The following is a 115343-nucleotide window of genomic DNA, read 5'->3' on the forward strand; positions in this document are numbered from 1 at the left end:
CCAAATGTTTCATAAGATGTGCCAGTGCTTTGGAAAGGCTGGTTTCGATAGCAGCCGTTCATCAGGGACTGGTCTGTAAGCCCGAAGTGGGGGAAGTCAGGCTGGGAGATGGCGACGCCTATCCCGGCCCGGACGGAACGGGCAGCATCGGGTTGGCAAAAGGTGCCGTATGCGGTTGGCAGTCACGCGATTCAGCCTCAGCTCCGTGCACGCGCGCGCCTTCAACAATCGGACTTGCGGAAACGTCGTGCGAATTCCAGGGCGTGCGCGACCATCACGGTATTCACCCGGTCAGCTCGCCATCCTCGAACTTGATCAGTCCACCAGCACCCAGGTGATCAATACGGCGATCGGCGTCCTGTTGTTCGCCGGATTGATCCACTTTCCCAGGAGCTCCCGCTATGTCCGACGGCGCAAACTGTTTCGCTGGAGCGCGGGGCCTTGCTCCTCAGTCACCCGATTCCTCGGTGTCTTGAGGGAGCGTTTTTCTCATATCGCCGGCCAGGAACAAGGCTGCTCTCGCAAAGCTCTCCAGCCGATCAATTCGATCGAGCATGGCTTGTTGCTTGGCCTTTTCTTGGCCCTTCAGCAGACCTTCTGCGACGAATCTTGATATCCGCAGTTCCACGGTGGCTTCCAAGCTGCCCTTAAAGGCTTGCTCTAGCCACGGTTTGACCACGTCGACTGACCGTTCGGCGGCAACGCTGAGTGCGTGACGGATCAGCTCCCTGGCTACGTGATCGATGCCGATCGCGAACTCGAAGAGCTTCTTTTCGTCCTCCGTAGCACCTTCAAGCTCTTCGCTGCTAGGCGAGCGCGTGAAAAATCGGAGTTTGTCTTCCTCATTCACGCCCAAGGAATTGAGCGTGCGCATCAGCGGGTCTAGCTCCCTCAGCGGTTGCATGTACGGAGGCAATGTGTACCGGTGTGCCCAGAGTTTCAGGATGACATCCACGCACTCCGCTACCGCTGCATCTCGCACGGTTTCGGACGCATCCTCAGCAGCGGAGATTTTCTCGGCGACCAGGTGCGCCATCCATTGGGCAGTGACATCGTCGCCGAGCTTCAAGCCGGTAACGATCAGCTTGCCGAGCTCGATGACGGCCTTAGAGCGATCTAGTGATTCCATCGTGTCCGATCAGATAGTAGCGGTTGTAGGGATAGTTGTAGAAGGAGTAGTCATCGTTGCCGGTCTCGTCTTTCGGTGGCTTGCGGCGGACCTTGACGCAGACGATCAGAGATGTGTTCGGGCGCCCATCCAACAGTGCGCGAATGAACTTGTCGTCGGCGCTGAGCCGAGAGCCGGTCAAGACGCTGCGCTCCTCCTCGTAGCCAGTGCTGCGCGACCACGATTCGCTTCTCAGCCTGCCGCCGGCTGGTAGCGTCCACGATCTCGCGTCTGGATCCGTCATCGGATTCAGGACATCGAGGATTTCCTGACAAGGGTGCGGGCCCGAGCTACTTACCTTGCCAGCCCATGGGTCATATTCGTCCAGGTTCAACGAGTCGCTTCCCGTCTTTACCCAGCTGAACAGCCTCAACTCTGGGTCATCAGCCTTCTCCTGATAGTCGATGTGATCCGCGTCTGGAAGGTAAATCTCTCCTGGGCTAGGGCTGGTCTGCATAGCGGTTAGCAAGGCCGCTGCGTGACGAGAAGGAACGAGCACAGACCCGACTGACACCGTTTCACCGTCGACCGCATCGGTGGTCATCCAATCGCCCCAGAGAGCCGTCATGCCGTCGTCCGTTGTCAGTTGGTCATCCAGGTACTGTCTATCGACCTGCCAACACCACGAGGCATCAGATCGAGCGTCGCTCGCCGGGCCGACCTTCAGGATCTCGGGATCGCGTCGATCCGCAAGCCACCGGTCATCACCGCGAGTGAGCAACTGTCCTTTCAACCAGTCGTTGAACGGATCCTCTTCCTCATCAGCGCGACGGCGTACCGGTTTGGTCTCCAAGAGCAACGCGGCGACGAACATCATGGCGTGATATGACTGATAGACGACGCTGTCCTCCACTTCGGGCATGCTGCCGTGCGAGTGAGTTGTCTCTCGCCCTCGAAAGAGTCCGCGCTTATAGCGCTGATCATCGGCGCGATGACGAGGCCCTAGCGACATGCGGCCACGCAAGACTGCTCGTGCTCGCCGTTCGATCGACTGCTCCCTCAGTCCAAAGACACGGCCCAACGGAGCGAACCAATACGGACCGATGTCGATGCCGAAGAAGTACCTCTCGTCATCGTCCGCGGCCTCGTCATCCGAGACATCGTCATCAACGATCTCGTGCTGGCCACGGCCGTAGACTTCCGTGGCCAGCGAAGGGCGGTTTGCGCCGTTCGCGATGTCGAGCAAGGCCGTTGGCAACGCACTGACTTGGTTCAGGCGCCTCAATGCATCAGAGGCGAAGTGCCGGATGACGACATGCTGCTCCCTCGCGGAGGAGTCAAGAAATGCTAGAAAAGGTGCAACGGCACGAGGCGCATCCATCGCGCCCCTTGCCAATGCAAGACAGAGCCACTGGCGGGCATGCCACTCATAGAAAACCAGACCGCGGTCAACGAATGGCTGCGGGTCGGCGCCCGATGCGCGAGTGGCCAGCGCGGACAACAGGGATTGCCAGTCGAGCTCAAGACAGTTGCGGACGCAGTGGGCGTGTTTCCAGCGTTCCGCAGTGGACGGGCGCGCCAGACCCGCCCACAAGTAGCCGGCCAAGGCTTCCTCGCAAGAGGATGACGGTGCGAGCGAGTCGTTCCACGGGCCATCGCCGTCTTCACCCTCAAGAGTTTCTTCGAGTAAGTCGAAACCGAAGTTCAACACTTCATCGGCCTCGTCGCTGGTCAAGTGCCGCGCAAGCGGATCCGCCAGATGGAATAACCCTTCCGCATCAAGCGTTTCGAGCTGCGATAGGTACCCCTTGATCCGGGCTGACGCGACGTCCTTCTCTAAGACGATGCCCTCTGCATAGAGTCCATCAAAGGGGCCCTCATGGCCCCAACCGCGGCGCCCCACACGGTCGGGTTCACTCGCAGCCAACGAAAGGGCTGCCTTCTTAAGTTCCTTGCGGACGGACAGGAGCCTCTTGCTCGCCTCGGGGAGATGCCTGATGACGTCCATGAAGCTGAACACACTGAACCCGTCGTCCGACAGGATCGCGCGGAGATATCCGTCGATCTCCGATAGCGTCGCGCGCCGACAGCCTTCCTCATAGAACTCGCGAACGTACGAACGATAGTCAATCTTCTTTAGAGATCGCCGTGCCGCGAGAACCGCAGCCGCGTCGCGGAGATCGACCCCGCGGAAAATGGCATTCCAGTCGGGCTCTTGGACCTCTTTGTGAGGCCCCGCCCAGGGCGCGGGGGCGGCTGTCACCGACTCACTGGCTTTGGCTTCTGATGCCTGAAGCAGCCTTTCCAAATCTGGAAGCGACATCGCCAGTGAGTTGGCCAGAGCCTTGAGTTCGCGCCAGGTGGGTGCTTCGTAGGACTGGATGCGGAGGAATCGGTAGGCGATCCGCAGGATCGATCGTTTCCGATTGTTGTCGGACTCTGCGTCGATGGCCGCTTTGATGTCATTGACGCGTTTCCATCCACTTACCGTGCCACCCAGCGCGACCGCAGCCTTTTTTGGAAGGAGTCCGTGGTCGATCAGGCTGTAGATTGCGACGGGGAATAGCTCGCCAGCAAAGCCGAACTCTCGATCCCGCCAGCGGCTCAGAATTGCGAGACTGGATGAAGGGCAAAGGCCGACCAGCCCCTCGACCAACCGGTCCCAGTCCATGTATTTGTCTCGGGCCATGTGCTCGTAGCTGAGCTCGGCAATCCGTGCAAGCCGATAGGCGGTTCGAGGTCTCGCCTCGCCCGGGCGATGTGCGGCATCCGTGAGATCAAGGAACGTTGTCCATCGAGAGAGGTGTTCCTCTCCGATCTTGCTGGCGATGTCAATCGCCTTGTCGAAATAGGCAGCCGCTTCCGACTTGCTCACGCAAAAGATGGCACGCGCCAGCTCCTGAAGATCGTCAACCCGCGTCTCCGCATCGCTGCGCGACGCGGCGAGCTGATCGAACGCTCTGGAGCTGAGTTGTAGTGAGAGGTCGCCCAATCCTCCCGTTCGTGCGGTTACGCGGCACATCCTCGTGAGAGTGCTCGAATAGATGCGGTCGTTTTTGTCGACCCACTTCAACAGTGCGTCGATCTGAGCTGGCTGAATGGAACCCGCATCGCGCAGGATTTGCACCCACTCGATGGCAGCCGCCTTCTCCAAATTGAAGTTCCGTTGATAGTCGCGCGACGAAGCAGATTTCGTCTGTGCCAGCGCAAGCTCGATTTCGTGAACGAGGTTGGCAGGCTGGCGGCCACAGGCGATCTCAGCGGCCAAGATGAACCAAGGGAGGACGCCCCCTGTCACATGCTGCAGCTGGGACGCGTGTTGGCCCTTAACGGGAGATCCCTCCGACTCAAACTCAGGGCGAACATCCTTTGGCACCAGATCAATCAACTCAATCCGTTTTCCGCGCAGCGCGGCTTCCAAAGCGTAGGCTCGGATGAACTTCGCGCGCTCGGCGTCGAAATCATGAGACTGGCGAGGCGGATCTAACGGTAAGTACCGGCGTAACGTCTCCGCCCAAGTCGCATCGTCGCGCGGAAGGCACCGGAGCGCCAGCGTGATTGCAGACCGGACTCCGTCCAGCACGCTGCTCCCAGACTTCCATGAGAGATCTTCTTCGGGCAACTTGACCTTAGGGTCGACTAAGATGCCAATCAGATGGCGCAGCGGCTCCGCTGGCAACAGATGTGCGACCCGGGCTGCTTCAGTAGCCAGACCCAGCAACATCCAGGCATCCCCCTCGGCGTGTTCGGCGAGTTCATCAAGTCGCTTGAAGTCGCCAACGTCCGCAAGTCGGGCAGCCACGAGCCTTGTGGTTTTCAGCACGGTGGATTTGGGACTCCAACCTTTCAGGAACCGCGCGGCCTCAGCAGGACCTCGCAATCTCAGGACGCCGATAGCAAGCTCGGCGACATCGGCGTCTTTAATCGCGGCCTCCTTCCGACGGTTGCGTGGTTGCTTGCTCCAAGCGATCAACGATTCCCAAGCCATGCGCCACCTGCTGGCGGCCTCTGGAATGAGATCGTTGTTGCCTGCAAGCAGCACCGCCTCGTACGCGTGATGCGAGCCATGGAATCCGCCGCCAAACGTGCGCCTGGAGACCATTTCTTCGATGCGATCCGCCGCAAGCAGAGCGCTGGCAATGTCAGTGTTCTGCTGGATGAGCGTGTTCTGGCGAGCCTCGCCAGCCACCTCGCCGCCGACCTTCAGCGCGAGCTTGGCGGCAGCAACATGCCGCCCCTGCTGCAAGCATGCTCTAAGTGCGAACATCAGGCGTTGCAGCTCGACGTCTCGTCGCTCCAGAGGGTTGAGCTCGGGCAAGCTCTCATTCGAGAGCGCCAGCGCGATCAATTCGTCCATCCGGCCGGCTGACAGTAGCAACTGCGGCAGCGCCGCCGCCACGTAGGAGCTGGTCGCCGCGAGCGGCTTCAGCTTCGCAAGAAACGCATCGAGCGAGGCCGCATCGGGCTTGAACGTCTCGTTGAACCAGGTCTCTGCCGGTTCATCCATGAAGTGCAGACCTGAGTCCTTAACGAAGAGCGGCCGCCCGAACTCTGTGGCAAACGTACGGACGGCGCTCTCGGGAACTCCGGCGATCTGGGCCAAGATGGAAATGGGCACCAGGGGCCGGAGCACCGCGAGGCCCTTGCAGATCAGGTCTATCTGATTCGCCTCGGTCGGACCCCACTCGGCTTTCAGCCTGTTGATGGCATTGCTCAGCAGGCCTCCGATCGCGCGCTGGACCGTTGTCGGTGTTGGACCCAGGGCCCTAAGCATGTCGCCGATGGGCGGGGTGCCCTCCATCGCCAGCGCTTGAACGCGGGGGTTATCGCTGCTGAGAAAAGCGAATTCTGCAACCTCCGCGTCAGTCGCCTCGGGATAGGTTAGCCGTAGATGCGTAGTGGTCTCAGCCTTGGAGAACGACTCCAACTTAACCACGATGCTGTCGAGCGGAGCGCCCAGATGTCCCTGCCGGTGAGACCGGCATGTGAATGCCAACCGCACCCCGTCGGGCATGTCCGTGTTGATCAAGTCATGAACAAAGGCCCGCTCACCAATCTCTTGTGCCGCGATGTGTGCGTTGTCGGCCGCGTCGATGATGATGCAAAGGCTCGCCTGAGGCGTGCGGGCTCTAAGGAGATCAATGGCTTGCTTGAGCCGAGACACGAAGGCCCGCATGAACTGCTTGGGATCCGTGCCGCTGGACGGAATCAAGGGCAGGCAGAGCTGCTGCCCTGCGAGCTCGTTTGCGATTTGGACGAGGGCATCGCGGTACCGATGGCGATACTTCATAGTTTGGCGATAAGTCCCGTCACCGAAGCAGTCGTACAGGACCGTTACCGACCCAGCAGGCATGGCACGAGCCAGGTGAGCAGAAAGAGTCGACTTGCCCACACCACCGTCTGCGTGGATGACTACCGGGCGTTGTGCTGTGAGAAGCGTGGCCAGGATGTCTGCCTGTTGCGCTCGAGGAAGCACCTGTTTCGGCTCCGAGATCAACGAGGGCGCCGGCAGGAGATCAATTTCGGTCACCCGCAGTGCGCGGAGTACGTTATAGAGCCGGACGGAGCGGTCCTTCGCTCCCTCGTCGGTTGCCCGGCGGGTGACCAGCTCCTTCAGTTGGAGCGCAGCCTCGGTATCCGGTTCGGACAGGTATGCGCTCAGGTTTTGACTTAGGAGGTTGCGCTGTTCCCATAGATCCGGCTCACCAGCTTCAACCGAGAAGGCGGCGAAGAAGCTCTGTACGTTGCTGCCAGCTGACGCCGCGTACCGTTTCAGCAACTCGTCAATTTCGCGGTGCCGCGGCGCGGTCGACTCCGCAGCGATATCGGCTAACGCTTCAAAAACAGCTCCATCCATGGGCCTGTTTGTCAGAAAAACGAACCGAACCGTCTTCGCCAGGGCGTCCAGGCCAAGCGACGCCTCCAGCTCCTTGAAACGCCCTGCGAAGCCCTCGATGGTTCCTTTGAGGCCGCTTGCCGTCCAGGGGGCGTGCGCTTGCTTGGACGAGTGTTTGAGCTGCACATAGCGGATGGACTTTGCCGCTGTGACGTCCTCGCTCCCGTAGTACAGGCCGACGTCAATGACCTCGTCGCCAACGCTCGTAGATGCGGCGCCCTCGTCCAGTGACGCTCCTTCGATCGCCACCGCCACCAGGCCATCCTCCCCGGAAAGCAGCCCGAGGCATTGCCGGGCAGCCCATTGATAGTGGAACTGGTCACCGCTCCTGGAGGGACCTACAGAACCTTGCTTCGCCATATTTTCGACACTCCCTGCATCCGCCTTTTGACGTAGTTTACAAGCCCGGGATGTCCTCGGCGGCCCTGCCTGCGACCAGTTCCTTACTTCGAACGTTGTGGGGCCGCTTTCGGGCGTCGAGTTTGGCAAAGTGAAGGACCGCACCCGCTGCAAAGCAGTCGTGGCATTTATCTGTGGAACTTCCGCTCTGGGTCGTAAGCCGACCTTACGCCCAACCAAGCTCATCAATATGGGAAACCACATCCTGCATAACATGGGCTCTTCATCATAAAAGGGGGACGATCAGCATTCATTAAACTTGTTTTTGCGAAGAACGAGCTTAATGGAGCGAATGCCGATGTCCCCAGTAGATTCTATCTTAGGGTTAAAAGATTTAGTAGTTCAGCGCGTGGAGCGGCGCCGCGATATTCATGTTTGGGCCAGACCGGCCAAGCGTGCGGCCTGCGTGCATTGCCGGCAAGCGCCGGTGCGCATTAAAGCGACGCACCAGCGTACGCTCAAGCACACGCGTCAGGGCAACCAGGTCATGGTGCTGCACTTGAGCGTGCCCAAGTACCACTGCACCGATTGCAATCGCTATTTCCGACACCGATTTGCCGGCATTCGCCCTCGGCTTCGAGCTACCGAGGCGTATCGGCTGGAGGTATTTGAAGCCCATGAGGGTGGGGTTAGCCAGCGCAGGCTGACCGTGACACATAAGATTGGCAGTGCCACGGTTGAACGCTGATATCAATCGTTTGTGAAGCAACGGGTCTCAGAGTTATCTGGCCGTAGTTGCCCTCAAGTACTGGGCATTGATGAACACTTCTTTAGCCGCAAGAAGGGCTATGCCACGACGCTCGTCGATTTGAAGCATCACAAGGTATTCGATGTGGTGCTGGGGCGCTCCGAGCCCAGCTTGCGCCGCTATCTAAGCCGTCTGCAAGGGCGCGAGCAGGTCAAGGTGGTGGTCATGGATATGTCCGATACCTATCGCCAGATCGTGCGCAAGTACTTTCCGAACGCCAAGATTGTGGCCGATCGCTTTCATGTGGTTCGCCTGGTGAACCATCATTTTTTGAAGCTGTGGCAGCAGCAAGATCCTGAAGGCAGGAAGCACCGGGGGTTACTAAGTCTGATGCGTCGGCACCGATGGAACCTGACACAAGATCAACAGATTCGCTTGATGCAGTATCTGGAACGGTACCCGGTCCTGAGGGCGCTGTACCAGGCCAAGCAACGCTTGATGCACTTTCTGTTGCTCAAGACCTTGAATGCCAAACGGGCCAGGAAAATGCTGCCGCGCTTTCTGGCGTTAATTGAGCAATTTGCCAACAGTCCGGCCAAGGCGCTGGCCAACACGTTAACATCGTGGCTGGAGCCCATTGTCGGGATGTGGCGCTTCTCCAAATCGAACGGAATCACTGAAGGGTTCCACACGAAGATGGAGATGATTTCACGCAGGGCGTTTGGATTCAGGAATTTGAGAATTACCGCATGCGGGTCTTGGCCCTGTGCGGTTGGAACGGTGTGATTAACCGAGTGTGATGAGTGCCCGTCCCCCGTTTATGGGGAAGAGCCCGGTGTGATCAACCGGGTCTAGTGAATGCCATCCCCCGATTGTGGGGTAGAGCCATAATCCCCCGATGGGGAAGAGCCGCAATTTGGCCACTTTATGCTTAACTGCACAATGGCGGCATCGGCCAGCTGAGGGAAATTTGGTGGGCGGTACAAGGTTCGAACTTGTGACTTCCACCGTGTGAAGGTGGCACTCTACCACTGAGTTAACCGCCCGAGGTAGGGCGCAATTGTACACCAAGTTACGCCGCGACAACGCGCCAGACGCAGGGGCGGCCAGCCGCCTTGTCCAGCCCCGCCAAGTAGTCTTCATGCAGCTGGACGTCTTCGGGGCTCGCCAACAGCACTTTCAAGACCGACGCGTCGAAGCGTTCGATGCGCACACCGTTGGAGTCCATTCCGCCCTCGTCTTCGAAATCCATCAGCAAGGCGTCCTGGCCGCGCGTCATGGCGATCCAGACGTCGGCCAGCAGCTCGGAATCGAGCAAGGCCCCGTGCAGCGTGCGGTGAGCATTGGAAATGCCATAGCGCTCGCACAAGGCATCCAGCGAGTTGCGCTTTCCGGGATGAAGTTCGCGCGCATGCAGCAAGGAGTCGGTCACCTTGGCGCACAACGTGTCGAAGGTGGGCAGGCCAATGCGAGTGAGCTCAGCATTAAGAAACTTGGTGTCGAATGCCGCATTGTGGATGATGACTTCAGCATCCTTGACGTAATCCACCAGTTGCTGCGCGACGTCCTCGAATCGTGGGTGTCCGGACAGGAAATCAGTCGTCAAGCCGTGAATGGCCAGCGCTTCGGGGTCACTGTCGCGGTCGGGATTCAAATACAGATGCAAGTGACGGCCCGTCAAGGTGCGATTCACCATTTCCACACAGGCAAGTTCAACCACCCGATGCCCCCTGGCCGGGTCAAGGCCAGTGGTTTCCGTATCCAGCATAATTTGACGCATATAAATCCTGTTCTCTACAGCTAATACTCTTTACAGCCAATAACACGTTCTGCGCGCGGCAACTGCGCCGTCACTCAGCAACGACCAGTGGCAAATCACCGCTTTGTTGCGCGCCGAGCGGCTTCGTTTTCCGTGCAATCAAGGTGTAGGCCACTGGCACGACGAAAAGTGTCAACAAAGTGCCCAGGCTGAGGCCCCCGACCAGTACCCACCCGATTTGCTGGCGTGATTCGGCGCCTGCGCCGGTCGCATAAGCCAGTGGCAGAACGCCCAGCACCATGGCGCCCGTGGTCATAAGTATAGGACGCAAGCGCAACACGCTCGCTTCGGTGACTGCCTCGAAGATATCGACACCCTCTTCCCGTAGCTGGGTGGCAAATTCGACAATAAGAATTCCATGCTTGGTAATGAGGCCCACCAGGGTAATAAGCCCGATCTGGCTATAGATCGACAAGGTCCCGCCCGAGAGCCACAAGGCCAGCAAGGCGCCTGTCATGGACAACGGTACAGAGAACATGATGACCAGGGGATTGCGCCAGCTTTCGAACTGCGCGGCCAGGACTAGGTAAATAAAGGCCAACGCCATCACGAAAACCAGGTAGATACTTCCTGACGAGTCACGAAACTCGCGGGACTGCCCGTCGAGGTCGGTCTGTACAGTACGCGGCAACGTATCGCTTGCCACCTGGTTCATGTGCTCGAGCACCTCGCCCAGCGCATAGCCCGGAGCGATCGATGCCTGGACCTTCACCGCACGCAACCGGTTGAAGTGGTTCAGCGACTGTGGAGAAACGCTCTCGACCACATCGACAAAATTCGACATCTGCACCATGCTGCCGGCATTGGTACGCAGGTAGATATCGGAAATGTCGGCCGGATCGGCACGATCAGCCTTCTTGACTTGGACGATGACATCGTACTGTTCACCGCTGTCCTGGAAACGCGTGACTTGGCGCCCGCCCAGCATCGACTCCAGCGTACGCCCTACGTCGCCCACGTCGATGCCCACATCGGCCAATTTGTCGCGGTTGACAACCACCCTGAGCTCCGGCGTATTCAGCCGCAAATCCGTGTCGATATTCTGCAGCCCCGGGTAGTCGCGCAGCTTGTCGACGAAGCCGCCTACAAGCTTGGCCATCTCGGGATAGCTGGCCTGGCTCATTATCACGAAATCGACGGGCTTGGACGTGGCACGCTCGCCCAGCGACGGCGGGTTGGTCGGAAAGGCGCGTACACCCGGTAGCGCGGCAAAACTGGGCTGCAACGCCGCGGCAATGCTTTGTTGCGAACGCGACCGCTCATCCCAGGGCTTGAGGCGCAGGATGGCTATGCCGTCGATAACGGTGGGATAGCCGATGATGGTCTGATTGCCACTCGCCTCTGGTATGTCGGCATAGAAGCTTTCAATCTTCATCACGCTTTGCTTGGTGTAGTCCATGGTGGACCCTTCCGGTGCGCTGACCATCCCGTATATGACGCCGCGATCTTCGATGGGGGCAAGCTCGCTTTTAACCGTTTTGAATAAGACAACGCTGCCCGCGGCCACCGCCAGCCCAACCAGCAGCACTATGATGCGGTGCCGCAGTGCGCGCGCCAGGCCATTGCGATAACGCTGGGTCAGGCCCACCAGCAGGTTCTCGATAAAGGTATAGACACGCCCATGGCCGACTTCGTGGCGCAGCATCGTTGCGCACATCATGGGTGTAAGGGTCAGCGCTATGAATCCGGACACCAGCACCGCGCTGGCCAATGTCAGTGCGAATTCAATGAACAGGCGGCCCGTACGGCCGGTGGCAAAGGCCAATGGCGCATACACGGCCACCAATGTAAGCGTCATGGCGACGACGGCAAAGCCGATCTCTTTGGAGCCCAGGAAGGCCGCCTCCAGCCGGGTCTTGCCCTCTTCGATGTGCCGGAAAATATTCTCGAGCACGACAATCGCATCGTCGACAACAAGGCCAATGGCCAGCACCATGGCCAGCAGCGTCAATGTATTGATGGAGAAACCAAACAGGTACATGATCCCGCATGCCCCGATGAGCGACACGGGAATGGTGACAATGGGAATAAGGCTGGCACGCAGGTTGCGCAGGAAAAAGAAAATAACCAGCACCACCAGTATGATTGCCTCGACCACCGTCATATACACCGACTTGATGGACTCTTGTATGAACACGGAGCTGTCGTAGGCAATGGTCAGCTTCATGCCGGCCGGCAGGTTCTCATTGATCAGCGCCACTTCGTCGCGGGCTTCCCTGGACAGATCAAGCGGATTCGCGGTGGATTGCTTGGTAATGCCTATGGTCAGGCTTTGCTCGCCATTGAATCGCGCCAGCACACGGTCGTCGGCAGGTCCGATTTCGACGTCGGCCACATCGCTGAGCCGTACCGGGTAGCCGCGAACATTGGCAACGATCACCCCTTTGAACTGGTCTGGCGTCTGAAGGTCGGTGGAAGACACAACCGAAAATTCCCGGTCCTGGGACTCGATACGCCCGGCCGGTATCAGCACATTCTGCTGGAGCAGCGCCGCTTCGATATCTTGCACAATCAGGCCGTAAGCACCCAGCTTGGCCCGATCGACATACACCCGCATGGAGGGAAGGCGCTCGCCGAACACTCGCACCTCGGCGGCTCCCGGCAACACGGACAGCCGCGTCTTCACGAAACGATTGATGTAGTCCGACGCCTGCAAAGGCGAGTAGTCTCCGGCAGTCACCCCGATATAGATGATGGGGCTGGAGTCGGCCTCGACCTTGCTGATGATGGGCTCGTCGATTTCATCCGGAAGGAATCGCCGGGCCCGCGATACCTTGTCGCGTACTTCTGCCGCAGCGGCATCGGGATCGCGCGACAGATTGAACTTGATATTGATGAGGCTGCGCTCGGACCGGCTGCGTGAGGTCATTACGTTGACCCCTTCAATACCAGCCAATTGATCTTCCAGCGGCTTGGTTACCTGTGATTCCACAACTTCCGGCGACGCGCCTTTGTAGGCAGTGACCACCGACACGACGGGTTCGTCGATAGCGGGATACTCGCGCACGGTCAGTCGCTGGTACGAGATCAAGCCAACCAGCACAATGATCAGCGACAACACTGTCGCGAATACCGGGCGCTTGATGCAGACTTCGGAAAGAATCATGGGAACACCAAAATCAGGAGGCCGCTGGCTTTTCGGCGGGCGGGAGCGCTTCAACAGCGGCTCCGTCTGACACTTTCTGCAAGCCTGAAACCACTATCTGGTCACCCTCGTGCAGGCCGTTGATGACCTCGACCTGGCCGGCGCGTCGCTGGCCTATATTCACCTCGACACGATTGACATGCCCATCGACCAGGCGGAAAACATACTGCGACTGGCCCGACGGGGCAAGTGCCGCCTCGGGCACGACCAAGGCCTGATCGTTCGCAAACTGTAGCTGGACCCGGGCAAACATGCCAGGACGCAAGGCGCCATCGGCGTTCGGCACATCAGCACGCAGCAGGATGGAGCGCCCGCCTACATCGACCAGGGGACTGATCGCGCCCACGACGCCTTCCCGGGTCTGCCCGGGAAGCGCGTCAAACCGCAAAGCCAACTTGATGCCTTCGCGCACCTGCCCCAGGAATTGCTCGGGCACTCGAAAGTCGACGTTGAGCGGATCAATGGATTCAATCGGAACGAGATCGATGCCGGGACTGACATAGTCGCCCACCGACACATTGCGCAGCCCGATTAGACCGTCGAAGGGAGCTCGTATTGCGGTTTTATCCAGATGGGCCTTGGCCAACGCGGCGGCGGCCTGCTGGACCTTTAGCTGGCTGGCCGATTCGTCGCGCGCCTGTTGACTGATGAAACCTTGCTTGGTGAGTTCTACCGCACGTCGGTATTGGCTGGAAGCCAGGCTTAGATTAGCCTGCGCTTGTTGCAATTGCGCCTTGACTACGCTGTCGTCCAGGCGCACCAACACTTGGCCTTTGAGGACCTTGCCGCCTTCATCGAAGTTGATTTCGGCGATACGTCCGGTGACTTCGGGGCGCAACATGACCGAATCCCGGGACCGCAAGCTGCCCACGGCCGAAACCCCCCGTTCCCAGGGAACCTGCTTAACCGGCTCAACCTGCACCGCGATTTTCTTCGGGGCGGCAACTACCACGGAGGCTCCATCGGTCTTCGTCGCCGCCCGCAACGAGTTCGCGTCGCGATCGGCCAGCCACCGGGCACCGCCGACACCCAGCGCTATCCCGGTCGCCAGTATCAGCACAAAGCTTATCGTGGGGTTTTTCATTGAATATAAAAGATCTGGACACAATTTGTGACTGTAGCATTGGAAGGCCGGGTAACTGATACTTTTCTAGCGAAGCGCTGCACGCGCGTGATCCACGCCCAGGTTAGCCAGTTGATCAGCGCGCTCGTTGCCGGGGTCTCCCGCGTGACCGCGCACCCAACGCCAGGTCAATTCATGCTGTGCGACAAGCAGGTCGAGCTCTTGCCACAGATCGGAATTCTTGACCGGCTTCTTGTCGGCGGTACGCCATCCACGCCGTTTCCAGTTCGCCAGCCATTCGCTCATCCCTTTTTGCACGTATTGCGAATCAGTGTGTACGATCACGTCGCAGGGACGCTTCAAGGCCTTTAGTGCCTGGATTACCGCCATAAGTTCCATACGATTGTTCGTGGTATTGGGTTCGCCGCCATATAGCGTTTTTTCGTGTTGCCCCTGGCGCAGCAAAGCGCCCCAACCGCCCAGACCGGGATTTCCTTTGCAGGCACCATCGGTCCATATTTCTACTTGACTGCTGTTCATTAAAGTGTGCTGCCCAGACTATCGCTAAAGGAATGAATCAGAATTTCGGCTCGTTACCACCGCTTGGCGCCGAACGCGTTTTTTTGGTGTTTTCCATACCGGTCCCACCAGCCGCATGCCGGCAACCCGTTTCACCGCCGACACCACGTACACCGCCCCGCAAACCGGCCACCATCGGTCACCCGCCGCCTCCATGAATGCCCAGCGGTCCAGCCACGTTTTACTGGCGCATGGAGGCGCATAACAACCAAAGCGGCCCCGATCAAGCTCGAAGGACAATAGCTTGAACCAGTCCTTCAGGCGCGCGAGCGATACCTGCATATGGGCGGGAATGGGCATCAAGGGATCCAGTCCCGGGATACGCTCGTGTCCGCCCCACAGGCTCCAGGGGTTGAATCCAGATATGACCACCCGCCCTTCGGGCATGAGTACGCGTTCGGCTTCACGCAAGATCTGGTGGGGGTCATTAGAACACTCCAGCACGTGAGGCAGGACCAGCAAGTCAATGCTTTGCGTATCAAAAGGGAGATGCTCGGGGTCGGTTACCAACACGGCACCCTGCTCGCCGGCCTGGTCGAATAAAATCCGGGTACGCCCCTTGAAGGGAATACGGTTTGTCCGTAATAAGTCCCACTGCGGCAGGCCGATTTGTATGGCATGATAACCAAATACATTTGCAACGATGCCGTCGATCTGTTTTTGTTCCCACGCCTGCACATACTGGCCTGGCGCAGTGCCCAGCCACTCAGCCAGCTCTACAATCAGAGGTTGGTCCGCCAACACATGTACTCCCGTAGCTTATGGTAAATACTGAACTTATCCCGATACCCGCATTTTCCGATAACTATATATGGATGGTACGCAAGAACGGACACGCCATTGTTGTCGACCCAGGACAATCCGATCCGGTCATTGCCGTGCTGGATCAGCACGAATTGGTACTGGACGCCATTTTACTGACTCACCACCACGCAGACCATGTGGGAGGCGTCCTGGCATTACAACAGCGAACAGGGGCGGTCGTCTATGGCCCTGCAACAGAAACTTTGCCGGCTTGCGACTACCCGCTGGCCGACGGTGATGCCGTCGAGCTTCCCGAAGTGGGCCTTTCGCTGCATGTGCTGGACATCCCCGGACACACGGCCGGGCATATTGCCTATCACGGGCATTATGCCGGGGGAAAACCCCTGGTTTTCTGTGGCGACACGTTATTTGCAGCAGGATGCGGCCGGATATTTGAAGGGACGCCAACCCAGATGTTCGATTCTCTGGGTGAACTACGGGGTTTACCGCTAGATACACTCGTTTGTTGCGGTCACGAGTACACTCTTGCGAACCTACGTTGGGCGCTCGAAGTAGAGCCCGACAACGCCGCTCTGCATCGGTTGTGGGAATCGGCCGCGCAACTCCGTAAGGAAGGCGCGCCTACATTGCCGTCCACCATCGCCGCCGAGCACCAGACCAACCCTTTTTTTCGAACCTCGCAAGCCACCGTCTCGAACTCCGCCTCGCGCTATGCGGGCAAGCAACTGGATTCAGCCGTAGCGGTTTTTGCAAGTTTGCGTGAATGGAAGAACAATTTCAAATGAATCGCCGATGACCAGCCTACGACTATTCATTCTGCTCATCATAGCAGTCTTGTCTGGATGCGCCACCAACAGTCCCGAAAATCCTTACGCGCCCCCGAAAAAGAACTACACGGCCGCCGAAACGTCGCGCACGATCGATTTGACTCACCCTCCGCGCGACATGTGGGACCGGGTCAGGCGCGGGTTCGCGATACCAAACCTGAACAACGAACTTACCGAACACTGGACCAACTACTACGCATCGCATCCGCAGTCGGTCTTGCTAATGAGCAAGCGCGCAAGCAAATACCTCTACCATATCGTCGACGAGCTCAACCGTCGCGGCTTGCCCACCGAACTGGCCCTTCTGCCTTTTGTCGAAAGTGCCTACAACCCAACCGCCTTGTCGCGTGCCAAGGCGTCGGGTCTCTGGCAGTTCATACCCAGTACGGGCTTGCACTACAACCTGGAGCAGAACGCGTGGCGCGACCAGCGTCGTGATCCCGTAGCCTCGACCAATGCAGCGCTCGATTACCTGGCCTATCTGTACGATTTCCAGGGCGACTGGTATCTGGCACTGGCCTCTTACAACTGGGGCGAAGGGTCGGTCAAGCGTGCCATGGAAAAAAATGCCAAGGCCGGCATTCCAGCCGACTATGCCACCATCAACATGCCATCGGAAACGCGCAACTATGTACCAAAGTTGCAGGCCATCAAGAACATCATTGCCAACCCCAAGAAGTACGGAATAACACTGCCCGACGTCACCAACGAGCCGTACTTCACCAAGGTGCAGGCGGCGCCCACTACCGATATTGAAATCGCCGTCGCCGCCCAGCTTGCCGAAATGCCGCTCGACGAATTCAAATCGCTGAATGCCTCGTTCAACCGGCCTGTCATTCTGGCCGAGCACCAAACCACACTGCTGCTGCCCACAAACCGGGTCGATATCTTCAATGCGAACCTGGCCGCCTACAAGGGCAAGCTCAGTGAATGGCAAACCTATAAAAGCAAATCGGGCGAATCGTACCTGACCATTGCCAAGCAACACGGAATCAGCGTAGCGCAACTGCGCACAATGAATGGCCTGAGCAAAAAAGCGAAAGTCGCCGACGCGCAAACGCTGCTCGTGCCAACGGCCGGGGCCCGCGGCCGCATCCACCTTGCATCGCTTGACGTATCGGCCGACGAACCGGCAGCCCGTTCAAGACCGTCACGCAGCAACAAGGACGTCGTCGTGTTGCGCCGCAAGGCCAACGTCCGCACACATACCGTCAGGGGTGGCGAAACCCTGTTTTCGCTGGCAAAGAAATACAACACTTCCATTACTGAACTGCGCAAGCTGAACAACATCAAGGGCAGCAAATTGGCCAAGGGTGTTCGACTGCGCGTGCCCGGAACAAGCATCCGCGGCTAAACTAGCAAATCAAGAAAAAAGGATTTATCAAATGGGTTTCCTCAACGGCAAGCGCATACTCGTAACCGGTGTCCTATCAAACCGGTCAATCGCCTATGGCATCGCGCATGCGTGCAAGCAGCAAGGCGCCGAGCTCGCCTTCACCTATGTCGGCGATCGCTTCAAAGAGCGCGTTACCGAATTTGCCGCCCAACTCGGTAGCAATATCGTCATTCCCTGTGACGTTGCCGAAGACGACCAGATCGAGAACACATTCAAGGAACTACAGGAACAATGGGACGGCCTCGATGGGCTGGTCCATTCCATTGGCTTTGCCCCGCGCGAATCACTCAACGGCGATCTGCTGGAAGGCCTCTCACGCGAGGCATTTCGCATCGCACACGACATCTCGGCCTACAGCTTCCCAGCACTTGCCAAAGCGGCACTGCCCATGCTCAAAGGACGCAAGAGTTCAGTACTGACGCTTACCTACCTGGGCGCTGAGAAAGTCGTTCCACACTACAACACGATGGGGCTGGCCAAGGCCTCGCTCGAAGCCAGCGTGCGCTACCTTGCCTCGGCGCTCGGCCCCCTGGGAATACGGGCCAACGGCATTTCCGCAGGTCCGATCAAAACACTCGCAGCCAGCGGCATCAAAGACTTCTCCGCCATTTTCAAGTATGTGGAAGCCCACGCACCTATGCGGCGCAATGTGACCATTGAAGACGTCGGTAACGTGGCCGCCTTCATGCTGTCGGACCTGGCTGCCGGCATTACCGGCGAGATCACCCACGTCGACAGTGGGTTTTCAACCGTCGTGCCAGGAATGGAATAAGACGACAGGCTCAGCCGGGGAAAAGCACCGGCGCCTGGCCCGCTACCCATGGCGGGTACTTGCCCATGATTCGTTCGAACAGCGGTGACTGCGCCCATCGCTGCAACCAGGCCTGAAGCCGCGGCCACGGCTGACTCTCGAACCAGTCGCGATCGGTGTGGGCGAACTGGCGCACGAACGGGGCAATCGCCGCATCGGCCACCGTCAGGCGGTCGCCGAACAAGAAAGGAGTCGTTGCCAGCTGCGACTCAAGCTGAAACAGCCATGATGCGGCATCATCCCGATGAGCCCTGCCGTCGACATCGTCATAGCGTTGCGGATATTTATAGCGATCGAGATGGTGCTTGAACTGGCCATCGCACTGGGCGATCAAGTCCATCGCTGCGGATACGCCGTCCGGATCCAACGCCAGCCATGCATGCGGATCGTTTTGCCTTAAGGCCCACAGCATGATGTCCAGGCTCTGTTCAATGACGGCGCCGCCGGGCTCTATCAGCACCGGAACCGTGGCCTTGGGTGATGCGTCGAGCAAGGCCTGTGGCTTGTCGCGCAATACCACTTCCCGTAGTTCGCATACCAGGCCGCTGGCCACGAGCGCGGATCGCGCACGCATCGCGTATGGACAACGCCGAAATGAATAAAGGACAGGAATCGACAAGGCCGCCCCTTCTTCTATTAATTGAACAAAATGCGCGGTTGGCGTTTTTCGACTGAGCATGCCGCCTTATTGGCGTGCGTCAGCGTGATCACGCACCGGCCTTCGTCGCCGTAGCCGCGGCTTCGGCCTTCTGTCTCATGGCCTCTTCTTTGGCGGCTTTCTTCAGTTCGACGCGTACACCAATATGCCTGTCGGCACGCTTCCTGGCCAGTTCCACTTGTTTCTGCCTTTCCGCAAACCGCTGCTTCTGTTCGTCGGTATGCTTGTCGTGGCAATGCGGACAACTGACCCCTTCCACGAAATGGCTGGATGATTTGTCGGCGGCACTAAGCGGCAAACGGCAAGCGCGGCAAAATTCGTAATGGCCTTGCTCCAGACCATGCAGCACCGACACCCGTTCGTCGAAGACGAAGCACTCGCCATCCCACCGGCTTTCTTCGGACGGAACCGTTTCCAGGTACTTGAGAATACCGCCTTCCAGGTGATACACCTCGTCGAACCCGAGCGTGCGCATGTAGGCGGTGGATTTTTCGCAGCGTATACCGCCTGTACAGAACATGGCCAGACGCGGCTTGTTATGAAGCACGCCACCTTCGGCGGACTGCTCTTTCACCCATTGTGGAAATTCCGTAAAGCTGGTGGTGTGCGGATTGACCGCCCGCTTGAATGTACCGATAGACACTTCATAATCGTTGCGCGTATCAACGACGACGACGTCGGGGTCATCGATGAGCGCGTTCCATTCCTGAGGACTGACATACGTCCCGGCCATGGTCTCGGCCTGCACATTGGGTATGCCCATGGTCACGATCTCGCGCTTGAGTTTTACCTTCATGCGATAAAACGGCATTTTGTCGGACCAGGATTCCTTGTGCACCAATGTCTTCAGGCGCGGGTCGTTACGCAAGAATTGCAGTACAGCCTGGATTCCGGCCGATGGGCCGGCGATGGTGCCGTTGATGCCTTCTTCCGCCAGCAGCAACGTACCCTTTACGTCATGCGTTTCGCAGCATGCCAGCAAGGGCGCCTGCAATGCCTCGAAGTCGGGAAGATGGACGAACTTATACAGCGCTGCAACTAAAAAAGAAGCCATGGTCGTTAAAAAAGTAAGAGCGGGAACTCTTGATTTTAACGCTTTGCCGGTACGGAGTTATCAGGCCGGCGACTTCACATGTTTTTTTCCGTAGCGCTCGTTGCCGACGCCGCTCATGCTGATGATGCTCTTGGCCGAGGCCTGCTTGGCACGTTCTTCGTTGATGAGGAGCAACGTGTCCGTCTGCAGCGGACGAAATGGTGTTGGGGTTCGTGGCTTGACTAGCATAGTGGTCTCACAATCAAAAAATCCAATCCAGCCTTAAACATACCCTTTTTTTATGAAAATTTTGCGAAAAGTAGCCAAAGCGCTCGTAAACCCCAATGTTTGAGCCCCTAGCCAGCGGCCATTTTTCAGCCAGTAACGTGACACCCCTCTTGGCCTCATCACTATGCCCGGCCGTAAATGCTAAATTGGCATGCGATCAATTTATGGTGCTGGTATGGATTCATTGACACAAGCCGTCCTGGGCGCGGGGATCTCGGGCGCCATGCTCGGACGCTTCCATGGGCGCAAGGCACTGTTGGCCGGCGCCCTGCTGGCATCCCTGCCGGACATGGACGTGCTCATCGACTACGGTGATCCCATATCGGGAATGATCAACCATCGCGGATTTTCTCACTCCCTTTTTGTTCTCACCGGCGTGGCAGTGCTGCTGACGGCCGCATTACGGCGGTGGCGGCCCTCGCAAGAGTACGGCGCGGGCCGCCTGCTGGCGACGCTATGCCTGATACTGCTGACCCACCCCTTGCTGGACGCCTTCACCAGCTATGGCACGCAACTGTGGTGGCCATTGAGGCCCACGCCAACAAGCGGGTCCAGCATTTTTATTATCGACCCCTTCTACACCTTGCCGCTGCTGGCCGGGGTACTGGTGGCAGCCATCGCTGGACCAGGCAGGCGCACCCGGCGCGCCCTGGTATGTGTATTGGGTGCCAGCACGATCTATCTTGCCTTGTCGCTTGCAGCAAAAGCAACGGTAGAGCAACGGGCAAGCAGAATTCTCGAACAGGACGGTATACAAACGGTCGCGATGTTCTCCACGCCGGAGCCTTTCAACATACTGCTTTGGCGCGTGGTTGCCCGCACTGCCGATGATCACTATGTGGAGCTTATCAGCAGCTTGCTCGACAGCGCGCCGCCCGAACGTATTGTGCTTCCCTTGAACAACGCCCTCGCCACTGAACTGCCGCCCTTGCCTCAACTGGACGGACTGCGCTGGTTCACCGACAACTGGCTGCGCTACGACGAAATTGACGGACAACTTGTAGTCACCGATCTGCGCATGGGCTTGGGCACGGGCCACTACTCGTTCCGGTTCCGGATTGCGACCCGCACAGAACCTGGCGGCACATGGGAAACCGTCACTCCCGCTTACTGGCCCGGCAAACGCGACATGGCAGCCCTGAAGGCTACCGTTCGCCGGATCTGGCAGCAGTCGCCGCCGCTACCCCTTACGCAATGGGAACGGCAAATGACCTTGCCGCCCGCAAGCGCACCCGATTCGTAGCGACACGGGCATAAGATCAGGCGCCCAGCCGCGCGCGCAGTTGCTGAAGGAAGGCGGGAAGCTCAGCAGGGAGGCGATGGGCAAGCTTATCGAAAAGCTCTGCATGCGAGTCGAGCTCCTTGCGCCATGCCTCGCGATCGATGTCCGTGATGCGGTCAAATTTCGCTTCGTCGAAATCCAGTCCTTCCCAGCTGATTTCGCCATGCAGCGGGGTAATGCCGAACAGTTTGTCCTCGCCTTGTGCCGTGCCTTCGATACGCTGGAGCATCCACTTGAGCACACGCATGTTCTCGCCAAAACCGGGCCAGATAAAGCGGCCGTGCTCGTCGGTTTGAAACCAGTTCACGCAAAAAATCCGTGGCAATGTCGCGCCGGACGCCTGCAGCTGCAAGCCCAGCTCAAGCCAGTGCGCGAAGTAAGAACTCATGTTGTAGCCGCAGAAAGGCAGCATGGCAAAAGGATCGCGGCGTACCACACCCTGGGCGCCCGCAGCCGCCGCGGTGGTTTCCGACCCCAGTGTGGCCGCCATATAGACGCCTTCGATCCAGCTGCGCGCCTCGGTCACCAGTGGAACCGTATCTGATCGGCGCCCGCCGAAAATGAAGGCATCAATGGCGACGCCGTCGGGATTGTCCCATTCCGGATCGATGGCCGGGTTCTGGACCGCCGCAACCGTAAACCGGGCATTGGGATGCGCCGCCTTGCGCCCGGAATCCGGCGTCCAATCCTTGCCTTGCCAATCCAGGCAGTGCGCGGGCGCGGGACCCATGCCCTCCCACCAGACATCGCCATCGTCAGTCAGGGCCACGTTGGTGAAGATGACGTTCTCCCGCAGGGAAGCCATGCAGTTGAAATTGGTTTTCTCGTTGGTGCCGGGCGCAACGCCGAAATAACCCGCCTCGGGATTGATCGCATACAGGCGTCCATCCGGTCCCGGCTTGATCCACGCAATGTCATCGCCAATGGTCGTGATTTTCCAGCCGGGCAGAGACTGCGGCGGAATCATCATGGAGAAATTGGTTTTCCCGCACGCCGACGGAAAGGCGGCTGCCAAGTGCATCTTCTTGCCTTGCGGCGATGTGACACCCAGCACCAGCATGTGCTCGGCCATCCAGCCTTGCTCACGACCCATAGCCGACGCAATGCGCAGCGCAAAACACTTCTTGCCCAGCAACGCATTTCCACCATACCCTGATCCGAATGACCAGATCTCGCGATCTTGCGGATAATGGACAATGTACTTCGTATCGTTGCAAGGCCAAGCTACGTCCGCTTCTCCGGCAGCCAAGGGCTTGCCGACGGAATGGACGCAAGGCACGAAATCGCCATCCGTTCCCAATACGTCGTAGACCTGGCTGCCCATGCGCGTCATCATTCGCATATTGGCCACCACATAGGGAGAATCTGAGAGCTCTACGCCAATATGGGCGATGGGCGATCCCAGTGGTCCCATGGAAAACGGGATGACATACATGGTGCGCCCACGCATGCAACCGGCGAAAAGACCCGCAAGCGTTTGACGCATGGCTTCAGGAGCAGCCCAGTTATTGGTAGGTCCGGCGTCTTCTTCGTTCTCGGAGCAGATGAACGTGCGATCTTCCACACGTGCCACATCGCTGGGATCAGACCACGCGAGGTAGGAATTAGGTCTTTTCAACGGATCCAGGCGACGCAGAGTCCCGGCGCGTACCATCAAATCGCACAGCCGGTCGTATTCCTGTTCAGAACCGTCACACCATTCGATACGATCAGGCTGAGTTAGCGCAGCGATTTCCGCGACCCAGGCAATTAGACGGGTATGGCGCAAGCCCGGAGGCGCGTTCAATTCAACAGGTAACTGTGGACTGGCTATGATATTCATAGAAACTTTCTCCATCATGGATTGCATCGTCTAGAGGCATTTGAGCCGCAGAGCCATTCTACGACCTATCACCGAGGCCGTCTCCTAATCCGTTCAGTCTAGGTAACTACTGCTAGGATACGGTCTGTCATCAGACAAGCAGACAGCCTATAATGCCCACTTACTCATTCTCGTTCACGGTCCTCGGCATGTCTGAACTTTCGCGTCCCACGCTTTCGCTGCAAAGGCCAGAAAATCTGTCCGTTCAGCTCGCCAAGAATCTCAGCGAGCGCATTGCCAACGGCGAGCTTAAAGCCGGGGACAAGTTGCCCAGCGAACACGAAATGGTAGCCGCGTACGGCGTCAGCCGCACGGTCGTGCGCGAAGCGGTGTCCCACTTGAAAAGCTCCGGCCTGGTCGTTTCCCGTCAAGGAGTGGGCGTGTTCGTCCTCGAGCCGTCTGCCGCAACGCCATTTCGCATTGACGTGGAAGAGCTTGGCACGGTGAAAGAAGTGATCAAGCTGCTGGAGCTCCGTATCAGCCTGGAATCTGAAGCGGCGGCGCTTGCAGCGGTCCGTCGCACCGACGAACACCTGGCGAACCTGCGTAGCGCGCTCGACCTGATGGCCCGCGGCATCGATGCACATGAAGACGCGGCCGATATGGATTTTTTGTTTCATCAAGGAATTGCCCAGGCGACCGATAACCACTATTTCATGGAGTTATTCGGCTATCTGGGCATGATGGCAATTCCGCGCTCCCGGATCGGGATGTTCAAGTCGGACACAGGCGCACGCGAAACCTATCTGCAGAAAGTCCATCATGAACATGAAGCGATATTCCGTGCCATCGTCACGAAGGACGCGGACGCAGCCAGCACCGCCATGCGTCGGCATTTGAGTAACAGCCGCAACCGCTTGAAAGCGGCGGCCGAATCACTGGGAACACCCGTGCCCTAAGCATGACAAGAGCCGAAAGACGGTTCAAAATTTTGCTTGTATGACAACTGACAAGCATATATGATTCAAAAACCGCTGCAGTGCCAGCCCCCACTATTTACGAGGAAACCCATGTCGATCGATGCACAGGAATTGAAGCAAGTCATAGGTGCAGGCTTGCTGTCTTTTCCATTGACGGATTTTGACGAGCAACATGACTTCAACAAGTCGTCCTACCGCAAACGGCTTGAGTGGCTGAAATCCTATGACGCCAGTGCACTTTTTGCCGCAGGCGGAACCGGTGAGTTCTTTTCACTCGCCAAAGATGAATACGCCGATATCATTGGCACGGCCGTGGATGAATGCAGAGGCCAGATGCCCATTATTGCGGGAACCGGCTACGGCACACGCGTCGCCATCGAGTACGCGGTCGAGGCCGAACGCCAGGGTGCCGATGGCATACTCATCCTCCCGCACTATTTGACTGAAGCCGACCAGGAAGGCCTTCGCCGCCATGTCGTCGCGATATGCAAATCGGTCTCGATCGGCGTCATCGTGTATAACCGCGGCTTATGCCGCCTGAATGCCGAGACCGTCGAGAAGATTGCCGATGAGTGCCCGAACCTGGTGGGGTTCAAGGACGGGTTCGGCGATATTGAATTGATGATGTCCATCCGTTCCCGCTTGGGCGACCGCCTGGCTTATATAGGCGGGCTGCCCACTGCCGAAGTATTCGCGTCTGCCTGCAAAGCCATGGGCGTATCGACCTATTCCTCTGCCGTATTCAATTTCATACCGCGAACCGCCGTCGAGTTTTATAACGCCTCGGTCAATAACGACAGTGCCACGATGGATCATTTGCTCAAGACCTTCTTTTTCCCATATCTGGAGCTACGCAATAGCGGACAAGGCTACGCCGTCAGCATCGTCAAGGCGGGCGCAACGGTTGTCGGCAAGACAGCGGGTCCGGTACGCACACCGCTCTGCGACCTTAGTCCCGCGCAACATGAACAGTTGCGCACCCTGATAGATCGTCTCGGCCCCCAATAATTCGAAGACCGACTTTCCAACCCCACCCACGCGGCGACTCGTGTCCCGCAGAGGAGACAAACATGAAACTGATCAAAACCGCTATCGCTGCTTGCTGCATTGCCGCGTTTTCTACTACGGCGTTCGCGCAATCCGAAGCCGCAAACTTTCCCGATAGACCCATCAAGCTGGTCATTCCCTTCCCCGCAGGCGGGACTTCAGATGTGCTCGGCAGGCTGGTGGGCGACAAACTTGGTCAGGCGCTTGGGCAAACAGTCGTGGTCGAGAACCGCGCCGGTGCAGGAGGCAACATTGGCGCGGACTATGTCGTCCGGTCCAAGCCAGACGGATACACCTTGGTATTGCTGGATCTCGGCAACCTCACCATAAGCCCCAGCGTTTATCCGAAGCTGCCCTTCCATCCCGTCAAGGACCTGGCACCCGTATCCATGCTGGCCTATTCACCGCACTTGCTGGTGACCACGAACGCGCTTCCCGTAAAAACACAGGAAGAACTCGTCGAATATGCCAAGAAGAACAAGGGCAAGGTCAATTTCGCCGCAGCGGCCGGCATCGGTAGCGCACCGCACATGGCCGGCGTGCTGTTCGCTCAGAAAAGCGGCGTCGACTGGAGCTACATCCCGTATAAGGGCGGAGCCCAGGCACTGACTGATCTTGTCGGCGGGCAAGTCGATGCCACCATGAACGGCATGGTCGCCACCTATCCCCACGTCAAGAGCGGCAGCATCAAGCTGCTGGCCGTCAGCAGCAGCAAACGGCTACCGCAGTTGCCGGACGTTCCGACTGTCAGCGAAATGATTCCGGGCTTCCTGACGGGAAGCTGGCAAGGGGTGTTGGCCCCGGTCGGTACGCCGAAACCGATCATCGAGAAACTGCATGCTGAAATGAGCAAGATCGTGAAAATGCCGGACGTGCAGGAAAAGCTGGCGACCTTGGGTGCGGAACCCATCGAGATGACGCCTGATGAGTTCGGTAGCTGGATGGGTACGCAGGTCACGAACTGGGCGGAGGTCGTCAAAACGGCAGGGATCAAGATCGAATAATGTCGGTTAGCCGATGGTAGACGGGCGGCTCACAACCCGCCCGTCGTCCTCCATCAGTCTTCTTGATCTCCCAACTCACTGACCAACTGATCGAGTTCATCCTGTGAAAACTCGATGCCGGTGAAGTCGGAAGGCGTATAGGCGGCTGTCGACGCAGCATCACAAATACCGAGAAACCTTCCCAGCCGAACGTCGATGGCACGCATCAATGCGTCGATGGAATCAGCGCTATGCGGTCCGTACCGGCAAGCGAGCAGGAGTTCGCCATCCTGTTGCCACGCATCGAAGGACAGCAAATGGCTTCGATGCGCATCCGCCCCCCGCTCCTGGCCTGCGCCTACCCTGACAATCGGAAGACCGGCGTGTCCGAACTGCCCCAGATCGCCCACATAATTGAATGAAACCGGCGACTCAACGGTTATAGAAGCATGTTCGCCATAACGAAGCAAGCCGTACGACATACCGTGGTCGGGCACACCGCGTAGCGTTTCTTTGATCTCCAGCAACCAAGCGTGGTCGTCGGCCGCCTCGGCCGGCACGACTACAGGGTAGCGCGTAGTAAACCAACCCACCGTGCGAGATAAATCGATACCGGCATCGAAAGGATGGCGTCCATGTCCCTCCAGCTCTATGGCCACCGACGCTCCGGCCCACTCGATAATGGCATTGGCGACGGCGGCAAACAGGGCCTCGTGTGCGCGCATGCCATACACCGCGACCATGCGCTCAAAGTATGGCTGGGCTCGGTCTGGCGAGATTCGTAACTGTATTTCCCTCGCATCGCCCTCGCAATTGGATGCGCCCTGTGTGTCCATGGGAAATGGAACAAGCGTACGCGCCGTTGCGGCGACCTCACTCCAGTACGACAGGCTGTCCATCATGTTATTGGCATGGATGGATAGTGCCTGCGCCCACCACGCCCATGAGGTAGTCGATGGCCGAAGTTCGGCTGAATTACCCCTTAGGCCCGCGTCAAGGTCCTCCGCCAGGATGGACCACGAGACCATATCGAACACCGCGTGATGCACGACCACCACGAGCTGGAAGGCAGCACCCTCGTTGTCGGCAATGACGCCAGCTGCGATATTTCTGCCCTGCCGTAAGTCGAGCGTCGACATCAGCTCGTTGGCTAGGCGATCTTGCGCGGCCTCAAGCTCGACATCGCACAAATCGTTGCCGTCGGCCATCAAGAGCGCAGGGCCGGCCGCGTCGCCTACTTGCTGAGTCGGGGCGTCGACACCAACACAAAATCGCATGCGCAGCGCGTCGTGCTTGTTAATCGCGGCATGTAGCGCCGCGTCAAGCTGCTGGACAGATGTGCCCACGGCAATCTTGAACACTGCGCTCAGGCACCAATGGTTCCGGTCGGATATCGGAATATTACGGAACCAATGCTGTATAGGCGTCAGGGGAACGGCGGCGGCGATCGGTTGTGCGCCGCTGATTCCGTCGGCGACGGGTAGCGCCAGTCGGGCGAGCCGTCGCGGGGTAGGCGCTTGAAAGACCTGGGTCGGCGTAAGCGCCATGCCCGCCGCACGGGCACGGCCCACCACCTGGATGGCCATGATTGAATCCCCGCCCAGGCTGAAAAAGTCGTCATCCGGCCCTATGGACCCCCGCTGCAAGATCGATTCCCATATGCGGCACAGGACGGCCACGCCATCGCCTGACGTCGATCGGGCGTCAGCCTGGTGCCCGACTTCGTCGTCGGCCGCTTCCAACGCCCGAATCGCAGGCGACCCGTCTTGCTCTCGATCCGTCGGCGTCAATGCTGACGATAGCAGCGTCTGTCGGTCTATTTTGCCGTTGCTGCTTAGAGGCAAGCTGGCGTATGTTTCGATACGAGCGGGCAGCATCGCAGCGGGCACGCGCATGCCCAACCACGACTTGATCTCGTCTTTGCTCAGCGTAGTGGCAACTGCAGCCAGCAGCGAGGGCTCTCTATTTTCCTGCCGTAATACCAGTATGACGGCGTCGCGTACGCCGGGACAAGACCGAAGCAGCTCCGACAGACCAGCCGGCTCGATGCGGTGGCCGCGTATCTTCACCATGTCATCGACTCGACCCACAAACGTAAGCACACCTTCTGCGTCTGCGCGACCGAGGTCCCCCGTTCGGTAGAAAGGTATACCCTCGTGGGTACAACCAAAGCGCTCCTTGCCCAACGGCTCCTGTTGGGTGTAGCCGGATGCGACCGTGAGCCCGCTGATGACAATTTCACCCTCTTCACCGGTCGGAACGGGTCGACCTTGCGGATCCTGGATCGTCACTTGGCATCCGCGCAAGGGTCGGCCCACGGGTACGGAGGTGGCTTCCTTGGATCGAAGGCTAGGTGTGGCCTCGATCATGCAGGCGCCGACAGTAGTTTCGGTTGGGCCATAGTGATTGAAGATGCGGCAGATGGCACCGATATTCCGGATGCGATCAACGACACGCCACGTGAGGGTGTCACCTCCCAGGATCAATGCCTTCCGCGGCAAAAGCGTAGCCGAATTTGGGGCGTCGAGCAGCGCCGACAGATGGGCGGGCACAATCTTGAGAACATCGACAGGCATCTGCGAGAACCACGCCTGCAGTGCAACCGGATCCTGTGCCGACGCATCATCGACCACATGCAACAGGCCTCCCGACCATAGTGCGCCAAGGACCGAGGTATACCCAAGGTCGGCGGCGAATGACGACACTATCGCGAAAGAAGTCGGCTCGCAAGCCTCTAACCGTTCCAGCATGGCCGAAACATAGGACTGTACGGCTCCAATTGACACCTGTACGCCTTTGGGGCGACCGGTTGAACCAGATGTATACAGCACATAGGCGCTATCGGCATGCGCGGCGCCCAGCGGCGCCAGGATGCCGCCCGGTTCATCATGGCGCGACCATTGCAAGGTCGTCACGGGTGCTTGAACTGCTGGGGCGCCGACATCGATGATCAAAGCCTTGGCCCGGCTGTCGGCCAACACGTGAAGGTGGTGGTGATCGGGATGCAGTGTGTCCAGCGGCACAAAGGCGGCGCCCACCCTGGCGGCGGCCAACATGGCCACCACCGGTCCCAATCCACGGTTCAAGCGAAAGGCGACGCGGTCACCCTGTCCGATCCCGGCTACGCGAAGTCGTAGGGCCAGTGCGGCGGCGTGCGCGTCCAAGGCCGCATACGTCACCGTGCCTGCACGATCGCGAACAGCTGGCGCGGCGGGCTGTTCGGCCGCCGTGCGTGCTACCCGTTCGGCTAGTGTTATGCACGAACGATTGCCATGGGCGATCCGGTCTGAAGGCGCAAGCCCACAAAGCGCCCCGAGTATGTCCATGTAGTGATCAATCCAGCTTTCGACGCGCCGACGATCGAAAAGGTCGCGATTGTAGTGAACATCCAGACGTACGCCGTCGTCATCCAGTTGCATGTTCCAGTTCAGATCCCATCGGACCGCGCTGTGAATATTGGCGTCCAGCTGCATCTGCAACCCCGAGAACTCGGGTATAGCGTCTATCCGATCCAGGTTGAATGACACACTGGCCAGCGGCGGGCGGGAAGGATCCCGGCGCAACTGCAGATCCTTCAATAGCCGTGAGTAAGGATAATCTCGGTGCGCCACTGCCTGAGCCACGGTGCGCCGCACTTGTGCCAGCAGGTCCGTGTCACTGACCTCCGGGCCCGCGCTAATGGGTAGTGCCAGCACACTGACGCAGTACCCGACCAGGTTCGATTCCGACAGTTCAGGCTGACCAGCCGAGAATATCGCAACTGTCGCCGCGTCTTGCTGCGAGATGCGTGCCAACAAACGCGCGTAGGCCGCCAAACACAATGAAAAAACAGAGGTGCCGTGTCGCCGGGCGCTCGCTTCGACCTCAGCTCGCAGCTGCGGTTGTGGCCGACGCGACGCGCGGGCGCCCACATAGCCCTGCAGCGGCGGACGCGGCCTATCGGTGGGAAGTTGCAGCACGGGCGGCACGGTGGCATACAGTGCTCGCCAATACGCGGCCTGCTCCGGGAGATGGGCCCTGGCTTGCGCATGGGCAATATAGTTACGATACGGTACGGGATCCGGCAAAATGGCGCTACGCTGTTCGGCATCGGCGCTATAGAGCTCGGCCAGTTCCGCGGCGATCACCTGCATGGACCATCCATCCGTGACCAGATGCGGCAGGACAAGCACGAGACGGTGACTTTGTTGCGAAAAACGCAGCAACAACGCCCTCGACATAGGGCCCCGTTCCAGATCAAAGGGCGCCAGGACGGCATCGTCCAACCAATCTCGATAAACCTCACCCTCGCTGGGAATGGACTCGACGATGCGGATTGTCGGTTTCAATTGCGCATGCACAAGCTGGACCGAACCATCATCGGGAAAGGTGCTGCGCAAGGCTTCGTGCCGACCGACAACGTGTTCGACGGCGGTGACCAGCGCATCGACATTCAGCACGCCCTTGAAGTCCAGGACGAGCGACTGGTTGTAGGCCCCCGATGTTTCGGGACTGAAGGCGGCAAGCAAGCGTAAAGCAGCCTGTCCCGGTGTCGTGGCCAGGTGTTCCGGCTGCGGCGATGTGTCGGGCGCGACTCTGCGCGGCACCAGCAGATGACGCGCACACATCCCCCTGACCGAAGCGCGCACGGCCTGTTCCACTTTGAGGAGGTCATCATCAGTGTGGGCGGTCGAGACAAAGCAGCTACGACCCTCCCAGACATACACGCCGTTCTGTATGAGATGGTTGTAGAACACATCGTTGGCCCCGACGAAGCGGAACATGGATGCGAAATGATGCACGGCTATGTCCGCAGCTTCTTCAGCCAGGATGCCGTTAAGCCGCGCCACGAATGCGTCGGTCCGTGCATTGAGCGATTCTTGCAGCCCGGGCCCACTCGCTTCCAGGTGCGTCATCACCGAGTGCATGGAGGCCATGACCAATGGGTTCTTGTTGAACGTACCGGCAAAGAAGCAACGGTGATCCCGCGGCGCGCCGGAGTCATCGAAAGACCATGCCCCGCCGTCCAGTGCATCGAGGTACTGTGCCTTGCCGGCGACCACGCCGATCGGCAGCCCGCCGCCGATGATCTTGCCGTATGTGACAAGATCGGCGCGAACGCCTGCCCAAGCCTGCGCACCGGCCAAGGCGACGCGGAATCCCAGCAGCACTTCATCAAAAATCAAGGCCGTGCCTGTCGATGCAGTCAGCGTTCTGAGGCGCTGCAAAAACTCACGCGGCTGACGGTCGGGGCGGCGACCTTGCACGGGCTCGACAATGACGGCCGCCAGGGTATGTGCTTCGCGCTCGAGTAGCGCGAGCGAACCGGCCTCGTCGCCATAATCGAGCAGCAGTATGTCGTTGACCATTCCCGGCGGCGTGCCTTCCGTCATAGGCACCGCCTTCCCGCCTAGGCCCGCCTGGGCCAGCGTGCCGTCGAAATGGCCATGATAGGAGCCCTGAAACATGGCAATGCGTTGCCGACCCGTTGCGTGACGCGCGAGGCGCAAGGCAGTCATCACCGCTTCAGTGCCGCTATTACAGAAAGCGGCCCGCTCATTGCCGGTCAGTTTGCACAGGCGCTGTGCCGCTTCGCCCGCCAAATGAGCCTGGGGCCCCACGAACATGCCTCGCCGGCCCAAGTGATCGTTCAGGGTGTCGATGAGGAAGGAGGGACTATGTCCGAACAGCTGAACACCAAACCCCATGGTGATGTCGACATACTCGTTCCCGTCGATGTCGGTAATACGCGAGCCTGAGCCTGATGCGCCCACGATCGGATAGAGCATTTCCTTGGTTTCAGGCCGAAAACCCGCTACGGCACGGCTGTCGGCCAGATACCTGCCATAGGTTTCACGCTCCCGGCGCGACCCGGCACTACGATGCACATAGGCCTGGGTGAATTCGGCAAGGCCTCGCTGCGTTTCGGGAGCAATCACGAGCTTGGGGGCCGCTGAGGCCGAGGCCAGAGCCGTCGTCATTGGAGTCGCGATTGCCGTAGCGGGGCGCGGGTCGCTGGCTGACACGGCAACCCCGCCCTCGCGGTCGATGGTTTTGGCGGCCATGTACCGCGTATGCGCGTCCACCACATGGGCGACTAAGCGTGCCGGCGTACCCAATTCTTCGAATAAGGCGCGTCGAGGAATCGCGATGGACCAGCGGCGCTCCAGGCCTGCCACGGCTTCCGTGAGAGCGAGAGAGTCGACACCCAGTTCGAGGAAACCTACTTCCGCGCCTGCATCACGCAACGATAATTGCAGGGCACGAGCCAGCGTATTGATCACCTCTGTAAGCGTATCCTTGGACGTGGCGCCGTCCTGATCATGACGGCCGGCGGCCTGATCGACAAGGGCAGCTGAATTCTGTGCCGTTACGGACAGCGCCTGCAGCGTGGTCGTGTCGTCATCCGGTTGAGACAGCCAAAAAGTCTTCCCGGCAAACGCGTACCCGGGCACGGATGTGCGTCCCGTCCCTTCGTATACCTTGTCCCAGCGCACAGGCACCCCGGCAACAAACAACTGGGCAAGCAAATTCGCCAAGGTCCGCATTGCCGGTTGTTTGCGTCGCAAGGTAGGCACCAGAACCGGGGTCTGGTCGCGATATCCGTCGGCCCTGCTTGCTGTTCCGATCAATGCCGCAGACGCGCCAACCTCGATCAGCACGGAAACCCCATGCTCCGCCAAGGTCGACACACCCTTGGTGAACTGAACGGTCTCACGGATATGCCGTACCCAGTAGGCGGCCGTATCCCAGGGCGCGCCTACGGTACCCGTGACATTCGAGACGATCCCGCTTATGGGCCGGGAAAGCGTCACGCCGTCCAGCGCCCTTGAGAAGGGCTCTAGTACGGACTCCATCATAGAAGAGTGAAAGGCATGAGAGGTACGCAGCCGTTGCGAACCGACACCTTGCTCGTCCAGCGCATCGCAAACCCGGGATACGGCAGCTTCAGGTCCCGCTATCACGCATTCGTCCGGCGCATTTTCCGCGGCCAGATCGACACCGACTCGCGTCTCCGGCGGCAAGGCATAAACCGTCGCTGACGGCGCAAACACCGCCGCCATGGCGCCACCTCCAGGTGCCGCCCCCATCAGCCTGCCGCGCTCGACCACGAGACGCAGTGCGTCGTCCAGTGTCATGACGCCCGCACGGCAGGCCGCGATCCATTCGCCCAGGCTATGGCCAATCGACATAGCGGGCACAACGCCCCAGCCTGCCAGCGTCTCGGCCAGCGCGTAACCTAGAACAAATAGCGCTGGCTGGGCGATCCGAGTGTCCACCAAGTTATCTGTCGTGTCTTCTGCAAACAAAACGTCGACCAAAGACATTTCCAGCAGTGGATTGACCACCTCAGCGCATCGATCGACGACGCTCTTGAAAACCGGGTTATGCGCGTACAGATCAGCACCCATGCCCGGCCACTGGCTGCCCTGCCCGGTATAGAGAAAGGCTACCTGAGGCAGATCTGTATTGCCCGCGCTCAAGTCGCGTCCGACCCCAAGCCGTCCAGCCTGCACATCGCGCAGCCCCGCTATGATCGCCTCGCGATCATCCCCCGTCACAGCCGCGCGCGCGCTGAAGCGCGCCCGACCTATGGCAAGGCTCGCAGCCACCTGCTGCATATCTACTTCTGTTCGCTCCAGCCAGTCCGCCAAGTGGCCCGCCATACGCCGCACGCCGTCATCATCCGGGGCCGATAGCGTGAGGACGACGGGCGCCACGCTTTTTGGCTTTGGAAGCGGTAGCGCCTCCTCGAATATGACGTGGGAGTTGGTACCGCTGAAGCCAAAGCTGCTGACTCCTGCTCGGCGCGGGGCTTGGCCGGGCCAGTCTTGCGGGCGATCGACGACTCGCACAGGCAGCGTAGCCCAATCCAGGCGCGGATTGAGGCGGGACTGATGCAAGGTGGCAGCAAGGGTCGCCGTCTCAAGCGACAGTATGGTTTTGATGACGCCCGCAATGCCGGCCGCTGCTTCGAGGTGTCCAATGTTGGTCTTGACGGAGCCGAGCAGCAAAGGCGTTTCGCGATCCGCCGCATACGCGGCGGCCAACGCCTGTACTTCGATCGGGTCGCCCAACGGCGTGCCGGTGCCATGACATTCGACGACCTGCACGTCGGCGGGACGCAAGCCTGCATCGGCCAAGGCACGGCGTATGAGTTCCGTCTGTGCCCCTGCATTCGGAGCGGTCAACGAGCTCGCACGGCCGTCATGATTGACCGCGCCGCCGCGTATGACCGCTCGAATGCGATCCCCATCACGTTGCGCATCAGCCAGCCTTTTAAGAATGACAATCCCGGCGCCCTCGCCCCGGACGTAACCATCGGCGCTCGCGTCGAAGGTTCGGCACGCATGACTGGGGCTGAGCATGCCTGCCGCCGCGAAGCCGCGCGTCAGGGCATCGTTGACCAGCACGTTGACACCACCGGCTATCGCCATGTCGGACTCGCCCAGCCGTAGACTGTTGCATGCGGCAAGAACCGCGACGAGCGAAGACGAACATGCGGTGTCTATGGACAGGGACGGCCCCGTCACGTCGAGCAAATGCGCCAGGCGTCCCGCCGCCGCGCTGGCGGCATTGCCGGTCGTCGCCATGGTTCCGAAACCCTCGGACGAACGATGAAAACGCGCTTCGTAGTCGTGCGTACTGATACCCAGGAAAATACCTGTAGCGCGCGGCCGACGGGCAGGGTCGGCCGTGCCAGCGTCTTCGAGCGCATGCCAGGCCACTTCCAGCACCAGCCGATGCTGGGGATCCATGTACGCCGCCTCGTTGTCGCGCATCCCAAAAAATGCGGGATCGAATCGATCAATACCCTCAATGTAGCCGCCCACCGGAAGACGGGCCGCCTCAGGCCGTCCTGGTGGCGGATCGGCAACCGCGTTGCGCCCCTGCTCCAACAGCCTGCGGAAGGCCTCAACATCGGGGGCTCCAGGAAACCGACAGCCCAGTCCCACCACGGCGATGGCGTGCGTGGAAGGGTCGGATGTGACGGACGCCGCCAACGTATCTATGCGTTGTTGAAGTCCCGTGACCAACTTGACCAGTTGGTCGGCGTCGAGTCGGCTGAGACGCTCGCGCAATAGGGCGGCCTGTTGTGTCATAGGACGCCTCTTTCAAGCGCCGTCAGCAACTCATCAAGGTCAGAGCCGCTGTTTGATGTGCCGTCTTCCGTCGGCGAAACGCGATCGGCTGGCCGAATGGGATCATCCTGGGCAGCCAGGTACGCCACCAAGCGTTCTATTGTGGGGTGGTCGTAAGCGATGGTCTCGGGCACACAGCATCCAAGCTTCTCTGCCAATGCAAAAGCCAGTTCAGTCGATCCAATAGAGTCGAGCCCCAGTTCCGCAAACCCGTGCTGCGCTTCCAGCATGCTCACCGGAAGACCGAGGCGATCAGAGAGCCACTTCGCCAGCCAACGCCTAAGCTCGCCGGCCTGGAACGTGCTGGATGTCGGTGCTGGTGACTGAGCGGGAGTTTGCTCCGAGGCCATCCGTGTCGAGGCCGGCACATGACGACGTTCCCAACGCGCAATGACAGGTATGGTGCCATCCAGGTAGGCGCGACGATTAGCGAGGCGCTGGATCTTGCCGCTGGACGTGCGCAGGACGGTTCCCGGCGCGACCAATACGACGTGCGCCAAAGGCAGTTCGAGCTTTTGCCACACGGCCTCGACGATGCATTGGAAGATCGGACCAGTGGGATCGTTGCGGTGCGAGCGTTCAAGCTCTTGCACCAGCACCACTTGCTCGCGGCCGGCGTCCTCGTCATCGCTCGACACCGAGAAAGCGGCGCCGTTATCCCGGCGCAATGCATCATGGGCATCCTGCGCCACCCGCTCGATATCGTGGGGATAGAAATTAGCGCCGCCAAGGATGATGAGGTCTTTGATGCGCCCCGTGACAAACAATTCCAGGTCTACAACGGCTCCCAAATCGCCCGTGCGAAGAAAGCCGCCCGCGTCGTCGTCGCCCTGGATACGAACGCCGAAGGTACCTGTCGTAGCTTCCGGCCGACGCCAGTAGCCGGAGGCGATCGTAGGGCCGCTCACCCAGATCTCACCCACTCTGCCGGGTGGGCAGCGTTGCGCTGTTTCCGGATCCACGATCGCGATCTCCACGTCAGGCAGCGCACGCCCGCTGCCTGACATCCATCTGCCTTGTGTCGCTTGCATATCTTCCACCAGTTCAATACGTCCGTCGGCCAAAGCCTCAGGGCAGAAACGACGCAACACAGGATCAATGCCGGCCGGATTGGCGGTGACCGCCAATGTGCTTTCAGCCAAACCGTAAGCGGGCGCAAACATATGCGCCTTGAAACCGACGGATTCAAAGCGCTCGACGAACTGACTCAAGACAACCGGGTTGATGGGCTCGGCCGCGTTCATGGTCATGACCATGTGGCTGAGGTCGAGCGTCGCCGCTTCTTCCTGTGAGATGCGACGGACACACAGGTCGTAGGCAAAGCTGGGAGCGGCCGAGTGCGTGCCTCGGTAACGCGAGAGGGCTTGCAGCCATAGGCCCGGCTTCTGCAAAAATGCATTGGGCGCCATCTGGACTGAGGCGCAGCCTGAGTACAAGGGCTGCAGCAGCCCAAAAATAAGACCTAAATCGTGAAAAGCGGGCAACCAGCTTACCAGTGTCGAATCGCCCTGCACCAACCATGCTTGTTGCATCCGGGCAAGGTCTTCCACCAAGTTGCCATGACTCACTTGCACACCCTTAGGCTGGGCCGTCGAGCCAGAAGTGTATTGTAAGAACGCGATGTCGCTTGGTTGTAGCGTCGCCGGCTTCAGACCCGGTTGGTCGACCAGGCTGTCGGATGCTATCCACTGGAGTCCGCTAAGCGCTACGCTGGAATGACGCCACTCATCGATCGACGGGAGCATGTCAGTTGTGGTCAACGCCACGCGCACTTCGGAATCCACGGCAACGGCCACTAAGCGTTCGATGAGTCGGTTGCGCCGCGGTGGATTGATGGGCGTTGCCAGACGCCCGCTCCAAAGGCAGCCCATGAAGGCAGCCAGGAACTCAGGGCCGGCCTGGAACACCAGCAGCACAGGCTCCCCGGGGCGAGTCGTGGCATTCAGCCGAGCCGCAACCGCCCGCGCACGCAGGACCAAATCTTGCGCGGACCACCGGCATTGTTCGGTGCCTTTGCTGTCCAGAAAGGTAAATGACCACCCGTCGCGGCAGTCTTCGGCCCGTCGTTCGAGTATCTGAGGAAGAAAAAGCGTTTGACTATCTGACGTAACCGACATCGCAGGGCATTCCTTATCTTTATGCAGCGCGGCCAAGAAGTTTTTCGAGCTTGGCGTCCAGACGCCGATCCAAGGTCGCGGCGATTTCCTTCTCTAGCGATGATTGCTCGAGAGAGCTCCGTCCCAGGTCAGCGACCTGGCTGAGATCGTGGCGGCTGAGGGAAAGCAGCAGACACGGGAGACGTGTCCGGCAAGTCGTGGGATGGGGAATCCCTTCGAGCAGTGCAAACTCTCCGAAGAAATCACCGACATCGAGTATCTCCATCTCGACACTCGTACCGTCACGGCGAGCAACATTGCTATCCACCGATCCACGGGCAATGATGTAAAAACGCCCCGTGGTGGCCCCCTCTTCAGTAAGTACGGTATCGGCCGGCACCTCTTCTACCCGTAGCAATCCGTGTATGCGATGGAGTTCTTGTTCGGACACACCAGCAAACAGGGGAATCTTGCGCAAGCCCTCAATGCTGATAGCGACCTCCCGGCCAGCATTGCCGATGGCAATCTCGGATTGCTTCTCCCACATCCCGGCGTAGACCCCACCGCGCTCCAACAGCTGATCGTGCGTACCTGTCTCCACCATTTTTCCATCTTTAAACACACAGATCCAATCCATATCGCGACAAGACGAAAGACGGTGCGTGACCGAAAACAGCATACGGTCGGCGCTGATACGCGTGAGCGTTTCGTTGATCGCCGCTTCCGCTTCAGCATCCAGGGCAGAAGTAGCTTCGTCCAGCAACAGTATCTGCGGGTTGCGCAGAAAGGCGCGTGCGATGACGATGCGCTGGCGCTGCCCTCCCGAGAGCAGCTTGCCGCCCTCGCCCACATTGGTGTCATAGTCATTGGGCAATCCGGCGATGAAATCATGGATCTCGGCGGCGCGAGCAGCCTGTTCCACCTCTGCATCCGTCGCGTCGAGCCTTCCTATCCGGATGTTGTAGGCGATAGACTCCTCAAAGAGGGTTGTATCCTGGCTGACCACAGCCATCAGTGATCGAAGCTTTTGGTTGTCGACTTCACGGATATCCGTGTCATTCAGCATAATGCTGCCATTAATGGCATCGTAGTTGCGCGACAAAAGATTGATGATGGTGCTCTTGCCGGATCCTGACGGACCCACCAAGGCGATCCGACGCGGCACAGCAGTCTCGAAGCTGACCTCGTTAAGGTTCAGGCGTTCGCCGGTGTAGCTGAAAGAAACGTCGCGCAAAGCAAGCCTGGATAGCGGCTTATCGAGAGGCGCGCCGTTTACCGTTGCCGGTACATCGGCGGGATGCTCAAGTAGCGACTCGATGCGTTGCCAGCTTCCTATCGCCTGGATGACCACGGGAAGGAATGCGGCGATACCGCCAGCAGCCCCGCCTATCGCCAGAAGCAGGCCGATATAGGCGACCACGACGCCACCCGACACCGTGCCGTTCAATGAGAGCACCGCTCCCAAACCAATGATGCCAAGCTGGGCAGCACTGATCGCGAACACCGTCACGCGTCCAGTGAGTTCGCCTAGAAGATACTGGCGATAACTGGCATCGTAAATCGTCTGGCTGCGGTCATCGAAGGTGGCTCGGCGATGCCGCTCGATATCGAGCGTACGTATCACCGGCAGCAACTGCACCGTCTCCTTGATGAAGCCGACAATCTTGCCGTCTTCGATCTTGCGTGCGTATGAAGCCTTGATCGCGTAGCGGCCCACGATCCGCGGCGCCCAGAATGCAATGACCAGCAACGATATGGTGGCCAGGGCCATGCGCCAGTCCAGCGCCATGGCGGTAATCAGCGAGCCCAGCATCAGGAAACCCTTCGACACGATGCCAGGTATGGCCCGCACGACGGCGTTCTCGACCACGAAAATGTCGTTTGTAAAAATCGAGACGATGTCGCCACTCTGGAAACGGCTGAGAGAACGCGACGAGAGGGCCAGCAGCTTGTCAAAGCCGCGTTGCCGGACGCTGTTGAGCGCTTTGGGCCCAAGCGCGCTGACACTGAAATCGATGGCCAGGCCTGCCATTGCAGTGACCAAGAACCCGCCTATCAGGTAGGCCAGTGTGCGCCAGATCACCTCGGCATTCTGCGGCGTTATGCCCTCGTCAAACAATTGGTTAAGCCAAAGCGGCATGAGCATGGCATACACAGTCTGGATAAAAATGCCGATCGCGAGCAAGGTACAAAATAATCGAAAGGGGCGTAGCTGGGCGGCCGTCCACCGCATGAAGGGCCACACACCTTTGGCAGACTGCTCTCGCGACAACGACTCCGCCCATTGGAGCTCCAGCATGGCGACCGATTTATTCAGCGTAGCGCGACACACCTCGGCGACCGTCCGGCCCGGCTCGAAGCCTTGGGCGAATGCGGTCAAGCCCTTGACGCCGTATGTATCCAGCACAAACCGAACGAAGGAGGCTGCGCGAGCGGGATCGCCACGCTCGGGACGGTCCTTGGCAAGCCGGTCGATCAAGCCCTGAAGATCACTTGCTGCGGCCAGCCCGATGGTCTCGGGTTCGCCGCCGGTTTTGACAATGAGCAAGTGTTCCAATGCCGTGGCGAGTATCGGAAGCGAGGCGGCCGGGACATCAAGATAGTCGACAAGAATACGCCGGATGAGTTCGTTTTCGTTGCTGCTGTTAGGCCGCTGTCGCGACTCCGACAATACTTGCAACACTACTTGCTGGCTGGCCGGATCGGGAGGCATGCCGAGAAGGGCAAACGCGCGCGTTGCAATGCGTATCAACCTACTCCTACGGCCATTTAACATGTACTTCCAACTGCCCTGCTCCTGCTTGTTCATGTACGGCCTTCTTTGTCGCTTGATATAACCAGCGCGGTGGACGTGTCGTCTTCGGACTCGACATCGCCGCTCTGGAGCAATTGGGTAAAGAGAGGAGCCAGCGTGCGCGCCTCTGTGGCCCACGGAAAATGACCGCCACGAACGCGGCTGACCCGTAGAGGGTGCGCGGTGACGGCCTGCCATTCCTGGAGGTCTTGAAGTGATATGGATGGATCGTCGATCATGTGCAGGACTTCAACAGGAATCGGCAGCGGCGCGACAGCGGCATGCCGATAGGTATCGCAAGCTTCAAGATCGGCCCTTAGCGCCTCTTCGAGGCTGAGATGCTCGTCGCTCGGCGACCTCGGCGTTGAACCGAAGCGGCTCCGCAGTTCGGCGTACAACAGATCCGAAGGCAGTCGATACAGCGGCGTATCAGTGGGGAGGGCGGCGGGTGAGCGAAACCCCGATACGATCAGGCGCTCGACCGGCAACGCCAGATCGGTCAATTGTCGTGCGACTTCGTACGCAAGCAGCGCGCCATAACTGTTTCCCACCAGTAGCAGTCGCTGGCATTGGGGATGAGGCGTCGAATCCGCCAGCCATGACTGGATAACAGCCACCAACGGCCCTACGGCTTGCGTGACTCTTTTCGGTAGCGGGCCGTCAGCTTGCACGCGAGGCAAATTCACGGCCATCACACCACTGGTCTGCGGCAGGGCCGCAGCGAAGGCTCCCGCAGAGAGAGGTGATCCACCAGCGTGCGGAAAGAAAAGATACATCGGTTCGCCTATGCATGCCGGACGCAACTGGGCGAGCCACGGCCAGGGAGTAAGCCTGATGTCAATACTGCTTTCCGCCGATTCCATCATTGTGCCCCCCCTTTAACAAACCGTATCAAATTACTTCGTACAGGTTACTATTGCAAGATTGTTTTGGTACTTTTTTTTCCTCAATACCAACCTTGCGTGATTCTGCGGTGAGCCTGCCGCGACCGCACGAGCCCGTCGGGATATCCTCCCGACACTATCGAGAGACTTGAATGGACAAGCAAACCTCGTGGTGCAAACAGTTCGCCGTGGATGGCGCCGTGTGCATAAAAAATGCCTTCGACGCAGAGTGGATAGAACTTGCACGGCGTGGGATCGAGCGGAACATGTCGGATCCCGGTCCGTTCTTTAGAAACCTGGGCGATGGCGCCAACAGCGCGTTCTCCGATATGTGGTCGCGTCGCCACATTCCAGAATTCAATCGTTTCTGTATGGAGTCGCCAGCAGCTGGTATTGCCGCCCTGGCACTGCAATCGCCGCGCGTGCATCTGGCTCAGGACACCTGGTTTCTCAAACAGCCCGGCAGCTCGGAACGAACGCCGTGGCATCATGACACCGTCCTGACCGGTCCCTTCTGCTCGGTTTGGGTGGCGCTTGACCCAACCCCGCGCGCCGCCACATTGGAATTTGTACGTGGTTCTCACCTGTGCGGCCAGTCCCTGATGCCGCAGTCTTTTTTTGATGCGAAGAATGCGTCCGCTTCCGACGCTTTCTATGCCGAGTTTCATGGCGACACGACACGCGCCGACGCGCACAAATTCGGAAAACTACCTGACATCGAGTCCGACCGCGATGCCTATGACATCATCGGCTGGGAGATGGCACCAGGCGATTGTGTCGTATTCGACGCAAGAACCATCCACGGCGCTCCCGGCAATCACCTCGCGCACCCGGTGCGGCGTTTCATTACCCGCTGGGTAACCCGGGAAACGGTCGTCTCGGAACACGGACGCCGCATGGTCGACATGCTGGGCAACTTGGGCATTAAGTTGGAAGTGGGCAAGCCACTCAACGACCCCCTCTTCCCCGAGTTCACGGGTTTGTCGCTATCGGAACGCGACCGCTAAAGCGCCTGCAGCCGCCGCCGATTACACATGGTTGCCAGACAAGCAACCAAACATAAATAAAAATTTCTATTGTTGACAGATTTTAGGCGGAACGCATAGACTGCCCTCAGCGTGCTTGAGCTCTAAACGAGCAACGTTCAGTTGCCTCGCATGCATCAGCAGTATTTCGCCCCTATATCAATCAACCTAAGGATTATTAGTCATGGCCGAAATGTTTTTGACGATTACACGCGCCAACATCAAAGCGGGCAACGAGAAAGACGCCCGCGCACTGCTTGAAAAATCCCTGCTTCCCAACGACGGCTCGAAACCCGGTGACCACATTCCTGGCTTGGTCGGTTTCGGTCTGATGCGTTCCAAGAAAGACTCCTCCATGTTCGGCCTTGCGACAGTCTGGAAAGACGAGGCCTCGTTCGACGCTTTGTCTACCAATCCAAACGCCAAAACGGGCGGACACTGGGTCGAGAAGTTCATGAAGTTCACCGAAGGCGACGTCAAGGGCGAAGGCTTCTACATAGAAAGCCTGTAAGGACTTTGGGGAGATTCCGTCCTTACCGTTCCCCCAGAACGATACGGACACGTTGTCTTCCCATCGCTCCAAAATTCGACTTTCAAGTCGTTCTGGTCACTGCCAGGAATAAGTATGACTGCCACAAACGCGCCAACGGGCTCCGTGCCGGGAGCCGCAAGATCCCAGGCTGCACAGCCCTCCCTCCGTCCCATCGAAGACGCCTACCCCCTCACCAGTATGCAACACGCATTGTTGTTGCGCTGCGTCGCATTTCCCGATCAAGCGCTATACATCGGCCAATGGTGGGCGGTCCTGGACGGAGAACTTGACAAGAACGCATTTGCCGCGGCTTGGCAAGGTGTCGTCGATCGCCATACTGCGCTGCGTAGCGGCTTTCACTGGGATCTCAAGGATCAAGCCTTTCAGGTCGTTCACCGTCAAGCCTCGCTGACGCTCACAGTGATCGACTGGCAAGACGAATCCGACTGGCGTCAAGCCTTGGATGTATTTCTGGCACAAGACCGGAGCCGACCACTGAACATCAAGAAGCCTCCCTTGATGCGCATCGCGCTGATCCAGCTTGCGCCGGCACGACACATTGTCGTGTGGACGCGGCACCACCTCACCGTTGATGGCTGGTCGCTAGGCATTCTTCTGGACGAAGTCTTCACCTTGTACAAAGCGGCGCGCAACCACCTGCCGCAGGATCTGCCCCCAGCGCCCGCGTTCCGGGCCTATGTGGACTGGGAAGCATCGACGAACCGCGGTGCCGCCCTCGAATACTGGCGTGGCGCGCTGGCGAACGGGTATCCCGAAAACCTCCCACATGAACCACGCTATGCCCCGGCCCAGGACACGTCGTCGCCCGACATACGATCCTTGTGCGTCGACGTGCCTGTTTCTGCAGTGCAAGGTCTTGGCCGGTTCGCTCAGTCGGCCCGCGTCACGCTGAATACTCTCATGCAAGCCGCGTGGGCCCTGGTAGAGAGTCGGATTGCGGGACACGATTACGCGCTTTTTGGCGCGGTAGAAACAATAAGACCGCCCGAGCTCGAACAGGGCGGCAACACGAGTCTGGTTGGCGTGCAAATACAGATACAGCCCGTTCTGGCACGTATCGACGACACGCCATTACTGCAGTGGCTACAAGGCTTGCAAGAAATGGCCGCCGCCGCGCGCGATGCGGGGTTGATCGGTATGGACGACTTCCGCGACCTGCTGAAGCGGCCGGGCAATACGCTGCCCTTCGACAGTCTGCTGGGGTTCCAGAATTACCCGTTGGACGAGGCAAAAGCCTTCCACGGCACCGGCCTCATAGTGATCGAAACCGGCGACATCACGCTGCCGGACATGCCGCTCAACCTGATGGTAGAGCGCACCGCAACCGGCTTGAGACTCCAGCTAATGTTCGATGAAACGCGCCACAGCGCAGCATCGGCCGCATTGCGCCTCAACATGTTGAAAGTCGCACTCTACGCCCTACCAGAGGCGTCTTCGCAGGCCGTCAGCAGCATCGACGTCATGCCTGCGCAGCTGATCGATACGCTCCCTATGGATGCACTCGACCAGCAGCTCGCGGCGATGAAGCACCCCTCCGTGCTCGAATTGCTCGTGCGCAACGTGGAAAGCCAACCGAACGCCGCAGCAGTGGTTCACGGACAGCAACGACTCACCTATGCTCAGCTTGCATCTCGCGCCATGGGAATCGCCTATTGGCTGGCCCAGCACGGCGTAGCACAAGGGCACCGCGTAGCCCTGCATCTCGAGCGCGCACCCTTGGCCATTGCCGCCATCCTCGGGATCATGATGCGAGGAGCCGCCTACGTACCGCTTGATCTCGATGCCCCGGACGAGCGCAAGGCTTCCATACTAGAAGAAGCGGGCATCAAAGTTGTTCTAAGCCAAGAGCCGAAGCGTATTGGCGGCTTCGATGCCCTGTGCCTGCCAGACCTTGAACCCCGCTCGGACGTCGAACTGGCCGCCGATTTGAGCAGCTTGGCCTTCCCTGAAGACGACAATGAAGCCTACGTAATTTTCACCTCAGGCTCTACCGGGCGTCCGAAAGGGGTATGCATCACACATGGGAATCTTGGCTATCACGTCGCTGCGCGCGTCAACGCTTACCCCAATCGGCCTAACGAGGTCTTGCTCCTGACCTTCCCGCTGAACTTCGACGGCTCGGTGACCGGTATATTCGGAACATTAGCGACCGGCGGTGCACTTGTACTACCCGAAGCAAGGGTGGCGGCTGATCCCGACAGGCTGGCCGCGCTGATCCACGACGAAGGCGTGACGCAAACCATCATGATTCCATCGCAATGGAGTCTCCTGATTTCCTGTGGCTTGCCAAAGCTTCTGCAGAGCTTGAAGCTAGCCGTGGTGGCTGGTGAAGCCTGCCCGCGAGAACTGGTTGATCGCCACTATGCCGCGTTGCCGAATACGATGTTAAGCAATGAATATGGGCCTACCGAAGCAACGGTATGGGCAACCGTCGAACGCTGTGACCCCGGCCAGACGGGCCCTGTTTCCATCGGCCGCCCCATTCCCGGCACACGAGCGTACGTGGTCGATTCCCGCGGTCGCCGGTGCGCGCCCGGGACGGTGGGTGAGCTGCTTATTGCCGGACCTGGTATCGCGCGCGGCTATATCGGACGACCCGAGCTGACCGCAGAACGCTTCATGGCAAATCCCTTTCACGACGAACCCCATTGCCGTACCGTCTATCGCACGGGAGACCGCGTATCGTTAGGCTTCGACGGCAAACTGAATTTCCACGGACGAAATGACGATCAGGTGAAAGTGAGCGGCTACCGGATCGAGCTCGCCGAAATCGACGCAACCCTTGCCGGCCATGCAGGCGTATTGGAAAGTTTCACCCGGGTATTTCGCGCGACACCGGACGCATCGGCTACGATCGTGGCGCATGTCGCCGGACCCTCGCTCCCCACCCGCGAAACGCTATTCCATCACATTCGCACACGTTTACCGGGCTATATGGTGCCGAACCACATCATTTTCCATGATGCCTTGCCACGGAACGCCACCGGCAAGGTGGACCGCCATGCCTTGCCCGCCCCCAAAGGGCAAGAGGCCGGAACGGTTCTTCCCGAAGGCGAAGCCGAACAAGCCATCGCGACGATATGGCAATCGGTCCTGCGCTGCCCCGCGGTAGGTCGGCACGACGATTTCTTTTCAATCGGTGGACGCTCGCTCGACGCCATGCAAGTGGTGTCACGCATACGACGCGAGCTCAAGCTGGCGGCCGACCTTATCGACCTGTTCGAAGCTCCGCAGCTGGACGCCTTCGTTAGCCGCGTCCAAGGCCGGGGTACTGACACCAGTCCGACGATACACAAGCGACAGCGGAACCGCGTCGACCTGGCGGCAACGTCCGCAACCGCAGGGGAAGCATCTTGAGCAGCGGCTACATCGCCGCCGCCTCATTCGCACAACGCCAACTCCGCTACCTCGACATTCTTCAGCCTGATCGTGCTGAGTATGCAGTACCCCTGATCATCGAAATATCTGGCGACGTCGACACGACGGCCTTGTCCCAAGCCCTCCAGGCGGTTGTCGACCGTCACGACGTGCTGCGTGCCGCGCTACCCCTCGTGGACGATGTGCCCGTCCAGGCTGTTCGTGATCACCTGCCACTCAAAATGCCGATCGCGAATATCGCCGCGACCTCGCGGGAACACTGGTGCCGCCAGGTAGCCGAAAAAGTGAACGAAATGGTGGCGCAGGGTTTTGACATGGCGGAGCCACCGCTCATAGCTGCCGTCCTGCTGGTTCCCAACGACGCGGCCATCGCCAAGTGCTCCCTGAACATGGCTGTCGTTTTCCATCACGCCATCGCCGATGGCGGCTCATTGCCGCTGTTCTTGCAGGACCTCGTTTGTGCCTACAACGCGGCAACGACGGGTTTGGCGCCCGCCTGGGACGATCTTCCCCTGCAGTATTCCGACTATGCCGACTGGGAACAGGACAACTTCGCCAATCCCGACGCGCCGGCCCTCGCCGAGGCCATGGCGTACTGGCAGAATGCGCTACGCGGCGTTGCCCCGCTCATGGACCTGCCACTGGACCATCCCCGCCCCCCGCCTTCGTGCCAAGCAGGAAAAACAGTGCGCATCACCCTGCCCGCCGCGATCGGTGATGCCCTTTCCACCACGGCCAGAGCGGCAGGTACAACACCTTTCATTGCCTTTCTGGCCGTGTTCTATGCCGTGCTTCACCGATGGAGTGCAAACGAAGACCTGGTCATCACCGTGCCGGTTTCCAAACGCACCCGATCGGAACTGGCACCGCTTATCGGCTTGCTCGTCGATACCCTGCCGCTACGCGTCGGCTGTGACCCTGGGAAAAGCTTCGAAGCACTACTGGAATCCGTGCAATCCACCTTCCGTGAGGGCGTTGCGCATCGTGACACCCCCTTTCAACAAATCGTACAGAGCATCAATATCGAGCGCAAGGGCAATACAGTACCTTTGATGCAAGTGCTTTTCGGCAGCCTGGAAGACAGTCAATTGCCCGTCACTGCGCTGGATGGGGCGTGTTTCGAAGTCATCGACGACCATGTCGAGCAGACGGCAAAGGGCGATCTATCGGTGGTCTATCGACACACCGCCCAGCATCTTGAATTATGGTGCCGCTATGACGCCGCCTTGTTCGAGTCCTCTACGATTCAAAACTTATTGGCTTGGTTCGGTAGCGCCGCGGAGGCGGTTGCTCAATCACCGCAGCTGCCAGTGGGGCGGATACCGCTCATCGACGAAGCATCTGGTCGCGCGCTCATCAAACGATTCAACGACACGCGCCGGCCGTATCCCGCGGACCAGTCCATCATTGCCTTGTTCGACCGAATAGCAGCCAACGAGCCACTGAGACCCGCCATCGAGCATCGAGGCCGGCGCACCAGCTATGGTGAATTGGCGTGCTGGTCCGAGAGACTGACGCGAGGATTAGTGAACGCCGGCTGCAAACCGGGAGACACCATCCTGGTCTCGCTCCCACTATCGGCCGATTTCATTGCCGTGGTCCTGGCCATCCTGCGCCTCGGCGGGACCTACATGCCCGTGGACCCCACACATCCCGCCACACACCGTGCGCGCCTGGCGAGCACGGCCCATGCACGGATCGCCGTGGTATCTGAGGGTCAGGAGGAAGATCTTGGCGACATACCCAATCTGCTCTGTCACGAACTGAACGCAAGCGGCGACTCAGATGCCGGTGCGGCACAGGCCCACGCGCCTGTGCGAACACAATCCGGCGATCCTGCGTATGTGATGTTCACGTCGGGCTCGACCGGCGAACCCAAGGGCGTCGCGATTTCACACCGGGCCATCGTGCGACTGGTCCGCGGCAACGACTATGCAACTTTCGGGCCGCATACGCGCTCCGCGGTTTACTCCAACCCATCGTTCGATGCATCCACACTCGAAATATGGGCCCCGCTTCTGAACGGCGGGACGGCCGTTATCATCGAACGCGAAGCCGTTCTGAACGTAACGGAGTTACGGCGCACGCTACAGGACGAATCGATCTCACTGCTCTGGATTACCGCCGGTCTGTTCCATGAAATCGCCGACATCGATCCTTCCGTTTTTGCGGGCGACCGCCTCGTCATCACTGGCGGGGATACGGTCAATCCCGACGCTGCCCGGTCCGTTCTGCGGGCGGCCGCCAATAGCCAGCTGCGCCTGTTGAACGGATATGGACCGACGGAAAACACGACGTTTAGCACTTGCTTCGACATGGCAGCGCTTCCCGACGACAGTCTGTCCGTACCCATCGGCCGGCCGATTGCCAACAGCACCGTCTACGTCCTTGATCCTAACGGCCAACCGTTGCCTGTCGGCGTCACCGGGGAAATCTACGTCGGCGGAGACGGCGTCGCACTGGGCTATGTCGGTGATCCGGAACGCAGCGCAACCAGTTTCTTGCCTGATCCCTTCATCGGCGGATCGGCACGCATGTACCGTAGCGGCGATTACGGACGATGGAGTCCCGATGGCACGCTGCTGTTTGCGGGGCGCAGCGACGACCAAGTCAAGGTGCGCGGGTTTCGTATCGAACTGAACGAAATTGCAACGGCACTGCTACGTCACCCGTCATTGCGCGCCGTACACGTCGCGGCCCCGCGCCTCGCCGCGGGCGAACGTCAGATCATTGCCTATGTTGCGCCCAATGGCGCGCCAGGCCCCGCTTCCAGTGACCTTCGACAGTTCCTCGAGGCCTTGCTGCCTTCGCACATGCTTCCGCAGGCCTACGTGACGGTCGACGCGCTGGCGCTGAACCAGAACGGAAAAATCGACCGCAAAGCGCTGCCATCCGTCGAAGTCCATCATTTCGACCGCAACGAACAAGCGGTTGCTCCGCGCAACGAAAAAGAGCGTTGTTTGCATGCGATCTGGAAGAAGATCCTGGGTCTGGATATCGTGGGCATCCATGACAACTTCTTTCACATTGGCGGCGACTCCATTCTCGCCATCAGGATGGCCGCCCGTGCAGGCGATGCGGGACTGAAACTGACGCCGGCCGACATATTCAAACTGCAAACGATCGCGCAACTTGCTGAGGCCCTTGTCATTATGCGCCCGCCTCAACGCCGTATCGCAGCTGAACAGGTGTTCCCCGCCGAGCTTGTCCCCCTGGCATCCCATACGCACGAAACGCAACCTTTTATCCTTGTCAGTCTCGAGGTAAGCCGTCCCATAGCAGCAGTAGAGCTAGCTATGGCCATCCAGCACCTGGCCGAGCGTCACGAGGCCTTGCGGCTGCGATGGGTGCACGATAAACAGACCAGCCGGTTGGAGATCATGGCGTACGTCGCACAACTGCCCATACGCATCGTCGACGTTCCGGACTTGAATCAAGACCGACTCGACGATTGGGTCAAGATGCATGCCGCGCGTATCGGTCGAGGCCTGGACACACAAAACGGAGTCGTCGTCGCAGCCACGCTCGTCGACCGTGGCGCCAGGAAAATGCCCATCGTCATCCTGGCATTGCACCGTGCCGTAGCGGATGAGCGCAGTGCATTAACTATTGCCGCCGAACTCGGGATCGTGCTCGGCCACGGGCACGCAGTGCTCACCGACCATACAGACACAACGGCATTCGGCGAATGGCTGGAATGGCTGGGCAAGCATGCCGACGCGCAGGCGGCTGGCGAAGGACTGACCGTGCTTGAAGACATCGCACTCGCTCACCCTTCATCACTATCCGGCCCCGCCACCATTGCCGAGCGAGACGAGGCGACGACGCCGCGCGTGCTCGATCAGGCAACGAGCCGCGCCCTCACTTCAACCGTGCCGGCCACGCTAGCCATCACCCTATTAGATGCACTCGCCGCCGCCTTATCTGCGGCTTTGAACATTCAGCCACACGACGGTCCGGTCCTGATCGAGACTGTCGACGCCGAGCGCTGCCTCCCATCGGATGCACCCAGCGTGGCAGGAATGGTGGGCAATCTGGATAGCATCCATCTCGTGACGGCACCCATCGGCGCTATTCCCATGGCCCGGCGGCTGCGCTCCATCAAGATGGAGCGTCAGCGCGTGGCCTCTACGTCCGGAGTGTGGCGCGTTCTCGGTCAGACCTTCGCGTTGCCGGCTGCTACGGTGGGCATAAGTCGGTCTCCCACTCCTGACGACCATAGCGTACGCCTTCATTCCCTTCCGACCTTCAGCACCTCTGTCAAGGACATACTGGCCGTCCGGGAAACCGGGACGGGGCTGAGCCTTTCCTGGGTCGGAAGCAAGCCTTCCGGCGACGTACGCCGCTTGCTCGATGCCGTGGAAGTCAATTTGCGCGCTATCGTAGATCTCGCCTTGGACCACACCGCTCCGCTCTACACGCACGGCGATTTCCCCTTGGCGAAATTGAGCCAGGATAGCCTTTCCACACTAATCGGCAGCCAGCACGACATCACCGATATTTATCCGCTCTCTCCCATGCAGGAGTCGATGCTGGTCCATGGCCTTGCGGCCGCGCGCTCCGAAGTGAACTTCGAGCAAAGCTGCATGCGCATAAAAGGAGTACTGGACCAGGAGGCCTTCCGCCATGCCTGGGCCACCGTATTTCAACGGCATGACGTGCTTCGTACATCCTTCCACTGGCGCGGGCTCCCTCGCCCCCTGCAGGTAGTACATCACCGCGTACCGCTACCGATTACCGCTGATGCCTGGCCCTGTTTCGATGCGCAGCGCTTGGAGGAGTTCCTTGCGGCAGACCGGCGCCGCGGTTTCCAATTGGAACAAGCGCCCCTGGTGCGACTGCACCTTGTTCAGGTGGCCCCGGACGATGTGTATGTTATTTCCAGCTTTCACCATTTACTCGTGGATGGTTGGTGCCTGGGCAGGATAGAACGCGAAGTGCGTGCTGCTTACGAAACCTATCGCAGCGGCCGTCCCCCCTTGTTCGATGCACCCGTTCCGTTCCGATCCTATATTGCATGGCTGGAACAGGTCGACCAAAGAGACAGCCTGCGGTTTTTCACCGGCCTGCTGAAGGACCTCCCTGCACGCCGACGCTTGTGCGGGCCGGCCAAGTCCACCGCAAGCTCATTCAGCACGGCACACCACGCCCTGGACGTGCAGGCAAGTCGTGCGCTGCAAGCCTTTGCGCGCCGACGCGGTCTTACGCTTGCTGCGGTCCTGCATTTCGCATGGGCCGTCTGGTTAGGCGCGCGGCTGGGCACGGACGATGTCATGTTCGGGACAACAGTTTCGGGTCGCCCATCCGGCATCCCCGGCGTAGAGCGCATCGTCGGCCTGTTTATCAACAATCTTCCTGTGCGCCTGCACCTTGCCGATATGGACACCGTTTCTGAACGAATGGCGGCCATGCAGACACTGCTGGTGCAACTTCAAAGTCATGCGCATCTTTCGCCTGCAATGGTCGCTGAAGCTGGTGCAAGCGGGGCCGACTCCCGCCCATTATTCGACACCCTTGTCGTAGTGGAAAACCTGGCTTCGGGCACCAGCGCGTGGACGGGGGCCGAAGGCCTGTCGGTGGAATCCACGCATACGCGCCTCAAGACTGCCTATGACTTGACCTTTGTCGCGCTGCCCGGGGATTGTCTGGTGCTTTCCCTGGTGCAACCCAACGACGGGCGCAAGCTTGAAAACCTGGACACCGTATTGGAAGCGCTGGGAGCGATTCTTCGCACCTTGCCCAATATCGGCGACGGCCCAATACAAGAACTGCCGCGACCGAATGCGGTTGCCGAAACGGCTCTTGAGGACACCCTGCCACTACACACCATACAGTTGAAAACACGGCCACGAAGTACCACCGAAGCGCGTATTGCCGACACCATCGCGAGTCTTGGCGCCGTACAGCGCTGTCTGGAGGAAACCGGCCAAATCGACCTGGACACCGATTTCTGGGAGATGGGGCTCAATTCGCTTGAGCTCGTACAACTGTCCTTGCGGCTTGGCCAGTCGCTTGAACGCTCGATCCCGATTTCTCTGTTGCTGGAACATCGGACGATCGCAAGCCTGGCGCAAGCGATCGAATCGGGTCAGCACTGGTCTCCCATCGTGCCCATGAGCCGGGCCGGGACGCATGCCGGTACGGTCAGCGCAGGCGAACCCTTGGTTTGCATACATCCCGTTGCCGGTGACGTCAGCGTGTTTCTCGATTTGGCGTACGCGATGCCGCCTGAGATTCCATTCTGGGCGGTACAAGCCGCAGGCCTCGAGGTCGGCCAGACACCGTTGAACAGCGTCGAAGCGCTCGCGCGCTACAACCTCGACGCCCTGGCACAACGTGGCCTGGACCATCCACGCCACTTAGGCGGCTACTCTTTCGGCGGCATCGTCGCCTTCGAGATGGCGCGGCAATTGGCACAGAGCGGGCAGCCGCCCGCGCATGTCATCATCATCGACACACCGGCCCCTCTCGAGGCAAGTTCTATTTTGCCGACAGATCCCGATCAAGCGCATGCGCTGTGGCTCGTTCGCATGGGTGATGTACGCGCCCGCTTCCAGGGGCTTGAATCCGTGCTGTCTTTCGACGAAGTCCTCGCAACACCTGCCGCCCAACGGTTTGAGTTCGCCGTTGAACGACTGCATGCCGCCAGGCTGCTGCCCCTCGCCGCCGATGCCGCTTGGCTTGAGCGCGCTCACCGAACCAGCCTCGTGCAATATGATGCCTACTTAAGCTACCGGCCTCCTCTTAGCGCTGGCGCAGATTTCGCTATTTCCTTGATACGCGCAAGATCTCCCCAACAATCGGATCTTGGCGAAAAGGAGCACCGCCAGCTCGTTTTGCCGGACCTGGGATGGCAAGCCTTTACCCGCGAGCCCGTTCGCGTGCGCTACGTTGATGGCGACCACGTCACCATGTTGAGCCGCGAAACCGCCGCTCACGTTGCGCGCGAAATCGCGAGCCTGATGGAACAGTGCGGAACAACGGTGGATACGGCTTAGTGTGGCTGCCGGATAGCCAAAGCACCGGAGTAGCCGCTCGGCAGCGATAAGGGATACAGCTTGCATGAACCGTAATCGGGCACCGACACGAGTTGCGGTCCTTCAGCCACCGGCTCCAGCACAACGTTCACGCCAATGTCCAGGGTATGGAAGGGCAAGGCAATACCCAGGCCCAACGCCTTCGACAGGGCCTCTTTCTTCGTCCATAGCGAGAAGAATGCGGGCAATTTAGCGACTTCGGGTAACGCATGCCAGACGGCCTGCTCGCCCGGAGACAAAACGTTCGACGCCAACAAGTCCAGGTCGCCGGTCTCACGCTGACACTCGATGTCGACGCCGAGCTCATGGCCGTGCCCTATCGCCAGCAATGCATACACCCCGGAATGGGACACGTTGAACTGACAATCGGGCCGTTCCGGAATTGACGGCTTACCTCCGGCGTCTTGCTCTATCCCAACAAGACTTGCGTCTACGTTTAGACACGCCCCCAACAGCAGCCTAAGGGCGGCACGTGTCTGTACAAACCGATGCCGCGGCGGGCTTACCTTGAAGGCGTTTGCACGAACTCGTTCTGCCGGCGTAAGCATGGTCATCGATGCTGTCGTCCGTGCATCGTCACAGTCAAGCGGCAATATCCAGACATCGCACTCGCCTGATCGCGGATACAAAAGCGACATCTCGCGGCTGACAGACTCGCTCATTTCATCATGGCCTTTGCCAGAGTAAAGTGTTGAAAAATCACACGATCTCAACATATATCGAAAGGCGTGCGCTACGCTTTTACATGTCGACAACGAGAGAAACTTTAAACATTTTTTATTGATATGTCGATTTTTTTATCACATGCCGCTATGACCACGTGTCAGCATGCGAGTCAGCGCGCCGACATCCCGCCTGTCCCTCATTAAGTTCACTTATGCGTAGCGCACAAAAAAACCCGCGAAGTTCATTTTGAACTGTGCGGGTTTTGTAGACTTCTGTGTACTACCGTAGAGGTATTCCTGGCGGACAGAGAGGGATTCGAACCCTCGATACGCTATAAACGTATACACGCTTTCCAGGCGTGCGCCTTCAACCGCTCGGCCACCTGTCCTAATCTGGGCTTTCTTTTACAAAAGCGAAGTCCGCCATTCTAACAGAATCTTTTGATCTTGGCTTTTGCACGTTCTTCGGCACCATAAGCGCGCACTACGCCAAGCCCATCACTTGATATGCTGAAGCCCGACCATGCGTTCCACATACCTCGCGATCATGTCGATCTCGAGATTCACCCGTTGACCGGCACGCAAGTGCTTGAGCGTCGTTACCTTGACGGTGTGCGGGATAAGATTGATACGGATCTCACAACCCGCGGCATGGTCTTCCACATGATTGACCGTAAGGCTTACACCGTTGACGGTGATGGACCCTTTGTAGGCCAGGTACTTTGCCAGGTCCGTCGGAACATCGATGCGTAAATCCCATGATTCGCCTATGGGCTCGAAACGCGTGACCTCGCCCATGCCGTCCACGTGACCCGATACCAGATGTCCGTCGAGCGAGTCGCCCATGCGCAGCGCATGTTCCAGATTGACTTCGCCCGGCTGGTCAAGACCGGCGGTGCGGTTCAAGCTTTCGCGCGAGACATCGACACTGAATGCATCGGGTCCCAGCTCGACCACGGTCATGCATGCGCCTTGTATGGCGATCGAGTCGCCCAGCTTGTTGGAGTCGCGCAGGAAACCACCGGCACTAATATCCACACGGACGCCGGCGTCTTCCTGGCCATCATTGAAGGGGGAAACTCGTACGATTTTGCCGACAGCGGCGACGATGCCTGTAAACATTTTTCTCTCTTAATGATTCGGATTGGCGTTCGGTGGCTGAACAGCTTGCAGCAAGGCGTTCCAGCGATCAATATGCCTAGCCCGCAAACGCAAATCAGGCGCAACACTTTGTGTATCCGTGAACTGGAAACGCTGCGCGTCTGACAGGTTTTCCATGCCAGGCAGGCATACCATGCCCATGCCGGCGCCCAACAATACGGGCGCGGTATAGATCAGCAGTTCATCGACACATTGCGCCTGCAACAAGGCGCCGCTGAGCCGCGAACCTGCCTCCACATGAACTTCATTAACATCATGCTGGCCGAGCCAGTGCATGACCGCATGCAAATTGACACGAGCGCCGTCGGCAGGCATTTCGATGACTTGCACATTGCGCTCGGCCAGCCTTGCGGCCTTTGCGGGATCGTTATGGCTGGTAAACACCCATGTGCGCGTGCCATCGAAAATGCGGGCGTTCTCGTCGACCTCGAAGCGGGTGTCGATAATCGCTTTGATGGGCGCACGGGCCGTGTCCACATGGCGCACATTCATTTGCGGATCGTCGGCCTTGACTGTACCGGATCCCGTGAGCACCACACAACTGCGGGCGCGCCAGTGATGTCCATCCGCGCGCGCCGCGGGTCCGGTAATCCATTGCGACTGGCCATTCTCCAGGGCTATCCGCCCGTCCAGCGATGCAGCCAGCTTTAACCACACCCAGGGCGTCTTGCGGGTCATCCGGGCTACAAATCCCGGATTCAGCGCCAGCGCTTCCGCGGCACAGACCATGGTCGTCACCGGTATGCCGGCGGCATGCAGCTTGGCAATGCCCTGCCCGCTCACCAAAGGATTGGGATCGTGCATCGCAACCACGACACGCGCCGGCCGCGCGGCAACCAGGGCATCCACACAAGGCGGTGTGCGCCCGAAATGGCTGCAGGGCTCCAGTGTTACGTAGATCGTTGAGCCGGCTACTTCCAAGCCGCGCTCGGCCGCCTGGCGCAAGGCCATGACCTCGGCATGCGGTCCACCCGCCATCTGGGTGGCGCCGCTCGCCAGCAGTTGACCGTCGCGCACGATAAGGCAGGCGACACGGGGATTGGGTGAAGTGATGTACATGACGCTTTCGGCCAGCGTCAGGGCCTGGCGCATCCAGCGTTCGTCATCAATGGAGGTGTTCACGGCTTCAGGGGAACCTGGATTTCGTCGATGGCTTTAACGAATTCGCCGATGTCTTCAAAGCTTTTGTACACCGACGCAAAGCGCACGTAGGCCACCTGGTCCAGTTTCCTGAGTTCGCTCATGACAAGCTCACCCAGGTAGCCTGTACCCACTTCGCGCAGGCCGCTGGCCAACAAAAGTTCCTGCACACGGGCAACGGCCGCGTCGACTTCTTCGGTGCTTACCGGCCTCTTGCGCAAGGCCAGGTTCAGGCTGCCGCGCAATTTGTTGACATCGAATTCGACGCGCGTGCCATTGCGTTTGACGACGGCCGGCATGACGAGTTCTACCCGCTCGTAGGTCGTGAAGCGGCGATCGCAAGCCGTGCATCGGCGACGGCGACGTATCGTGTCGCCCTCTTCCGAGACTCGGGAGTCTATGACCTGCGTATCGAAGCTGCTACAGAACGGGCATTTCATGGTTGGCAGGCCACGGGCGAAACCGTGGCTGTCCCTGTTTTAACGGTAAACCGGCAGACGCGCCGTGAGTTCGTTGACACGTTCGCGCACGTTGGCAATGGAGGCTTCGTCGCGCGGGTTATCGAGCACATCGGCAATCAGGTGGCCGGTGAGCTCGGCCTCGGCCTCTTTGAAGCCGCGCGTCGTCATGGCCGGGGTACCCAGGCGAATGCCGCTGGTGACGAAAGGTTTTTCGGGATCGTTTGGAATGGCATTTTTGTTGACCGTGATATGCGCCTGGCCGAGCACCGCTTCCGCTTCTTTGCCCGTGATGCCCTTGGCGCGAAGATCGACCAGCATGAGGTGGCTTTCAGTGCGACCCGAGACAATGCGCAGTCCGCGTTCGACCAATGTGCGTGCAAGCACATCGGCGTTCTTGACGACTTGCGCGGCATAGGTCTTGAATTCGGGTTCGAGCGCTTCTTTGAACGCAACAGCCTTGCCTGCGATGACATGCATCAGCGGTCCGCCCTGGATGCCAGGGAATATGGCTGAATTGACGATTTTCTCGTATTCGGCCTTCATCATGATGACGCCGCCACGCGGGCCGCGCAATGATTTGTGCGTCGTCGAGGTGACGAAATCGGCGTGCGGCACGGGATTGGGATAGGCGCCACCGGCGACCAGTCCGGCGTAATGGGCGATATCGACCATGAACAAGGCGCCGTTATCGTGCGCGATGCGCGCCATGCGTTCGAAATCGATGCGCAAGGAATAAGCGGAAGCCCCGCCCACGATAAGCTTGGGCTTGTGTTCTTTGGCAAGTTGCTCGAGTTGGTCATAGTCGAGTTCTTCGTTCGCGTCCAGGCCGTAGGAGACGAAGTTGTACAGCTTACCCGATGCGTTGACCGGCGAACCGTGCGTAAGATGGCCGCCTTCGGCCAGGCTCATGCCCAGGACGGTATCGCCCGGCTTGAGCACTGCCATATATACGCCCTGATTGGCTTGCGAGCCGGAATTGGGCTGCACATTGGCCGCTTCCGCGCCGAAGATTTCCTTCAGACGGTCAATGGCCAGTTGCTCGACGATATCGACGTATTCGCAGCCGCCATAGTAGCGCTTCCCGGGATAGCCTTCCGCGTACTTGTTGGTCAGTTGCGTACCCTGAGCCTGCATCACCGCGGGACTGGTGTAGTTTTCAGATGCAATCAATTCGATATGCTGTTCCTGTCGAATATTTTCTTTCTGAACGGCAGCCCATACTTCGGCATCGACTTGATCAAGGGTACGTGAACGATCGAACATTAGCTATCCTGTGTGTGGTTTTGGCAGATGGAACAAACCCATCTATTCTAGCGCGAATACGCAAGCGCTCGCGGTAATAAAGGACGCGCAGGACGCGCCCGCACGTCCTGTGAGCCTATGCCGCCTATGCCTTCTGAAGAAGACGCGGGTTCAGGGTATAGGAACCGGTAATGGATGCCTGGGCCAGCACATGCCCCTGGATCGCATTGATGACGTCGTTTGCGGTGAATTTCCCTTCAAAGGGAAGCTCACTGATGTCAAGCGCATACACGGTGAATATATAGCGATGCGGAATGGCGTCGTTCCATGGTGGGCACGGACCGTCGTAACCGAAATAGTCACCGTTCATGTCGCGATCGGCGGCAAACCAGCTGGTGTAGTCGTTGAGACCCTGGCGCGTACCGTCGAGCGCCAGCGGGCCGGCCTTGCCGCGCGGTGTGATCCCGTCGGAGTACGCCCCTTCGGGAATTGCCGCTGTGTTGGGAGGAATATCGATAAGCGCCCAATGATGAAAGTCGGTACGTGGCAGGTCGGCAGGAACTTCGCGATCTTCCTGGTTGACGTCGTCCGCCTTGCTGGGCGCATCGGGATCGACGCATATCACCACGAACGATTGCGTAGCACCCGGAACGTCGGACCAGGCCAAATGAGGGTTGGCATTGCCCGCCAACATGACATGGTTCTGCCCGTCGGGTTTGGCGAACGCGTTACGCTCCGGGATGGTGCCTTGGTCGTTGAACGATTCACTGGTAAGTTTCATCAAATGAACTCCTGCCGGTTGGGGCGATCAGCCCGTTAATGTGACTCGGGCAAATTTACGTTTGCCCACCTGTATGACATAGATGCCCGCCGCGAGTTGCAACGCCTTGTCCTCGATGCGGTCTCCATTGACGCGCACCCCGCCTTGCTCGACGTTGCGCTGGGCCTCCGCGCCCGACACCACCAGGCCGGCCTCGCGCAATACTTTCAATATGCCCAGCGATGCCCCGGCAATCTGGACCTCCGGCATATCGTCCGGAATTGCGCCGTCACGAAACCGCGCCTCGAACGAAGCCAGCGCATCATGCGCCGCCTGTTGCGTGTGAAAGCGGGCCACTATTTCCTGGGCAAGCGCAACCTTGGCGTCACGTGGATTCATCCCGTCTTTTACCTGCTTCTGCAAGCCTGCGATATCGTCCATAGTACGGAAAGACAATAGTTCAAAATACTTCCACATCAGGGTGTCGGAAATGGACATGAGCTTGCCGAACATGGAGTCGGGTGCCTCGGTGATGCCTATGTAGTTTCCCTTGGACTTCGACATCTTGTCGACGCCGTCGGTACCCTCGAGCAGTGGCATGGTCAATATGCACTGCGGCTCCTGGCCGTATTCTTTCTGGAGCTCGCGTCCTACAAGCAGGTTGAATTTCTGGTCGGTACCGCCGAGCTCGAGGTCGGCCTTGAGTGCAACCGAATCGTAGCCTTGCATGAGCGGGTACAGAAACTCGTGTACAGAAATGGGAATGCCGCCCTTGAAGCGGCGGGTAAAGTCTTCGCGCTCCATCATGCGGGCAACGGTATAACGCGACGCCAGCTGTATCATGCCGCGCGCGCCCAGGGGATCGCACCATTCGGAGTTATACCGGATCTCGGTTTTCGAGGGGTCGAGCACCATGCTGGCCTGGGCATAGTAGGTCTTGGCATTCTCGTGGATTTGCTCGGCCGTCAGCGGTGGACGCGTTGCGTTGCGTCCGCTGGGATCGCCGATCATGGAGGTGAAGTCGCCGATGAGGAAAATAACCGAATGCCCAAGATCCTGCAATTGGCGCATTTTATTCAACACCACCGTGTGCCCCAAATGAATGTCCGGAGCGGTTGGGTCCAGTCCCAGCTTGATGCGCAAGGGAGTACCCGTAGCGTGGCTGCGCGCCAGCTTCCTGACGAATTCGGACTCGACCAACAACTCGCTGCAGCCTCGTTTCGTGATGAGGAGGTCGGCTTCGACTTGTGGGGTGATTGAAGGCTCGGAGGACGGCATATAAAACGCTTTATAAGAGGAAATACAAAAAAATGCTCGAAAAATTCACGCTAATACGCTAGCATAACGTGCGGGCGGGGACTGCGCATGACAGCGGGTCCACACAGAAACGATGCACAGCATCATCTTATCAGAGCGCCCAATCCCGAAATATCGGGCGTCCGTTTTCCGGCAGCGGCGTTGGCACCAGCCACTTCCCACCGGATGCATCTTCAAATTCAGCAGCGCATTTCTAGGTTTGGTTATATGTTCAATAAAGGGACACCTGGCACTCCCTCGTATCGTGACACCCTTCGTGCCCATCGCAAGCCTCACCATTTCATTCGTAACGGACTCGTCTTTGTAGCGCTTGGCCTGTTTGCCGGCGCGGCTGCGCTGGCCGTGGTGCAGCCGACCGAAACCCCCGTGGTGTACCAGGCGCATCAAAGCCTGGCCCTTCCAGCACCTTTTCCGCAAGCGCCTGTCGATACCCGGGCTCGATACCTCAGCGAAACCCAGATTCGCCGGGGTGACACGCTGGCAGCGCTATTGCAACGCCTGCGCATCCAGGAAAAAGGCCTGCAGCAGTTCCTGGTCCAAGATAAATCGGCCCGCTCCATCTACAAGTTGTATCCCGGGCGTACCGTCCAGGCCGCCGTCGACACAGAAGGGAACCTGATCTGGCTGCGCTACAACCATACGCCGGGATCCAGGGAAAAAAGCGGTATTGTGTCCAAGTGGCTCGAGGTCTCCGCCAATGGCGAGGGCAAGTTCGAAGCAACCGAACACAGCCGCCCGGCGGATGCACAGATTCGTATCGCGGAAAGCGAGATCCAAAGCTCGCTGTTCGGGGCCACTGACGAAGCCGACATACCCGACGCCATCACGATGCAAATGACCGAGATCCTCGGCAGCAAAATCGACTTCCTGCAAGACTTGCGACGCGGCGATCGCTTTCGCATCATCTACGAATCTTATTCACACGAAGGCCTCGAAATCGGCGTCGGGAAGATCCTGGCGCTTGAATTCATCAATAAAGGCAAAGCCTACGAAGCGGTATGGTATGCACCCGACCAGTCTTCGGGCAGCTACTACGATTTCGAGGGAAGCAGCCTGAAAGGCGCTTTCTTGCGCACAGCACTGAAATTCTCGCGCATCAGCTCTACCTTCGGCATGCGCAAGCACCCGGTTCATGGCGGCTGGCGCGGCCACAAGGGCGTCGACTATGCCGCTACTACGGGCACGCCGATACACGCCACCGCCGATGGCGTGGTCGACTTCATCGGCAAGCAGAACGGTTACGGCAATACCATTATCCTGAAGCATCACGACCAATTCACCACCCTGTACGCCCACCAGTCGCGCTTCGCCAAAGGCCTTAAGAAAGGCGACAAGGTAGGCCAGGGCGAACTGATCGGCTACGTGGGCTCGACAGGCTGGGCGACGGGGCCGCACCTGCATTACGAATTCCGCATCAACAACAAGCAAATAGATCCGCTCTCGGTCGATTTACCCGTTGCACGCAAGCTTGACCGCGACCAGCTCAAGACCTTTGAGCGCACGGTGGCCCAGTACCGCGAGCACATCCACTTTCTTGCCGGCCTGCAGGGCAGCGACGATACCAAGGTCGCCGCCCGTTGACACGGCCAGCGCTTGCCTAAGCTGGTTTAGTCATGTCATCGACCTTGTTCGTCGGCCTGATGTCCGGCACCAGCACTGACGGCGTAGACGCTGTGCTGGCCGACTTCGCGCACCCACAGCGGCCCGCCATATTGGCGGCCGCATCGCTACCCATGCCTGACGCACTACGTGCGGAATTCCTGTCCTTGAACATTGCGGGCCACGATGAATTGGCCCGCGCCGCGCTGGCAGCCAACGCGTTGGCTGAACTCTATAGCAGCGCCACGCAAGATGTGCTTGCGCAGGCGGCGGTCACGCCGGACCGCATTTGCGCGATTGGCGCGCACGGACAAACCGTAAGGCACGATCCCGCCGCGGGATATACGGTACAGATCAACGCCCCAGCGTTACTTGCCGAGCGCACGGGCATCGACGTCATCGCGGACTTCCGTTCCCGCGACGTGGCAGCCGGCGGCCAAGGGGCGCCATTGGTGCCCGCCTTTCACCATGCCATGTTTGCCGGCCCGAAGCCGCGTGCTGTCCTGAACCTGGGTGGAATCGCGAACGTGACCTTGCTGGGTGACTCAGACCAAGTGCGCGGTTTCGACACAGGACCCGCCAATGTTTTGCTCGACATGTGGATACACGCCAGCACAGGTCAGGCTTTCGATGCCGGCGGTGCGTGGGCCGGCAGCGGCCAAGCCAATAGCCCCCTGCTTCAGTTCCTGCTGGACAGCGAGCCGTGGTTCGAACTGCCGCCCCCCAAATCCACCGGACGGGATTTGTTCAATTGGGAATGGTTGACGCAGCGGCTTGCGGCCCATGGCGACACCACCCTGCCCGCCTGTGACATCCAGGCAACCCTCCAGCAGCTTACTGCCGTAACGATCGCCCGGGCTATTGCGCGCCATGCGCCAGAAACACGCGATGTACTGGTGTGCGGTGGCGGCGCTTTTAACGATGGACTGATGCGCGATCTGCGGGAAGCCTTGCCGTGTCCGCTGCGCAGCACGACAGAACTTGGCGTGCCGGTCCAGCAGGTCGAGGCATTGGCGTTTGCCTGGTTGGCTCGGGCACACGTTGCAGGCTACCGTGCGGGCCTGCCCAGCGTGACGGGCGCGCGCCACGCTACGATACTGGGCTGCCGCTACCCGGCCTGATTACGCCGGGCTAGCGTACCGTGTGTGCCGTGTATTGCGTCAGGGCGCGAATGAAGACCCACAACCGCAGGTGGAGTTGGCATTAGGATTGCGAATGACAAACTGCGACCCTTCGAGGTCGTCTTTGTAATCGATTTCCGCGCCAACCAGGTATTGGAAGCTCATGGGATCCACCAACAACTGCACGCCTTCCTTATCGATGGTCGTGTCGTCGTCGTTGATGGTTTCATCGAACGTGAACCCATACTGGAAGCCGGAACAGCCGCCACCCTGCACGAATACGCGCAACTTGAGTTCGGGGTTGCCTTCTTCGGTCAGGAGGTCTTTGACTTTGGCTGCCGCCGCATCGGTGAAGAGGATAGGCGTTGGCGGGGCTTGCAGGTCTACAGATTGGGTAAGGGTATTCATGAGGGCACTCCGTGGCAGCATAAGGGCTGCACAATAAACAACTATAACATCGGCCGGCTAATTGGCCGCCGATAAATTGACCGTACGAGACACACGGACCGTATTGCCTTCCAGCACATTGAGCGTAATGGTTTGCGGCGTGAAACCTGGCGGGACGCTAAGGAAACCATTGCCGCGTTGAAACTGATCGAAGCTTAATTCGAAGCCGTTCACCGTCGAGGTTTCGGGGGACTGGCCGGTGCTACCCGGCAACTGCGCTGCCTGTAGCGTTATAGTAACCGGTAGTCCCTCCTGTTTTCCTTTCGCCACGAATTGCATTAGCCCCTTGAACGGTGTGTCGCCGGGCCCATTGCGCATGAGCAGGACCCTGTATTGCAAAATGGGGCCTTGCTGCTCGATATCAAGGGCCCGGATGCTAATGGAGCCCGTCGGCCCTGGCGGCAGCAGCTGATCAAAAAACGCCAGCTTGTCACGGGCCAAGCCCAATTCAGCCTGGCTGGCGAGCAAAGAAGCCTCCAGTCCGTTGCGCGTGCTTTCCTCTACGACCGACTGCCCCTGCAAGGTATCGATTTGCGAGAGCGCCCGTTCCAGCTCCGCCCGGCTTTGACTAAGCGCGAGCTCGAGTCTACTGGTTTCGGAATCGGCTTGCCGGTTGAGCTGGCTATTGAACCAGAGCCCGGCGCCGGTTGCACCAAGCACCATGCCTGCCACCAGCGCCATCGCAATAAACCACCGCAAATACAGCGCGCCGGTATTATGTTTTGCAACGGCGTCCGCTGGACTGTGGGCCGCCGCTGCCGAGCCTGCAACATTCTTCTTCATGTTGAACAGACCCCACCCAAGGCATTGAGTTCCGGAACCAGTGGGGAATTTTGTTACGGCAAGATGGCAACGTGTTCGAGGCCGGTGGATTCCGGCAAACCGAACATGAGATTCATATTCTGGACTGCTTGCCCTGATGCGCCCTTGACCAGATTGTCTTGTATTACCAAAATGACCAGCTGATCGCCGCCATCGGGCCGATGAACCGCAATCCGCAAGTGATTGGAGGCACGTACCGAACGGGTTTCAGGCAGGCTGCCGGCCGGCATGACGTCGACGAAGGGTTCGCTGGCGTAACGCTGTTCAAATAAAGCCTGGAAATCTGTGTCCAGCGCCTCGGGCAGGATGCGCGCGTACAAGGTGGAGAACATGCCACGGATCATGGGCACCAGGTGCGGCACGAACACGAGCCCTACTGGCCCGCCCGCCAGCAACTGCAACTGCTCCGAGATCTCGGGATGATGCCGGTGCCCGGCAACGCCATAGGCTTTGAAGTTGTCACCGGCTTCGGAAAACAGTGAGCCGACCTCGGCCTTGCGGCCCGCCCCCGAAACACCGGATTTGCAGTCGGCGATAACGTGGGAGGTGTCGATAAGGTGGCGCCCTTCCTGGATAAGCGGCGCCAGGCCAAGCAAAACCGTCGTGGGGTAACACCCGGGATTCCCAATAACCTGGGCGCCGGCGATCTTTTCGCGATTGAGTTCGACCAGGCCATATACCGACTGCTTGAGAATAGTCGGGCAGGAATGCGGCATTTTGTACCAGCGTTCGAATACCTGGGTGTCTTGCAAGCGGAAATCGGCGGCCAGGTCGATAACGCGCACATTCTGCTTGATCAGGCTTTCGGCCTGGCTCATGGCTACCCCATGCGGCGTCGCAAAAAAGACCACGTCGCATTGCTCGAGGTTTGCTTTTTCGGGCGTTTGAAAGCACAGATCGACCCGGCCACGCAGGTTGGGGAACATATCGGCCACCGGCATACCGTCTTCCTTGCGAGATGTGATTGCCGTGAGCTGTGCATTAGGATGTTGGGACAAGAGGCGTAATAGTTCGACGCCCGTATAGCCTGTACCACCCACAATGCCTATCTTGATCCGTGCTGCGCCTGCCGAAGTCATAATAATTTCCCAAGAGTACAAAACATCAACCACACAATTATGCAACAAGCTTGCCCACTGCAGGGAAATACCCTGACAAACTTGCGCCTGCAAAATGCAAAACCCCGACCTTGGCCGGGGTTTTGCATTTTGCAAGGCCGAGGCCTTGCGCACAGCAATGATTAACGCTTGCTGAACTGTTTCCGACGGCGTGCTTTGTGGAAACCGACTTTCTTACGTTCGACTTCCCGGGCATCGCGAGTCACGAAACCGGCGTGCTTAAGCGGCGATTTCAATGATTCGTCGTAGTCGATAAGCGCACGGGTGATACCGTGGCGAACCGCACCGGCCTGACCGCTTTCGCCGCCGCCGTGAACGTTGACGTGGAAGTCAAACGATTCAAGGTGGTTGGTAAGCGCCAAAGGCTGACGTACGACCATGCGTCCCGTTTCGCGAGCAAAGTATTCGTCGACGGGCTTGCCGTTGACGACGATCTTGCCCGTACCTTTCTTCAAGAACACGCGAGCCACCGACGTTTTGCGGCGGCCTGTTCCATAATTCCAATTACCGATCATGACCTATCCTTAGAATTCCAGCGGTTTGGGCTGCTGAGCTGAATGAGGATGCTCGGCGCCGGCATAAACCTTGAGCTTCTTGGCCATTGCGTAACCCAGCGGCCCTTTGGGCAACATGCCTTTAACGGCTTTCTGGATTGCACGACCAGGAAAACGCTGTTGCATTTTCTCGAAGGTGGTTTCAGTAACGCCGCCGGGATATCCCGAGTGGCGATAGTATTTTTTGTCTTGGGCCTTGTTGCCAGTGACAACAATTTCCGAAGCATTGATAATGACGATGTAATCGCCGGTGTCAACGTGGGGCGTGAATTCTGGCTTATGCTTGCCGCGCAAACGACGTGCGACTTCGCTGGCCACACGACCGAGGACTTTGCCCTTGGCGTCAATCACGTACCAGTCACGTTGGACTTCCTGCGGCTTGGCCACAAAGGTCTTCATGATGGTTCCTAATATTCAAAAATAGCCTGCCGAACAATTCGCCAGACTGAATTTCCTGACGACTTCAATGCCTAAGCGTTGTACTTCGCCCGTGCAAATCATTCAGAAAAGCCCATAATCTTAACATACTTGGGACGTTTTCAACATAGTCGCAAAAAACCCCAAAAACCACGAACGACCGGCCCGGGTTTTTGGGGTGCATACCGAGTGGCGGCTTTGTGAGCCGCAACCAGGGATTATTTTTTCTGGTTGGCCAGGGCAATGCCCAGGTAATTGTCGTAAGAACCTTCCGCCACACGGAACCATGGCACCAGGCTGTCGCGGAAACCCATGTAGTTGTCATGGATTTTCTTGAACATGGCGTTCTTGTCGCTGAACTCTTTAAAGAGTTCATTGGAAGCCTTGAACGAAGCGTCCATGACGTCGCGCGGGAAAGCTTTGAGAACGGCGCCGGCACCAATCAATCGGCGCAAGGCTGCCGGGTTGTTGGCATCGTAGGAACCGAGCATTTGACCGCCAGCGGCGCGCGATGCGATCTCGACCAGCGACTGATAGCTTTTTGGCAGGCTGTTCAAGGCTTCGTCGTTCACATACAGCGAAACCTGAGCGGAACCTTCCCACCAGCCCGGATAGTAATAATACTTGGCCACTTTCTGGAAACCCAGCTTTTCGTCGTCAACCGGCCCGACGAATTCGACGGCGTCCAGCGTGCCTTTTTCAAGCGATGGGTAGATATCGCCAGGAGGAATTTGCTGAGGCACGACACCCATGCGTGAAAGCACTTCGCCCGCGAAGCCGGCAGTACGCATTTTGAGACCCTGGAGGTCGGCGACGGACTTGATTTCCTTGCGATACCATCCGCCCATCTGCGTGCCGGTGTTGCCCAGCGGGAAGTTGACGATATGGCGCGGTGCGAACAGTTCACGCGTGAGCTTGAGGCCATCGCCTTCGTACATCCAGGAATACATCTGGCGGGCATTCAGGCCGAAAGGCACAGCGGTGTCAAAACAGAAGGAAGGATCCTTGCCGTAGTAATAGTAGGAAGCCGTCTGGCCGCATTCCACCGTACGGTTACCCACCGCGTCCATGACACCGAAGCCAGGCACGATTTCGCCGACCGGATACAAGCGGATCGAGAAGTTTCCATCGCTGGCCTCTTCGATCATCTTGCAAAACGTTTGCGCTGTGTTGTAGAGCGCAGGCGTTGAAGGCCCGTAGGTGGACGTCATTTTCCAACTGATCTTGGGATTGCTTTGCGCAAATACGGGTGCCGCGACAACGGCCGACCCGGCCATGGCGCCAAGCCCTGCTTTCTTAAGAAATGAACGACGCTGCATTAAAAGCTCCTTTCGGCATTCGATTATTTTTTGGTAAAAATTTCACTCGAGATATTACACTGCGTTGCAGCTCCTGTAACGCGGGTAAAACCCTGAGCACCCTTCCGCGACGCTGTTGTCGCAAATAACGGGACCTGCGACTACTGGCCTGCAATTGACATCTGTTCGATCAGGATAGACCCGGTTGTCTTGGAACCACGTGTAATCGTGTCGGCTCCCACGGCGACGATCTGGCGGAACATATCGGCCAGGTTGCCTGCAATGGTTACTTCCTGGACCGCATGGCGGATTTCGCCATTTTCGACCCAGTAGCCGAAAGCGCCGCGCGAATAATCGCCGCTGACGTAGTTGACGCCCTGGCCTATGAGTTCCGTAACAAGAAAGCCGGTGCCCAGCTTCCTGAGCATGGCGCGGAAATCGTCGGTGGACTGGGTGAGCCGCGATTCGAGCCGCAGGTTGTGGGAACCGCCGGCATTGCCCGTCGTCGACATGCCGAGCTTGCGCGCGGTGTAGGTCGACAGGAAATAACCGTTCAATACCCCTGCGGTAACGACATCGCGCGGTTGCGTGCGCACGCCTTCGCTGTCGAAAGGGGAACTGCCCATGGCGCCCGGGACATGGGGATCTTCGGCGATATCGATATGGTCTGCCAATACCGGCTTGCCCAAGGAGTCCAGCAAGAAACTGGCCTTCCGGTACAAGGCGCCACCACTGGTTGCCTGCACCAGAGCGCCTATCAGCCCCACGGCCAAAGGCGCTTCGAACATGACGGGGAAACGGCCCGTCTTGATACGCCGCGCCGACATGCGCGATAGCGTGCGTTCGGCCGCGTAGCGCCCTACCGCGGCTGGATCGGACATGCCTTCAGGAGCGCGCGCCGACGTGTACCAGTGGTCACGCTGCATATTGCTGCCCCGGCCCGCGATGGGTGCGACCGAAAGGCTATGCCGGGAATACGGGTATCCGCCCATGAAACCGCGGCTATTGCCCAGCACGAAATGGCCTTCATGGGTATCTACCGATGCGCCGTCGGTGTTGGTGATCAGCCGGCTGGTGGCATGTGCCGCACGCTCGGCCTGAATGGCCAGCTTGGCAGCATCCTCGGCGGTAATGTCCCATGGGTGGTGCAAGCGCAGGTCAGGATAGCCTGACGTGGCGAGCTGGTCGGCATCGGGCAGGCCGGCAGCGGGATCGGCCGCCGTATAGCGGGCAATATGCCACGCCGCTTCGACGGTCTCGCGTATTGCCTGCGCCGAAAAATCGGACGTCGAGGCCGAGCCGCGCCGGTTGCCGGCGAATACCGTGAGGTCCAGCGAACGGTCCCTGGTCTGCTCCACCGTCTCGATGTCTTTGCGGCGTACCGAGACGGACAAACCGCGGCTCTCAGAAATTTCCGCGGCGGCGTCCGAGGCCCCCAGGGATTTCGCGTGTTTCAGCGCATCGCTGACCAATTCCCGGAAACGGGCCTGGTTTTCAGATATAGGTAGATAAGATGTGGGTTGGTCGCTCATTGATGCTCTTTCAGGTTAGACGGTTATCATAGCCAATTAAAGAACACTTTTTCGACTCCCATGCCAAACATCCCCGAAAATATTGACGAACCGGCTGATCACGGCTACGACAGGCCCAGCAAATCGCAAATCAAGCGCGACATGCTCGAACTGCAAGACTTGGGCAAGAAATTGGTTGAGCTCTCCACCGACCGCCTCAAGCAGCTGCCTCTGTCGGAAAGCCTGTACGAAGCAGTCCGGCAGGCGCAGCGCACCACCAGCCGCGAAGGTCTTCGCCGACAGATCCATTATGTCGGCAAACTCATGCGCCACGCCGATGCCGATGCGATTCGCACACAGATCGATATATGGGAAAACGGTTCGCGCGAAGAAACGCTTGCCATGCATCGGCTTGAAGCACTGCGGGAATTGCTGCTTAAAGACGACGACGCACTGACCGGCTTGCTTGACGCCTATCCGGGCGCCGATATTCAGCATCTTCGTACGCTGATAAGGGCTGGTCGCAAAGAAGCACAAAGCAACGCCGCCCTGCAAAGCGGCCAAGACCCGCAACGCAAGCACTACCGCGCTTTGTTCCAGGCCATCAAGGCACTCAACGACTCAACGGAGCAAAAATGAGCTCAACCTTACTCGAATGTCTTGAAATTGAGACCGGCCCGAATCCCGGCCTGGCTGTGATCTGGCTGCATGGCCTGGGCGCGGACGGCCATGACTTCGCCCCACTGGTGCCCGAGCTCGAACTGCAGGATGTCCCGCCAGTCCGCTTTATATTTCCCCATGCCCCTGTACAGCCGGTCACCATCAATAACGGCATGGCCATGCGCGCCTGGTATGACATTTTTATTCCGGATTTGATCTCGCGTGAAGACGAACCCGGCTTGCGTCAGTCGCAGGCGGCGGTGGAAGCCTTGATCGCGCGCGAAAACCAGCGGGGAATTCCCAGTGAAAAAATTGTCCTGGCCGGCTTTTCGCAGGGCTGCGCCATGGCGCTGCAAACAGGCTTGCGCCTGGACAGCAAACTCGCCGGCATCATAGGGTTGTCGGGTTACCTGCCGCTGGCAAGCCTGTTCGATGCCGAGCGACATTCGGCCAACCAGGACACCCCTATTTTCCTTGCCCATGGCACCAACGACCCGGTTGTTGTTTTTCCGCGCGCCCAGGCCACCCATCAGAAGCTGCAAGAACTCGGCTACACGGTGGAATGGCACACCTATGCGATGCCGCATTCGGTATGTCTTGAAGAAGTCGCCGATATCGCGGCGTTCTTGCGCAAGGTTCTAGGCTAGCTTCACGAGCGACGCGTTTCGCCCAGGTCCAGCCATACTCTTCGCATGGTCGGGTCTTCGGCATCGTAGTCATTTCGGAATCCAAGGTGCTTCATCAAACTCAACATGGGCCGGTTCGTCGCCAGCACGACCCCGTCTATGTAGGTGAGGCCCTGATATTGAGCCGCTTCGATAAGGCCGCCCATTAATTGGGCGCCCAAGCCGCGACGCTGCCATGCATCGCCGATAACCAGGGCGTATTCGGCGCCACGGCCATCGGCATTGCGCAAGTAATGCGCAAACCCGATTATCTGTTCGTGGGGATGTCCGCGATGCTCGGGGTTGGGCACCTGCACCGTCGCCACCAGGGCCAATTCCCGGTCGTAATCGATGCGAGTGTAGCGCGCCAGCATACGGGGGGTAAGCTCGCGCATCATGGAAACGAAACGCATGTAGCGCGCTTCGTCGGACAGACCACGCACGAACTCCTGCAACGGCTCGGCGTCTTCGGGACGTATCGGCCGCAGCAGCCATGGACTGCCATCCTTGAACGTCTTGGGCTGCACCAGGCGGCGGGGATAGGGATGAATGGCCATATGCCGATAGCCCGTCGTTTCAGGCAGTACGAGCATCGATTGACTGGTGAGTTCAATACGCACGGAATACGCGACAATTTGCATATCGTCGGCATACATCGGATCGATGACCAGCGAATCCAGTGATGGCAATTCGCTGGTGAGCTCGGATATCCGTTCCAGTGTTTCCTGAAGAAGCTCAAGTGCCGCCGAGGTGGACTGGCGGGCGAACCCTTGCTGCCATACGCTGCTGCGTACGATAAGCTGGCGGGCCAGGTAGCTGTTCAGCGGCGGCAGCTCGGTCGCACTATAGGCGCCGGCAACAAGCGCGTCCTGCCCACCGGATCCGAAGGTAATGTAAGGCCCGAATTTGGCGTCACGCCGGACCTGGATCGCCATGGGCGGGCTATCCTGGTCCCCAGGCAACGGCATGTCGTCGTCCGACGCATAGCGCAAAGGCACATGAAAGCACTCCAGCAGCTTGCGGCACTCCAGGTCGGTCAACACGCGGCGGCGCTTGCTTTGGATACTGCGCACGAGCGCATGCGCCTCATCCAGTCGTGGCGGCTTGCTCAGTGCTTCGGGCGGCAAGGTTTGTTGCGAGAGCGTCTGGTTGTAATGATAGGACGCCAGTATTCCGAAAGCATTTGCTGCCGACTCCGGGGTGCGGAACGCAGGCGTTCCGGCACTGTCGAGAATATGGCGCAGCGCCCGCATCGATGCATCGCCCATGAAGCAGGTAATGATGGGCTTGCGCGAGTCGGGTGACATATCCGCCAGCTGCCGTGCCACGCCCTGAAGGTCGGACAAGGGATCGGGCGCCAGCAACACCAGGACCCCATCGACGCCGGCATCCGCCACAAGGATGCGGATGACTTGCGCTACTTTCTCCGGCGTCAACGGGGCATAGGTGACGACCGGATTCTGGCTCTTTGCCCCTACTTCCAATAATTCGTCCAGCGAATTGATACTGGCCTGGCCCAGGTCGGCCCGGAATACGGCCTCGGCATCGCCCATGACATCGAGCGCCAGTCGAGCCGCGCCATCACCGTTGGAAAGGAGCGCAATCTTGCGGCCGCGAGGATGCCGCGTATAGACGAGGACCTTGATGGCCGAGAACAATTGCACGAAATAGCGGATGCGTACCGCGCCTGCCCGACGCAACAGCACATTGAACACCGCGTCTTCAGTAGAGGCCGCGTCGGCATTGTGACCGACCTTGAGCACGATTACCGGCTTGACGCTTGCGGCGGCACGCAGCGCGCTGGTGAAGCGGCGCGATGACGAGGTTTCTTCAAGATACAGCGCAATGCTGTCGGTACGCGGATCCATGGCCAGGTAATCGAGGGCCTCGGCAACGTCAATCGTGGTTTCGTCTCCCAGCGATACCACCGCCGAAAAACCAAGCCTGACGTCCTCGGCCCAATCCAGGACCGATGCGGTAATGGATCGGGATTGCGCCACCAGCGCCACACGCCCGCCCAGCCCCACGTGAGATTCGTGGCTCAGGTTCATGCCAAGATGCGGACGCTGCACGCCAAAGGAGCGTGGCCCGAGCACCATGCAATCGTTAAGCTGGCCCCACGTCCGGCAATAGACCATGTCTTCAACCGGATCGTCGGACGGAGTGTGATGCGGCAAGACGGTGAGGCACCGGGGTCGGCAAGGCTTGATGGCGGCAAGCGCCTCGGGCAGGCGTTGCGGTGCGATGCAAAGCAGCACTTGATCCACGCGGGATCCTTCGCTGACCCCGTTGAGCGCACCGGGCAAACCGATGGGCTGGTCGGGATCGGCGTCGATGATCGTGATTGTGTTTTGCAGCGAACGCGGCACGCTGTGCACGATGGGCAGAGTGCGATCTGAAAGTACCAATAGCGAGCGGGGTTCGAACAATGCTGTAAGGCGATGTCGCGGCATACTTTATCCGGTTCAAGCGAAAAATGGTGGGTACTCTAAAATAGGCGTCTTGCTACTTTCCTGCGCATGCGGTGCATACGCCACATGCCAAGCCTAACGACTTACCATGACCACGTCTACTTCTTCTGCCGTTCGCACGCGCTTCGCCCCGTCCCCAACGGGTTACCTGCATTTAGGCGGAGCCCGCACCGCCCTGTTTTCGTGGGCCTTTGCGCGCCACCACAAGGGCACCTTCATACTGCGCATCGAAGATACCGATCTCGAGCGCTCCACCCCCGAAGCGGTCCAGGCCATCCTTGACAGCATGGCGTGGCTGGACATGCAGCCCGATGAAGGCCCTTTCTACCAGATGCAGCGCATGGACCGCTACCGCGAAGTCGTCCAGGACATGCTGGACCAAGGTAAGGCCTACTACTGCTACAGCAGCACCGAAGAAGTCGAAGCCATGCGCGAGAAAGCCCGTGCAGCGGGGCTTAAGCCGCGCTATGACGGCACATGGCGGCCGGAAACCGGTAAAACCTTGCCCTCCATTCCAGCCGACCGTAAACCTGTGGTGCGCTTCAAAAACCCCCAGGAAGGCGTGACGGGATGGAACGACCTGGTCAAAGGCCAGATCAGCTTCGATAACAGCGAACTTGATGACCTGGTCATCGCGAGGCCGGATGGCACCCCCACCTACAATTTCTGTGTGGTCGTCGACGACTGGGACATGAAGATCACCCACGTGTTGCGCGGTGACGATCACGTGAACAACACCCCGCGACAGATCAATATTCTACGCGCCCTGGGCGCCACCCTGCCCGAATACGGGCACGTTCCCATGATATTGGGCCCCGACGGCGAAAAACTTTCCAAGCGGCACGGCGCCGTCAACGTCATGGAGTACGACAACGACGGCTACCTGCCCGAGGCCATGGTCAATTACCTTGCGCGCCTGGGCTGGAGCCATGGTAACGATGAGCTGTTCACTCGCGAACAATTGGTCGAGTGGTTCGATACGCGCAACCTGACCAAGTCGGCCGCGCAATGGGATCCGAAGAAACTGAACTGGGTCAATGCCCAATACATTAAGAACAGCGGCGACGCCGATCTGGCCGCGCGTGTGGCGCCCCGCATACTGAAAATGAATGGCGATCCGCAGGCCGTCGACCTGCCGGCTGTCATGGCCTTGCTGAAAGACCGCGCCGAGACCCTGAACCAGCTGGCAGAGGGCGCAATGCTTTTCTGTGGCGCTTACGCGCCAGCCGCGGCCGAACTGCGCACCGAGCATCTGGATGAGCCGGCAAGAGCCCTGTTGAGCCGCTTTGAAGAACAGGCAAAAGCCTTGCCCGAGTGGACGTCCGAATCGCTGGACGCCCTGATCAAGGCACTGCTCGCCGAACATGGCGTCAAGATGCCGAAACTGGCCATCCCTTTACGGCTTGCCGTCACCGGCCAGAAGCAAACACCCGCCATCGGCGCTGTGCTTGCCATTCTGGGCAGAGACCTTGTGCTGGAACGCCTTGCCGCCGTGTAAATAGGCCGCCGGACACTGCCTCTGAACGTTAAAACGGCAAGCGGTATCCGGGCGACATGCGCCTGGCGGTGATGCTGGTGCCATCTTCGCCCTTCAAGGCAATGGCATTGGCATTGGCCGAAACAACGGTGTAGCGATTCGTATAAATGGGATCGTCCAGGTTCACGGGAGCCCCGTTAGATTCCAGCGTCTGGATGACCAGCGCTTGCTTGTCACGGCGCCAGCAGCCTCCTTCGTCCAGCCCTTGCGATGGATTCTTGCCGCGCTTCAATTGCTCTGTATATGCCATGGTGCCGTCAGCATTCAGGCTGAACAGGGTACGAAGCTCGCCGGCCACTCCCTTTTGTTTTCGCACGCTTAACCAGTTGCCAATCAGCGGCTCGCCCGTTGCGGCGGCTACGCATTTCGGGGCCGTCGTCGTCTCGGGTACCGGGGGGGAAGTAACAGGGGCGGTACAGCCGGCCAAGAATACCGTTGTGGCCAGCCCGGACATCAACCAGCGCGGACGAAGCAGGAAATCGTACATAAGAGACCTTCCTTTAAACGCAAAACGTCAACGATTTTAGCCGTAACGCCGACGCAGCGACCGCGCCGGCATGCTCACGCCTGGAAATATCTCGAATACGGCTGCGGAAATCCACACGGCGCGTGCGGAATCAAAAGGAAAGTCGTACACCGGACCTTACAATGCCTGCAGTCAGTTGCCTTCGGCATACAGACCTCGTCAGCGACGCCGCTGGCGGGCACGCCATCTTGTCGCGCCAGGAACCCATTCATGCCTTATTCGGTCCTTATCACACTGCACTTGTTTGCGGCCTTCATATTTGTGGGCACCGTTTTCTTTGAAGTCCTTATGCTCGAAGGCGTCCGCAAGCACGTGTCCCGCGAATCCATGCGAGAAATCGAGCGGGCCATCGGCAAACGGGCCAGGCAGATCATGCCGTGGACCTTGTTGGTGCTGTACAGCGCGGGCATAGGGATGGCATGGCATTACCGCAGCGTTCTGGCCCACCCCTTCGATAGCGCTTTCGGCACGATGCTCACCATAAAAATAGTCTTGGCGCTAAGCGTGCTGGGCCATTTCATAACCGCCATGGTGCTGGGCAGCAAAGGGCTTTTGAATGCCCGCTATGTCCAGCGCATACACACCAGCGTATTCACGCACATGGTCGGCATCGTGCTGCTGGCCAAAGCCATGCTTTACCTCAATTGGTGATTACAGCGGCAGCTTTACGTCGTGCTTGATTTCACGCAGCGCCACAATGGTGCGCGTCTGCCGCAGGCCCGGCAAATTGAATAAAAACCGATGCAGGAAGCTATCGTAGGCCTCGGGACTCGACACCACTATTTTCAACAGGAAATCGGAATCGCCGGTCACGGCATAGCACTCCAGTATTTCCGGCGCATCGCGCACTGACCGCTCGAAGTTTTCGACGATCTCCGCTGAATGCCTTTCCAGGCTTATCTGGGCGAACATGCAGCCCTGCAGCCCGACCTTATGGCGATCCACCTTGGCGTAATACCCCTGGATGACCTTGTTGGCTTCGAGCGCCTTGACCCGACGCCAGACGGGGGCTGCCGACAGCCCGACCTCGTCGGATAACTGCTGTGCCGAGGCGCGGCCGTCCTTCTGCAACTGCTGGAGTATTTTTATATCAGTCTTGTCCATTTTTCCCTCCTTGCGAAACAAACGTTTCGTTTGCTAGGGATTTTACACGACGTAAAAGCAATAAAAAAAGGGTCGCAAGTCTCTATCATCGATTGAAAGAACGGAGCCTTGCCATGCCTGTCCCCCACATCGACACTCAATACCGACTTTCCGACAACCTGACCGCCACGTCGGGCCGCATCTTCCTGACCGGGACCCAGGCGCTCGTGCGCATGCTGCTGGCCCAGCGTCGCAGCGACGAGCGCCATGGCCTGAATACCGCCGGCTTTGTCACCGGATACCGCGGATCGCCGCTGGCGGGGGTAGACCTGGCGATGTGGCGCGCGCAGGGATTGCTGGAGAAAAATTGCGTCAGCTTTCTTCCTGCCATCAATGAAGACCTGGCCGCAACCATCGTCATGGGCACGCAACACGCCGGTGTTCGTGACGACCGTCGCGTCGATGGGGTATTTGGCATGTGGTACGGCAAGGGCCCGGGGGTGGACCGTGCGGGCGACGCACTTCACCATGGGAACGCCGCGGGTGCCTCCCGCAACGGTGGCGTGCTGCTGATCGTGGGCGACGATCATACGGCCGCATCCTCCTCCATTCCCCATGCCAGCGAAACATCGCTGCAGGCATGGAACATACCCATTGTTCACCCGGCGTCCGTCGAAGAATATGAATTATTCGGCCTGTGGGGCTGGGCCTTGTCGCGCTACTCCGGCGCCTGGGTCGCGTTCAAGGCAGTGACGGAAACAGTGGAGAGCGGGCGGTCATTCACGCTGAGCCCCATACCGGATTTCGCCAGCGACGACGAGGACCCGCACAAGGGCGCGCTGGAGTACAGCGCACGTGAGTTCCTGACCCCGGGCATCGAGAATCGAATGGCCGACCGCCTCGTTGCGGTCAAGGCCTTTGCCGGCCAACACTCACTGGACCGCCTGATCGATGCGGCGCCCGAAGCACGGCTGGGAATCATCACCACAGGCAAAGCCTATCTGGACACACTTGATGCGCTGCGAACCCTGGCAGATGCGCGGCCGGGCAGTCTTCCGCCCTTGCGCCATTACAAGATAGGCCTGAGCTGGCCCATCGACGTAGCGGGCTTCATACGCTTCGCCGAGGGCCTGGAACATATCCTGGTACTCGAAGAGAAGGCGCCGCTGATCGAAGGCCAGATAAAGGATCTGCTGTTCAACCTGGCGGTGCGTCCGCGCGTTGCAGGCAAGCGGGACCTGGAAAACGAAGTCCTCGTTCCGTCCACCGGCCAACTGCAACCCGCGCTCGTCGCCGGCGCGCTACGCCGCTGGCTGGCACAGGCGGCCGGGATTACGCTGGATGATTCCAGCAGCACATTGATGCCGACGCAAGCCGCCAGATTGGGCGCGCCTGCCCGGCGGCCCTATTTCTGCTCGGGCTGCCCGCACAATACCTCGACCAAGGTACCCGACGGCAGTCAGGCACTGGCCGGCGTAGGCTGCCACTATATGGCCACATGGATGGACCGCGACACTGGCGGACTGACGCAAATGGGCGGCGAAGGCACCGATTGGATAGGGCTGTCGCGCTACACCACCATGCCGCATATTTTCCAGAATATGGGCGAAGGCACCTATTTCCATTCCGGCTACCTGGCGATACGCCAGGCCATTGCCGCGAAGGCCGACATCACTTACAAGATCTTGTTCAACGATGCCGTGGCCATGACCGGTGGCCAGCCGGTCGACGGCTCGATTTCGGTGCCGCAAATTTGCCAGCAGATGTTGGGTGAAGGCGTGCAGCGCGTGGTGATCACCACCGACGATCCCGATAAATACCAGGGCGTTGCATTGCCATCCGGTATCGCTGTACACCATCGCCATGAGCTTGATCGCGTGCAGCGGGAGCTGCGCGAAATCAAGGGCGTCACCATCCTCATCCATGACCAGGTCTGTGCCGCCGAGAAGCGCCGGCGTCGCAAGAAAGGCGCATTCCCCGATCCCGCACGCCGCCTGTTCATCAACACCGCCGTGTGCGAAGGCTGCGGCGACTGCGGCACGCAATCGAACTGCCTGTCGCTCGTCCCGGTGGAGACGCCGTTCGGCCGCAAGCGCGCCATTGATCAATCGAGCTGCAACAAAGACTATTCCTGTGTGGAAGGCTTCTGCCCCAGCTTTGTATCGGTGATCGGGGGAGCACCCCGCAAGTCTGCCGGCGCCGGCGACGCCTTGGCGCGCCAGAAAGTTGAACGCCTTATCCCGCAATTGCCTGTTCCGGAGTTCGACGCGGCGCAGCCGCACTGCGATGTGCTGGTAGCAGGCATCGGGGGCACCGGCGTAATCACCGTAGGCGCCATCCTGTCGATGGCCGCGCATCTGGAAGGTCGCGCCGCGTCCGTGCTGGACATTACCGGATTGGCGCAGAAAGGCGGTACCGTCATCAGCCACATACGCTTATCCCGCAACGCAGAGCCCCCGGCCGCTGTACGAATAGAAGCGCAGCAAGCCGATGTGGCGATACTCTGCGATGCCGTAGCCGGGACCAGCCCCGAGGCGCTGAAGACACTGCGGCATGGCAAAACCCGCGTGGTGCTGAACACCTACCTCGCCCCCACGGCGGAGTTCACTCGTGACCCCCAAGCCAGCATGGATCCGCAGCCACTCATCGATACCGTGTGCGCAACGGCCGGCGCCTCGACGACCTGGCAGCTGGATGCGCACGCCCTGGCCGTCCAGCAGTTCGGCAACAGCCTGCTGGCAAACATGGCGATGCTGGGCTTTGCGTGGCAGCGCGGCTGCCTGCCCTTGAGCGAAGAGGCCATCATGCAGGCGCTCGAACTCAACGGCATTGCCGTGAAGGAGAACCAGGATGCTTTCCGCGTTGGCCGCTTGGCCGCATGGCGACCGGATGCCCTACTGTCGACTGGGGCCTCTGGCGAAAAAGCGGTCGTCATCCATATGCCCGAATCGCTGGACAAGATAGTGAAGCGATGCGCAGCCGCGCTGACCAGCTACCAAAACGCCGCGTACGCAAGACAATATACCGATGTCGTCGACACGGTGCTTGCCGCCGAGCAGGCGCTGCATCCAGGCGCCAAACCGCGGCTGGCGCCCAAAGTGGCACGATCTCTTTACAAGCTCATGGCGTACAAGGATGAATATGAAGTTGCCCGCCTGTTCACCAATGGCGACTTTCACAAGGCGCTCCATGAGAGCTTTGAAGGAGATTTCACCCTGCAGTTTCACCTGGCTCCGCCCTTATTCGCCAAGCGGGATCCTTCGACAGGGATCCCTAGAAAAATGACATTCGGCCCGGCAACCAAAAAAGCGTTTCGGCTGCTGGCGCACGGCAGGCACCTGCGCGGTTCGTGGCTGGATATTTTCTCGTATACTGCCGAACGCAAAATGGAACGCCGGCTGATTCGTGAGTATCGCCAAGCCCTTTTGGTGATTGCCAAGAAGCTTAATGCGCAGAATTTTGCCATCGCGCTGGAAATCGCCGACTTGCCGCAAGCAGTTCGAGGCTTCGGGCATATCAAGGCCGCCAATGCAGACAAATACCAACAAAGCCTGGAGCAGTTGCTCTATAGGCTGGATGCGCCGGTCATGGATGCTAACAATATCCACCGGGCACACGCCTGAACGGCTAGAGCCTTGATACGTGAGGCCTCCCGGGCCTCACGCCCTCCTGTCGCCCTATTTTTCGGTGGAAAAATAAAAAATCAAGTCCCTCATGGACTTGATTCTGATCAGATCCATCACTACAATTAGTGCCAATAATCAAACAAACCACAAGATGTAGTGGTCTCCTACCTTAATTGCCGTAGGGACCAATACAGACGACCGCCCACCAAGAATGCTGCTCAACGCGCCTTTCCGCAGGCGCTTTACGCCCAGGAGTATCCATGCAGACCACACAAACCGCCATCCCCAAGCCCGAATCCACTCAACCGAATCAGCCGCAGGCCACGAATGGCGTAACGGAAAGCCAATGGCAAAATTTCCACATCATTCGCCGCAACGGAGCGGTTGTGGGATTTGAACCCGGCAAGATCGCCATAGCCATGACCAAGGCATTTCTGGCGGTAAAAGGGGGCCAGGGCGCTGCGTCTGCACGTATACGCGAACTTGTCGAGAACCTGACCGAACAGGTATCAGGAGCCCTCGCTCGCAACCGGCCTAGCGGCGGTACCTTCCATATCGAAGAAATACAGGATCAGGTCGAATTGTCCCTGATGCGCTCCGGCGAACATGATGTGGCGCGCGCCTATGTGCTGTATCGCGAGAAGCGCTCCCAGGAACGCGCCACCAAGGCCAGCGCCAGCCAGCCCGTGATCGAGACAGCTGTCCTGAACGTCAGCGAGAATGGCGCCAAGCGGCCGCTGGACCTCGTCAAGTTGCGCGAAACGATCGTCGAAGCCGGAATGAATCTCCCGCATGACATCGATGCAGACGCGATCCTGAAGGAAACGGTGAAGAATCTTTACGACGGCATCCCCGTCGACGAAGTCTTCAAGTCGGCCATACTTTCGGCGCGAGCCATGGTCGAGAATGACCCTTCATACAGCCAGGTAACCGCTCGCCTGTTGCTGCACACGATCCGCAAGGAAGTGCTGGGCGAAGAAGTGTCCCAAGCGGCCATGACCAGCCGCTATGCCGTCTATTTCCCTCAATTCATACAAACCGGAATCGAGGGCGGGCTGCTTGACGCCCAGCTTGCGCAGTTCGACCTCGAAAAGCTTGGCAATGCCCTGAAGGCCGACCGCGACTTCCAGTTCAACTACCTGGGCCTGCAGACGCTGTACGACCGCTACTTCCTGCATCTTCGCGGCCGCCGCATCGAGCTGCCCCAAGTGTTCTTCATGCGCGTCGCCATGGGCCTCGCATTGAAAGAAGCCGATCGTGAAACGCGCGCCATCGAATTCTACGAAATCCTGTCGTCGTTCGACTTCATGAGCTCCACGCCCACGCTGTTCAATTCGGGTACGCTGCATTCGCAGTTATCGTCGTGCTACCTCACGACGGTGTCCGACGATCTGGCCGGCATCTACGATGCCATAAAGGAAAACGCCTTGCTGGCCAAGTATGCCGGCGGCCTGGGCAACGACTGGACTCCCGTACGCGCATTGCGCAGCCACATCAAAGGCACCAATGGTGAAAGTCAGGGCGTCGTGCCTTTCCTCAAGGTTGTCAACGACACCGCCGTTGCCGTGAACCAGGGGGGCAAGCGCAAGGGCGCAGTCTGCGCCTACCTGGAAACCTGGCACCTGGATATCGAGGAATTCCTGGAGCTGCGCAAGAATACGGGCGACGAACGACGCCGCACGCATGACATGAACACGGCCAACTGGGTTCCTGACCTTTTCATGAAACGCGTCATGGAAAACGGCGACTGGACGCTATTCTCGCCCTCCGACGTACCCGACCTTCACGACAAGTACGGCCGAGCCTTCGAAGAAGCCTACACCGCCTACGAAGCCAAGGCTGCAAGCGGCGAATTGCCGTTGTTCAAGAAAGTGCCCGCCAACTCGTTGTGGCGCAAGATGTTGTCCATGCTGTTTGAAACCGGCCACCCATGGATCACCTTCAAGGATCCATGCAATATCCGCTCGCCGCAGCAGCACGTCGGTGTTGTGCACAGTTCCAACTTGTGCACGGAAATCACGCTGAACACCAGCGACACCGAGATTGCCGTATGCAACCTGGGCTCGGTGAACCTTGCCGCGCACCTCAAGCAGGATGCCGCCGGGCAATATGTGCTGGACCACGAAAAGCTCGAGCGTACGATTACCACGGCCATGCGCATGCTCGACAATGTGATCGACATCAATTACTACGCGGTCGAGAAAGCCCGCAATTCCAACGTGCGCCACCGCCCCGTGGGCATGGGTGTCATGGGCTTCCAGGACTGCCTGCAAATGATGCGGGTACCGTTTGCGTCCGACGCCGCCATCGAATTCTCTGACAGGTCGATGGAAGCAACTTGCTACTACGCGTATTGGGCTTCCAGCAAGCTTGCCGCCGAACGCGGCCACTACGAAAGCTTCAAAGGGTCTTTGTGGGATCGCGGCATATTGCCCCAGGACACCCTGGCCATGTTGCGCGACGAACGCGGTGGATATGTCGAAGTCGACGACAGCAGCACGATGGACTGGGACAGCTTGCGCGCGCACATCAAACAGCACGGCATGCGCAACTCGAACTGCGTCGCCATTGCGCCGACCGCCACCATCTCCAATATCATCGGCGTGTCGCCCTGCATCGAGCCCAACTATCGCAACCTCTACGTCAAGTCGAACTTGTCGGGCGAGTTCACCGTGGTCAACGACTATCTGGTGCGCGACCTGAAAGAACGCAAGTTGTGGGATGAAGTCATGGTCGCCGACCTGAAGTATTTTGACGGTAGCCTGGCTCGCATCGACCGTATCCCCAACGACCTTCGCAAGCTTTACGCAACGGCCTTCGAAGTAAATCCAAGCTGGGTGGTCGAGTGCGCCGCTCGCCGCTCGAAGTGGATAGACCAGGCTCAATCGCTGAATATTTTCATGACCGGCGTGTCGGGCAAAAAACTGGACGACACGTACAAGCTGGCATGGCTGCGCGGTCTGAAGACAACGTACTACCTGCGTTCCAATGGCGCAACGAATGCCGAAAAATCGACTGGCCGTGGTGGTGAACTCAATGCCGTCGCCAACGGCACGCATGCCCTTGCCGCCGCCGCTGCCGTCGAACCCGCACTGCCCGAGGCGGAAGTGATGGGCGTGGCGTGCACCATGCGCCCCGGCGATGAAGGCTTCGACGAATGCGAAGCCTGCCAATAACCTGACACGGACATTTATTATGCTGAACTGGGAAGAAACCCCTACCACCTCGCCCGCCGACAATGCCATTGCAAATTCCGCCGCTGCATCGGAGGCTCCGGCCGCCATCGCCAGCAACAGGGTGCGGGCTTCCGACAAGCGCATCATCAATGGTGAGACTGACGTCAACCAGCTTGTCCCATTCAAGTACAAATGGGCTTGGGAAAAATACCTGGCAACCTGCGCGAATCACTGGATGCCGCAGGAAATAAACATGTCGCGCGACATAGCGCTCTGGAAGAATCCGAACGGGTTGACCGACGACGAACGACGTATCGTCACACGCAATCTCGGCTTCTTCACCACGGCCGATTCACTTGCCGCCAACAACATTGTGCTTGGTACGTATCGCCACATCACGGCGCCCGAGTGCCGCCAGTTCCTGCTGCGCCAGGCCTTCGAAGAAGCCATTCATACGCACGCCTATCAATACATCGTCGAGAGCCTTGATCTGGACGAGGGCGAGATCTTCAATGCCTACAACGAAGTGCCATCGATACGCGCCAAAGATGAATTCTTGATTCCATTCATCAATGCAATTGCCGACCCGAATTTCAAGACGGGCACACCCGAGGCCGACCAGACGCTGCTCAAATCCCTCATCGTGTTCGCATGCCTGATGGAGGGTTTGTTCTTTTATGTTGGATTCACGCAAATCCTTGCACTGGGCCGCCAAAACAAGATGACGGGCGCTGCCGAGCAATACATGTACATCCTCCGCGATGAATCCATGCACTGCAATTTCGGCATCGACCTCATCAACACGATCAAGCTCGAGAACCCGCACTTGTGGACAGCGTCGTTCCGCGAAGAGATGCGCGACTTGTTCCGTCAGGCTGTAGACCTTGAATACGCTTACGCTGAGGACACAATGCCGCGCGGTGTGCTGGGTTTGAATGCGTCGATGTTCAAGGCGTACCTGCGTTTTATTGCCAATCGCAGATGCCAGCAAATAGGCCTCGAAGCGCTCTTTGCACAAGAAGAAAATCCCTTCCCCTGGATGGCCGAAATGATCGATCTCAAAAAGGAACGCAACTTTTTCGAGACACGCGTAATCGAATATCAGACCGGGGGCGCATTAAGCTGGGAATAATGCTTGGAATAGAGTAAGAGCTTACGTTAGACTCTAAGCGTGCAAAGTACCTGATGCTTTGCACGCTTGCGCCATTTGAGATGGGTCGCACCCAAGGTGGGGGCCATATCAAATGGGAGGACGACCTCTTCGACTCAATCTCAAGGAGCATTACTATGGCAACAGCCAAGAAGGCCGCAACAACAACGGCCACCAAAAAAGCTGCACCCGCCAAGAACGCAGCACCGGCCAATAAAACCGCTGTGAAAAAAACAGTTGTCGCTAAGAAAGCAGCACCGGCCAAGACGTCCAGCCCCGTCGCAAAAAAGGCTGCCGCCACCAAGGCCCCAGCCGCAGTAAAAACACCAAGCAAGGCCGCAGCTAAAAAGGCGACTCCCGCCAAGCAAACCGCTCCAGCCAAGAAGTCGTCCTCCGCCAAACAAGCGGTTGCCAAGAAAGCCGCTCCAGTCAAAACGGCCGCTGCCAAGAAAGCAGTCACCAAGGCTCCCGTAGCCAGCAAGAAAACCGCGGTTGCCAAAAAAGCAGCGCCTGCAAAAAAAGCAGCGCCCGCCAAGAAAGCAACACCCGCAAAGAAAGTAGTCGCCAAGAAGGCAGCTCCCGCCAAGACGGCAAGCACAAAGAAAGCGGCAAGCGCGACATCCGCGGCAAGCAAGAAAGCAGCCCCTGCAAAAAAAGCGGTTGCCAAGAAAGCAGCGCCATCCAAGGCCGCCTCTGACAAAGCCGCTCCCAAAAGCGCAGCGCCTGCCAAGAAAGCAGCTGGCAAGGCCGCCGCAAAAAAGACGGCACCCACTAAAACCGCCGCAGCCACCAAAGCACCTGCCAAGGCCGCAATAAAGAAAGCAGTAAGCCAGGATGCGGCACCGGCTAAAAGCGCCGTTGCAAAAAAGGCCGCAAGCAAGAAAGAAACCGCTACGGCAAGTCCCGCTGTAACGGATAATGCGGCGCCGTCCAAACAGGCCGAGGCCAAATCCGCCACTAAGCAGCCGGCGGCGAAGAAGCCAAATGCCAAGGCCGCCGCCAAAGCCGCAAAGGCAGCCACCGCAGCACCTGCCAGCAAGAAAACGGTCAATCCGGCCGCTTCGTGGCCGTTCCCAACGGGTGGCCGTCCGTAATGATGTAGTGGTCGCGTTGCGGCGCACTTAAGTCATGCTCACGAAAGGTCGCCAGGACCGCAGCAACATCATGCGGTCCTCGTAAAACTGCCCGTCAAGCGCCGGGCAGTTTTACTTAGTGTCGACCGCTTTCAAGCCATCTGCTCTCGTGCGACAATGGCGCTTCTGACATCCCCTGTGGCCTAACCATGTTCAGCGAAGTCCTGCACTTTTTAATCAATATCATTTTTTCCCTGTTCGGAATTGCACTCATAGTCCGAGCCTGGATTTACGCAATACGGCTGCATCCATTCAATCCCTATTCGCAAGCGGTGCTGCGTACCACCAATTGGCTGGTCAATCCCATACGTACCGTTATCGGACCCGGCAAACGCATAGACTGGCCCAGCCTGGTCGCCTGCTGGCTGACGGCGCTGGTGTTTCTTCTATTGTCGGTACTCGCGCTCAGCGGGCAACTACCCCCTGTACAAAGCGTGCTTCCCATTCTGTTGACAGCCTTGCTGACGATGCTGAAGTGGACGTTCAACCTGATTTTATGGATCACCTTGATACAGGCTATCTTGTCATGGGTAAATCCACTTGCACCCGTCATGCCGGTATTGCAAACCTTGACCGCGCCCCTGCTTGATCCCATCCGCCGTATCCTGCCAAACCTGGGCGGACTTGATCTATCGCCGTTAGTACTGCTGGTGCTGGCCCAGGTCGCCATGATGGTCTTGCAGCAATTCACGTTTTCGCTGTTCGGGGTCTGAACAGCAGCATTGTCGGACTGACGCACTTGCACTAGCGTGCGTCATCCGACAATGGTCCAGTCTTACATAGGTGCGACGCGTGTCGGACCATTGCCGCTGATCAGGCGAACGCGTTGGCCCACGCCGATATTGACGTCATCCGCTTGTGCAATAACGCGTGTTTCACCGTTATCGAGACGTACGGTAATTTCCAGGCCGCGGGTTTTTCCAGTCTGGTTCTCGACAGCATTACCGGCCACCGCACCAAGAATGCCCCCGCCTATTGTTGCCAGAATATTGCCGGTACCGCCGCCGATGGTGCTACCCGCGACGCCGCCCAGCGCACCACCCGCCAGGACGCCTGCACCACTGGAGCGGTCTTTCTGGATAGTGACATTACGTACTGCCTCAACGGTGCCCAGGCGCACGATTTGTTCGCGTTGCGCCTGACCGTAGTTATAAACGGAGCTTGATGCGGTATCGTTGGCGCAGCCCGCCAATACCGCCATTGAGCCAGCCAGCAAGGCTATGCCCAGAACCCGGGTGCGACGCGCGCCCGTAAGTTTAAGATGCGTTGAAATCATGAAAAGCTCCTAGTAGATCGGTCCGCCCGGCATGCGGTTGCAGAAATGGGCATGCCAGTCAACCTAGCAAGTTCAGGCCGTAATGCTGCTTAAGGACTGTACTTAGGTCGGCGCGAGATGGCCGATGATTTTGCGGACCCTTCGATGCAATTTTAATGCTGCCCATGACGTTCGCCAAGCAGCATGCATCAAACAGGCTCCAGTTCTGTGTAAGGCCGTATAACAATCCCGCCCTGTGCGCATCGCCGCAGCCGGTCGGATCGACGACATCTTCGACGACGACAGGTGGAATTTTCGTTTCTGTGCCGCCGGTGTATAGCATTGCGCCATCCCCGCCGTGAGTCACGACAACCGCCTGCAAGGTCCGCGCGATCTCGGGCATGCTGCGTCTCGTGCGCTGAGCAACGACGCTGGCTTCGTAGTCGTTGGCGGTAAGGATGCTTGCAAGTGTCAGCATCTCGTTGATGTCATCGCCGGAAAACAGCGGCATCGCCTGGCCCAGGTCGAAGACAAAGGGCGTGCCCTGCGCATGAAGCCGGCGAGCGTGCGCAAACATGCCGTCTTTGGAATCCGGAGACACGATACCCCAGGCGGCTTCATGCCCGCTCAAATCATTCTCGGCGGAACGCATCATGGCTCCGGGATGAAATGACGCAATCTGGTTGTTATCGAGATCAGTGGTAATGAAACACTGTGGCGTATACATGTCCGGCAAAACCCGGATGAGGCTGGTATCGATACCCAATTGCTGCATGTAGACCAGGTAATCGGTTGCATCCGCACCCACTGTGCCTACCGGCACTGGGTGCCCGTCAAGAAGACGCAGGTTATAGGCAATATTGCCGGCGCAACCACCGTACTCCTTGCGCATGCTTGGCACGAAAAACGATACGCTCAGCGTCTGGATATTGTCGATAAGGATGTGATCCTTGAAATGTCCGTCGAACACCGTAATGGTGTCAAAGGCTACCGACCCACAAATCAAAACTTTGTCAGACATTACGTCCCTTATGGAAAAAACTTGCCTAATTGATAACCATTGACCTTCAGGCCGTTCAAGACTATAGGCACGCCAACGGTGATTTCGCTGGATGCGGCAAACGGCTGCTGAAGCAAGTCCGGCGTCAGGTAACTTGATGGAGGAAGGTTCTTCCTGACCACCAGGGTCCCGGAAAAGTCGGTGAGGTCCAGGACCAGCGTCGGCCACTCCTGAGGCTTGTCGTAGGTATTGCGCAAGGTAAGCTGCAAGGTCATGGAATCCGTTGGATCTCCTGCGGGCGTTGCGGCAGCCGGCGCTGCGCCAGCCGCAGCATCGGCTGCCGGCGCGGTACCGGATGCAGCACCGCCAGACGATGCCGCCGCGCCGGCAGTCGCCCTGAGCGATGAACTCATGATGGAGATCTGGTTGATCTGCCGGGAATAGGGAACCTCGCATGCCAGCTGTGCGCAAGCCTGCATCAACAACGGGCGCACAGCGGGAATATGCTGAGCAAGCTGCACGCGATAGACGTAAGCCAGCTGCGCCAGCAGGAGCACCAGACCCGCCACGATAAGCACACTCCAGAACACCGATGCGATACCCCGATAGCGAGGCGCTTCGATGTCTGGGATATCGTGTGCCTGCCTAGGGTCGCCGGTGGTCGCCGGAGCTCTCGGCTCGACATAAATTTTAGGAACCGATTGCTGCGTTCCGGTGCTTGGAAGCGCGTTCTGACGCGGCTTGGCGATAAGCGGCCCGGGCGGTGCGATGCTATCGCGCTCGCGCCCCAGGACTGGCTCAGGGCGGCGCCCACGCACGACGACGGGATCCGAGCCCTCCGGGTCCGGGTCCCTATCATCCACGCGGAACACGGGGTCCTGGCGGGAGGATTCCTGGCTGATCTGCCGAGTGTTCGAAATGCTGAAGGCGGGCCGTGTCGGGTCGGACGGCGGCTTGCGTGGCGGCTCCGAATCTGGTGTCGAGCCGGTTCCGAATACAGGCTCTTTCTTGCCCTGCCGCTGGCGCAATACACTGGGCATGGACGTTGTAGCGTCCGCTGCAGGTGCGATGGGGGCCGCAACGGGCGGAGTCGCGGGAGGGATCTCGCTGCCCGGCACAACGGCATCGTAGCCATCAAAAATATGGGCACAACTGACGCACCGGATATAGCCCTTGCGCAACTGCAGTTGCTCAAGAGTAGCGGTAAATACAGTGCCACATTGCGGGCAGCGCGTGGTCAAGTCCATAGATTAAGCGGTTTTCTAGCCCTCAGGCCGTTCTTTGGCCATGTAAACAGACCCACCCTTCCCTCGCACGCCATACATCCATCACCAACCATGGCGCATAGGCTTGTGCGACTTCCCGCGCTTGGCGCTCGAGAACGCCTGACAGCACCAAATGACCTCCTGGCGCCACACGGCCGGACAGCATGGGTGCAAGCACCTTCAACGGGTTGGACAAAATATTGGCCACGACCACGTGGGTTCGCCCTTCTGGCAACTCATCGGGCAGCATGGCCTGCACATCCACTCCGTTCACCTGTGCATTGTAGCGGGTGGACTGCACTGCCTGCTCGTCGATATCGACGGCCTGAATGTAACCCGCCCCCAGCAACTTTGCCGCAATGGCCAGTATTCCGGAGCCGCAACCATAGTCCAGCAGCGTTTCGTCGCCACTCAGGTTCTCGGCAAGCCACTCCAGGCACAAATGGGTGGTTGGATGACTACCTGTACCAAAAGCGAGGCCGGGATCCAGTTCGATGTGTATGACACCATTGGCGTCGGCGACCTGTCGATCAGCTGCCACAGGCACTTCCGGATCGTCCCGATGCCAGCTGGGGACGATCCATATACGGCTGCCCACCTGAATCGGCCCGAACTGAGACTGCGTCAAGCGCACCCAGTCGGCGTCAGGAACATCGCGCAGTGACCATTGGTCATCGGGATAATCGGCGATCCCCGCATCGCGCAGCTGTTCCAGAATCTGCCGCGGATCCAGGCCGTCGGGCAATAAAGCGACGACACGGTTGCGATTCCAGGCGTTGATCTCCGGCTCCATGCCGGGTTCGCCGAACAAAGGACTTTCAATATCGGTGTCGCCATCGGCATCTTCCACGGATACCGACAGGACGCCGGCTTCCAGCAGGGCGTCGGAAAGCGCTTCCGCTTGTGCTTCGGGGCAAATCAGCACGAGTTCGCGCATAGTAATTCCATCAATAAAACAGGGGCTGCGCCCCCGTTTACCAAGTTAAAGCCGCAGGCCCGTATCAGGGGCGCTGAGACAACTTGTGCTCCAGGTAGTGAATGCTGGTTCCGCCCTCGACGAAGCGAGCGTCCTGCATGAGCTCGCGGTGAAGAGGGATGTTGGTTTGCACGCCTTCAACTGCCATCTCGGACAACGCGATCTCCATGCGGGCTATCGCCTGCTGGCGAGTGTCGCCGTAGGTAATAAGCTTGGCGATCATGGAGTCGTAGTTGGGCGGGACCATGTATCCGGTATAGACGTGCGAATCCAGGCGAACACCCGGTCCGCCGGGAGCATGCCAACTGGTAATGCGCCCCGGACTGGGCGTGAACTTGAAGGCGTCTTCGGCATTGATGCGGCATTCGATTGAGTGGCCCTTGATGACCACATCCCGCTGTCGAAGCAGGAATTTTTCCCCGGCAGCGATGAGAATCTGCTGCTGCACCAGATCAATGCCCGTGACCATCTCGGTAACCGTATGCTCGACCTGTATGCGGGTGTTCATCTCGATGAAGAAGAATTCGCCATTCTCGTACAGGAACTCAAACGTTCCAGCGCCGCGGTAATTGATCTTGCGGCACGCTTCGGCACAGCGCTCGCCAATGCGCTCGATAAGGCGGCGCGCAATGCCGGGCGCGGGCGCCTCTTCAATAACCTTCTGGTGGCGCCGCTGCATGGAGCAATCACGCTCGCCCAACCAGACTGCATTGCGTCCTCCATCTGCCAGGACCTGGATCTCGATGTGGCGGGGATTCTCGAGAAACTTCTCGAGGTAGACCTCGGGATTATTGAATGCGGCTCCGGCTTCGGAACGCGTCATGGTGACGGCATTCAGCAAGGCGGCTTCGGTATACACCACCCGCATGCCGCGGCCACCGCCTCCGCCCGCCGCCTTGATGATGACGGGATAGCCGACTTCGCGCGCAATGCGCTGGATCTCCTGCGGGTCGTCCGGCAACGCGCCTTCAGAGCCAGGGACTACCGGCACGCCCGCGGCAATCATTGCATGCTTGGCGCTGACTTTGTCGCCCATCAGGCGTATGGATTCGGGGCGTGGACCGATGAACACAAAACCGCTTTTTTCGACACGCTCAGCGAAGTCCGCGTTTTCCGCCAGAAAGCCGTAGCCCGGGTGTATGGCCTCGGCATCGGTGACTTCAGCAGCGGAAATTATCGCAGGCATGTTCAGGTAGCTGTCGCGCGCTGGCGCAGGGCCGATACATACCGATTCGTCGGCCAGCCGCACGTATTTGGCGTCGCGGTCGGCCTCGGAATGAACCACCACCGTCTTGATGCCCAATTCGCGGCAGGCACGCTGGATGCGTAAGGCGATTTCTCCGCGATTGGCTATGAGAATTTTTTCAAACATGAATTACCCAATGACAAACAGGGGTTGACCATATTCGACGGGCTCGCCGTTCTCGACCAGGATTTCCTTGATGACACCGGACTTGTCAGCCTCGATCTCGTTAAGAAGTTTCATTGCCTCGATAATGCACAACGGCTCGCCTTCCTTGACCGACTGCCCAACCTCAACAAAAGGCGATGCTCCGGGATTGGGAGCGCGGTAGAACGTGCCCACCATAGGCGCCTTCACCTGGTGTCCCACAGGAGCCTCGGGGGTAGCGGGCGGAACAGCTGCAGCCGCAGGCGCCGCCGCGGGGACCGGCTCGGGCGCATAGGCCACGGGCTGCATCGCCTGGGAAAATTTTACGATTCTGACCTTGCCTTCACCCTCGGTTATCTCGAGTTCCGCTATGCCCGACTCGGCTACCAGGTCAATCAAGGTTTTCAGTTTTCTTAGGTCCATACGAACTTCCCGTGACATTGCCCTGGTGCGATCGCACAGAGCAAGCATAATGATTAAGGTTAACAGTGATTGCGCCGCGCTTAGTTGGCCAGCGCATAGAGCAAGGCCGCTTCGTACCCGAAGGATCCCAGGCCTGCTACCACTCCGACAGCCTTGTCGGTCAGAAAAGAGTGGTGGCGGAAAGGCTCCCGCTTGTGCACATTGGATAAATGTACTTCGATAAAAGGAATGCTGACGCCTGCCAACGCATCTCGCAGCGCTACGCTGGTGTGAGTATATGCGGCGGCATTAATAAGAATGAAGTCGATGTGGTCCCGGCTTGCAGCCTGAATGCGATCGACCAGTTCACCTTCGTGATTGCTTTGGAAAGCGGTGCAGCGTGCGCCGCTTTCTGTCGCCAACTGCTGCAAGCGTTGGTTAATATCGTTCAACGTACGTCGTCCGTAGACCTCTGGCTCGCGTGTGCCGAGCAGATTGAGGTTGGGGCCGTGCAAAACAAGAATGTGCTGCGCCATCGCGGATTTTTTATGAAGACAGACCGCCTTTTTACGCTAAAAAGGCGTATTTGTCCATTAAAGCCAAGTAACTTAAGCGACTGTTTCAGCGCATGCCGACAATGATTTGCTCGAGTTCCGCAGGCTTGATTTGACCCAGTAGTTGGCGAGCCACTTGGCCTTGCTTATCGAAGACCACCGTAAACGGCAGGCCGCCCTGCTTGTTGCCCAGAGCGCGCATCAACTTGATGGCGCCATGGCCGGCAATGAGCAAGGGATACGATACCTGCACCTTCTGACTGAACTTTTCAACATTCACCTGCGTATCGACCGCCAGGCCCACGAAGCTGACATCGCCGTATTTTTTATGCAGGGCGTCAAGATCGGGCATCTCTTTTACACATGGCGCGCACCAGGTTGCCCAGAAATTGAGGACCAGCGGCTTGCCCAGGTAAGCGGTGAATTCCACCTGTTGGCCTTCCAGGTCGGGAAAGCCATTGGCGTAAAACGGATCGGGTGGCAAAGCGCCAGCGTACGCCGACGGTAGTTGCAATACCGTACCCGCCGTTGCAATCGCCGCGTAGCGCAGGAATTCTCGCCGTTTCATATCGTCCAGTCCATAGGTAATCAAAAGCACATTTATGATAGCACCTGGCATAAAGCCGTCCGCCCGGCGTCACTGCCGCGGCGCTACCCAATACCGATATTTCGACCCGACTGACTACAATAGGCGCCGGAGGAAAACAATGCATCTACATATTCTTGGCATCTGCGGAACGTTCATGGGTGGCCTGGCGCTGATTGCGCGGGCGGCCGGCCATACCGTCACGGGATGCGACACAGGGGTCTATCCTCCCATGAGCACCCAGCTCGAGGAACAAGGCATCCGCCTGATCGAAGGCTTCGACGCCTCGCAAGTGGAGTTGAAGCCAGACCTCTACATTGTCGGCAACGTCGTCACTCGGGGCAACCCGCTGATGGAAGCCATACTCGACCGTGGCCTGCCCTATACATCCGGACCCCAATGGCTGGGCGTGGAGATATTGCAAGGCCAACATGTGCTGGCGGTCGCGGGCACGCACGGCAAGACCACCACCAGCTCAATGCTGGCATGGATACTTGAGCACGCCGGGATGGAGCCTAATTTCCTTATCGGCGGCATTGCCTCCGACTTGAAGGTATCGGCACGATATCAACCAAGCCGGACGACATTTGTGATCGAGGCGGATGAATACGACACGGCATTCTTCGACAAACGTTCGAAGTTCGTACATTACCGCCCCCGCACGGCCGTGTTGAACAACCTGGAGTTCGATCACGCCGACATTTTTCCGGACCTGCCGGCCATCGAGACTCAATTCCACCATCTGGTCCGCACCATACCGTCTGAAGGCCGGATCATTCGTCCAAGCGTATGCGAGCCGCTGGACCGCGTTTTAGCGCGTGGCTGCTGGACACCCGTCGAGACCTTCGGACCCGGGGGTCAATGGCAAGCCGTTCCCGATGGGCACGCCTGCGACTTCCAGATCAAGGTCAACAACGCCCCCGTGGGCACGTTGCATTGGGACCTTACCGGCGAGCACAACCGCATGAATGCGCTGGCCGCCCTGGCGGCGGCCGAGCACCTGGGTGTTCCGCCCCCCCAGGGGATAGAGGCGCTTTCGGCGTTCAAGGGCGTGAAAAGACGCATGGAATTGCGGGGTACCGTCAACGGCATCAAGGTCTATGACGATTTCGCGCACCATCCCACCGCCATTTCCACGACGCTCGAGGGATTGCGCAAGCAAACCGGCAAGCAGCGTATCCTCGCCGTCATCGAGCCGCGCTCGAACACCATGAAGCTGGGCAGCATGGCAGCCCGCCTGCCCGCCGCCTTGCAGGAAGCCGATCTTGTGTTCTGCTTTGGCGCCAGCAGCGGCAAGCACGCGCTGGGCTGGAACCCCGCCCAAGTCCTGTCGCCCCTGGGCGAGCGCGCGTCGGCCTACGACGACCTGGACAAATTAATGGATGCCGTATGCTTGTCAGCAGCGCCCGGGGATTCTATTCTGGTAATGAGCAACGGAAGCTTTGCGGGAATACACCAAAAGCTTCTCGACCGCCTGCAACCCTGAAGGAATACGAACCATGATCCTGTACCTGCACGGTTTTCGTTCATCGCCCAAATCCAGCAAGGCCACCCAGATGGCACAAGCCATGCAAGAGCGCGGCCTGAGCCAGGAATGGGTCTGCCCTCAGTTGCCGGCCAGTCCGCAACGCTCCATCGCGTTGGCCAGCCACCTTATAGAAGTTGCCGTAAAAGAAAAAGGCTTGCAGCCTGAAAACGATCTCGCTATTGTCGGTTCGTCGCTGGGCGGCTACTACGCCACCTGCCTGGCGGAACACTGGAAGTGCCGCGCAGTCGTACTGAATCCAGCCGTGTATGCGGCGCGCGACCTGGCTACACAAGTGGGCGAGCACACGCTGTATCATTCGACGGATCCATTTGTTTTCCTGCCCGAGTATGTCGACGAGCTGGCCGAGATGGCGGTCGGAAAGCCGGCCCGGCCCGAACGATATTATTTATTGGCCGCCAAGGGCGACGAAGTGCTCGACTGGCACGAGATGGCCGACTGGTATGTGGGTAGCCAGGGCCACATACTTGAAGGCGGCGACCACGGCTTATCCGACTTCCAGCAGTGGCTGCCCGAAGTCCTGGATTTTGCCTTGGGCACCCGCCAACACCCTACACGAACCGACACGCGATAGCGCATGTCCTGATGGAAAATTATGTACGTTCTTTACGAAGACAGCGGGAACTTCAAGGCGGAAAAGATCTTTTCGCAAAGCGACTCCACCATGCAGGTGGAGTCCGAATCGGGCAAGCGCAGCAAAATCAAGAATACCAGCGTCTTGTTCAGCTTCGAGCAGCCGGCACCCGCCGTGATGCTCGAGCAGGCACGCGACCTTGCCCAGACGCTTGAAATCGATTTCCTTTGGGAATGCGCGCCGCAGGAAGAGTTCGACGCCGCCACGTTCGCCCAGGATTATTTCGGACACGCACCCAGCGCAGTAGAAAAAGCCGGATTGATCTTTGCTCTTAACAGCGCACCCGCTTACTTCCATCGGCGCGGCAAAGGGCAATACCGGCCGGCGCCCCCCGACATCCTGGCTGCGGCGCTCGCCGCAATCGAAAAAAAGCAGAAACAAGCTGCCCAGCAACAGGAATGGACCGACCAGCTGGTCGCCGGTCAATTGCCCGAGGCCATTGCCGAGGTCGCCCATTCCTTGCTGACCCGACCCGATAAGAATACGCTGCAATGGAAGGCGTTTGAAGCGGCAATCGAACAGTTGCACACAAACCCTGAAAAGCTTTTGCTGCAGCTGGGCGCCTGGCCACACGCCCTGGCCGTGCACCAGCATCGTTTCATGACTGCGAATTTCCCCAAGGGCACGCAATTTGCGCCGGTGCAAGTCGGCGAAATCGCGGCTGACCTGCCCATGGCCGACGTGGTTGCGTACTCGGTCGACGATACCAGCACAACCGAAGTCGACGACGCCTTGTCCGTGACGCCGCTCGATAGCGACACCGTTCGAATTGGCGTCCACATTGCGGTGCCCGGCCTGGCGGTCACACGCGGCAGCGACGTGGACAAACTCGCCCGGACGCGCATGTCGACGGTTTATATTCCCGGGCTGAAGATCCCCATGCTGCCCAATGAGCTGATCGATGCATTCTCGCTGGATGCAGGCAAACCCAAGCCAGCCCTGTCCCTGTACGTAACGGCGAACTTGACCACGGGCGAGCTCCTTTCATCTGAAACCCGACTCGAACGCATCCAGGTACGAGAAAACCTGCGCCATAACCTGCTGGATGAATTCGTTACCGACGAAGCCCTGGCCGATCCTGAATCCGACTTGCCGTATGCCGAGTGGCTGCGGCCTTTATGGGCCTACGCCCAGCTTCTGTCGGCGCAGCGCGAGCAGGTACGCGGCAAGCCTGAAAACAACAATCGTGTCGAATATTCGTTTGTGCTGGATGGTCCCTACGATGACCCCGACACGCCGGTGCAGCTGGTACCACGTCGCCGCAACGCGCCGCTGGACCGCCTGGTTGCCGAATACATGATCATGACCAATAACATCTGGGGTGGCCTGCTGGCGCAACATGGCGTGCCCGGCATCTACCGGTCCCAGCAAATGGGGCGTGTACGAATGTCCACGCACGCGCTGCCACACGAATCGATAGGCGTCCCGCAGTATGCATGGTGCACGTCGCCCTTGCGCCGCTACGTCGACCTGGTCAACCAGTGGCAATTGATTGCCACCGTCGAACATGGTGTCTCAGCAAGGCTGGTGGCCCCATTCAAACCCAAGGATGCCGATCTGTTCGCCATTATTGGCGCTTTTGAATCCCAGTACACGGTATGGAGCGACTACCAGTCCGCCATGGAGCGTTACTGGTGCCTGCGTTGGCTGCAACAACAAGACCTACGTACCGTGCAGGCCAGCGTGTTGCGCGACGATCTCGTACGCCTGACATGCGCGCCGCTGGTAACACGCGTCCCTGGCCTGCCGGAGCTTGAACGCGGACAACTCATTACACTGGACATACTCGGCTTCGATGAACTGGCACTTGAGCTGGAATGCCGGCTGCGCGAAACTGCAATAGCCTGATCACTTTCCGTACGGGCCAGATATGTCTATGCTTTCCGCCCTGCTGTTGCGTGTCCGCATGCCGCGCAATGACTATTTGCGCATCGCACTGCTGCTGTCGTTGGTCATCCATGCGGCTGTCCTGACTGTGCATTTTTCCAGGCCCATTCCTCCGAAGGCAGCCGTGAATGCGCTGGAAGTCACACTGGTCAATGCCCGCAGCACTGCGGCACCCATCAAGCCGAAAATGCTCGCCCAGGACATGCTCAATGGTGGCGGCCAGGTAGAATCCGGACAGGCCAGCTCGCCCCTGCCGCGCACGGCCAAGTCGCCCGACGAGGTGGTGCTGGCTGCCTTGCACAAAAAGCAGCAAGAGCTCGAGGCGGAACAGCTCAGACTCTACACGCAATTGACGGCACAGCAAAAAGTCCTCCCTGAGCGCCAGGAACCCGACCTGTCCGAACCCTCCAGTGAATCCGGCGCCGACGATGTGTCGCAAGAGTCACGCTTGGTCAATGCGCAGATCAGCGCCTTGAAGGAACGCATAGAGCGCTACAACGCCCAGCCACGCCACCAATTCTCGGGACCATCGGCACGAGCCGTGGACTACGCGACCTATGTAGAGGCGTGGCGCGAGAAAATCGAATTGCTCGGTACCGAGCATTATCCGAGTGAGGCACGCGGCAAGGTGTACGGCGACTTGCAGCTTACGGTTTACATACGCAAGGACGGTTCGCTGGAGCGCGTCGAAATCGATCGCCCCTCTGAACACCCCATACTGAACCTGGCTGCCACACGCATTGTGCAGCTGGCCGCGCCATTCGCGCCGCTACCCGCGAGCATGGCTCGCAATACCGACGTGTTCGCCATTACCCGAACATGGCATTTCATGAACCAGCAATTGGAAACCAATACGCCGTGAACCGCGCCATACCGCTCAAACGCTACGCCGTGATCGGCAATCCCATCGAACATAGCCGCTCTCCCTTCATACACGAGCTCTTCGCACGGCAAACCGGCCTGGCCATTACTTACGAAAAGATCAAGGCACCATTGGACCGGTTTGAGACAACGGTGAGGGAATTCTTCGCCCAAGGAGGCCAGGGCCTTAACGTTACCGTACCGTTCAAGGAAGAGGCCTTCGCCCTGGCAAACCCCAACCTTACTCCGCGCGCACGGCTGGCCGCCGCGGTAAACACCTTGTGGATGGACAAGGGTAATCTGCACGGCTGCAATACCGACGGCGTCGGCTTATTGAACGACTTGCTGAGGCTGGGACACTCGCCGAAAGACAAGGAAATACTGCTGATCGGAGCCGGCGGCGCCGCCCGAGGCGTCGTTTTTCCACTGCTTGAAGCCGGCTGCGCCCGTTTACGCATAATCAACCGAAGCCCTGAGCGCGCGTTAACGCTGCATCGCCACCTGGTCGAACAACTGCCCGACCTGTCGCCGCGTCTATCCTGCGGCAGCCTCGCCGATGCCGGCGGCCCCTGGGACATGGTCATCAACGCGACTTCGAGCAGCCTGGGACAGGCAGCGCCTGACCTGCCCGGGAATCTCTATAAGCCCGTGTCGCTTGCCTATGACATGGTGTACGGCGGGCAAGCCACGCCGTTCATGCGGCAGGCCGCGGAACAAGGGGCACAAACCGTGGCGGATGGGCTGGGCATGCTGGTCGGCCAGGCAGCGGCTAGCTTTGCCATCTGGCATGATGCCACGCCCGATATGGAGGCCGTGCTGACCGCCCTGCGCCAACAGCTTCGCGCTCACTGATCCCATGGCTGCCCGCAAACTAAACAAGACAAAGGTCCTGGGCGTTGCACTGCTGGCCGCATTTGCCGCGCTATTGCTTTATCTGTTTGGACTTTTCATCATGGTCCTTTGGCTAAGTGTGCGCAATCCCGGCAGCAGTGCCTTCATGGACGCCACACTGGCCGAACTGCGTCTCTCCAAGCCCGAGGCCGAGCTCAAATATCAATGGACGCCCTACGATGGGATCAACAAGTCTCTCAAGCGCGCTGTAGTGGCCTCCGAGGACTCGAAATTCACCGACCATGAAGGCGTTGAATGGGAGGCAATCCGCAAGGCATGGGAATACAACAAGAAGCAAGCTGAAAAAGGCAAGAGCAAAATGCGCGGTGGATCGACGATTACCCAACAGCTGGCCAAGAACCTGTTTTTATCGAGATCGCGCAGCTATTGGCGCAAGGGGCAGGAACTGATACTTGCCTACATGATCGAGTTCGTCATGAGCAAGCAGCGCATACTCGAGCTATACCTGAATGTGGCGCAATGGGGCGGCAATGTGTTTGGCGCCGAAGCCGCCGCGCGGCATTACTACGGTGTCAGCGCGGCACGGCTGAGCCAGTACCAGGCTGCGCAACTTGCCGCCATGCTGCCCAACCCCGTCTATTATGAAAGCCATCGCAAGACCTCGTACTTGATGTCTCGCACGCGAACCATACAGAAACGCATGCGGCTGGTAGCCATTCCCTGATCAGCGGTCCGGCCGGTACCCGCAAATGTTAAGCTTGTGCCTTCGACCCTACACATTCGTTTCAGGTATCAAGCAATCGCATGCGCACCGCCCGCCGTTATCTAGCCAGCGAAATCTACCGCTCCAGCGCCGTGGTCCTGATGGCGCTGATCGGGCTATTCACTTTTTTCGCACTGATCGAAGAGCTGGACAATGTGGGCAGCAAATTTACCTTGCTGAACCTGTTCTACATGCAGGCCCTGGCGTTGCCGACCCGCTTGTACGATCTGCTTCCCATTGGCTTGCTGATAGGCGCCATCCTGGCGCTCGCCGGCCTGGCGCAACGCAACGAACTCGTCATCCTGCGCGTCTCCGGCGTCAGCGGCATGAAGTTGCTGACCATGCTGTGGGTGGTCACCATACCCCTGGTCCTGGGCGCATTCCTGCTCTCTGAAGTGATCACGCCCGCAGCTGAAATAAAATCCAGCGAGGCCAGTCTTACCCTGCTGGGCAGATCCGGCGGTGGTCAACTGAACAGCGGCTATTGGTTCAAGGAATCCGATGCCGATGGCGGCACCCGCATCATCAACATTGCACAACTGAAAGCCAATGGCGATGTCAGCGACGTCACCCTGTATGAATTCGACAAGGGACAGACCCTGGCCGCTTTTTCCAAGGCAAAGGAAGGCCGCTTCGTGGCCGGCACACTGGAACTGCGCGAAATCGCCCAGACCCGGATCGACGCCAGCTCAGTATCGGCCTTGGCCGACGCCACGAAACCGGATGCGCCATTGACCCAGCTACAGGCACTGGACAGCCGTGTCCTACAAACCACGCTCACCCCCGAACGGCTCATTGCACGCATCCTGACCCCTGAACGCATGTCCATTTTCGATTTGCTGGATTACATCGACTACCTGGAAAACAACCGGCTGCAGACAGAACGCCAAGTAGTCGCCCTGTGGCGCAAAGTAGCCTATCCGTTCACGCTGCTGGTAATGATTACCATCGCCGCGCCAATAGGCTTCATGCAAACCCGTCGGGGTGGTGTCGGCAGCAAGGTTTTCATCGGAATCCTGCTTGGGGTCGGCTTCTTCATGTTGAACCAGTTGGCGCTCAATGTCGGCATGCTGAGTAAATGGGCGCCGTGGGTTACCGCCCTGGTTCCGAACATTGGCGCGCTCGGCCTGGCGCTGGGCGCTCTTATCCTGATGGAAAACCAGCACAATGTACGCCGTTTCAACCAGACCCGCTGGCCATGGAGCAAGTCTCCCGCATGACAGTCCCCGCCATGACCCCTCCCGAGCCCAGCATCTGGATGATCGGCGACCTGCAAGGCTGCTACCAGCCCTTGCGTGAACTGCTGAGTCATCCGGACATTCGCGCGGACCCGAACGCAAGATTCTGGTTCGCCGGCGACCTGGTCAATCGGGGTCCCAACTCCCTGGCCACGCTGAAGACGGTCATGGCTTTGGGAGACCGTGCGGTTTCCGTACTCGGCAATCACGATCTTCACGTGTTGGCCGTCGCCGCAGGCGTGCGCAAGCCTGGCAAATCCGACACCATCGACGACATCCTGGGCGCGCCTGACGCACAAGAGATGATCGACTGGCTAAGGCATTGCCCGCTTGCCCACTATGAGCAGAGGCACTTGCTGGTCCACGCCGGCGTGCTGCCCAAGTGGACCACCGAAAAAACCCTTGAACTGGCCGGGGAAGTGGAACAGGCCTTGCGCGGACCGGACTGGAAGGCTAGGCTGGCCAAGATGTACGGCAACGAACCTACGCAGTGGAATGACAATTTCCGCGGCAGCAAACGCCTTCGCGTCATCATCAACGCCATGACGCGCATGCGCATGTGCGACAAGAATGGCCACATGGAGTTCACCTTCAAGGGAGCTCCCATCAACAATGGCCAGCTGATGCCGTGGTTCGATGTGCCGAAGCGGGCCGCTACGCAGGACACCATCGTCTTTGGGCACTGGTCGACCTTGGGCTTGATGCTGCGGCCGGATGTCATTTGCCTGGATTCGGGCTGCGTCTGGGGCCGACAACTGACTGCCATGCGGCTGCAGGACCACAAAATCGTGCAAATCCCCTGCGATCAGTACCAAGAGCCGAAAGACCATTAGGAACCGGGCGCAACGCCAAGCCGTTCAGCACTAGCGCCGCACGATAGCCTGCCGGACCACGTGGTGAGCATGCGCCGCGACCTTGGCTCGGCCATGCTGTGCACAGTAATCGCTGCTCATCACGTCGAGAAATTCAAGTTCTACCGATACCCCGGTCGTGCCAAGCAAACGCCACATATTCTGGAGCAAGGTCTGCTCGCCGACGAAGGCCACATAGTCGCTGCGCCGGCCACGGTGAAAAAACCGCAAGGCGAGCGGCTGGATATCCACGTTGACGCGTATCGCCGGGTCAAACAGGCTGGAATGAAAAGGCGCTACGTCGCAACCCGGGGATGTCGTACCCTCGGGAAACAGGCCGACTATTTCTCCGCGCTCGAAACGGGTTTTCATCTGCTGGCCTACTGCGCGCACGGCATGGCGATGGCCCCGCTCGATGAATACCGTGCCGGAACCGGCCACCAGCCAGCCAATGACAGGCCAATGCCTTATCTCGCTCTTGGCGATGAAGGAAACGGATCGAACGCTATCGATGATAAAAATGTCGAGCCACGAGACGTGATTGACCACCCACAGTGCAGGTCCCCGGGATATGGGTTTTCCAGATACCTTGACCCGGACGCCGCAAAAAAACAACAAGATACGTGACCATCGAACCGTGATCGCCGATCGCGCCGCCAGGCCGCAATAAGGAAAAAAAAGCGAAACCAGCATCAGCCCCAGCAACAGCCAGATGATAAGGAACACCGCTCGCGGCACAAATAACAAGACGGTCAAATCATTCTCTTTGGAGTCTCTCTGCCGATTAGTTTGGCGGCGTCAATGCATCAAGATAGCGTTGCAGAATTACTGCGGCGGCAACGGCATCGTCAGGGGCATTCGTACCCAGCAGTTCTTGAGCTTCCACACTGGAGCCTCGCTCGTCAACGAGCTCCACTACCACCCCAAAGCGACCGTGCAGCTGGTTAGCGAAGCGTCGGCACCGCAGGGTGGCGTATTGCGCTTCGCCATTCAGGGCAAGAGGCAAGCCGACCACTACCCTGTCAGGCTGCCATGTTTGCAGCAATTGCGCGATCGCCGAGAATCGTTGCTCGCGCGTCACCGACCAGAGAATCTCCAGCGGACGCGCCTGGCGCGTCAATGTGTTGCCGATGGCAACGCCGATTTTTTTCGTCCCGTAGTCGAAAGCCAGCAATGTTTCTTCAGGCATGGCCCGCATCGCCCGCCAGCATGAGCGGATCGATACCCAACTGTGCCAAGGCGGCGCCATAACGGCCTTCTGCGGGAGTATTGAACAGGATGTCGGTATTGGCCGCCACGTTAAGCCATGCGTTCTGCGACATTTCGCTTTCCAGCTGCCCCGCTCCCCATCCCGCGTAGCCCAGCGTGACCAGCAGCATGGCAGGTCCACGCCCATTGGCGACGTCCTGCAAGATGTCGCGCGAGGTGGTGAGGGCCACATCGCCCAATTGAATGCTGGAGCTATAGCCACCGGCCGGCGCGTGCAGTACAAAGCCCCTGTCGGTCTGCACAGGGCCGCCGAAAAACACCGGCGCATCGACCACGGGCCCTATTTCGAGGGCGAGATCGAGCTCGATGCGCTTGAGCAAATCGCCCAGCGTGAGATCGGTCGGCCGATTGATGACCAGCCCCAACGCGCCATGTTCAGTGTGTTCGCAAACATAGATGACGGTATTGGACAGATTGCCTGCCACCTTGCCGGGCATCGCCACCAAGAGTTGCTGGGACAAGTCGGCGCTTGACTCGGCCTCCGGCCGATTGACTGTGGAAACCATGACTCGCCCTCCTGCGTCAAAGTTCAAACCCTATATTGATCTTGACCGTATCAGACCTCAATCAGTTCAAAATCTTCCTTGCGAGCGCCGCATTCCGGGCAGACCCAGTTCGGAGGGACGTCTTCCCAAAGAGTACCCGGTGCGATTCCTTCTTCGGGAAGGCCCGCTTCCTCATCATAGATCCAACCGCAAATTAAACACATCCATGTACGCATTTTTATTACTCGCTGTAAATTTCATCCCAAACCCGCGGAGTCGGGATGCTTCTATTAGAATGGGGTTAATGTTACTAAACCCAATAGCAACGCTGGGCATATTTCCCAAGCTGTTGCAGGAAACTTGTGAATATCAACGCTGTGCAAGCATCAATCCCACCGTTAGTGCTTATTTTCGGTCCTTTCGACCCCAGCGGCTCGAGTAGCCTGCCCGCCGACGCGGTTACCTGTGCGGCCCTGGGCTGCCATGCACTTAGTACACTGACGGCCCTGCTTGTACAGGATACCGCCAGCACCGAAGACATCCAGCCAGTGGCGGCGGAGCTGATAGACGACCAGGCTCGCTGCCTGCTCGAGGACATGACGGTCAATGCCATCAAGGTCGGGTCACTTTATACAACGGAATCAGTAAGCGCGCTTGCTCAAATAGCGGCAGATTATTCCCATGTACCGCTGGTTCTGCATCTCACCTCCTTTCCCGACGAAACGCTGATCACCGATTTTGACGCCGAGGATGTACAGCTTGCACTTTTCGAGCTGTTGTTGCCACAAACCGACATTGTCGTTGTCGACCATAATCTACTGGCGCGCTGGCAGTCCCACGGAGCCCTTATGGGCACTGATGCCGACACGCCGGTCGAGGCGCTACTGCAGTTCGGTGCCAAGTGGGTATTGACCAGCGGTGCTCCTTTGCGTCCCGGCCAAGGCAGCTATCTGTTGCAAGGCCAGGACAAGCAAACCTTCAACTGGCCGTGGCAGGCACCCCCGACGCGGCTGAATGACGCCGACGGCCCGTTGGCCTGTGCCATTACGGCGCAACTGGCGCGCGGCCTCGATGTTCAAAAAGCCGTCGATACCGCCCTGTCGCTGCCGGCCTCCCTCGTGTCCCGTTCTTTCCAGCCGGGCATGGGCCATCGCCTTATCAACCGATCCACACCATGAACGCATTGCTACGTTTTCCCAAAGGACTATATGGTGTCACGCCCGAATGGGACGACACCGACAAGTTGCTGGATGCCATCAGCGCCGCCGCCCATGGCGGAATGGTAGCGTTGCAGTGGCGCCGCAAGACAATCGACCCCGATGCGGGCCTGGCGCAGGCGCGGCGGGTGGCGGAACATTGCCAAAAAGAGGGCCTGCTGTTCATTGTGAACGATGACTGGCGCCTAGCGTCGCTGATCGACGCTGATGGCGTTCATCTCGGCCGTGAAGACGGCAGCGTTGCCCAGGCCCGTCTGGCCCTGGGTCCCGGCAAAATCATAGGCTGTTCCTGCTATAACCAGCCCACGCTGGCGATCGAGGCGATCAAGGCCGATGTGGATTATGTTGCCTTCGGAGCCATGTTCGCGTCCAGTGTCAAGCCGGATGCCGTGCGCGCCACGCTCGACGATATCAGGCAAGCCCGGACAATCGTGGAAAGCAGCCAGACGGAGCCGCGTGTCGCGGTGGTCGCCATCGGGGGCATCACTGCCGATAACGCCCGCGAAGTCGTCGACGCCGGTGCCGACAGCATTGCCGTGATCAGCGGCCTGTTCGAAAGCGCCGATATTCGTGACACCGCAGCCCGATGCTCGGCACTTTTCGCGTAAAGCCACTGTTTTACCCCTGTTATGCTATGCCTGAACTTCCTTTATCTTTCCCGCTTTGAGTCTTAACACCATGTCTCGCAATACAGAACTATTTGAACGCGCCTGTCGAACCATTCCTGGTGGCGTAAATTCCCCCGTAAGAGCATTTCGCTCGGTCGGCGGATCGCCGCGGTTCATCACGCGCGCCCAAGGCCCTTATATGTGGGACGCTGAAGACACTCGCTATATCGATTACGTTGGTTCCTGGGGGCCTGCCATCCTCGGCCATGCGCACCCCGAGGTCATCCGGGCCGTGCAGGAAGCCGCGGTCAATGGACTGTCCTTTGGCGCACCCACCGAAGCCGAGATCGAGATTGCCGAGGCTATCGCTGCGCGCCTGCCTTCCATCGAGAAAGTCAGGCTGGTCAGCTCCGGCACCGAAGCCACCATGTCGGCCATCCGATTGGCCCGAGGGGTAACCGGACGCTCCAAGATCATTAAATTCGAAGGCTGTTATCACGGCCACGCCGACAGCCTGCTGGTAAAGGCCGGCTCCGGCATGTTGACGTTCGGCAACCCGACCTCTGCAGGCGTGCCGCCCGAATTCATCAAGCACACCCTGGTGCTCGACTACAACAAACTGCAAGCCGTTGAAGCCGCATTCCAGGAATACGGATCTGAAATTGCCTGCATCATCGTCGAGCCGATCGCCGGCAACATGAATCTCATCAAGCCGGTACCGGGATTCCTGGAAGGCTTGCGATCACTGTGCACGCAGTACGGCGCACTGCTTATTTTCGACGAGGTAATGACGGGCTTCCGTGCCGGACCGCAAGGCGTACAAGGTTTGACGGGCGTCACGCCCGACATCACCACACTGGCCAAGGTCATCGGCGGCGGCATGCCGGTCGGCGCCTTTGGCGGCCGTGCCGACATCATGGAGCACATCGCACCCATCGGCAACGTGTACCAGGCGGGCACGCTGTCGGGTAATCCGGTCGCTGTTGCCGCAGGACTGGTCACACTGAAGCTATTGGCCGAACCGGGATTCTACGAGCGCCTCGAGACGCAATCCGGAAAGCTCGCGAACGGCCTGGCCGAACGCGCCAAGGCCGCCGGCATCACGATGTGCACGGACTACGTCGGCGGCATGTTCGGCCTTTACTTCCGCGACGCCGTTCCGACCACTTTCGACGAAGTGTCCACCTGCGACGTTGAGCTTTTCAAAAAGTTCTTCCACGCCATGTTGATCAAGGGCGTGTACTTTGCGCCGTCAGCCTACGAGGCAGGTTTCATTTCATCGGCTCATGACGATGACGTGATCCAGCAAACCCTGGATATCGCCGAAGAAGTGTTCACCAAGCTATAAACATGCCGTCTGGCAGCGCGGACATCTCCGTGCTGCCAGACTTGGCTATGGCGCTGCGGCCGGGACCACAGCCGTCACTTCGATCTCCACCCGTGCGCGATCCTCGACCAGGTCGGCCACTTCCACCGCCGTCATGGCCGGAAAGTGGCGTCCGATAATCTCGCGATAATGGCGGCCGACATCACGCAGCGCGGCCGTGTATTCCTGTTTGTCGCACACATACCAGGTCATGCGCGTGATGTGCTCGGGGCCCGCCCCAGCTTCCTGGAGTATGGCCACGATATTCTTCAGCGCCTGGCCCACTTGCTCCGCAAAATCATCGGTTTCAAATTCCTGCTGTCCATTCCAGCCGATCTGCCCTCCGACGAAGATCAGGCGGCTGCCTACACCCATTTCAGCCATGATGCCGTTCGCATAGCCGCGCGGCTCCAGCCACGTTGGCGGTTGCAAGGTGATCATTGAGTTTTCCTTTCTTTAATGGTTTTCTGACGCAGGACGAAGCGCTGCAGCTTTCCCGTTTCGGTACGAGGCAGGCTGTCGACAAACTCGATGGCGCGCGGATACTTATAGGGTGCGACAACGGCCTTGACATGGTCCTGCAACGCTTTGACCAGGGCCGGACCTTCCTGCAACCCGGGCTTGAGCACCACGAACGCCTTCACGATACTGCCGCGCTCGGGGTCGGGCTGGCCGACCACACCGCATTCGGCCACGGCGTCGTGGAGCAACAGGGCTCCCTCGACTTCCGGTCCGGCGATGTTGTAGCCGGCCGAAACGATCATGTCGTCGTTGCGCGCCTGGTAATACAGATAACCATCCTCGTCCATCGCAAAGGTGTCGCCGGGCAAGTTCCAGCCCTGTTGCACGAACACAAGCTGGCGCTCATCGTCAAGATAACGGCATCCGGTTGGGCCCTTCACGGCCAGCCTGCCCACTACGCCCGGTTCGACCGGCTGGAAATGCTCGTCGACAACCTGCGCCACGTAGCCCGGCACGACTTTGCCGATCGCACCACGGCGCACGTCGCTTCCGGCACTCGATACGTAGACATGTATCATTTCCGTGCCGCCTATGCCGTCTATCATTTCGATGCCGGTCGCCTTCTTCCACAGCTGCCGTGTTGCATCGGGCAAGGCCTCGCCGGCCGACACTGAATTCTTCAGCGAAGAAAGATCGTACTTGTCGACCAGGGCGGACATTTGGCGATAGAAGGTCGGCGCGGTGAAGCTCATGGTGGCGCCGAAGTCCTGGATGGTGGCCAGCAACTCGTCGGGCGATAGCTTTTCGACCAAAACCGTAGACGCCCCCACCCTTAGCGGGAAGCACAACAGGCCACCCAGCCCGAACGTGAACGCCAGCGGCGGCGTGCCGCAAACGATGTCATCCGCGTTCATGCGCAGAGTATGGCGGGAAAAGGTGTCGCACATGGCCAGCACGTCACGATGAAAGTGCATGCAACCCTTGGGCTTTCCTGTGGTGCCGCTGGTGAATGCAATGAGGCACACATCGTCAATGGCGGTCTCGCACGCCTGGAACTCATCAGGCTTGGCCGCCGCCAGTTGGTCCAGGCTGTCGAGGCCGTCGTCATGAAAATAACGTACATGCGTCAGCTGCGGACAAAAGCTGGCGTGGTCCGGATCAAGGCAGTACTCGATCTCCGCCGAAAGCCGTTTATCGCACAGAACCGCTTGTATCTGTGCCTTGTCAATGATTTGCCGGAGTTCGAACGCTCTCAGCAACGGCATGGTGGGTACAGTCACCAGGCCCGCCTTGACAGCCGCAAGCCATGATGCGGCCATCATTACATTATTGGGTCCGCGCAACAGCACCCGGTTGCCGGGCTGCAACTGCATGTCCTGCACCAGGACGTGCGCAATCCGATTGACCAATTGCATCAATGCGCGATAGCTCATGGTTTGCTTGCCCGACGCGTCACGCCAGCGCAGCGCTATACGCTCGCCCAGGCCTTGCCGGACACGTTCATCGACCAGGGCAACCGCGCAGTTCAAACGCGAGGGATAGACAAGATCTGGGTTGTCGTCCAACAGCAATTCGGGCCACTGCTCCAGGGGCGGCAGGTGGTCGCGCGCAAACGTGTCGATATGGGCCGATTTTTCCATTCTTAGTCGCCTTCAAAAACGGGCTTCTGCTTGGCCACGAAGGCGTCGTACGCGCGTCGGAAATCCTTGGTCTGCATACAGATCGCCTGCGCCTGGGCTTCCGCTTCAATGGCTTCGTCCACGCCCATATTCCATTCCTGGTGCAGCAGCTTCTTGGTCATACTGTGCGCAAAAGAAGGTCCATCGGCCAGTTGCCGCGCCAATTCCTGTGCCGCGCCCAGCACCGAGGCCGACGGCTGCAAGCTATTGAAAAAGCCCCAGGCCAGCCCCTCGTCAGCGGTCATGGCGCGCCCGGTGTACAGCAACTCCGATGCCCTGCCTTGCCCGATCATGCGTGGCAACAGGGTGCATGCACCCATGTCGGCCCCCGCCAGCCCCACCCGGGTAAACAGGAAGGCGGTGCGGGCCTGGGGCGTACCGATACGCATATCGGATGCAAGGGCAATCATGGCACCGGCCCCCGCGCAAATTCCATCGACGGCCGCTACCACTGGCTGGGGGCAAGCGCGCATCGCCTTGACCAGGTCCCCCGTCATCCGCGTGAAGTCGAGAAGTTCCGGCATGGACATGCGGGTCAGCGGCCCGATAATTTCATGCACGTCGCCACCCGAGCAGAAGTTGGCGCCCGCGCCCACTACAACGACACACTTGATGTCGCTGGCGTATACCAGCCCTCGAAACAAGTCGCGCAATTCCGCGTACGAATCGAATGTCAACGGATTCTTGCGTTCGGGTCGATTGAGGGTAATGGTGGCCACCTTGCCGTCATCCGACACATCCCACAGGAAATTGCTGGCCTGGTAGCCCGCGTAAGGTCGCTTGTGGCCGTCCATAGTATGTAGTGTTGCATCCATTGTCTTCTCCTGAATTTGGTCCGTCCTAGCCAGTCATTACTTCGCCGCCGTCCACCGGAATCGATTGGCCATTGACGGACGACGCCCCTGGCGTACACAGCCAGGCCACTGCCTGTGCCACTTCGTCCGGCTGGATCAGTCGGCCCTGCGGATTGCGTTCGGCGAGCTTGCCCTTCGCCTGCTCCGCGGTCATCCCGGTCTTGCGGGAAATATTGGCAACGGCCTCGTGGACGATATCGGTTTCGGTATACCCGGGACATACCGCATTGACCGTCACCCCCTTCCTGGCCGTTTCCAGCGCCAAGGCGCGCGTCAAGCCTATGACACCGTGCTTGGCGGCACAGTAGGCGCTGACATAGGCGTAGCCCACCAGGCCTGCGGTACTGGCTACATTCACGATGCGCCCCCACTGGCGTTCAAGCATGTCCGGCAGGCCTGCCTGCATACAATGGAATGTGCCGGTGAGATTGACCGCGATCATCTGTTGCCAGGCGGCTTCGTCAACCTTGTCGAAACGTTCGCTCACCGCCTGGCCGGCATTGTTCACCAGGATATCAACCGGACCGAATGATTCCCTGGCCTTCCGAAAGATGCCATCCACGTCGGCGCGCACGGAGATATCCCCGCTGGCGTACGAAACCTCGCCCAAAACGGCAAGCGGCTGGGCCGCCGCTTTCAACGCCTCAGCTCCGCGACCGACAAGCGTCACCCTGGCTCCCATGCCCAGCAGCCGTTGCGCAATGGCAAAGCCTATTCCGCGGGAGCCGCCCGTCACCAGCGCATGCCGTCCAGTCAAAAGCGTGGAGTCGTTCATTTTCCTACCGGCTGCGCATACGCGGCCGCCCGTTCAAAATTGGTTTCCAGTTGCCGCTTGGCCGGAAAGTACTGCCTGGGCCAGGCCACGTCGCTGGCGCCTATCCTTGCGGACTCGCGCAGCGTCCACGATGCGTCGGCAAGGTGCGGACGCGCCAGCGCGCACAGGTCCGCCCTTCCCGAAGCGATAATGCTATTCACGTGGTCGGCTTCGAAAATCGCACCGACCGCAATCGTGGGTATTTGCGCCTCATTTCGCACACGATCGGAAAAAGGCGTCTGATACATGCGTCCGTAAACAGGCTGCTCTGCCTTGCTTACCTGGCCCGAAGAACAGTCCACCATGTCTGTGCCTGCAGCTTTGAAGCGACGGGCGATTTCAACCGCGTCGTCCGCCGTTATACCTCCGTCTACCCAGTCATGCGCCGAAATACGTACCGACATGGGCAGATGTTCAGGCCACACGGCCCGGACCGCAGCAAAGACTTCCAGGGGGTAACGCAGGCGATTGTCCAGTGATCCGCCATACTCATCATCCCGCTGATTGGTCAGCGGCGAAATAAAGCTCGACAGAAGATAACCGTGGGCGCAATGCAGTTCCAGCCAATCAAAGCCAGCCTCGGCGGCGCGCACGGCGGCGGCTACGAAGCCATCCCGCACCGATTCCATCTGGTCCCGCGTCATGGCCTGCGGAGTCTGCGACACGCCATCGATATAGGGCAGTGCGGATGCGGACAGCAGAGGCCAGTTGCCCTCGGGCAATGGCATATCCGTGCCTTCCCAGCTGACCCGCGTCGATCCCTTGCGTCCCGCATGCCCGAGCTGGATGCCGATCCTGGCATCACTGTTGCCGTGGACAAAATCCACAATGCGCTTGAATGCCGCAGCCTGCTGATCGTTCCACAGCCCTGGGCAGCCGGGGGTAATTCGCGCTTCGGGCGAAACGCAGGTCATCTCGACCATGACCAGTGCCGCCCCGCCCATGGCCCGCGCGCCCAGATGCACAAGATGGAAATCGCCCGGAACACCATCCACACTGGAATACATCGCCATGGGCGAAACCACGATGCGATTCTTCAAGCGTATGCCGCGCACCGTATAAGGGGTGAGCATCGGCGGGCGAGACCCGGCATTACCGGCTGGCGTGCCGGCCATGTCGGCCATCCAGCGCTCATAGCCTTCCAGCCACGACGCATCGCGCAAACGCAGGTTCTCATGAGAAATACGCTGCGACCGCGTCAATAAGGAATAGGCGAATTGTTCCGGCTCAAAGCCGGCATACCGGGCCACGTTTTCGAACCACTCGGTGGAGTTGCGCGCGGCATTCTGGATCTTCAATACTTCGACACTGCGCACATCCTGATAATGGGCCAAAGCAGCCGCCAGGTCATTATTGCAGGCGAGAATCGAACGGTTCAGTTCGATGGCGTCCTCCAGGGCAAGCTTGGTGCCCGAGCCGATCGAAAAATGCGCGGTATGCGCGGCGTCACCCATCAACACGACGGGAACCGTACGTCCACCGGGCAATGGCTGGTGGTGCACCCATGCATCACAGATGACTCTGGGGAAACGAATCCAGATGGCCGAGCCCCGCAAGTGACCCGCATTGGAGATCAGGGCGTTCCCGCCCAGCCATGGCGCGAAGAGCCTTTCGCAATAAGCAATGCCCTCTTCCTGGCTCATCGTCTCCAGTCCAGCCGCTTTCCATGTTTCGTCGAGCGTCTCGACAATGAAGGTCGACATTCCCGGCTCGTATTGATAGGCATGAGCCTGGAACCAGCCATGTTCCGTCTGCACGAAAGCAAACGTGAACGCATCGAATGTTTGCCGCGTACCGAGCCACACAAAACGACATTGACGCGTATCGATATCGGGCTTGTAGGTGGCAGCATAGCGCGTGCGGATGCGGCTATTGAGGCCGTCGGAAGCGATGATAAGGTCGGCGCCGTATTTTTCCGCAATCGCCTGGTCATCGGCGACATCGGTTTCGAATACGAGTTTCACGCCGATTTCTTCGCAACGAGCCTGAAGGATATTGAGCAGTTTCTTGCGCCCTATCCCAATGAACCCGTGGCCGCTGCTGCGCAAGCTGCGGCCCTTGTAATGAATGGCGATATCGTCCCAATGATTGAATGCGTCGCTGATCTGGATGGCGGACACCGGATCAGCCTCTTTGAGATTCTCGAGCGTAGCATCCGAAAATACCACGCCCCATCCGAACGTATCGTAAGGCCGGTTGCGCTCGACAACCGTCACGTCATGGCCGGCGTCAGTCAGCTTCATGAGCAAACCAAAATACAGGCCGGCAGGCCCTCCACCAATGCAAACGACTTTCATGCGCGGCTCCAATGCTTTAAGCTTAAACTATATAGGCGGGAAAAACCATTGGCAAGGAGTTTGGGCAGCATCGGTACATGGTGATTTCCCTTGGCAGCTTAAACTTACCGACCGGACAGGCCGTACAAGGCCTGCAGTAACCCGGTACGCGATTGTCCTATGACAGCCCCACGCCAGTCGTCGTTATCCGGATAAAACGCTGCCTTATGGGCCGCCTTTATTGCATTGCGCTGCGCGTCACTGACGCCGCTGCGACCGGCTTGCCAGCGATCGCTGCGCAGGGCAAGGAACACCTCGTCCATGGGCAGGGTACCGAACTCCAGCGCCAGGAAAGTGAGCTCTGGTACCTGCCGGCACTCTTCCAGCATGGCGCGCATGCCCGTCCCGCCTATGTCCACCGTGCTCGATTCGGAATCGACCACCGACACCACGTCGCTGCCCCACCAGGCACGCGCGCGGCGATAGTCTTCTGCTGTCTTTTGCACAAAGATTTTTTCGGCATGCCCATAAGGGCCTAATCCGGTGTGATAGTCGATCCAGGCCATGCGATCGCGATTTTGTCCAAAATGCCGCAGAATATCGCGTAGCGTAGTGTTACTCCAGGCAGGCGCCTGGCCGCCGTAGAAAAGCCCGTCAGGATGACTGAACTGGCCAAGCATCATGCCTTCACGGTAGGCTTGCTCTCCTTCCTCTTTGATAAAGGACTGGATGGCGGCGGCGTTGGCGGGCTCCGGCGGCCACGCTTCTGGAACCAGCAAAGGATGCAGCGTCCGATAATGACGATTGTCCGGCAGCGGTTTGCTGAAATCGCAAAAATTGCGATTCAAGTCGACATTGTCTTCATTGGTACGATGCCCCCATGAAAAACCATAGGGATTGACCGCGTGGATAAGCAAGATGCCTATCCCGTTGGCTTCCGCCAGATCCAGCAGCGGCTGGTCGTTCAGCAAGGCCACCTGGCAGCCGGAGCCGCAATACCCTTCCTCGCCATGCATGGCAGAGGTCAATACTAATAAAGCACGCGCATCGTCAGCGCCGAAATACGCTGCATCGGTCGATAGAATTTCGCCGTCCGCACCGACTCCCGTGGGATTCACATACGACTGCAATGCGCATTGCCGCTGGCTTGCCGTGTTAATGAAACGGGTCCTGGATTCGGCATAACTTCCGCCGAAAAACGCTTGAAACATAAATCTATCTCCAATTGCTATTTTTCTTCATGTTCCCTGCATAACATCAAAGACGCCCGACAGGGCCGCTTACTACACTGGTGTTGACCACCACACGGCAATTTAACACCCCCACTTAATTGAAGACTAAACTATCCTGGTCGTTAATACGGGACCCACAACATGAACGATATGCCTGACATAGCAACACTGCAACGCACGCCCGACCTTGAAAGCCGGGTTGTACCTGAAGACCACCAGGATCTTCGCCTATGGCTGCGGCTACTCACCTGTTGCAACCTGATCGAAGGCGAAATCCGCAGTCGCCTGCGCTCTGAGTTCGAAACCACGCTTCCACGCTTTGACCTGATGGCGCAATTGCTGCGCGTCCCCAGCGGCATGAAAATGAGCGAACTCTCCCAACACATGATGGTCACCAACGGTAACATCACCGGCATCACCGACCAGCTTGAAAAAGAAGGGCTCGTAGAACGTGTCAAGGTCGCATCCGATCGGCGCAGCTCCCTGATCCGCCTTACGGTCAAAGGCAAGCGCACGTTCAAGAAAATGGCCAAGCTGCATGAAGAATGGATACAGGCCATGTTCGGTGGCCTGTCTGAAAAGAGCCGCGGCGCCCTCTTCGAAGCGCTGGGAGAACTCAAGGCCATGACCCAGGCCAAACTGTCGGGCCGCTCCTGATAGAATTACCAGTCGCGGCCGCGCGCAGCCGGTCCTTTTTTCTTTTTCATTGTTGAGTCACCGTCATGGCCGTCAATTTGTATATCCCGCCGGAATCGAACATCTTTACCGTTGCAGGCATCGAAATAGGCACTGCCGAAGCCGGCATACGCAAAGCCAATCGGCGCGACCTGACCGTATTCCGCCTGTCCGAGGGCAGCAGCGTGGCCGGCGTCTTCACCCAGAATCGCTTTCGCGCCGCGCCGGTACAAGTCTGTGAGGCACACCTGGCCACCGACCAGGGAGTCCGCGCGCTGGTCATCAACACCGGCAATGCCAACGCGGGTACGGGCGACAGCGGATTGCACGCATCCAGGGAAACCTGCAAAGCCCTGGCCAGCCTGCTTAATATCACGCCCGCACAGGTCTTGCCGTTCTCCACCGGTGTCATTCTGGAACCCTTGCCACTGGATCGCCTGGTGGCCGGACTGCCTGCGGCTGTCGACAGCCTGGACGACAACAACTGGTTCGCTGCCGCCCACAGCATCATGACCACCGACACGCAACCCAAGATCGTATCGCAGCGTGTCGCACTGGGTAACAAGACCATAACCATTACCGGCATCAGCAAAGGCGCCGGCATGATACGCCCCAACATGGCGACCATGCTGGGTTACCTGGCAACCGATGCAGGTATTGCACCGGCGTTGCTGAAAGAGATGGCGCCCGACATCGCCAACCGCTCTTTCAACCGCATCACCGTCGACGGCGACACCTCCACCAACGATTCATTTATTGTCATGGCCACCGGCAAAAGCGGCGTCCAGATCGATTCAAAATCAGACCCTCTCTATGCGCAGCTATACGCCGCGCTGGCGGATGCCGCCACCGAACTGGCGCAGAAGATCGTGCGCGACGCCGAAGGTGCAACCAAGTTCATGACCATACAGGTAGAGCAGGCAAAGACCACTGAGGAAGCGCTGAAGGTGGCTTATGCGGTGGCACAGTCGCCCTTGGTGAAGACTGCCTTCTTTGCGTCGGACCCGAACCTCGGACGTATTTTGTGCGCCATCGGCTATGCCGGCATCACGGACCTGGACGTAAGCGGCATCAAGCTCTGGCTGGGTGACGTGTTGGTAGCCAGCAAGGGCGAACGCCACCCGGACTACCAAGAGGCGGACGGCCAGCGGGTCATGAAGGAGGCCGAGATCGTGGTGCGCATCGAACTGGGGCGCGGGGATGTATCGGACACGGTCTACACCTGCGAT

General features: G+C 59.0%; 87 protein-coding genes and 2 tRNA genes (1 of these 89 cut by a window edge). 37 read left to right on the forward strand and 52 right to left on the reverse strand.

What is annotated here, in order from left to right; all coding sequences use genetic code 11:
- Positions 1–448: 448 nt before the first annotated feature.
- Positions 449–1129, reverse strand: coding sequence for an AVAST type 3 anti-phage protein Avs3b (gene avs3b, locus CR159_RS07915; protein WP_102073477.1), 681 nt, complete (start codon positions 1127–1129; stop codon positions 449–451).
- A complete protein-coding gene (avs3a, locus tag CR159_RS07920) occupies positions 1107–7364 on the reverse strand; it encodes an AVAST type 3 anti-phage nuclease/ATPase Avs3a (protein WP_102073478.1) in 6258 nt (2085 codons plus the stop codon). The genes avs3b and avs3a overlap by 23 nt, the downstream gene beginning before the upstream one ends.
- Before the next feature lie 337 nt (positions 7365–7701).
- Between avs3a and CR159_RS22220 the strand changes: the two genes are divergently transcribed.
- Complete coding sequence (locus CR159_RS22220) at positions 7702–8091, forward strand: transposase family protein (protein ID WP_199173264.1); 390 nt, start codon at positions 7702–7704, stop codon at positions 8089–8091.
- A gap of 12 nt (positions 8092–8103) precedes the next feature.
- Complete coding sequence (locus CR159_RS21660; RefSeq protein WP_199173265.1) at positions 8104–8877, forward strand: ISL3 family transposase; 774 nt, start codon at positions 8104–8106, stop codon at positions 8875–8877.
- A gap of 185 nt (positions 8878–9062) precedes the next feature.
- Here the strand turns inward: CR159_RS21660 and CR159_RS07930 are convergent.
- From CR159_RS07930 to CR159_RS07955, 6 genes are all read right to left on the reverse strand, one after another.
- Positions 9063–9137 (reverse strand) — tRNA-Val (locus CR159_RS07930).
- Between the two features lie 26 nt (positions 9138–9163).
- Positions 9164–9871, reverse strand: coding sequence for a DNA polymerase III subunit epsilon (gene dnaQ / locus CR159_RS07935; RefSeq protein WP_102073479.1), 708 nt, complete (start codon positions 9869–9871; stop codon positions 9164–9166).
- A gap of 70 nt (positions 9872–9941) precedes the next feature.
- Positions 9942–13016, reverse strand: a complete 3075-nt coding sequence (locus CR159_RS07940) for an efflux RND transporter permease subunit (RefSeq protein ID WP_102073614.1) — start codon at positions 13014–13016, stop codon at positions 9942–9944.
- A gap of 13 nt (positions 13017–13029) precedes the next feature.
- Entirely contained in the window at positions 13030–14139 is a 1110-nt protein-coding gene (locus CR159_RS07945; RefSeq protein WP_102073480.1) for an efflux RND transporter periplasmic adaptor subunit, read from the reverse strand.
- Between the two features lie 66 nt (positions 14140–14205).
- Positions 14206–14658: a ribonuclease HI gene (gene rnhA / locus CR159_RS07950; RefSeq protein ID WP_102073481.1), complete on the reverse strand. Its 453-nt coding sequence runs from the start codon at positions 14656–14658 to the stop codon at positions 14206–14208.
- Positions 14659–14682: 24 nt separating this feature from the next.
- Positions 14683–15441 (reverse strand): class I SAM-dependent methyltransferase, encoded by a 759-nt coding sequence (locus tag CR159_RS07955; protein ID WP_102073482.1) that lies wholly within the window; start codon positions 15439–15441, stop codon positions 14683–14685.
- A 17-nt stretch (positions 15442–15458) separates the two neighbouring features.
- On the opposite strand from CR159_RS07955, the gene gloB reads away from it, so the two are divergent.
- The 3 genes from gloB to fabI are packed head-to-tail and all read left to right on the forward strand — an operon-like array spanning position 15459 to position 18457.
- Positions 15459–16247, forward strand: coding sequence for a hydroxyacylglutathione hydrolase (gene gloB, locus CR159_RS07960; RefSeq protein WP_102073483.1), 789 nt, complete (start codon positions 15459–15461; stop codon positions 16245–16247).
- A gap of 7 nt (positions 16248–16254) precedes the next feature.
- Entirely contained in the window at positions 16255–17643 is a 1389-nt protein-coding gene (locus CR159_RS07965) for a transglycosylase SLT domain-containing protein (protein ID WP_102073484.1), read from the forward strand.
- 31 nt (positions 17644–17674) lie between these two features.
- Positions 17675–18457, forward strand: a complete 783-nt coding sequence (gene fabI / locus CR159_RS07970; protein ID WP_102073485.1) for an enoyl-ACP reductase FabI — start codon at positions 17675–17677, stop codon at positions 18455–18457.
- A gap of 10 nt (positions 18458–18467) precedes the next feature.
- On the opposite strand, the gene CR159_RS07975 is transcribed toward fabI, so the two are convergent.
- The 3 genes from CR159_RS07975 to CR159_RS21560 all read right to left on the reverse strand — a co-directional run bounded on the left by CR159_RS07975 (position 18468) and on the right by CR159_RS21560 (position 20436).
- Positions 18468–19070 carry a glutathione S-transferase gene (locus tag CR159_RS07975; RefSeq protein WP_233208218.1) on the reverse strand — a complete coding sequence of 201 codons (603 nt, stop codon included), beginning with the start codon at positions 19068–19070 and terminating at the stop codon, positions 18468–18470.
- Positions 19071–19203: 133 nt separating this feature from the next.
- Positions 19204–20208, reverse strand: a complete 1005-nt coding sequence (gene trhO, locus CR159_RS07980; protein WP_102073487.1) for an oxygen-dependent tRNA uridine(34) hydroxylase TrhO — start codon at positions 20206–20208, stop codon at positions 19204–19206.
- Between the two features lie 60 nt (positions 20209–20268).
- On the reverse strand, positions 20269–20436 hold the full coding sequence (locus tag CR159_RS21560; protein WP_158238522.1) for a hypothetical protein: 168 nt from the start codon (positions 20434–20436) through the stop codon (positions 20269–20271).
- Positions 20437–20650: 214 nt separating this feature from the next.
- On the opposite strand from CR159_RS21560, the gene CR159_RS07985 reads away from it, so the two are divergent.
- Positions 20651–21718 (forward strand): metal-dependent hydrolase, encoded by a 1068-nt coding sequence (locus tag CR159_RS07985; RefSeq protein ID WP_102073488.1) that lies wholly within the window; start codon positions 20651–20653, stop codon positions 21716–21718.
- Positions 21719–21734: 16 nt separating this feature from the next.
- Here CR159_RS07985 and CR159_RS07990 read toward each other — a convergent pair whose 3' ends face one another.
- Positions 21735–23579, reverse strand: coding sequence for a phosphoenolpyruvate carboxykinase (GTP) (locus CR159_RS07990; protein ID WP_102073489.1), 1845 nt, complete (start codon positions 23577–23579; stop codon positions 21735–21737).
- Between the two features lie 188 nt (positions 23580–23767).
- Here CR159_RS07990 and CR159_RS07995 point away from each other — a divergent pair, with 188 nt between their 5' ends.
- The 3 genes from CR159_RS07995 (at position 23768) to CR159_RS08005 (ending at position 26589) form a co-directional block, all read left to right on the forward strand.
- Positions 23768–24517: a FadR/GntR family transcriptional regulator gene (locus tag CR159_RS07995; protein WP_102073615.1), complete on the forward strand. Its 750-nt coding sequence runs from the start codon at positions 23768–23770 to the stop codon at positions 24515–24517.
- Positions 24518–24628: 111 nt separating this feature from the next.
- Positions 24629–25546, forward strand: a complete 918-nt coding sequence (kdgD, locus tag CR159_RS08000; RefSeq protein ID WP_199173266.1) for a 5-dehydro-4-deoxyglucarate dehydratase — start codon at positions 24629–24631, stop codon at positions 25544–25546.
- Positions 25547–25608: 62 nt separating this feature from the next.
- Entirely contained in the window at positions 25609–26589 is a 981-nt protein-coding gene (locus CR159_RS08005; RefSeq protein WP_102073490.1) for a Bug family tripartite tricarboxylate transporter substrate binding protein, read from the forward strand.
- Between the two features lie 53 nt (positions 26590–26642).
- Here the strand turns inward: CR159_RS08005 and CR159_RS08010 are convergent, their stop codons facing one another.
- The 4 genes from CR159_RS08010 to CR159_RS08025 are packed head-to-tail and all read right to left on the reverse strand — an operon-like array spanning position 26643 to position 41446.
- The gene (locus CR159_RS08010; protein ID WP_102073491.1) at positions 26643–35651 is read right to left on the reverse strand and encodes a type I polyketide synthase; all 9009 of its coding nucleotides are present in this window, start codon (positions 35649–35651) and stop codon (positions 26643–26645) included.
- On the reverse strand, positions 35648–37807 hold the full coding sequence (locus tag CR159_RS08015) for an AMP-binding protein (RefSeq protein ID WP_102073492.1): 2160 nt from the start codon (positions 37805–37807) through the stop codon (positions 35648–35650). The genes CR159_RS08010 and CR159_RS08015 overlap by 4 nt, the downstream gene beginning before the upstream one ends.
- A 19-nt stretch (positions 37808–37826) precedes the next feature.
- Positions 37827–40538: an ATP-binding cassette domain-containing protein gene (locus tag CR159_RS08020; RefSeq protein ID WP_158238523.1), complete on the reverse strand. Its 2712-nt coding sequence runs from the start codon at positions 40536–40538 to the stop codon at positions 37827–37829.
- Between the two features lie 53 nt (positions 40539–40591).
- Positions 40592–41446, reverse strand: coding sequence for a thioesterase II family protein (locus tag CR159_RS08025; RefSeq protein WP_102073494.1), 855 nt, complete (start codon positions 41444–41446; stop codon positions 40592–40594).
- A 170-nt stretch (positions 41447–41616) separates the two neighbouring features.
- Between CR159_RS08025 and CR159_RS08030 the strand changes: the two genes are divergently transcribed.
- The 4 genes from CR159_RS08030 (at position 41617) to CR159_RS08045 (ending at position 53418) form a co-directional block, all read left to right on the forward strand.
- Positions 41617–42471 (forward strand): phytanoyl-CoA dioxygenase family protein, encoded by an 855-nt coding sequence (locus CR159_RS08030; RefSeq protein WP_102073495.1) that lies wholly within the window; start codon positions 41617–41619, stop codon positions 42469–42471.
- Between the two features lie 202 nt (positions 42472–42673).
- The gene (locus CR159_RS08035) at positions 42674–43000 is read left to right on the forward strand and encodes an antibiotic biosynthesis monooxygenase family protein (RefSeq protein ID WP_199173267.1); all 327 of its coding nucleotides are present in this window, start codon (positions 42674–42676) and stop codon (positions 42998–43000) included.
- Between the two features lie 114 nt (positions 43001–43114).
- Positions 43115–46399, forward strand: coding sequence for a non-ribosomal peptide synthetase (locus tag CR159_RS08040; RefSeq protein ID WP_102073496.1), 3285 nt, complete (start codon positions 43115–43117; stop codon positions 46397–46399).
- Positions 46396–53418, forward strand: coding sequence for a non-ribosomal peptide synthetase (locus tag CR159_RS08045; protein WP_102073497.1), 7023 nt, complete (start codon positions 46396–46398; stop codon positions 53416–53418). Before CR159_RS08040 ends, CR159_RS08045 begins: the two co-directional genes overlap by 4 nt.
- On the opposite strand, the gene CR159_RS08050 is transcribed toward CR159_RS08045, so the two are convergent.
- The 8 genes from CR159_RS08050 to tyrS form a co-directional block, all read right to left on the reverse strand.
- Positions 53415–54119 carry a 4'-phosphopantetheinyl transferase family protein gene (locus CR159_RS08050; protein ID WP_158238524.1) on the reverse strand — a complete coding sequence of 235 codons (705 nt, stop codon included), beginning with the start codon at positions 54117–54119 and terminating at the stop codon, positions 53415–53417. The two genes, CR159_RS08045 and CR159_RS08050, sit on opposite strands and share 4 nt — an antisense overlap.
- A 301-nt stretch (positions 54120–54420) precedes the next feature.
- Positions 54421–54511: transfer RNA gene (locus tag CR159_RS08055), tRNA-Ser, on the reverse strand.
- 109 nt (positions 54512–54620) lie between these two features.
- Positions 54621–55244, reverse strand: a complete 624-nt coding sequence (locus CR159_RS08060; RefSeq protein WP_102073499.1) for a riboflavin synthase — start codon at positions 55242–55244, stop codon at positions 54621–54623.
- 9 nt (positions 55245–55253) lie between these two features.
- A complete protein-coding gene (gene ribD / locus CR159_RS08065) occupies positions 55254–56405 on the reverse strand; it encodes a bifunctional diaminohydroxyphosphoribosylaminopyrimidine deaminase/5-amino-6-(5-phosphoribosylamino)uracil reductase RibD (RefSeq protein ID WP_233208219.1) in 1152 nt (383 codons plus the stop codon).
- Positions 56402–56863, reverse strand: a complete 462-nt coding sequence (gene nrdR / locus CR159_RS08070; RefSeq protein WP_102073500.1) for a transcriptional regulator NrdR — start codon at positions 56861–56863, stop codon at positions 56402–56404. The genes ribD and nrdR overlap by 4 nt, the downstream gene beginning before the upstream one ends.
- 39 nt (positions 56864–56902) lie before the next feature.
- Complete coding sequence (glyA, locus tag CR159_RS08075; RefSeq protein ID WP_102073501.1) at positions 56903–58147, reverse strand: serine hydroxymethyltransferase; 1245 nt, start codon at positions 58145–58147, stop codon at positions 56903–56905.
- Between the two features lie 124 nt (positions 58148–58271).
- Positions 58272–58907 (reverse strand): YbhB/YbcL family Raf kinase inhibitor-like protein, encoded by a 636-nt coding sequence (locus tag CR159_RS08080; RefSeq protein WP_102073502.1) that lies wholly within the window; start codon positions 58905–58907, stop codon positions 58272–58274.
- A 27-nt stretch (positions 58908–58934) separates the two neighbouring features.
- Positions 58935–60164: a tyrosine--tRNA ligase gene (gene tyrS / locus CR159_RS08085; protein ID WP_102073503.1), complete on the reverse strand. Its 1230-nt coding sequence runs from the start codon at positions 60162–60164 to the stop codon at positions 58935–58937.
- 246 nt (positions 60165–60410) lie between these two features.
- Here tyrS and CR159_RS08090 point away from each other — a divergent pair, with 246 nt between their 5' ends.
- Positions 60411–61784 (forward strand): M23 family metallopeptidase, encoded by a 1374-nt coding sequence (locus tag CR159_RS08090; protein WP_102073619.1) that lies wholly within the window; start codon positions 60411–60413, stop codon positions 61782–61784.
- A 32-nt stretch (positions 61785–61816) separates the two neighbouring features.
- Positions 61817–62923 carry an anhydro-N-acetylmuramic acid kinase gene (locus tag CR159_RS08095; RefSeq protein ID WP_102073504.1) on the forward strand — a complete coding sequence of 369 codons (1107 nt, stop codon included), beginning with the start codon at positions 61817–61819 and terminating at the stop codon, positions 62921–62923.
- Positions 62924–62962: 39 nt separating this feature from the next.
- Here CR159_RS08095 and erpA read toward each other — a convergent pair whose 3' ends face one another.
- From erpA to pmbA, 7 genes are all read right to left on the reverse strand, one after another.
- The gene (gene erpA / locus CR159_RS08100; protein WP_102073505.1) at positions 62963–63331 is read right to left on the reverse strand and encodes an iron-sulfur cluster insertion protein ErpA; all 369 of its coding nucleotides are present in this window, start codon (positions 63329–63331) and stop codon (positions 62963–62965) included.
- A gap of 57 nt (positions 63332–63388) precedes the next feature.
- Positions 63389–64153 (reverse strand): DUF6776 family protein, encoded by a 765-nt coding sequence (locus CR159_RS08105; protein ID WP_102073506.1) that lies wholly within the window; start codon positions 64151–64153, stop codon positions 63389–63391.
- Between the two features lie 53 nt (positions 64154–64206).
- Complete coding sequence (gene argC / locus CR159_RS08110; protein ID WP_102073507.1) at positions 64207–65271, reverse strand: N-acetyl-gamma-glutamyl-phosphate reductase; 1065 nt, start codon at positions 65269–65271, stop codon at positions 64207–64209.
- A 161-nt stretch (positions 65272–65432) separates the two neighbouring features.
- Entirely contained in the window at positions 65433–65825 is a 393-nt protein-coding gene (gene rpsI / locus CR159_RS08115) for a 30S ribosomal protein S9 (protein ID WP_102068885.1), read from the reverse strand.
- A 9-nt stretch (positions 65826–65834) separates the two neighbouring features.
- Positions 65835–66263: a 50S ribosomal protein L13 gene (rplM, locus tag CR159_RS08120; protein ID WP_073102702.1), complete on the reverse strand. Its 429-nt coding sequence runs from the start codon at positions 66261–66263 to the stop codon at positions 65835–65837.
- A gap of 236 nt (positions 66264–66499) precedes the next feature.
- Positions 66500–67600 carry a TRAP transporter substrate-binding protein gene (locus CR159_RS08125; RefSeq protein WP_102073508.1) on the reverse strand — a complete coding sequence of 367 codons (1101 nt, stop codon included), beginning with the start codon at positions 67598–67600 and terminating at the stop codon, positions 66500–66502.
- A 140-nt stretch (positions 67601–67740) separates the two neighbouring features.
- The gene (pmbA, locus tag CR159_RS08130; protein ID WP_102073509.1) at positions 67741–69111 is read right to left on the reverse strand and encodes a metalloprotease PmbA; all 1371 of its coding nucleotides are present in this window, start codon (positions 69109–69111) and stop codon (positions 67741–67743) included.
- A gap of 60 nt (positions 69112–69171) precedes the next feature.
- Between pmbA and yjgA the strand changes: the two genes are divergently transcribed.
- Both yjgA and CR159_RS08140 read left to right on the forward strand, forming a co-directional pair.
- Entirely contained in the window at positions 69172–69729 is a 558-nt protein-coding gene (gene yjgA / locus CR159_RS08135; protein ID WP_102073510.1) for a ribosome biogenesis factor YjgA, read from the forward strand.
- Positions 69726–70397 (forward strand): alpha/beta hydrolase, encoded by a 672-nt coding sequence (locus tag CR159_RS08140; RefSeq protein WP_102073511.1) that lies wholly within the window; start codon positions 69726–69728, stop codon positions 70395–70397. Before yjgA ends, CR159_RS08140 begins: the two co-directional genes overlap by 4 nt.
- Positions 70398–70399: 2 nt before the next feature.
- Here the strand turns inward: CR159_RS08140 and CR159_RS08145 are convergent, their stop codons facing one another.
- Positions 70400–72868 carry a bifunctional acetate--CoA ligase family protein/GNAT family N-acetyltransferase gene (locus CR159_RS08145; RefSeq protein WP_102073512.1) on the reverse strand — a complete coding sequence of 823 codons (2469 nt, stop codon included), beginning with the start codon at positions 72866–72868 and terminating at the stop codon, positions 70400–70402.
- A 106-nt stretch (positions 72869–72974) separates the two neighbouring features.
- Between CR159_RS08145 and gltX the strand changes: the two genes are divergently transcribed.
- The gene (gene gltX, locus CR159_RS08150) at positions 72975–74384 is read left to right on the forward strand and encodes a glutamate--tRNA ligase (protein WP_102073513.1); all 1410 of its coding nucleotides are present in this window, start codon (positions 72975–72977) and stop codon (positions 74382–74384) included.
- A 28-nt stretch (positions 74385–74412) separates the two neighbouring features.
- Here gltX and CR159_RS08155 read toward each other — a convergent pair whose 3' ends face one another.
- Positions 74413–74910, reverse strand: a complete 498-nt coding sequence (locus tag CR159_RS08155; RefSeq protein ID WP_102073514.1) for a hypothetical protein — start codon at positions 74908–74910, stop codon at positions 74413–74415.
- Positions 74911–75159: 249 nt separating this feature from the next.
- Between CR159_RS08155 and CR159_RS08160 the strand changes: the two genes are divergently transcribed.
- Positions 75160–75600, forward strand: coding sequence for a CopD family copper resistance protein (locus tag CR159_RS08160; RefSeq protein ID WP_102073515.1), 441 nt, complete (start codon positions 75160–75162; stop codon positions 75598–75600).
- Here CR159_RS08160 and CR159_RS08165 read toward each other — a convergent pair whose 3' ends face one another.
- On the reverse strand, positions 75601–76053 hold the full coding sequence (locus CR159_RS08165) for an Lrp/AsnC family transcriptional regulator (protein ID WP_102073516.1): 453 nt from the start codon (positions 76051–76053) through the stop codon (positions 75601–75603). It lies immediately after the preceding gene.
- A gap of 113 nt (positions 76054–76166) precedes the next feature.
- Between CR159_RS08165 and CR159_RS08170 the strand changes: the two genes are divergently transcribed.
- The 5 genes from CR159_RS08170 to CR159_RS08190 all read left to right on the forward strand — a co-directional run bounded on the left by CR159_RS08170 (position 76167) and on the right by CR159_RS08190 (position 85830).
- Positions 76167–79655, forward strand: coding sequence for an indolepyruvate ferredoxin oxidoreductase family protein (locus tag CR159_RS08170; protein WP_102073517.1), 3489 nt, complete (start codon positions 76167–76169; stop codon positions 79653–79655).
- A gap of 263 nt (positions 79656–79918) precedes the next feature.
- The gene (locus tag CR159_RS08175; RefSeq protein WP_102073518.1) at positions 79919–82834 is read left to right on the forward strand and encodes a ribonucleoside-diphosphate reductase subunit alpha; all 2916 of its coding nucleotides are present in this window, start codon (positions 79919–79921) and stop codon (positions 82832–82834) included.
- A gap of 19 nt (positions 82835–82853) precedes the next feature.
- Positions 82854–83966: a ribonucleotide-diphosphate reductase subunit beta gene (locus CR159_RS08180; RefSeq protein WP_102073620.1), complete on the forward strand. Its 1113-nt coding sequence runs from the start codon at positions 82854–82856 to the stop codon at positions 83964–83966.
- A 155-nt stretch (positions 83967–84121) separates the two neighbouring features.
- Entirely contained in the window at positions 84122–85078 is a 957-nt protein-coding gene (locus CR159_RS08185; protein WP_102073519.1) for a hypothetical protein, read from the forward strand.
- Between the two features lie 188 nt (positions 85079–85266).
- A complete protein-coding gene (locus CR159_RS08190; protein WP_102073520.1) occupies positions 85267–85830 on the forward strand; it encodes a YggT family protein in 564 nt (187 codons plus the stop codon).
- A gap of 62 nt (positions 85831–85892) precedes the next feature.
- Here the strand turns inward: CR159_RS08190 and CR159_RS08195 are convergent, their stop codons facing one another.
- The 8 genes from CR159_RS08195 to CR159_RS08230 form a co-directional block, all read right to left on the reverse strand.
- The gene (locus CR159_RS08195; RefSeq protein ID WP_439650505.1) at positions 85893–86318 is read right to left on the reverse strand and encodes an outer membrane lipoprotein; all 426 of its coding nucleotides are present in this window, start codon (positions 86316–86318) and stop codon (positions 85893–85895) included.
- Between the two features lie 133 nt (positions 86319–86451).
- Positions 86452–87393 carry a carbohydrate kinase family protein gene (locus CR159_RS08200; protein ID WP_102073522.1) on the reverse strand — a complete coding sequence of 314 codons (942 nt, stop codon included), beginning with the start codon at positions 87391–87393 and terminating at the stop codon, positions 86452–86454.
- A gap of 8 nt (positions 87394–87401) precedes the next feature.
- Positions 87402–88619, reverse strand: coding sequence for a zinc-ribbon and DUF3426 domain-containing protein (locus CR159_RS08205; RefSeq protein ID WP_102073523.1), 1218 nt, complete (start codon positions 88617–88619; stop codon positions 87402–87404).
- Positions 88620–88641: 22 nt separating this feature from the next.
- Positions 88642–89574 carry a 50S ribosomal protein L11 methyltransferase gene (prmA, locus tag CR159_RS08210; RefSeq protein WP_102073524.1) on the reverse strand — a complete coding sequence of 311 codons (933 nt, stop codon included), beginning with the start codon at positions 89572–89574 and terminating at the stop codon, positions 88642–88644.
- Positions 89575–89638: 64 nt separating this feature from the next.
- On the reverse strand, positions 89639–90985 hold the full coding sequence (accC, locus tag CR159_RS08215) for an acetyl-CoA carboxylase biotin carboxylase subunit (protein ID WP_102073525.1): 1347 nt from the start codon (positions 90983–90985) through the stop codon (positions 89639–89641).
- A 3-nt stretch (positions 90986–90988) separates the two neighbouring features.
- Positions 90989–91426, reverse strand: coding sequence for an acetyl-CoA carboxylase biotin carboxyl carrier protein (gene accB / locus CR159_RS08220; protein ID WP_102073526.1), 438 nt, complete (start codon positions 91424–91426; stop codon positions 90989–90991).
- An 80-nt stretch (positions 91427–91506) separates the two neighbouring features.
- Entirely contained in the window at positions 91507–91941 is a 435-nt protein-coding gene (aroQ, locus tag CR159_RS08225) for a type II 3-dehydroquinate dehydratase (protein ID WP_102073527.1), read from the reverse strand.
- A gap of 85 nt (positions 91942–92026) precedes the next feature.
- Positions 92027–92578 carry a TlpA family protein disulfide reductase gene (locus CR159_RS08230; protein ID WP_233208220.1) on the reverse strand — a complete coding sequence of 184 codons (552 nt, stop codon included), beginning with the start codon at positions 92576–92578 and terminating at the stop codon, positions 92027–92029.
- Positions 92579–92666: 88 nt separating this feature from the next.
- Here CR159_RS08230 and mpl point away from each other — a divergent pair, with 88 nt between their 5' ends.
- The 8 genes from mpl (at position 92667) to CR159_RS08270 (ending at position 101159) form a co-directional block, all read left to right on the forward strand.
- Positions 92667–94031 (forward strand): UDP-N-acetylmuramate:L-alanyl-gamma-D-glutamyl-meso-diaminopimelate ligase, encoded by a 1365-nt coding sequence (gene mpl, locus CR159_RS08235; protein WP_102073528.1) that lies wholly within the window; start codon positions 92667–92669, stop codon positions 94029–94031.
- Positions 94032–94044: 13 nt separating this feature from the next.
- Positions 94045–94665, forward strand: a complete 621-nt coding sequence (locus tag CR159_RS08240; protein WP_102073529.1) for a YqiA/YcfP family alpha/beta fold hydrolase — start codon at positions 94045–94047, stop codon at positions 94663–94665.
- A gap of 21 nt (positions 94666–94686) precedes the next feature.
- Positions 94687–96573 (forward strand): ribonuclease catalytic domain-containing protein, encoded by a 1887-nt coding sequence (locus tag CR159_RS08245; RefSeq protein ID WP_102073530.1) that lies wholly within the window; start codon positions 94687–94689, stop codon positions 96571–96573.
- 22 nt (positions 96574–96595) lie between these two features.
- Positions 96596–97474, forward strand: coding sequence for an energy transducer TonB (locus tag CR159_RS08250; protein ID WP_102073531.1), 879 nt, complete (start codon positions 96596–96598; stop codon positions 97472–97474).
- The gene (gene aroE / locus CR159_RS08255; protein ID WP_233208221.1) at positions 97471–98325 is read left to right on the forward strand and encodes a shikimate dehydrogenase; all 855 of its coding nucleotides are present in this window, start codon (positions 97471–97473) and stop codon (positions 98323–98325) included. The genes CR159_RS08250 and aroE overlap by 4 nt, the downstream gene beginning before the upstream one ends.
- Positions 98326–98329: 4 nt before the next feature.
- Positions 98330–99049, forward strand: a complete 720-nt coding sequence (gene mtgA, locus CR159_RS08260; RefSeq protein ID WP_102073532.1) for a monofunctional biosynthetic peptidoglycan transglycosylase — start codon at positions 98330–98332, stop codon at positions 99047–99049.
- 80 nt (positions 99050–99129) lie between these two features.
- A complete protein-coding gene (gene lptG, locus CR159_RS08265; RefSeq protein ID WP_102073533.1) occupies positions 99130–100308 on the forward strand; it encodes an LPS export ABC transporter permease LptG in 1179 nt (392 codons plus the stop codon).
- Positions 100305–101159 carry a symmetrical bis(5'-nucleosyl)-tetraphosphatase gene (locus tag CR159_RS08270; RefSeq protein ID WP_233208222.1) on the forward strand — a complete coding sequence of 285 codons (855 nt, stop codon included), beginning with the start codon at positions 100305–100307 and terminating at the stop codon, positions 101157–101159. Before lptG ends, CR159_RS08270 begins: the two co-directional genes overlap by 4 nt.
- Before the next feature lie 30 nt (positions 101160–101189).
- Here the strand turns inward: CR159_RS08270 and CR159_RS08275 are convergent, their stop codons facing one another.
- Genes CR159_RS08275 through CR159_RS08290 form a run of 4 tightly spaced genes read right to left on the reverse strand, consistent with a single transcriptional unit; the run spans position 101190 to position 103167 of the window.
- Positions 101190–101933 carry a lysophospholipid acyltransferase family protein gene (locus CR159_RS08275; protein ID WP_233208223.1) on the reverse strand — a complete coding sequence of 248 codons (744 nt, stop codon included), beginning with the start codon at positions 101931–101933 and terminating at the stop codon, positions 101190–101192.
- Between the two features lie 28 nt (positions 101934–101961).
- Positions 101962–102366, reverse strand: a complete 405-nt coding sequence (gene ruvX / locus CR159_RS08280; RefSeq protein ID WP_102073534.1) for a Holliday junction resolvase RuvX — start codon at positions 102364–102366, stop codon at positions 101962–101964.
- Entirely contained in the window at positions 102359–102952 is a 594-nt protein-coding gene (locus CR159_RS08285; RefSeq protein WP_102073535.1) for a YqgE/AlgH family protein, read from the reverse strand. Before CR159_RS08285 ends, ruvX begins: the two co-directional genes overlap by 8 nt.
- 50 nt (positions 102953–103002) lie before the next feature.
- A complete protein-coding gene (locus CR159_RS08290) occupies positions 103003–103167 on the reverse strand; it encodes a rubredoxin (protein WP_073102607.1) in 165 nt (54 codons plus the stop codon).
- A 126-nt stretch (positions 103168–103293) separates the two neighbouring features.
- On the opposite strand from CR159_RS08290, the gene thiD reads away from it, so the two are divergent.
- The 3 genes from thiD to hemL all read left to right on the forward strand — a co-directional run bounded on the left by thiD (position 103294) and on the right by hemL (position 106104).
- Entirely contained in the window at positions 103294–104109 is an 816-nt protein-coding gene (gene thiD / locus CR159_RS08295; RefSeq protein ID WP_233208224.1) for a bifunctional hydroxymethylpyrimidine kinase/phosphomethylpyrimidine kinase, read from the forward strand.
- A complete protein-coding gene (thiE, locus tag CR159_RS08300; protein WP_102073536.1) occupies positions 104106–104756 on the forward strand; it encodes a thiamine phosphate synthase in 651 nt (216 codons plus the stop codon). The genes thiD and thiE overlap by 4 nt, the downstream gene beginning before the upstream one ends.
- A 70-nt stretch (positions 104757–104826) precedes the next feature.
- Positions 104827–106104 carry a glutamate-1-semialdehyde 2,1-aminomutase gene (gene hemL / locus CR159_RS08305; RefSeq protein WP_102073537.1) on the forward strand — a complete coding sequence of 426 codons (1278 nt, stop codon included), beginning with the start codon at positions 104827–104829 and terminating at the stop codon, positions 106102–106104.
- Between the two features lie 45 nt (positions 106105–106149).
- On the opposite strand, the gene CR159_RS08310 is transcribed toward hemL, so the two are convergent.
- The 6 genes from CR159_RS08310 to CR159_RS08335 all read right to left on the reverse strand — a co-directional run bounded on the left by CR159_RS08310 (position 106150) and on the right by CR159_RS08335 (position 113418).
- Positions 106150–106563: a RidA family protein gene (locus CR159_RS08310; protein WP_102073538.1), complete on the reverse strand. Its 414-nt coding sequence runs from the start codon at positions 106561–106563 to the stop codon at positions 106150–106152.
- Positions 106560–108224, reverse strand: coding sequence for an AMP-binding protein (locus CR159_RS08315; RefSeq protein WP_102073539.1), 1665 nt, complete (start codon positions 108222–108224; stop codon positions 106560–106562). Before CR159_RS08315 ends, CR159_RS08310 begins: the two co-directional genes overlap by 4 nt.
- A 2-nt stretch (positions 108225–108226) precedes the next feature.
- The gene (locus CR159_RS08320) at positions 108227–109078 is read right to left on the reverse strand and encodes an enoyl-CoA hydratase family protein (RefSeq protein WP_102073540.1); all 852 of its coding nucleotides are present in this window, start codon (positions 109076–109078) and stop codon (positions 108227–108229) included.
- A 25-nt stretch (positions 109079–109103) separates the two neighbouring features.
- Positions 109104–109892, reverse strand: a complete 789-nt coding sequence (locus CR159_RS08325) for an SDR family NAD(P)-dependent oxidoreductase (RefSeq protein ID WP_102073541.1) — start codon at positions 109890–109892, stop codon at positions 109104–109106.
- Positions 109889–112228 (reverse strand): bifunctional salicylyl-CoA 5-hydroxylase/oxidoreductase, encoded by a 2340-nt coding sequence (locus tag CR159_RS08330; RefSeq protein ID WP_102073542.1) that lies wholly within the window; start codon positions 112226–112228, stop codon positions 109889–109891. The genes CR159_RS08325 and CR159_RS08330 overlap by 4 nt, the downstream gene beginning before the upstream one ends.
- Positions 112229–112332: 104 nt before the next feature.
- Positions 112333–113418 carry a M14 family metallopeptidase gene (locus CR159_RS08335; protein ID WP_102073543.1) on the reverse strand — a complete coding sequence of 362 codons (1086 nt, stop codon included), beginning with the start codon at positions 113416–113418 and terminating at the stop codon, positions 112333–112335.
- Positions 113419–113580: 162 nt separating this feature from the next.
- On the opposite strand from CR159_RS08335, the gene CR159_RS08340 reads away from it, so the two are divergent.
- Complete coding sequence (locus CR159_RS08340; RefSeq protein WP_439650503.1) at positions 113581–114096, forward strand: MarR family winged helix-turn-helix transcriptional regulator; 516 nt, start codon at positions 113581–113583, stop codon at positions 114094–114096.
- A 65-nt stretch (positions 114097–114161) separates the two neighbouring features.
- A protein-coding gene (gene argJ / locus CR159_RS08345) for a bifunctional glutamate N-acetyltransferase/amino-acid acetyltransferase ArgJ (protein WP_102073544.1) crosses the window boundary here: on the forward strand, positions 114162–115343 show its 5' portion. The gene runs 45 nt beyond the window's last position; 1182 of the gene's 1227 nt are visible here — the first part of the coding sequence; its start codon is at positions 114162–114164; the stop codon falls past the right edge of the window.

The organism is Pollutimonas subterranea, assembly GCF_002849655.1.
Classification (GTDB): domain Bacteria; phylum Pseudomonadota; class Gammaproteobacteria; order Burkholderiales; family Burkholderiaceae_B; genus Pollutimonas; species Pollutimonas subterranea.

Bases quoted from the DNA above. Each gene is read 5' to 3' on its own strand.
- CR159_RS08195 (WP_439650505.1), bottom strand. From the start codon at position 86,318: ATGGCGGTATTGGCGGGCTGCGCCAACGATACCGCATCAAGCTCCGTT.
- CR159_RS08060 (WP_102073499.1), bottom strand. From the start codon at position 55,244: ATGTTTACAGGCATCGTCGCCGCTGTCGGCAAAATCGTACGAGTTTCC.
- CR159_RS08155 (WP_102073514.1), bottom strand. From the start codon at position 74,910: ATGTACGATTTCCTGCTTCGTCCGCGCTGGTTGATGTCCGGGCTGGCC.
- dnaQ (WP_102073479.1), bottom strand. From the start codon at position 9,871: ATGCGTCAAATTATGCTGGATACGGAAACCACTGGCCTTGACCCGGCC.
- rpsI (WP_102068885.1), bottom strand. From the start codon at position 65,825: ATGATCGGTAATTGGAATTATGGAACAGGCCGCCGCAAAACGTCGGTG.
- CR159_RS08320 (WP_102073540.1), bottom strand. From the start codon at position 109,078: ATGGATGCAACACTACATACTATGGACGGCCACAAGCGACCTTACGCG.
- CR159_RS08160 (WP_102073515.1), top strand. From the start codon at position 75,160: ATGCCTTATTCGGTCCTTATCACACTGCACTTGTTTGCGGCCTTCATA.
- CR159_RS21560 (WP_158238522.1), bottom strand. From the start codon at position 20,436: ATGCTAGTCAAGCCACGAACCCCAACACCATTTCGTCCGCTGCAGACG.
- CR159_RS08180 (WP_102073620.1), top strand. From the start codon at position 82,854: ATGCTGAACTGGGAAGAAACCCCTACCACCTCGCCCGCCGACAATGCC.
- gloB (WP_102073483.1), top strand. From the start codon at position 15,459: ATGGTAAATACTGAACTTATCCCGATACCCGCATTTTCCGATAACTAT.
- CR159_RS07990 (WP_102073489.1), bottom strand. From the start codon at position 23,579: ATGAATATCATAGCCAGTCCACAGTTACCTGTTGAATTGAACGCGCCT.
- yjgA (WP_102073510.1), top strand. From the start codon at position 69,172: ATGCCAAACATCCCCGAAAATATTGACGAACCGGCTGATCACGGCTAC.
- tyrS (WP_102073503.1), bottom strand. From the start codon at position 60,164: ATGCCGTCCTCCGAGCCTTCAATCACCCCACAAGTCGAAGCCGACCTC.
- prmA (WP_102073524.1), bottom strand. From the start codon at position 89,574: ATGCGCGAACTCGTGCTGATTTGCCCCGAAGCACAAGCGGAAGCGCTT.
- mpl (WP_102073528.1), top strand. From the start codon at position 92,667: ATGCATCTACATATTCTTGGCATCTGCGGAACGTTCATGGGTGGCCTG.
- CR159_RS08095 (WP_102073504.1), top strand. From the start codon at position 61,817: ATGTCATCGACCTTGTTCGTCGGCCTGATGTCCGGCACCAGCACTGAC.
- aroQ (WP_102073527.1), bottom strand. From the start codon at position 91,941: ATGGCGCAGCACATTCTTGTTTTGCACGGCCCCAACCTCAATCTGCTC.
- CR159_RS08140 (WP_102073511.1), top strand. From the start codon at position 69,726: ATGAGCTCAACCTTACTCGAATGTCTTGAAATTGAGACCGGCCCGAAT.
- CR159_RS08030 (WP_102073495.1), top strand. From the start codon at position 41,617: ATGGACAAGCAAACCTCGTGGTGCAAACAGTTCGCCGTGGATGGCGCC.
- CR159_RS08010 (WP_102073491.1), bottom strand. From the start codon at position 35,651: ATGACACAACAGGCCGCCCTATTGCGCGAGCGTCTCAGCCGACTCGAC.
- hemL (WP_102073537.1), top strand. From the start codon at position 104,827: ATGTCTCGCAATACAGAACTATTTGAACGCGCCTGTCGAACCATTCCT.
- trhO (WP_102073487.1), bottom strand. From the start codon at position 20,208: ATGGCTTCTTTTTTAGTTGCAGCGCTGTATAAGTTCGTCCATCTTCCC.
- CR159_RS08080 (WP_102073502.1), bottom strand. From the start codon at position 58,907: ATGAAACTTACCAGTGAATCGTTCAACGACCAAGGCACCATCCCGGAG.
- CR159_RS08125 (WP_102073508.1), bottom strand. From the start codon at position 67,600: ATGCAGCGTCGTTCATTTCTTAAGAAAGCAGGGCTTGGCGCCATGGCC.
- CR159_RS08105 (WP_102073506.1), bottom strand. From the start codon at position 64,153: ATGAAGAAGAATGTTGCAGGCTCGGCAGCGGCGGCCCACAGTCCAGCG.
- ruvX (WP_102073534.1), bottom strand. From the start codon at position 102,366: ATGCCTGAAGAAACATTGCTGGCTTTCGACTACGGGACGAAAAAAATC.
- CR159_RS08205 (WP_102073523.1), bottom strand. From the start codon at position 88,619: ATGGACTTGACCACGCGCTGCCCGCAATGTGGCACTGTATTTACCGCT.
- CR159_RS08165 (WP_102073516.1), bottom strand. From the start codon at position 76,053: ATGGACAAGACTGATATAAAAATACTCCAGCAGTTGCAGAAGGACGGC.
- CR159_RS08035 (WP_199173267.1), top strand. From the start codon at position 42,674: ATGGCCGAAATGTTTTTGACGATTACACGCGCCAACATCAAAGCGGGC.
- CR159_RS08250 (WP_102073531.1), top strand. From the start codon at position 96,596: ATGTCTATGCTTTCCGCCCTGCTGTTGCGTGTCCGCATGCCGCGCAAT.
- CR159_RS07945 (WP_102073480.1), bottom strand. From the start codon at position 14,139: ATGAAAAACCCCACGATAAGCTTTGTGCTGATACTGGCGACCGGGATA.
- CR159_RS08230 (WP_233208220.1), bottom strand. From the start codon at position 92,578: ATGCCAGGTGCTATCATAAATGTGCTTTTGATTACCTATGGACTGGAC.
- rplM (WP_073102702.1), bottom strand. From the start codon at position 66,263: ATGAAGACCTTTGTGGCCAAGCCGCAGGAAGTCCAACGTGACTGGTAC.
- CR159_RS08170 (WP_102073517.1), top strand. From the start codon at position 76,167: ATGCCTGTCCCCCACATCGACACTCAATACCGACTTTCCGACAACCTG.
- CR159_RS07995 (WP_102073615.1), top strand. From the start codon at position 23,768: ATGTCTGAACTTTCGCGTCCCACGCTTTCGCTGCAAAGGCCAGAAAAT.
- CR159_RS07975 (WP_233208218.1), bottom strand. From the start codon at position 19,070: ATGCGTGCGCGATCCGCGCTCGTGGCCAGCGGCCTGGTATGCGAACTA.
- CR159_RS07985 (WP_102073488.1), top strand. From the start codon at position 20,651: ATGGATTCATTGACACAAGCCGTCCTGGGCGCGGGGATCTCGGGCGCC.
- avs3b (WP_102073477.1), bottom strand. From the start codon at position 1,129: ATGGAATCACTAGATCGCTCTAAGGCCGTCATCGAGCTCGGCAAGCTG.
- CR159_RS08335 (WP_102073543.1), bottom strand. From the start codon at position 113,418: ATGTTTCAAGCGTTTTTCGGCGGAAGTTATGCCGAATCCAGGACCCGT.
- kdgD (WP_199173266.1), top strand. From the start codon at position 24,629: ATGTCGATCGATGCACAGGAATTGAAGCAAGTCATAGGTGCAGGCTTG.
- CR159_RS08145 (WP_102073512.1), bottom strand. From the start codon at position 72,868: ATGCCGCGACATCGCCTTACAGCATTGTTCGAACCCCGCTCGCTATTG.
- pmbA (WP_102073509.1), bottom strand. From the start codon at position 69,111: ATGAGCGACCAACCCACATCTTATCTACCTATATCTGAAAACCAGGCC.
- CR159_RS08005 (WP_102073490.1), top strand. From the start codon at position 25,609: ATGAAACTGATCAAAACCGCTATCGCTGCTTGCTGCATTGCCGCGTTT.
- glyA (WP_102073501.1), bottom strand. From the start codon at position 58,147: ATGTTCGATCGTTCACGTACCCTTGATCAAGTCGATGCCGAAGTATGG.
- CR159_RS08015 (WP_102073492.1), bottom strand. From the start codon at position 37,807: ATGTCGGTTACGTCAGATAGTCAAACGCTTTTTCTTCCTCAGATACTC.
- CR159_RS22220 (WP_199173264.1), top strand. From the start codon at position 7,702: ATGTCCCCAGTAGATTCTATCTTAGGGTTAAAAGATTTAGTAGTTCAG.
- CR159_RS08025 (WP_102073494.1), bottom strand. From the start codon at position 41,446: ATGATGGAATCGGCGGAAAGCAGTATTGACATCAGGCTTACTCCCTGG.
- accC (WP_102073525.1), bottom strand. From the start codon at position 90,985: ATGTTTGAAAAAATTCTCATAGCCAATCGCGGAGAAATCGCCTTACGC.
- accB (WP_102073526.1), bottom strand. From the start codon at position 91,426: ATGGACCTAAGAAAACTGAAAACCTTGATTGACCTGGTAGCCGAGTCG.
- thiE (WP_102073536.1), top strand. From the start codon at position 104,106: ATGAACGCATTGCTACGTTTTCCCAAAGGACTATATGGTGTCACGCCC.
- CR159_RS07940 (WP_102073614.1), bottom strand. From the start codon at position 13,016: ATGATTCTTTCCGAAGTCTGCATCAAGCGCCCGGTATTCGCGACAGTG.
- CR159_RS08040 (WP_102073496.1), top strand. From the start codon at position 43,115: ATGACTGCCACAAACGCGCCAACGGGCTCCGTGCCGGGAGCCGCAAGA.
- CR159_RS08270 (WP_233208222.1), top strand. From the start codon at position 100,305: ATGACAGTCCCCGCCATGACCCCTCCCGAGCCCAGCATCTGGATGATC.
- nrdR (WP_102073500.1), bottom strand. From the start codon at position 56,863: ATGAAATGCCCGTTCTGTAGCAGCTTCGATACGCAGGTCATAGACTCC.
- CR159_RS08340 (WP_439650503.1), top strand. From the start codon at position 113,581: ATGAACGATATGCCTGACATAGCAACACTGCAACGCACGCCCGACCTT.
- CR159_RS08325 (WP_102073541.1), bottom strand. From the start codon at position 109,892: ATGAACGACTCCACGCTTTTGACTGGACGGCATGCGCTGGTGACGGGC.
- avs3a (WP_102073478.1), bottom strand. From the start codon at position 7,364: ATGGCGAAGCAAGGTTCTGTAGGTCCCTCCAGGAGCGGTGACCAGTTC.
- erpA (WP_102073505.1), bottom strand. From the start codon at position 63,331: ATGAATACCCTTACCCAATCTGTAGACCTGCAAGCCCCGCCAACGCCT.
- gltX (WP_102073513.1), top strand. From the start codon at position 72,975: ATGACCACGTCTACTTCTTCTGCCGTTCGCACGCGCTTCGCCCCGTCC.
- CR159_RS08050 (WP_158238524.1), bottom strand. From the start codon at position 54,119: ATGAGCGAGTCTGTCAGCCGCGAGATGTCGCTTTTGTATCCGCGATCA.
- lptG (WP_102073533.1), top strand. From the start codon at position 99,130: ATGCGCACCGCCCGCCGTTATCTAGCCAGCGAAATCTACCGCTCCAGC.
- CR159_RS08240 (WP_102073529.1), top strand. From the start codon at position 94,045: ATGATCCTGTACCTGCACGGTTTTCGTTCATCGCCCAAATCCAGCAAG.
- CR159_RS08330 (WP_102073542.1), bottom strand. From the start codon at position 112,228: ATGAAAGTCGTTTGCATTGGTGGAGGGCCTGCCGGCCTGTATTTTGGT.
- CR159_RS07965 (WP_102073484.1), top strand. From the start codon at position 16,255: ATGACCAGCCTACGACTATTCATTCTGCTCATCATAGCAGTCTTGTCT.
- CR159_RS08190 (WP_102073520.1), top strand. From the start codon at position 85,267: ATGTTCAGCGAAGTCCTGCACTTTTTAATCAATATCATTTTTTCCCTG.
- CR159_RS08245 (WP_102073530.1), top strand. From the start codon at position 94,687: ATGTACGTTCTTTACGAAGACAGCGGGAACTTCAAGGCGGAAAAGATC.
- mtgA (WP_102073532.1), top strand. From the start codon at position 98,330: ATGGCTGCCCGCAAACTAAACAAGACAAAGGTCCTGGGCGTTGCACTG.
- CR159_RS08090 (WP_102073619.1), top strand. From the start codon at position 60,411: ATGTTCAATAAAGGGACACCTGGCACTCCCTCGTATCGTGACACCCTT.
- CR159_RS08285 (WP_102073535.1), bottom strand. From the start codon at position 102,952: ATGGTTTCCACAGTCAATCGGCCGGAGGCCGAGTCAAGCGCCGACTTG.
- CR159_RS08310 (WP_102073538.1), bottom strand. From the start codon at position 106,563: ATGATCACCTTGCAACCGCCAACGTGGCTGGAGCCGCGCGGCTATGCG.
- CR159_RS08185 (WP_102073519.1), top strand. From the start codon at position 84,122: ATGGCAACAGCCAAGAAGGCCGCAACAACAACGGCCACCAAAAAAGCT.
- rnhA (WP_102073481.1), bottom strand. From the start codon at position 14,658: ATGAACAGCAGTCAAGTAGAAATATGGACCGATGGTGCCTGCAAAGGA.
- CR159_RS08315 (WP_102073539.1), bottom strand. From the start codon at position 108,224: ATGGAAAAATCGGCCCATATCGACACGTTTGCGCGCGACCACCTGCCG.
- CR159_RS08175 (WP_102073518.1), top strand. From the start codon at position 79,919: ATGCAGACCACACAAACCGCCATCCCCAAGCCCGAATCCACTCAACCG.
- fabI (WP_102073485.1), top strand. From the start codon at position 17,675: ATGGGTTTCCTCAACGGCAAGCGCATACTCGTAACCGGTGTCCTATCA.
- CR159_RS08290 (WP_073102607.1), bottom strand. From the start codon at position 103,167: ATGCGTACATGGATGTGTTTAATTTGCGGTTGGATCTATGATGAGGAA.
- argC (WP_102073507.1), bottom strand. From the start codon at position 65,271: ATGACTTCGGCAGGCGCAGCACGGATCAAGATAGGCATTGTGGGTGGT.
- CR159_RS08200 (WP_102073522.1), bottom strand. From the start codon at position 87,393: ATGTCTGACAAAGTTTTGATTTGTGGGTCGGTAGCCTTTGACACCATT.